This window comes from Pseudarthrobacter sp. Pseusp20 (assembly GCF_059492155.1).
Genome location: NZ_CP168521.1, coordinates 3,409,211 through 3,521,899, shown reverse-complemented (window position 1 = coordinate 3,521,899; position 112,689 = coordinate 3,409,211). Strand labels below are relative to the sequence as shown.

Below are 112,689 nucleotides of genomic sequence, written 5' to 3'. Positions count from 1 at the left end.
GTGGCCACCGACGTCGCCGCCCGTGGCCTTGACGTGGAACGCATCAGCCACGTCATCAACTACGACATCCCGCACGACACCGAGTCCTACGTGCACCGCATCGGCCGTACCGGCCGTGCAGGCCGTTCCGGTGACGCCATCCTGTTCATGACGCCGCGGGAGAAGTACCTGCTGCGTTCCATCGAGAAGGCCACCCGCCAGCCGGTGGAGCAGATGCACCTGCCCACGGCCGAGACCGTCAACACGCTGCGCCTGGGCAAGTTCGCCGAGCGCATCACCGAGACCCTCGCCTCCGAGGACGTCGCGGCGTTCCGGGACCTCATCGCCTCCTACGAGGAGGAGCACAACGTTCCCGCAGCAGAGATCGCTGCCGCCCTTGCCGTGATGGCGCAGGGCGGGCAGCCGCTGCTGGTCAAGGAACTGCCTGCCGCTCCTGAATTCCAGAAGCGCGAGCGCTCCAAGGACGGCTTCGGCTCCCGTGGGCCGACCCGTGCGCTGACCGAGGGCAATGCCACCTACCGGATCGCGGTCGGACGCCGCCAGCGCGTCATGCCCGGCTCCATCGTGGGCGCCATTGCCAACGAAGGCGGCATCTCCTCCGCGCAGATCGGCGGCATCGACATCCGTTCGGACCACTCCCTGGTGGAGCTGCCCGCGGACCTGAGCCCCGACCAGCTGAAAGCCCTGTCCCGCACGCGGATCGGCGGCGAGCTGATCCACCTCGAACTGGACAACGGCCGCAAGCCGTCCGGTGACCGCGGCGCCTACCAGGGCAGCCGCGGCGGCGACCGGGGAGGCAACTTCAAGGGCAACGGCGGGTTCAAGAAGGAATTCCGCAAGAACGACGGCGAGCGGTCCTCCGCTGACCGCGGCGGCCGTTCGTACAGCGAGCGCTCCTTCAGCGACCGCGGCCAGTCGGGCGACTCCCGCTTCGGCGGCCACGGCGACGGCTCCCGCAAGCCCCGCAGCGGCAGCGAGGGCGGGCACCGCGACTTCAACCGCAAGGGCAAGTGGTAAACCCCCGGCGTTGAGGAATTGACGACGGCGATGGGCCGGCTTTCGAGCCGGCCCATCGGCGTTTAACCGCACGGGTGTGGGACTCGCCACATTCGGGCTTCGGCACGGTGGCGAGGGGCCCTGGGAAGGCGCCTGCCGCCGTCGTCCGCCCTGCTTCCCATCACCCCTCCAGCCCCGGAATTCCGCGGAAAAACACGCTTCCGCAGCCCGGAAAAGCACTTGCCCGACCGTCCGGAAGGGGCTCCGGGCGCCGATTTGTTGGTGCGTAAATCTTCCGGTAGAGTATTTACTCGTTGCCCCCCTAGCTCAGTGGTAGAGCGCGTTCTTGGTAAGAACGAGGTCACCGGATCGATTCCGGTGGGGGGCTCTGAATGAGGGCCTGCGTCAAGGCGGTTTGACCGGCTTGACGCAGGTTTTTCTCATTCGTGGCGGTGTAGCTCAGTTGGTTAGAGCGCACGACTCATAATCGTGAGGTCGGGAGATCGAGCCTCCCCACCGCTACAGGCTAAGCCCCCGTGATCCATGGATCCCGGGGGCTTTTCTGTTTGCTGCAAGTCCATTCATCTGTAGCGGCGTCTCGACTTCAAGGCACTTTTGCCAGCGGCGGGGGTTGACTGCTCAGCATGCTTACTATTAGGTTGGACCGAGCAGAAAAGTGGCATATGTCACGCCATATTAGGGCCCGTCAGGGCACAACAGGCTGCTTGGCCTGTAGATAAAGTACCCAGCCGCTGGCTTTGACTCCCCAGCTGCTGGACGAGGCGGGTGGCTCCTTACGGCGGCCGCCCGCCTCACCACACCAGGAAGCTCCGTGGACGCCCTATTGGGAAGGTGGAAGCATGGGCACTACGTCATCTGACGGGCACGAGGGCTGGATTCTGCCTTGGTGGGGCTTCATCCTCGGCTTATGCCTGCTTATTCCAACCCTGGTGCGGTTCGATTGGGAAGGCTGGACCGGGGTCGATATTTTTTTCGCGGCAACAGGCACGGTTCTGGTCATCGCCTGCGTGAGCAGGCTTGGGATCATCCTGAGCCGTGCGCGGCACTATCGGGTGAAATCAGAAACTGAAGGGCGTGACGCTCTGTAGGCCCCGCAGGTCGAGATTGAGCCATGTCGTTCACCTACTTATCGATTTCTGCCGCGATTATCGTGGCCTCGCTGGTGCTGTACGATCAGTGGCTCATGGCAGACCAGCGGGGCAAAACCGGGCAGTACAAGAAGACACGCCTGATCAGCATGTGGATCGGCTTAGCCATGGGTGCTGCCTTCCTCTTCCTCTTCCTTTTCGTCCAAACAGACTGAAGATTCATCCTGCATGTCCCACACATGGGGCCGAGGGGCCGCTGAACGTCCTGTCTGCCCCCTTGGCCTTCCCCACACCAATACCTGTCTGCGGCGGCCAAGCCCCCGGAATCCGCAAGGTTCCGGGGGCTTTCCTGTTTCCCGGATCCGCAGTAGCTTGGCAGCAATTGGCGGACGGGGGATCGGTGGACTTTTTCACGGCGGTGATGCAGCCGTTCCGGTGGCTGGTGTCCGCCATCATGGTGGCTTTCCACGACGGGCTGGCCGCCGTGGGCATGCCGGCGGCGGGCGGCTGGACCTGGACGCTGTCCATCATCGGGCTGGTCCTGGTCATCCGCGCAGCACTAATCCCGGTGTTCCTGGCCCAGGTGAGGGCCCAGCGCAGGATGCGGCTCCTGCAGCCGGACCTGAAGGAGCTCCATGACAGGTACAAGGGCAGGACAGACCCTGCGTCCCGGCAGGCCATGGCCCAGGAACAGATGGCCCTTTACAAAAAGCACGGCACCAACCCGTTCTCTGCATGCCTGCCGCTGTTGATCCAGGCACCGTTCTTCCTGGCGCTTTTCCAGGTGCTGTCCGGAATTTCCAACGCCTCGCGGCAGGGCGAAGGCATTGGCGTGATGGGACACGACCAGGTGGTCCAGTTCGATTCCTCCAGCATCTTCGGGGCACCTCTGTCAGCCTCCCTGCTGCACGGCGCAGGCGACCCGGCCGCCGTGGCTGTGCTCGCCGTCGTCATGATCCTGGTGATGATCGCCAGCCAATTCCTGACGCAGAAACTTGTGGCCGCACGGACCATGGACGGCCAGGACAGCGACAGTCTCCTGATGCGCCAGCAGCAAGTCCTGCTGTACGTCCTGCCCGTGGTCTTCGGCGTGGGCGGGATCTTCTTCCCCATCGGAGTCCTGGTCTACTGGACGGTTTCCAACCTCTGGACCCTGGGACAGCAGTACCTGGTGTCGCGGCAGCAGTAAGGCTTTGCCGGATGCTGCGGTCCTAGCCTTGTTCGCAATGACCCGAGTAGAAGGCACGGATGTGCGAACAAGCCCAGGAATGCCGCAAGCAGCGCCGAAAACCTATGCGGGCCTGATATCCGGCGGCAGAATGGGGCCATGGCGAAGCTGATCTACTCCGCAATCATGTCCCTCGACGGCTACACGGCAGACAAGGACGGCAACTTCAACTGGTCCGCGCCGGATGTGGAGGTCCACGGTTTCATCAACGACCTGGAGCGGGATGTGGGCACCTACCTCCTGGGGCGGCGGATGTACCAGGTGATGTCTGTCTGGGAAACCATGGGCACGTCCGGGGATCCTTCGGTGATCCAGGACTATGCCCGGATCTGGCAGGGGGCGGACAAGGTGGTGTACTCGACGACGCTGGCCATCGCTCCCACGCCCCGCACCAGGCTGGAGCGGCAGTTCCGCCCGGAGACGGTGCGGGACATGAAGGCCGGCACGGACAGGAACATCAGCATCGGCGGCCCCACGCTGGCGGCACACGCCCTCAACGCCGGCCTGGTGGACGAATGCCAGTTCTTCATCACCCCGGTTGCCGTGGGCGGCGGCCTGCGCTTCCTGCCGGACGGACTGGAGGCCCGGCTGGAACTGCTGGAGGAACGCCCGTTCGGAAACGGCGTGGTGTACCTGCGCTACGGAGTCCTCTGAACCGCCGGCGCACCCGTCCTGGGCTGGACCGCGAAGAGGGTGAACAACAGGGCCACCAGCGCGGTGCCCACCAGCAGGAGCAGCCCGATCGAATAGCTGCGGGTCGCTGCGTCATAGGTGGCGCCCATGACCAGAGGGGGGAAGTATCCGCCCAATCCGCCAGCGGCGCTCACGATGCCGCTGATGCTGCCCACCTTCCCCGCCGGTGACAGGACGCCGACCCACGCAAACACGCCGCCCGTTCCGAGACCCAGCGCTGCCGCCATGGCAACGAATGTGGCACCGGCGGGGACTTCGCCGTCGGGCCGCATGTTCACCACCCAGCCCAGGACCGCGACGGCGGCAAGGGCGGTGAGGACTACCGGTTTCGGGCCCAGCTTGTCAGCCAGGACCCCGCCCACCGGACGGGCCAGGACAGCGGCCAGGGCAAACCCGGCGGTCCGGGCGCCGGCGCCGGAGGGATCGAAACTGTACACGTCCCGCAGATAGGTGGGCAGGTAGGTGGCGAAGGAAACGAAACCGCCGAAGACCACGGCGTAGAGGAAGCACATCTTCCAGGTGACTGCCGTCCTGGCAGCGTCGAGGAGTTTGGGCAGCACCGGCAGGTGGCTGGGCGCCCAATCCGGGGATTCCTTCATGGCGAACCACACCAGCGCCGCCATCACGGCCAGGACGCCGGCGATCAGCAGGTGCGTCTGAAAGTATCCGATCCCGGCCACAAGCCGGGGATTCAGGAATGCCGCCAGCGCCGTGCCGCCCATCCCGGCGCCGAAGACACCGGTGGCGAACCCGCGCCGGGCTGGTTGGTACCAGGCGCTGACGAACGGGATCCCGACGGCGAAAACGGTCCCTGCCACGCCGAGCAGCAGCCCGGCCCCCAGTACCAGCGCGAAGGAACTCAGGAGGCCGCCGACCGACACCAGGAGGAGGGGAGGGATGGCGGCCAGGAGCACGAAGGTGAACATGGCCCTGCCGCCGTACTTGTCCGTGAGCGTGCCCACCACGATCCGTCCCAGCGAACCGACGAACACCGGCATGGCCACCAGGATCCCGGTGCTGGCCGGCGTCAGGGACAGGTTCTGGACGTAGAAGGCGCCCAGCGTGGCCACGGAGTTCCATGCCCAGAAACCTGCCACGGATGCCGCCGTCGCCAGCGCAAGGTTCAGCGCCCTCCAGGTGCCCGGCGCTGCGGTCATTCCGGCCACTTCCTGCTCCTCACCATGATCCAAACGCACCGCCGGTCAGCGGTTGCGGGTGTCCCTGTCCGGCGTGCCAACGGCGGACCAGCCCCGGCCCTTCGTTTCCCTGTCCCGCGAGCGGTAGACGATGTACGGGCGGAAAAGATAGTGCAGGGGTGCCGTGAAGGCGTGCACCAGGCGCGTGAACGGCCAGATGACGAACAGCGCCATGCCCACCAAGGTGTGCAGGTGGAAGGTGAACGGCGCAGCGGCCATCGCCGCGATGTCCGGCTGGAAGATGAACAGCGACCGGAACCACGGCGCCACCGTTTCCCGGTAGTTGTGCCCGTGTTCTCCCTCGAACACACTGGCCAGGGTGGTCCACAGGCCAAAGACGATGGCCGCGGTCAGCACCACGTACATGGTCTTGTCGTTCCTGGTGGTCGCCATGAAGACCGGGCCGGTGGTGCGCCGCCGGTAGATCAGCAGCGCGATCCCGCCCAGCGTTCCCACCCCGGCGATGCCGCCCACCAGCAGGGCGTTGAAGTGGTAGAACTCCTGGCTCATGCCCGCCGCCGCCGTCCAGGCCATCGGGATCACCAGGCCGAAGAAGTGCCCGGCGATGACCGCAAGCAGCCCGAAGTGGAAAAGCGGGGAGGCGATCCTCAGGAGCCGGGATTCGTAAAGCTGGGAGGACCGGGTGGTCCAGCCGAACTGGTCGTACCGGTAGCGCCACACCAGCCCGCCCACCAGCACCACCACCATGACATAGGGCAGGACGCCCCACAGGACGGTATCCCAGGCGTTGAGTACGACGGCGGGTCCCGGCTCCGCCACGGTGGACGCCTTGAGTACGGGCATGGTCAGGCCCTCCTGACCGGCAAAAGCCGCGGATCGTAGGGATCCAGTCCCACGCTTTCGGAGGGTGGACCGTATCCGGCCATGCGCATCACTTCCTTCTCGTCCTGGGGTGACTTCCCGGGCAAGGTGGCGCAGATGGCCGCCAGGATCGTGGCATGCGGCAGGTTGTCCCGAAGCAGCCCCAGCCGAAGCATCTCCAAGCTGGCCCGGTAACGCTTCAGCAGGGTGCGTCCGGCCGCGGAATCCACCCGGGCAGCGAATTCCAGCACCATGGGCAGGTAGTCGGGAAGTTCCCCGTCCAGGTCCACCAGGGCGCCGCTGTGCCGGTAGGCCTCCTTGAAGAAGCCCAGCACCTCACCGCGGCGCCGGGTGTCGCCATCGGTCCAGTAGCTCAGATGCAGCGCGTGCCGCCGGCCGAGATCGAACTCGCGGACATATTGGGCCTGCAGTTCCATGGGCGGGGTGGCCTCGAGAAGGTCCAGTACCGGCGCAAATGCCGGCAAAGCCCCGGGAAACTCGGAAAGCGCTGCCCGGACCAGGGGAACCCGCTGCACCAGGTCCTCATCGGGATAGGACAGGCACCAGGCCGCTGCCAGGTACACCACCTGGTCGTGGCGGTTCACGGCTGGTCCTCCGCAGCGTCGAGGGTATCCGCTTCGTGCCCCTTGTCCGGGAACAGGCCGGGCGGCGCCCCGCGGCCGTCCCAGTTCAGCAGGTTCACCCTGCCCTTCAGGCCCGTCCCCGCGGAGACCTCGTCACTTGTCTGCCGGTCGCGCAGGGCGTGGAAGGTGTCCACGGCCACCGGGACGGGCCTGCCGCTCGCCTCCCCGAAGGGTGCCGAATCCTGCATGCCAGGGCCGCCGTCGAAATCCAGCGAGCAGCCCATCTCCTCCAGGTCGTGGGCCTGCTCCACGTGCGCCTTGGGAATGACGTACCGTTCGTCGTATTTGGCAATGGCCATCAGCCGGTACATCTCGTACATGGTCTGGCCGTCCATGCCCACGGCCTCGGGGATCGAGTCGTCCGGGTCGTTGCCGAGGCTGATGCCGCGCATGTAGGAACGCATGGCGGCCAGCTTCTTCAGTACGGCCGTGACCCGGTCCGCATCGCCTGCGGTGAACAGTTCCGCGAGATACTCCACCGGGATGCGCAGCGCATCAATGGCGCCAAAGAGATTGCCGTGGTCCTCGCCGTCGTGCCCCTGGTCCCGCAGCAGGTCCACAACGGGTGAGAGCGGCGGCACGTACCAGACCATCGGCATGGTGCGGTACTCGGGGTGCAGCGGGAGTGCCACTTTGTAGACCTTGGCCAGGGCGTAGACCGGCGAGCGCCGCGCGGCGTCGATCCAGTCCTCGGGGATCCCCTGGGCGCGGGCCTCGGCCTGAACGGCGGGGTCGTTCGGGTCCAGCAGCACGTCCATCTGGGCGTCGTAGAGTTCCTTGGGGTCGGTGACCGCGGCCGCCGCGGTGACGGCGTCGGCGTCGTACAGGAACAACCCCAGGTACCGCAGCCGGCCCACGCAGGTCTCCGAACAGACCGTCGGCAGCCCCACCTCCACCCTTGGATAGCAGAAGGTGCACTTCTCGGCCTTGCCCGTCTTGTGGTTGAAGTAGATCTTCTTGTACGGGCAGCCGGTGACGCACTGCCGCCAGCCACGGCACTTGTCCTGGTCCACCAGCACAATCCCGTCCTCCACCCGCTTGTAGATCGCGCCGGAGGGGCAGGACGCCATGCAGGACGGGTTCAGGCAGTGCTCGCAGATCCGCGGCAGGTAGAACATGAACGTCTGCTCGTAGGCGAACTTGATCTTGTCCTCGGACTCGCGCCGCACCTTCTCCACGATCGGGTCCAGGTGGCCGTTTTCGGTGGAGCCGCCCAGGTCGTCGTCCCAGTTCGCGGACCACGTGATTTTCGTGTCTTTGCCGGTGATCAGGGACTTGGGCCGGGCCACCGGGAAGTCGTCGCCCAGCGGCGCGTCCACGAGGGTCTTGTAATCGTAGGTCCACGGCTCGTAGTAGTCCTTGAGCTCGGGCTGGACGGGGCTGGCGAAGATCCCCAGGAGCTTCTTCACCCGGCCCCCGGCTTTCAGCACCAGCTTGCCGCGCTTGTTCAGCACCCAGCCGCCGTGCCACCTCTCCTGGTCCTCGTAGCGGCGCGGATACCCCTGCCCGGGCCGGGTTTCCACGTTGTTGAACCAGACGTACTCGGTGCCCGCACGGTTGGTCCAGGCCTGCTTGCAGGTCACGGAACAGGTGTGGCAGCCGATGCATTTGTCCAGGTTCATGACCATGCCCATTTGAGCCATGACACGCATCAGTACTGCACCTCCTGGGAACGACGGCGGACGGTGGCAACCATGTCGCGCTGGTTCCCGGTGGGGCCGAGGTAGTTGAACGCGTAGGCCAGCTGGGCGTAGCCGCCGATCAGGTGCGAAGGTTTGACCAGCAGCCGGGTCACCGAGTTGTGGATGCCGCCGCGCCGTCCCGTGGCTTCGGACTTCGGTACGTCGATGGTGCGTTCCTGTGCGTGGTGGACGTAGACCACGCCGGCCGGCATCCGGTGGCTGACGATCGCCCGGGCCACCAGGACCCCGTTGATGTTCAGGCACTCCACCCAGTCGATGTCCTTGACCTGGATCGCCTCGGCGTCGGCGGGGCTCATCCAGACCGTGGGGCCGCCGCGGGAGAGCGAGAGCATCAGCAGGTTGTCCTGGTATTCGGAGTGGATGGACCACTTGGAATGCGGCGTCAGGTACCGGACCACCACTTCCAGCTCCCCGTTCCGGCCCAGTTTGGGTTCGCCGAAGAGCCGGTGCATGTCCAGCGGCGGCCGGTAGATGGGCAGCCCCTCGCCGATGTCCGTGATCCAGTCGTGGTCCAGGAAGAAATGCATCCGCCCCGTCAGGGTATGGAAGGGCTTGAGCCGTTCGATGTTGATGGTGAACGGGGCGCAGCGCCGGCCGCCCGTTTCGGAGCCTGACCATTCCGGCGACGTGATCACGGGGACCGGTCCGGCCTGGGTCTGGGCGAAGGTGATGAACTTTTCCTCGGAGCCCTCGGACAGGTCCGCCAGCTTCCTTCCGGTGCGGACTTCGAGGTCTTTGAAGCCCTGCACGGACAGCGCACCGTTGGTGGTGCCGGAGAAGGCCAGGATGGCCTCGGCCATTTTCGCGTCGGTGTCGATCGCCGGCCGCCCGTCCGCTGCGCCGCCGAGCATCACGCCGTTGGAACGGCTGAGCCGCTCCAACGGGCCGGCGAGTTTGTACGTGACGTTCTTGACGGTGAAACCGAGCTTGTCGGCCAGGGGCCCGACGGCGGCGAGCTTGTCCGCGATGGCCGTGTAGTCCCGCTCCACCACCGAAAAGGCGGGCATGTTCTGGCCCGGTACGGCGGGAATGTCCGTGTCACGCCAGTCCCGCACGATCCCCCCGGGCTGGGCCAGCTGGCCCGGGGTGTCGTGCTGCAGCGGCACGCTGACCAGGTCCCGGCGGACGCCCAGATGGGTCTTGGCCATCCGGGAGAACTCCCGGGCCAGCAGGTGGAACATCTCGAAGTCCGTTTTGGTTTCCCACGGCGGGTCGATTGCTGGGGTGAAGGCGTGCACAAACGGGTGCATGTCCGTGGAGGACAGGTCGTGCTTCTCGTACCACGTGGCGGCCGGGAACACGACGTCGGAGAGCAGCGTGGTGGAGGTCATCCGGAAGTCCGCGGAGACCAGGAAGTCCAGCTTTCCTTCCGGCGCCTTTTCGTGCCACTTCACATCCTTGGGTTTAAGTCCCTCGGCATCCGTGCCCAGGACGTTGTTGTGGGTGCCCAGCAGGTTCCGCAGGAAGTACTCATTGCCCTTGGCGGAGGAACCGAACAGGTTGGAGCGCCACAGGACCAGCGTGCGCGGCCAGTTCTCCGGGGCGTCCACGTCCTCGATGGCCGGGTTCAGTGTCCGGTTCTTGAGTGCGTCCGCGATATAGCTGGGGGTGTCCTTGGCGGTTCCGGCGGCGACGGCGGCCTCCGCCTCGTCGGCGAGGTCCAGGGGGTTGCGGTCGAACTGCGGGTAAAACGGCATCCATCCAAGCCGCGCGGACTGGGCGATGGCGTCCGCGGTGTGCAGGCCGTCCAGGGCGCCGGTGGACAACGGGGACTTCAGCGCATCCGCTGAATATCCGTCCTGGCGCCACTGGTCCGTGTGCATGTACCAGTACCCGGTGCCGATCATGGTGCGCGGCGGCCTGGACCAGTCCAGGGCATTGGCCAGCGAGACCCAGCCGGTGATGGGGCGGGTCTTTTCCTGCCCCACGTAGTGCGCCCAGCCGCCCCCGTTCCGTCCCATGCAGCCGGTCAGCATCACCAGCGCCAGGATGGCCCGGTACGTGGTGTCGCCGTGGAACCACTGGCAGATGCCGGCGCCCATGATGATCATGGACCGGCCCTTGGACTGCTCGGCGTTGCGGGCGAACTCGCGGGCCACCCGGATGCAGGCCTGGGCGGGTACGGAGGTGATCTCCTCCTGCCATGCCGGGGTGTAGGGCGTGGCGGCGTCGTCATAGCTGGCGGCCCAATCCCCGGGCAGCCCGTCGCGGCCCACTCCGTACTGCGCGAGCATGAGGTCGAACACCGTGGTGGCCAGCTGGCCTTCCACCTCGATGACGGGCACGCCGCGGCGGAGCACGCTGCCGGTGCCGTCCGCCTGCTCGAAGCACGGGAGCAGGACCTCGGCGCTTTCTCCCGAGACCTCCCGCAGCGACAGCGCCGGTTCCATCCCCTCGAGGTCCAGGTTCCACTTGCCCTCGCCGCTGCCGGAGTAGCGGAAGCCCAGGGACCCGTTGGGGACGGCCGGACGGCCGGCCTTCTTGTCGAACAGGACGGTGCGGAACGCAGCGTCCTCTGCCCCGGACTCCGCCGGGATGTCACGCGCAGTGAGGAATTTTGACGGCGTCAGCGCGCCGTCGTCATTCCTCACCAGCCGGACCAGGAACGGAAGGTCCGTGTACTGCTTCACGTAGTCGGTGAAGAACGGCACGTCCCGGTCCACGAAGAATTCCTTCAGCATGACGTGCCCCATCGCCATCGCCAGGGCAGCGTCCGTTCCCGCCTGGGCGGGAAGCCATTCGTCCGCGAACTTGGTGTTGTCCGCATAGTCCGGGCTGACCGTGACCACCTTGGTGCCGCGGTACCGCACCTCGGCCATCCAGTGCGCGTCCGGAGTTCGGGTGACCGGGACGTTCGATCCCCACATCATGAGGTAGCGCGCGTCCCACCAGTCACCGGACTCGGGAACGTCGGTCTGGTCCCCGAACACCTGCGGGCTGGCGACAGGCAGGTCAGCGTACCAGTCGTAGAAGGACGTCATCACCCCGCCGATCAGCTGGATGAAGCGCGTTCCCACGGCGTGCGAAACCATTGACATCGCGGGGATGGGCGAGAAGCCGGCGCAGCGGTCTGGGCCGTAGGTCTTGATGGTGTTCACGTGGGCGGCGGCGGCAATCTCGATCGCTTCCTGCCAGGAGACCCGGACCAGGCCCCCCTTGCCGCGGGCCTGCTGGTAGCGCCGGCGCTTGTCCGGGTCGGCCGCTATCTCGGCGAAGGCCAGGACCGGGTCGCCCAGGCGTGCCTTCCCTTCCCGGTACATCTCCACCAGTACACCGCGTGCGTAGGGAAAGCGGACCCGGGTGGGGGAGTAGGTGTACCACGAAAAGGCTGCCCCGCGCGGGCAGCCTCTCGGTTCGTATTCGGGACTGTCAGGGCCCACCGACGGGTAGTCGGTCTGCTGGGATTCCCAGGTGATGATGCCGTCCTTGACGTACACCTTCCAGGAGCAGGAACCGGTGCAGTTCACCCCGTGGGTGGAGCGGACCACCTTGTCGTGGCTCCACCGGTCGCGGTAGAAGATGTCGCCCTTGCGGCCCCCCTCCCGGAAGACGGCCCTGCCGTCGTCGGTCTGGTCCCACCGGGTAAAGAAACGGCCCAGCTTCAACATTGCTTCTGATGCGGGTCCATCTAACCCCGCACGGGGTCCGGCAGCCATGCCCCCAAGCTAGGCGGGAGCCGGAAACGCGGAACAGGGCACAAAGGCCCTGTTCCGTGGACCATGGCTGCTCCGAATCCCTCCCGGGGCGGGCAGAATGGGTGCATGACACGCATCGCCATCATCGGCGGCCACGGGAAAGTGGCCCTCCTCCTGTCCCAGCTCCTCACCGGCGAGGGCCACTCCGTCACCTCGTTCATCCGCAATCCGGACCATGCGGACGACGTCGCCGCCACTGGCGCCACGCCGTCGGTCCTGGACGTGGAAAATGCCACGACGGCGGCCATCGCCGATGCCTTGGCCGGGCATGACGCCGTGGTCTGGTCCGCCGGGGCTGGCGGCGGCAACCCCGGCCGCACCTACGCGGTGGACAGGGACGCTGCCATCCGCTCCATGGATGCGGCGGCCCAGGCAGGGGTGGACCGGTACGTGATGGTGTCCTACTTCGGTGCGGGCAAGGACCACGGAGTGCCGGAAGACAACAGTTTCTTCGCCTACGCCGAAGCCAAGGCGGCCGCTGACGAGTACCTGCGCGGCAGCGGGCTGGCGTGGACCATCCTGGGGCCCGGGGCACTGACCGACAAGCCGGGGACCGGGCTGATCGACGTGGACCCGTCGCCGGATGGGGACCGTGACACGTCACGTGCCAACACGGCGATCGTGGCCGCGGCGGTGCTGGACCTGCCCCAGACCGCAGGCCGGACCATCGAGTTCCGCGACGGCACGCTGCCGGTGGCAGCGGCCCTGGAACCGGGCGCGTAGACCCCGGCGGGCAAGGGGCGCGTGGCCTCGGTTATGCCGGGGCGACCGGCGCGGCCAGCTCCAGGTCCAGGTCCAGGGAATTCTGCTCCACGTAGTCCAGGGCGCAGCGCACGGCACCCACCGTGACGATTGAGTCGCCCAGCGGGGAGACCGCCACCCGCGCGGGGGTGGCGGTGAAGTCTTTCAGGCGCTCGCTGATGGGTGCAAGGAGTACGCCCGCGGAATCGGCCACCCCGCCGCCGATCACCACCAGCTCCGGATTGAGCAGGGTGGCTACGGTTCCCACCACCCGTGCCATCCTGTCCGCCAGCCGGTCCATGATGCCAAGAGCCACGGCGTCGCCCTGTTCCGCCGCCGCAAAGACCTGCTCAGCTTCCAACCGCCCGTGGGGGACGGAGCGGAGGGCGGTGGGGACCGGGGTGGCCAGGGCTTCGGCGGCCCAGGTCCGCGCCAGGTGGGCGATGCCGTAGGTGTCGCCCACGCCTTCCACCAGGTCCAGGTACGCCAGCTCCCCGGCGCTGCCCCGCGTTCCGTGGACCAGCCGGCCGCCCTCCACGATGCCCGAACCCAGCCGTTCGCTGGCCAGGATCACCACCACGTCGTCAATTCCCGCGGCCGCCCCCTGCCAGCGTTCGCCCAGGGCCGCAAGGTTGGCGTCGTTTTCCAGCAGCACCGTCCAGCCCCGGGTTTCCTTGAGGGCCGCCCCCAGTCCCAGGTCGAACAGCCCCCAGAACTTCTGCGTGGCCACCACCTCCCCGTGCCGGTCCACGGGTGCGGCAACTCCGGCGCAGACGGCCAGTACCCGGCCGGGCTCCGTTCCTGCGGACCGCAGGGCCGCCTGGGCTACGCCGTCGATGAAGGCTATGCGTTCCCGGGAACCGACGTCTCCCGCCTGGAAAGGCCGGCTGGACCGTCCCAATGTCTTGCCCCGGAGGTCGGAAACCACCACGGTGACCTTTGAATAGCCGATGTCCATGCCCAGGACCACGCCTGCGCGCTCGTTGAGTTCGAACCGGCGGGCGGGGCGGCCCTTGTGGTACCCGCCGAATTCGCGCTGGTTTTCCCGCTCCAGGACCCAGCCGCGCCGGACCAGGTCCTCGCAGACGGCGATGGTGGTGGCGCGGGTCAGGCCCGTGGCGGCCATGATGTCCGTGACGGTCACCGCGGCCGAGGCGCGGAGGAATTCGAGGACCGCGCCGGCACTGACCCGCCGCAGCAATTGGGGAGTCGCCGGAACCAGTTCAGGCATGCTGTTGACCTTCCTGAGCAAAGCACCAGATAATACTTGGGGAAGTAAATTTAGATTCAATATAAATGTACCTGCTGCAAAGAAAAGGACCACCCCTTGTCCACCACTGCCACGCTGGCAACCCTGTCCGACTCCGACCGTCCGGCCGACCCCAACTGGTGGCGCCAGGCCTCCGTATACCAGATCTACCCGCGCAGCTTTGCCGATTCCAACGGCGACGGCATCGGTGACCTGAAGGGCATCACCGCCAAGGTCCCGTACCTGAAGTCGCTGGGCATCGACGCCGTCTGGCTGAGCCCGTTCTACCCCTCCGCGCTCGCCGACGGCGGCTACGACGTTGACGACTACCGCGACGTGGATCCCAAGCTGGGCACCCTGGACGACTTCGACGAGATGGCCAAGGCCCTCCACGAAGCCGGCATCAAGCTGATTGCGGACATTGTCCCCAACCACTCCTCCAACCGGCACAAGTGGTTCCAGGAAGCGCTGGCCTCGCCGAAGGGTTCGCCGGCCCGCGACCGCTACATCTTCCGTGACGGCAAGGGCCCCAACGGCGAGTTCCCGCCGTCGGACTGGGACTCTGTGTTCGGCGGCCCCGCCTGGGAGCGCATCACCGAACCGGACGGCACCCCGGGCCAGTGGTACATGCACATCTTCGCCAAGGAGCAGCCGGACCTGAACTGGTCCAACCGCGAAATCCGGGATGACTTCCTGAAGACGCTGCGGTTCTGGTCCGACCGCGGCGTGGACGGTTTCCGCGTCGACGTTGCCCACGCCCTCACCAAGGACCTCACCGAGCCGCTGCTCTCCAAGCTGGAACTGAGCGCCGCCAACACCGGAGTGGACGGATTCGACGACGGGACGCACCCGTTCTGGGACCGCGACGAAGTGCACGAGATCTACGCCGAATGGCGCGCGGTGTTCAACGAGTACAACCCGCCGCGCACCGCCGTCGCCGAAGCCTGGGTGCACGCCACCAGGCGTGCCCGCTATGCCAGCCCCCAGGGCCTGGGCCAGGCGTTCAACTTCGACCTGCTGCAGGCCGACTTCGACGCCGCCGAGTTCAAGGAGATCATCACCCGCAACCTGGCCGAGGCTGCCGCCACCGGCGCCTCCTCCACGTGGGTGTTCTCCAACCACGACGTGGTACGGCACGCCACCCGCTACGGGCTGCCGCAGGTGGCCAAGGAAAAGGCCGGCGCCAAGGGCCAGGACGGCAAGGACTGGCTGCTGGCCGGCGGCCCCAAGGACCAGCTGGACGTTGAACTGGGCGAGCGCCGTGCGCGGGCCGCCACCCTCCTGATGCTCGCCGTTCCCGGCTCCGCGTACCTGTACCAGGGCGAGGAACTGGGCCTGCAGGAAGTGGCCGAGATTCCCGAATCGGAACGGCAGGACCCGTCCTTCTATCGCAACAAGGGCGTGGAGATTGGCCGCGACGGCTGCCGCGTGCCGCTGCCCTGGAAGGTGGAAGGCACCTCCTTCGGCTTCGGCGACGGCGGCTCCCACCTGCCGCAGCCGGATTGGTTCAGCAAGTACGCCGTGGAGGCCCAGGACGGCACCGAAGGTTCCACCCTGGAGCTCTACCGCGAGGCCCTGAAGCTCCGCCGTGAACTGCAGACGGACGAGGACCTCGAATGGGTTGCCACCGGCAACCCGGACGTCCTGCACTTCAAGCGCCCCAACGGGTGGCAGTCCGTGACCAACTTCGGGAACACCGCCGTCGACCTTCCGGCCGGCAAGGTGCTGGTCAGCAGCGGCCCGCTGGAGGACGGCAAGCTGCCGGCCAACACCACCGCGTGGTTGCGCTGATGGGCGTGAACCGCCGGCGTGGGCGGGCCTGATGCAGGAGGTCATCTACGGATGCATGGGACTGGGCGGCAGCTGGTCTGACGAACCACATGGCAGCCACCATGTGGACCAGGCCGCCGCTGCCGTCCAGGCCGCCCTGGACGCCGGGATCACCCTGTTCGACCACGCGGACATCTACCGCAGCGGCAAGTCCGAGGCGGTGTTCGGCGAGGTCATGGCCGCCACTCCGGGTCTGCGGGAACGGATCCGGCTGCAGACCAAATGCGGCATCCGGCTGAACGAACGCGGCCTTCAGACCCACTACGACCTGAGCCGGGACGCCATCCTGGAACGGGTCAACGGCAGCCTGGAACGGCTCCGGACGGACTACGTGGACATCCTCCTGCTGCACCGCCCGGACCCCCTGGCGGACCCCGCGGAGATGGCCTCCGCCGTCGGGCAGCTCATGGACGAAGGCAAGGTCCGGCAACTGGGCGTGTCCAACATGTCCGCAGCGCAGATCGAGGCGCTGCGGGACCGGCTGGAGACCCCGGTGGTTGCCAACCAGCTGGAAATGAGCCTGCTCAAGCGGGCATGGCTGGAAAGCCAGGTCCTGGTCAACCACCCGGAGCACCTGGACTACAGCTTCCCGCACGGGACGCTTGAGTATTGCACCCGGAACAACATCACCCTGCAGGCGTACGGCGCCCTGGCCCGCGGCGTCTACACCGGCGCCGAACCGGACAGTCCCACCTCAGCCGATGCGGCAACGGCCGAACTCGTGGCGGGGCTTGCGGGGGAGTACGGCACCTCCGGCGAGGGTGTCCTGCTGGGCTGGCTGATGAAGCACCCGGCCGGAATCGCGCCGGTCATCGGGACGGTCAACCCGGACCGCATCCGGGCCTGCGGCGACGCAGCCCGGGTGGCGCAGGCCCTCACCCGCGCCGACTGGTACAAACTCTGGGTCACGGCTCGGGGGAGCAACATCCCCTGACCCTTCCCGGCCGGGCAGCAGCAAGGGCCGTTGTGCAGGTCACAACGGCCCTTTCTGCTGCCCGCATTTAACTGGAGACACAGTCATATCCCGTTTAGTTCGTATTGATCCTCACAAGCTGGCCGATTTCTTCGCCTTGCCGCTTGTGGGGCGGATACTGTAGAAAGCATGACGTCTACCATCGCCGCCGAAACTGTTAGGCCGGAACGCAATATCCCCGCAGAGATCGCCCGTTCCTGGCTGCTGGTCAATGCCATGAAGCCGGAGCTGTTCGACCAGTCGGCCGTTTCCCGCGCCGATTCGATCATCCTGGATATTGAAGATGCGGTGGACCCGTCCCAGAAGGACCAGGCCCGCGCCAACGTGATCGGCTGGCTGACCGGCGGCGGCAAGGCCTGGGTGAGGATCAATGACGCCACCAGCCCGTTCTGGGCTGATGACCTTGCCGGGCTGCGCGGCACCCCGGGCCTGCTGGGCGTCATGCTCGCCAAGACCGAATCCGCGGACCAGGTCACCGAGAGCTTCCACCGCATGGACGGCAAGACCCCCGTGATCCCGTTGGTGGAATCCGCCCTGGGCATCGAGGAAGCCAACCATATCGCCAAGGCCCAGGGTGCGTTCCGCCTGGCCTTCGGTTCCGGCGACTTCCGCCGCGATACCGGCATGGCCGCCACCCCGGAGGCCATGGCCTACCCGCGGGCCAAGCTCGTGGTCGCCAGCCGGGTGGGCAACCTGCCGGGCCCCATTGACGGCCCCACCGTCGGCACCAACCACCCCATCCTGCGCGAGCAGACCGGCATCACCGTGATGATGGGCATGACCGGCAAGCTGTGCCTGGCCATTGACCAGACGCCGGTCATCAACGAGGTCATCAGCCCCACGCCGTCGGACGTCGCGTGGGCCACCGACTTCATGAACGACTTCGAAGCCAACGGCCGCGTCATCCGTGACGGCTCCGACCTGCCCCGCCTTGGCCGCGCCGAGAAGATCATGAAGCTCGCCGTAGCCTTCGGGGTGCAGCCCGCGCTGTAACACCCACCCGCCACTTCAGGAGACCCCGTGACCGATACCCGCTATCTGGTCCACGGGGTCTTTTGGGATGCGCTGCCGGGTTCCAGGGCGCCGGAGGGTTCCAGGGCCGCGGACGACGGCGGCGGCGCGGTTTTGCGCCTCCAGTCACCGGAGGGGGACTTCCGTCAGTTCAGCCTCAGCCCCGGCCGGCGCCTCGGCTTCGAGGTGGTGGAACCGGGCAGGTCCTGCCTGGGCCGCATCCGGGTCCAGTCGGCAACCTCGCGGAGCCACGTCCTCTGCGCCTCCGCTGCCCCGGCCCTGCGGGGAAAGCAGTGCGAGCGGTGCTTTGTGCTGGACGAATCCCGGCTCATGCACGACTTCCACCGGGGCGGCAGGGTCACTCCGGGCCTCCGTGACTACCTGATGCAGGAACACTGGCTGTACGTTGCCACGTTCGCGGGCGGTGCCACCAAGGTGGGAACGGCCTCCGGCCCGCGGAAGTGGAACAGGCTCGCGGAGCAGGGGGCCGCTGCGGCCGCTTATGTTGCCCGGGCCCGGGACGGCCGGGTGGTGCGGATCCTGGAGGACCTGGTGACAGCCGAGGTGGGCCTGACGCAGCAGGTGCGGTCCGCAGCCAAAGCGGACGCCCTCCTGCAGCCGCTCCCGGAACCGGACCTGCAGGCCGCCAACGCCCGCGCGGCCGGCGAGGTGCGCACACTGCTGGCACGCACCGCCGTCGACGGTTTTGTAACTGTGGAGGAGCAATGGGCGAGGCCGGCGCACGCTGAAGCCCTCTACGGGCCCGCCCAACGCCATGCCTACCCGCACGCGCTGGACCAGGGGCAGCACGGCTTCACGGTCACTGCCCTGAGCGGGGCAAATGCTCTGGCCCGGCTGGATGGAACGGACGCCGCGTTCGTGGTCAACCTCTCCCAACTGGCCGCCCGGACCATCATCCTGGGCGGCTACGCCTCGGAGGTCCCGGCGGTGCAGGAATCCCTGTTCTAGCGGGATCCGGCAGGCCCGGCGGGTAGACTTGCACGGTGCTGAACGAATTCTGGGCCACCGCGCCAACCCGTTACAAAGTCCTGGTCTTCAGCGCGATGGGACTGATCGCCGTCGGCATCATCCTGAACATCATCGGCAACACCGGCGGCAACCAAACGCTGGCCTGGGCCTCCCTGCCGCTGATCGGACTGGGCCTTGTCCTGCACGTCGTGGGCATCGTGGTCCGCGGCCAGGCCATCCGGAAGAACCTGCGCCGGTAGCGCCCGCCGTAACGGTTGCGGCGGGCCTTTTCTGCCCGCCAACACGCGGGCGATAGGCTGGAATCCATGACTATCAATCCGGATCTGCAGGGCCGAAGCTACCCTGCCGCAGAGGTGTACGACGTTGGCCGCGAGAAAATCCGCGAGTTCGCCCGCGCCGTGAAGGCCACCCACCCCGCGCATTTCGACGTCGACGCCGCCGAGGCGCTGGGCCACACGGACCTGGTGGCGCCGCCCACCTTCGCGATCATCATCGCCCAGCGGGCCGACGCCCAGCTCATCGAGGATCCGGAATCCGGCATCGACTTCTCCCGCGTGGTCCACGCGGACCAGCGCTTCACCCACCACCGGCCCATCATTGCCGGGGACCGCCTCGTCGCGGAACTGCATGTCGACGGCGTCCGGGCCATGGGCGGCGGTGCCATGATCACCACCCGCTCGGAGATCTTCGCCCTCGGTTCCGGCGGTTCACGGGAACCGGTCACCACCACCACGTCATCCATCCTGGTCCGCGGAGAGGGACAGTAACCATGAGCCCCAGCTTCAATGAACTCAGCGCCGGCCAGGAAATCGGGAGCCGCACCATCGAGGTCACCCGCACGGACCTGGTCAAGTACGCCGGTGCCTCCGGCGACTTCAACCCCATCCACTGGAACGAGGCCTTTGCCACCAGCGTGGAGCTGCCGGGCGTCATCGCACACGGCATGTTCACCATGGGCTCAGCCGTCCAGCTGGTGACCGACTGGGCAGGCGACCCCGCCGCCGTCGTCGATTTCCAGACCCGCTTCACCAAGCCGGTCCTGGTCGCGGACACCACCGGAACGGACCAGCCCGGCGCCACCATCGAAGTCAGCGGCACCATCGGAAAGCTCGACGCCGACGCACGCACCGCCCGCGTTGACCTCACCGTTGTCTCCGCAGGGCAGAAGGTCCTGATGAAGGCCCAGGCCCTCGTCAAGCTGTCCTGATGCGCGCTTGGTGATGATGGGCTGCACCCGTTGACCTCCGCTCCCAAAACCGGGGCTACCGCCGCCCAGGTCGCCCACTGGCGCAACGCCGTCGTGGTGGCCTACGGCGCCAGCGGCCTGGCGTTCGCCTCCTGGGTGTCCCGGCTGCCCGCCATCCGGGACGCGCTGGACCTGAGCCCGGGCAACATCGGCGTGATCCTGCTGTGCATGACGCTGGGCTCCTTCGCCTCTGTCTCGGCCTCCGGGCTGATCGTCCTGCGGTTGGGGTCCAAACGGACCATCCGCACCGGCAGCATCATGGTGGGGGCCGGGCTGCTGACCGCCGGTTTTGGCACAACCGTGCTGGCAAGCCCGGTGGCAACGGCCATAGGCCTGGCCATCATCGGCCTGGGGACGGGGAGCTGGAACACCGCGTCCAATGTGGAAGGCGCAGCCGTGGAACGTGCAGTGGGCCGCCACATCATGCCCCGGCTCCACGGTGCCTTCAGCCTTGGCACGGTGGCGGGTGCGGGTCTTGGTGCCGCTGCGGCGGCAGTGTCCCTGCCAGTGTTCTGGCACCTTGCGGCGGCGGGGGCCGTGGTGGCCGTGTCGGTGGCGACGGTGGCGTCCTGGTTCCGCGCCGACGTCACCCCGGTGGCGGGGGAGCGCACCTACTCCCCGGACAACTTCGAAGACCCCATCACGGGCCCCATCCCCCTGATCCGCGCCGGGAGCACGGCGGAGGCGCCGCTGGACAACAAGCGCAAGATCGCGCAGGCGTGGCGGGACCGCCGGACACTGCTGCTGGGCGTCCTGGTGCTCGGCCTCGCCCTTGCCGAAGGCGCCGCGGGGGACTGGGTGGCCCTGGCCCTGGCGGACGGCCACGGCCAGAGCGATGCCGCCGGCGCCGCCGGATACGGCCTGTTTGTCACGTTCATGACCATCGGCCGGTTCGCCGGGACGCCGCTGCTGGACCGGTTTGGGCGGGTACCCATCATGCGCTGGTGCGCTGCGATGGCTGTCCTGGGCCTGGCCGTCTTCGTGTTCGCCCCGGCGCCGTTGGTCGCCTATGTTGGCCTCGCCGCGTGGGGCCTGGGTGCGTCCCTGGGCTTCCCGGTGGGCATGTCCGCAGCAGCCGACGATCCGGCGAAGGCAGCGGCCCGGGTATCGGTGGTGTCCACCATCGGCTACGGGGCGTTCCTGTGCGGGCCGCCGCTGCTGGGCCTGCTGGCCGAACACGTGGGCATCCTGCACTCACTCCTTGCCGTGGTGGTGATGCTGGCCGTGAGCTTCGTGCTGTCCCCGGTGGCCCGGAAGCCCGCCTAGGTTTCCCTAGTATTGTTGATGGGTGACTCCCACCCTGCTTTCCTCCCTGACCACGTCCGCCGTAGGCGGCCCCGCCGGCAAGTTCATTGAGGCCCGGACCGAGGCAGAGATCATCGACGCCGTCCGGTCCGCGGACGCGGCCGGCGAGCAGGTCCTGATCATCAGCGGCGGGTCCAACCTCCTGGTGTCCGACGACGGGTTCCCCGGGACCGTTGTCAGGATCGCCTCGGAGGGGTTCACGGTCAACGCCGAGGACTCGTGCGGTGGCGTGGCAGTGGTGGTCCAGGCCGGCCATAACTGGGACAAGCTCGTGGAGCACGCCGTCCGCCACGCGTGGTCCGGGATTGAGGCATTGTCCGGGATCCCCGGCTCAACGGGTGCCACGCCGGTCCAGAACGTGGGGGCGTACGGCTCTGAGGTCTCGCAGACCATTGCCGCCGTGCGCACCTGGGACCGGGAACGCAACGCCGTGCAGACCTTCACCAACTCCGAACTGAAGTTCGGCTACCGGGATTCCATCCTCAAGCAGACCACCGTCAACGGCTCGCCCCGGTACGTGGTGCTCACTGTGGAATTCCAGTTGCCGCTGGGACGGATGAGCGCCCCCATCCGCTACGCCGAACTGGCCCGATCCCTCGGGGTGGAGGTGGGCAAGCGCGCCTACGCCAACGACGTCCGCCGTGAAGTGCTCCGGCTGCGTGCCTCCAAGGGCATGGTGTGGGACGCCGCCGACCGTGATACGTATTCCACGGGTTCCTTCTTCACCAACCCCATCGTCCCGGCCGCTGTCGCGGACACGCTGCCCGAAGCAGCGCCGCGGTATCCGGCAGGCCAGGACGGCCTGGTGAAACTTTCCGCCGCGTGGTTGATCGACCAGTCTGGGTTCGGCAAGGGCTTTGGCCTGGAACCGGATGGCGTGGCCTGTGGCCGCGCCTCACTGTCCACCAAGCACACCCTGGCCATCACCAACCGCGGCTCAGCCAGCGCCGCCGACATGGTGGCTGTGGCGCGGGAGGTGCGGGCCGGCGTCGAACGCCGCTTTGGCATCCAGCTGCACCCGGAGCCGCTGCTCATCGGCCTGGAACTGTAGGCATCCCGGAACTGTAGGCGCGCTGGAACTGTAGGCATCCCGCCACCGCAGTCCCCGGCCTAGGATGGGCGCATGGCTGCATCTGGTTCCGTGCGCGACCACAGGATGATCGGCAGGCTCCGGCTGGTGTCGCAGCGCCTCACCGGGGACGGTGCCGCCTCAGTACCGGAACTGGTCCGGTGGATGACCGCCATGCAGGCGCAGGACCTGCCGGCGGCGCTGTGGGCAGTGGGGGTCCGGGTACCCGGTGCGGGGATCGCCGACGTCCGCACTGCCATCGATTCCGGGAGTGTGGTCCGGTCGTGGCCCATGCGTGGAACGCTGCACCTGGTTGCCCCCGAGGACCTGCGCTGGATGCTGGACCTCACCGCCGAGCGGCTTACCCGGAGCATTGCGGCCAGGCACCGGCAGCTGGAGATTGCCTGGGCTGATGTTGAGAAGGCGCGCGACCTGGCGCTGGACCGCATCCTGGCCGATGGTCCCGTCAGCCGTTCCGGGCTGTTCAAGGTTTTCGACGCCGGCGGCCAGCCAACGCAGGGCCAGCGCGGCATCCATCTCCTGGGTACGCTGTGCCGGCACGGCTGGCTGGTTCCGGGGCCGCTTTCGGGTAACCAGCAGCTGATCGCGGCTTTCGACGAGTGGATTCCGCCGTCACGCCTTCCCGGGCGCGAGGAGGCCATCGGTGAGTTCATGGTTCGGTACTTCCGGAGCCATGGCCCGGCCACCGTGCGCGACTTTGCCTGGTGGACCCAGCTGCCGCTGACCGAGGTGCGCGCCGCGTTCCAGCACGTGCAGGGCCAACTGGTGGAGCTGGACATCGATGGCACCAGCTACTGGCTCTCACCGGAGGTGGCGTCCCTCCTGGATTCCGGTGTTCCCGGAGGCCGCTCCCTTCACCTGCTGCCCGGGTTCGATGAGTTCGTCCTCGGCTACACGGACCGGACTCCCGTCCTGGCGCCGGAGCATTCGGACCTGATAGTTCCCGGCGGCAACGGAGTCTTCAAGAAGACGGTGGTTGCGGCGGGGAAGGTGGTGGGCACCTGGGCGCTCCAGGGCACGGGCAGCAGTGCCGCCGTCGTGCCCGAACTCTTCGACGAGACCCGGCAGCTGGGTCCGGCAGCCCAGGCAGCCCTCACCAGGGCCGCCCGGCGGTATCTAACGTTCCTTGCCACGTGAGCGGTGCTGCCCCGCATAACCGGTGCTGGGCAGCAACGGTATTGCGGGCAAGGGCCGCTCAGGCTACCGACAATCCACATGGCGGTGGGGGCGGCTGTCACCAGGCCTGCACGCCAGCGACGCTTGAACGATGAAAGCCGAGACAGTACGTGCCCTGGTTCACGATCGCTGGCCTGAAGGAGCCGTTGCCTCCACCGCACAGCTGGCCGCTGCCGGGCTGGATGACCGGGTGGTGACAGCAGCAGTGAAGAGCGGTGCCCTGCTCCGCGTGCGGCGGGGAGCATATGTCCTTGCCGCACACTGGAACACCATAAAACCGTGGGACCGGGACCAGCTCCGAATCATGGCGCACTTTGAGTCGACCTCGGGACGGGCCCGGTACAGCCATGCGAGCGCGGCACGGCTGCACGGCTGCCATGTGTGGAACGCCGGATCCCTGGTCCACGTGACAACGCAGTACTCCAATTCGCGGGCCAGCGCCGGCAAGGACGTCCAGACCCACCGCCTCCCGCTCACAGAAGAAGAACTGGCTTCATTGTGGACGCCCGACGGACGCGAAATCCTGGCCACTTCCATCGAAAGGACCGTCCTGGACTGCGCCCGGACCCTGCCCCTCGACAAGGCTGCCGTCATCGGCGACCACGCCCTCCGCAAGGGCGCATCATTGGCCACCATGCGGCGGCTGCTGGAGGAAAGCCATGTCACGCGCGGGGGCAGGCGCGCTTCGGACCTGCTGCAGGTTCTGGATGCGAGATCGGAATCGGCCGGGGAGACCAGGACCAGGCTGCTGCTCTGCTCGTTCGGTCTGGCCACATTCAAGCCACAGGTGGAGATCACGACGACTGCGGGCCTCTTCCGGGCAGACTTCGCCGATGCTGAAACCCGGGTGATCGTCGAATTCGACGGCGCCGTCAAATACATGGACCACAAACCGACACAGGAAGTGCTGCTCGCGGAGCGTTGGCGGGAAAATGCGCTTGTGGAGGCCGGGTGGCGGGTCTTCAGGCTGCACTGGAATCACTTGGACCGGCCCGGGGAGCTCCGTGCCCGACTGGCGGCGTTCCTCGGACAGCCCGGAACAAACAAACGGCCCCTGCCCGCAGGAACGGCGCTGGGGAGCACCGTCCGTGTGGGCAGGGGCCGCTTTTAAGGGCAGCTGTACGCCTTTACAGGTTGCCGGTGGCGATGTTGAGCATGCGGCGCAGCGGCTCGGCAGCGCCCCAGAGGAGCTGGTCGCCCACGGTGAAGGCGCTGATGTACTGCGGGCCCATCTCCATCTTGCGGATGCGGCCCACCGGGATGTCCAGGGTGCCGGAGGCGGCCACGGGCGTCAGCTCGGCCATGGACGCTTCCTTGGTGTTCGGAATGACCTTGGCCCACTGGTTGTCCTCGTCCAGGAGCTTCTCGATCTCGGCGACGGACAGGTCCTCGCGGAGCTTCAAGGTCAGGGCCTGGGAGTGGGAGCGCATGGCGCCGATGCGGACGCAGAGCCCGTCCATGATCACGCGGTTTTCCTCCGAGGTGCCCAGGATCTTGTTGGTCTCCACCCCGGCCTTCCACTCTTCCTTGGACTGCCCGTTGCCCAGGTCGGCGTCGATCCAGGGGATCAGGGAGCCGGCCAGGGGGACTCCGAACTGGGTGGCGTCGATGTCCGTGCGCTGGTGGGCCAGGACCTTGCGGTCGATGTCCAGGATGGCCGACGCGGGGTCGTCCAGTTCGGTGCTGACCTCGGCGTTGAGCGTGCCGAACTGGCTGAGGAGCTCGCGCATGTGGCGGGCGCCGCCGCCGGAGGCCGCCTGGTAGGTCATGGAGGTGCCCCACTCCACCAGGCCGTTCTTGAACAGGCCGCCGAGGCCCATCAGCATGCAGGAAACGGTGCAGTTGCCGCCGATGAAGTCCTTGGTGCCGTTGACCAGGCCCTTGTCGATGACGTCGCGGTTGATGGGGTCCAGCACGATGATCGAATCGTCATTCATGCGCAAGGTGGAAGCGGCGTCAATCCAGAGGCCGTCCCAGCCGCGGCTGCGCAGTTCGCCGTGGACCTGCTTGGTGTAGTCGCCGCCCTGTGCGGTAACGATAATCGGCAGCTTGGCCAAGGTGTCGACGTCGAACGCGTCCTCGAGCTTGCCAGCGCCTTCAGCGAAGGAAGGCGCGGCACCTCCCGCGTTGGAGGTGGAGAAGAACACCGGGTTGATGTTGGCGAAGTCGCCCTCGTCCTGCATGCGCTGCATCAGGACGGAACCGACCATGCCGCGCCATCCGACCAGGCCGACGGAAGGGGTAGCTGCTGTAGTCATTGGTCCAGTTTAGACTTCGGAACAGGCAGGTCGCAGTCGGTTACGTCACGCCGCCGGCAGCCCGGAAAGGTACGACGGCGGCCTGCGTGAGGGGCCCGTTGTCCCGGCAACGCCTTGCGGGTCATTTGCTGACGTGTCCTGTTCCAGGTTCGGGTGCCTGCCGCTTCTTGCGCAGCTCGTTGGCCTGGTCCCGGCAAGCGGCCGGGAAAGTTCGGTGTATCAAGGAACTGCCAGCTCCTAGAATCAGTGGGTGAACCTTTCGCATCTCGGCGCGCCGATCGGGCCGATGATTCGCGTCCACGGCGGGTTCGCCAACCGGGTGTACCGACTCGACACTGACCAGGGGTCGTTCGCGGTGAAGGAGTTGAACCTCGTCGACCGCCGCTGGACCTATCGCGTCGAGGATGTGTTCAGGTTTGAGCGGGCTGCGTTCGCTGCCGGCATTCCGATGCCAGAGCCGATCTCGGCCAGCCACCATACACTCGTTCACCGATGGGTCGAAGGCGAGAAGCTGCCCGAAGCGCCGGTGTCGGCGGAGTTCGCGTTTGAGATCGGTGAGATCCTCGCGCGCATCCATGCACTCGACATCCCATGGTCGCAGGTGCCGGTCGAGGACCCGGTGCCACGGGACTGGCCCGAACTCGCAGCGCGGGCGGCGGCGACCGGACAACCGTGGGCCGACGAGCTCGCTTCTCACGTCGAGACGTTCCTCGAGATTGCCCGCTTCGTCGACACCTGCGAACGGCCAGGCCCCGTCGTACTGACCCACGGGGACATCCAACCATGGAACCTGCTCACTAGAGAGCGTCGGCCGGTGGTGCTCGACTGGGAGCTCTCCGGCATGCTCGACCTGTCCGGTGAGCTCGGCTCGACCGCGCTGAGCATCGCGAAGGGGTGTGGTTTCGACGACATCAAGCCCAGCATTTTCCACTCGGTTCTCGACGGCTATGTCGCGGGGGACGGAACCCTGCCGCCTTCAGGTCCAAGCTGGTTTGTATTCATGATCGGCGGCTGGCTGGGGCACACAAGGTGGAACATCCTCCGGTGCCTCGCCGGTGTCGAGGCGGGCACCGGCCCTGACCTCCCGCTGTCGCACGAGGCTGTGCGCAACGGGGTGCGCGGCCTCCCCGACCTGTTCGGCCGACTTCCGGAGCTCGAGGCGCTGCTCGTTTGACAGCAACCTGCGTGGGTCCGTGGTACGCGGCGTAAGGCGCGCTCCGGATTCCGCTCGGTGCCACCGGCCCCTTGCGGGCAGCACCAAGTCAATGAAGTGAGCGGCGCCGACGCCACTTCTTTTTTCGCGGATGAAGATCTTCACGGCAGACAACCAGAGGCATCGCCTACTCGCCGCTGTGCCGGGACCGCTTTCAGGGCTCCCGCTGCAACTCACAACCCTGGCATAACCGAGCTTGTGGAGCGCATCGCGATTCCTCGCCACACCTAAACCACTTCCTCGCCGCCCCAGCGTGCCAGCGCGACGATCGCCTCGCGCAAGGCGAGCCCCCGGTCGGTCAGCGCATAGGCCCGGGTGTTGTGCCGGAGGGGCAGACGGGACAGTACGCGGGCGGCCTCAAGCTCGCGCAGGCGGGTCGCGAGAATGTTGGTCGGCACTCCGAGGTCGCGCTGCAGATCGCCGTAGCGCTGTGGCCCGTCGAGCAGCCGCTCCACGATGAGCAGGGCCCACCGTGCTCCGACGACGTCGAGGGCCGCGGCGAGGTCGCTCACTCGGTCGGGTCGGTGTCCGGCTTCATCCAAAACGGCGAGTAGTGGTAGCCGTCGGGGTCGTCGAACTGGCGCTGGTACATGAAGGGGTAGTCGTCGGTGTCACCGATCCGCCCGCCGGCTGCGCCGGCGCGTTCGGTGAGCTGGTCGACCGCCTCGCGGCTGCCGAGGTCGAATGAGACCGTGATCTTCGAAGGAGTGTCGGGTCCGCCGACCAGCTCCTCGGCGCCGCCGACGCTTGCGTACATCTCGCGGCTTCCGAGCATGACGTACTGCTCGGGCGCAATCTGGAAACATGACACGTTGTGATCGGACATCTCGGCGTTAAGGGTCCAGCCCAAGGCGGTGTAGAAGGCGGTTGCGCGCTGGACGCTCTCAACCGGGCAGGTGATGAAAAGGCTCATGCGGCTCATACTTGCAAAATGCAAGTACCTCGTCAAGCCTCTATGTGTGGAGATAGTGGTCCATGATCCGTCGCCGCCATTCTTCACGTAAAGGGTCTGTACGGTGGAATCCTCGCGGCGGGCGAAGAGTGACGCCGCCCTCTGGGTTGCTGCCAAGGTGCTGCTTGATAACCATGAGGTTGGCTTCGGGACCAGTGAGCCAGTCCGCGCCTTTCCACGCCGGATTGTTGTTGATCTGGCTGCCCAGCTGTGTCGATTGCTGCTGCAGCAGGTCCGCGGTTTTGCTGAAGTGCTGCGCGAGGGTGCGCAGTGGATCGACGTCGGCGCCCCACAAAGTCCCTGCCACCAGGATTCCCCCAATTTTCATCCCGCAGCAGTTCAGCGCTCTGCAGGCCCCAGCCTCAGGCAGGATCACAACGGCCGCGTTGGGTTGTCCTGCCCATGCACGGCAGTATGCACTAACCCCGGTCCGACTCCTCCAGCACGGCAGCCTTCCGGGCCCGCAGCGCGAAGAACGCGCCGAAGGCGAAGGCTTGGGTGACGACAACCAGCACGATTGCACCGGCGATCTTGTTGCCGCCCAGGATCATGGTCAGGCCGACGATCGCGGACAGGAGCGCCAGCAGGGGCAGCAGCATGTAGCCCAGGACAAACAGGGTTTCGGGTTTCTTCAGCATGTTCCTAGCCCTCGGTCCGTGACCATTTGGTGAATCGGTAACGCGTGCCGTTGGCGGCTGTCAGCCAGCCGTCCGGCGGGACGGAGGCGGACGCCACCCAACTGGGACCAAGCTCGGGAGCGAACGTGTCGCCGTCGGCCTTCATGTCGATGGTGGTGACCACGGCAACGTTGGCGAGGTCCGTGGACTGGCGGAAAACATCGCCACCGCCCAGGATCCAGACCGTTTCGCCGCCGTCGACAAACTGCGACTCAAGGAGCGCGTCATCCAGCGAGGGAACCACGACGGCGCCCTCCGCCTCAGGCGTACTAGCCCAGCTTTTCTGCCGGGTGATGACGATGTTCGTGCGGCCGGGCAGGGGGCGGTACTTGTCCGGGAAGGACAGCCAGGTCTTGCGGCCCATGATGACCGGGTGCCCGGTGGTGAGGCGGGTGAAGTGCTTCAGGTCCTCGGGCAGGTGCCAGGGCATGTCCCCGTCCTTGCCGATGACGCCGTCGGACGTCTGAGCCCAGACCAGGCCGACGCCGGTGATGGAGGCGGCGAGCTCCTCCGTGAAGGACTGGGGATCGGTGAAGTTTTCGGTGCTCATACGGCGATCGGTGCCTTGATCGTGGGGTGGTGCTTGTAGCCCACCACCTCGAAGTCCTCCAGCGTGTAGTCGAAGATCGATGCCGGCTTGCGGGTGATCTTCAACTGCGGGTATTCGTACGGCTCGCGTTCCAGCTGCTTGAGGACCTGGTCCATGTGGTTCTCGTAGATGTGCACGTCGCCGCCGGTCCAGATGAATTCGCCGGGCTCAAGCCCCACCTGCTGGGCCACCATGCAGGTGAGCAGTGCATAGGAGGCGATGTTGAACGGGACGCCCAGGAACATGTCCGCCGACCGCTGGTAGAGCTGGCAGGAGAGCTTGCCGTTGGCCACGTAGAACTGGAAGAACGCGTGGCAGGGCGGCAGCGCCATGTCGTTGAGTTCGGAGACATTCCAGGCGGACACGAGGTGCCGCCGGGAGTCCGGGTTGGACTTGAGGTTCTCGATCAGTTCGGCGATCTGGTCGATGTGCCCGCCGTCCGGTATGGGCCAGCTGCGCCACTGCACACCATAGACCGGGCCCAGGTCGCCGTCCTGGTCCGCCCATTCGTTCCAGATGGTGACGCCCTGGTCCTGCATCCACTTGATGTTGGTTTCACCGCGCAGGAACCACAGGAGTTCAACGGCAACGGACTTGAAGTGGACCCGCTTGGTGGTGATCAGCGGGAAGCTTTTGGCCAGGTCAAAGCGCATCTGGCGGCCGAAAACGCTGGTGGTTCCGGTTCCCGTGCGGTCCGACTTATGGGTGCCGGAGGCCAGGACATCGCGCAGGAGGTCTTCATAGGGAGTAGGGATGCTCACGCCCCAAGTCTACTGGCTGCCTAGTCGTCGAAGGGTTTGAACTGCTCCACCGCCACAACCCGTTTCATTCCGCCGTTGGCCACATGGCACACCACCACCTCGCCGGGGGACAGGTAGGGCTCGCGGCCGGGCAGGAGCTTCGCCAAGGGTGCCGGCGTATGGGTGGCCACCTGCTTGAGGACGGTGGGCAGTGCCGGCCGGTGCGTGCAGACAACCACGGGCCGCTGCTTGTCGAAAAGGGATTCGATGACGGCCGCGGTCTTCTTGGGACTGCGCTGGTGCTTGTGTTCGGTCAGGCCTTCCGCCAGCTTCACTTTGGCCCCCGCCGCCCGCGCGTAGGGGGCCACGGTTGCCACGCAGCGCAGCCATGGGCTGGTGACCACCCGCATGGGCTTCCACACATCCAGGAGCCGGCCGACGGCCTGTGCCTGGCGGTTGCCTGTGGCCGCAAGCGGACGCTCGCCCTCTGCCTTGCTCCAGGATGAGCGCGGCTTGGCTTTGGCGTGCCGGAGCACCAGCAGCGGCCACGTGTCCAGGGTGCCCGCTTCGTGCGCGTCCCGCAGGTGTTCAAGGGGCGCGACGTCGGAAGGGTTGGACAGCAGGCCGGCCGCCTTTTCTGGGGCGCACCACATGACGCTGTCCACCTCCTTGCCGTCCGGAACCAGGGTGTTGCCGTTGACTTTGACCGCCCAGTAGTAGACCTTCTTGAGGCCCGACGCCACGTGGTAGTGAATAGGCGGCAGCGGTATGCCCAGGGGCGCGCGGAGGCCGATCTCCTCCCACACCTCACGGACGGCGCATTCGGGAATGGTCTCGCCGTTGTCGATCTTTCCCTTGGGCCAGGACCAGTCGTCATAGCGCGGGCGGTGGATCAGCGCGACTTCCAGGAGGTCCTTGTTGACCCGCCACGGGATGGCGCCCGCAGCGGTTACGGCTACGGGTTCCCCCGGGTGGTCAGTCTGGTCGGCTACGAGTGCATCGCTCGACAACGCGGCTGCCTATCGCCGGCTCAGGCTGCGTTGACGCGGCCGGGACGCCAACAGCCAGGACTGGACATCCTCAAGCGGCTTCCCGTCCTCGGACAGGTGGTGCCGGTTCCAGCGGCCCTCGTTGTCCAGGTGCCAGCTGGATGTTTCCGGCGCCATGTAGCGCTTCATGAGGTCCAGGACATAGGCGATGTCGTCCGCGCTGGCCAGCTGGACCAGCGCCTCCACCCTGCGGTCCAGGTTGCGGTGCATCATGTCGGCCGAACCGATGTACACCACGGGATCCCCGCCGTTGGCGAAAGCGAACACCCTGGAGTGCTCCAGGAACCGGCCCAGGATGGACCGGACAGTGATGTTGTCGCTCAGCCCGGGAACGCCGGGGCGCAGCGAGCAGATGCCGCGGACCACCACATCCACCTTGACCCCCGCCTGGGAGGCGCGGTAGAGGGAATCGATGATGGCCTCATCGACCATGGAGTTCACCTTGATCTGCACATGTCCCGGCACGCCGGCCCTGGCGTTGCGGATCTCGGTCTCGATCCGGTCGATAAGTCCCGACCGGACGGAACGGGGTGCCACCAGGAGCCGTTTGAAGGTCGATTTCGGTGCGTAGCCGGAAAGCTGGTTGAACAGCTTGGACAGGTCCTCGCCCACCTGTTCGTTCGCCGTCAGCAGGCCCAGGTCCTCGTAGTAGCGGGCGGTCCGCGGGTGGTAGTTGCCGGTGCCGATGTGGCAGTAGCGGCGGAGCCCGTCCACTTCCTGGCGGACCACCAGCGACAGCTTGCAGTGCGTCTTCAGGCCCACGATCCCGTACACCACATGCACGCCGGCCTGCTCCAGTTTGCGGGCCCAGGAGATGTTGGCCTGCTCATCGAAGCGCGCCTTGATCTCCACCAGGGCCAGGACCTGCTTGCCGGCCTCGGCGGCATCAATCAGCGCGTCAACGATGGGGGAGTCGCCGGAGGTGCGGTACAGGGTCTGCTTGATGGCCTGCACCTTGGGATCCGCCGCGGCCTGTTCCAGGAACGCCTGCACCGAAGTTGAGAACGAATCGTACGGGTGGTGCAGCAGGATGTCGCGGCGGCGCATGGCGGCAAAGACGTTCGCCGCCTTGGAGGTCTCGGACTCATTCAGGTACCGGGACGTGTGCGGCACGTGCTTGGGGTAATGCAGGTCCGCGCGGTCGATTCCGGCGATGACGGACAGGCCGCGAAGGTCCAGTGGAGCCGGCACCGAGTAGACCTCGGATTCCTCCACGCCCAGCTCGCGGATCAGCAGGGCCCTGATGTTGGGGTTGATGTCGTTGGCCACCTCCAGCCGGACGGGCGGGCCGAAGCGGCGGCGCAGGAGTTCCTTCTCCAGGGCCTGCAGGAGGTTTTCGGCGTCGTCCTCCTCCACCTCCAGGTCCTCGTTGCGGGTGACCCGGAAGGTGTGGTGTTCCAGCACCTCCATGCCCGGGAACAACTTGTCCAGGTGGACGGCGATGACTTCCTCCAGCGCAATGAACCGGGCCACCCGCCCGGGCACCGCGCCGGCGCGGGGGCCGTCGATGGAGATCAGGCGGGGCAACTGGTCCGGCACCTTCAGGCGGGCGAAGAGCTCCTTGTCGCTGACGGGGTTCCGGACCACCACGGCCAGGTTCAGTGACAGGCCCGAAATGTAAGGGAAGGGGTGGGCAGGGTCAACGGCCAGCGGGGTGAGGATGGGGAAGACTTTTTCCGCAAACATCACGCTCAGCTGCTGCTTGGCGGCGTCGTCCAGTTCGTCCCAGTGCATGAGGTGGATGTGCTCGTAGGCCAGGGCCGGGCGGATCTGGTCAGCGAACACCTGGGCATGCCGTGCCTGGAGCCGGTGGGCTTCCTCGCTGATCCGCTCCAGCACCTCGACGGGGCTCAGGCCGGCGGGGGAGGGGACGGCGAGTCCCGTGGCGATACGGCGCTTGAGGCCGGCCACGCGGACCATGAAGAACTCGTCCAGGTTGGACGCGAAAATGGAGAGGAAGCTGACGCGTTCCAGCAGGTGCAGGGTGGGGTCCTCGGCCAGTTCCAGGACCCGCGAATTGAAGGCGAGCCAGCTCAGCTCGCGGTCCAGGAACCGGTCAGGCCGGATGTCGCCTTCCGGCTGCAGGTTCGGCGCGAATTCAGGGATGTCAATGCGGTCCTGGGTGGCCCTTGAGGCCGGTACCTCGGAGGAGCCGAAGCGTGCCCGTACAGGCGCCGCAACATCCTGGGACGTAGCTGTTCCGGAGGGTTCCGGGTTCATGGCTTCTCCTTTAGCTGGCGCGTTGGTGCCGGCGCTTCCGCCCCGCGCGGTTCCCTTTCAACCTTACAAGCATTCCCCCACGCCACGGCCCCTGTTCCTCCCGGGCGGGGGATTCTTCCGGCTGTCCTGCCTACCCCGCCGCCGGGCCATACATGATGTCCATGTCCCAGCGCGTAAAGCCGAGCCGCCGGTAGAGGGCGACGGCCGCGGCATTGTCGGCGTCCACATAGAGCATGACCCCGTTCAGCCCGGAGTCGCGGAGGTGCCTGATGCCGGCGATGGTCAATGCCTTGCCCAGGCCCATGCCTTGGGCTTCGGGTGTCACGCCCACCACATACACCTCGCCGATGGCTGGGTGCGAGCCGTGCCGGGGGTGGACTTTGGTCCAGTGGTAGCCCAGAAGGCGGCCGGCCCGGTCCTCCGCCAGGAAGAACCCGGCCGGATCGAACCAGTCCTCCGCCATGCGCGCCTCGAGGTCCGCCCGGGTGAGGTTCCCCTGTTCCGGATGGTGGGCGAAGGCGGCCCTGTTGGCGGCCAGCCAGGCGTCCTCATCCTTGCCCGGCACGAAGGTGCGGATGGCCACCCCGTCCGGGAGGCCGGCGTCGGGAAGCTCCGCGCCCGCCGTCGTCATCCGCATCTTCCACAACTCACGCACCGGGGCGTAGCCGTACCGCGCAGCAAGGTCGGCAGCTGCCTCGTGGTTGCCGTGGGACCAGGCGTTCAGCCCGCCAAAGCCCCGGACCTCCTTGAGGGCCCCCACCAGGCGGTCCGCTACGCCCTGGTTCCGGTAGGAGGGGTGGACGGCGATCTCCAGGATGCCGTGGCCGTCCGGCTCCTCAACCACGACGGCGAAGCCCGCCAGGTCCTGTCCGGTCGCCGGATCGGAGTCCTCGTCGGGTGCATACAGGGCCAGCGTCAGCAGGGTGTGCTCCGCGGAGTCCCCGGCGCGCATGGTCACCAGGCTCTGCTCGGAGATGGAAGGGTTTCCATCCGATTCCTCAGCCGCGGCCAGGAGGTCGCGGCAGTCCTTCAGGAGTTGCTGGTCAACTCCGCCCCGGACGACATGGACGGGCCACTTCTGCGGATGCGCTGGAGTCATGAGCCAAGGCTATACGTCAATGGCGCGCCGGGGCTTAGGCCTCGGTGAGTTCGTCTTCCTGCTGCCGGACGAGGGTGAGGCGGTAGCCGACGTTCCTGACCGTGCTGATCAGGTTCTCGTGGTCCGCGCCGAGCTTTGCCCGGAGGCGCCGGACGTGGACGTCCACGGTGCGGGTGCCGCCGTAGTAGTCGTAGCCCCAGACTTCGGTGAGGAGCTGCTGCCGGGTGAACACGCGGCCTGGATGCTGGGCCAGGTATTTCAGGAGCTCGAACTCCTTGAACGTCAGGTTCAGCGGGGCGCCGTTGACGCGTGCCGTGTAGCTTGCCTCGTCGATGATGACGCCGGCGGCGCGGATCTCACTCGGAGCGTCTTCCTGCTCGGGGACTGCCCGGGCAACGGACAGCCGGATACGCGCCTCCACTTCGGCGGGTCCGGCGGAATCGAGGACGATGTCGTCAACGGCCCACGCGGAGGAAACGGCGGCCATGCCGCCTTCTGTGAGGATCAGGACCAGGGGAGCGCTCAGCCCGGTGGCTTTCAGGAGCTGCGTGAGTGAACGGGCGCCCACCAGGTCCTTGCGGGCATCCAGCAGGACGATGTCGCAGGGGTCTGTCTCAAGGAGGGCCGTGGGCTCGGCCGGGAGGATGTGGACCCTGTGGTTCAGCAATTCGAGGGCAGGCAGGATGTCCACCGAAGAACCGGTGCTGTTGGTCAGTAACAGGATGTGCGACATTGTTCCTCCAAGGGCCGTCCGCGCATCATTGGGCGACTGAACCGGATTCTCACCGGCCGGTACTGGCTTCCTGCACGAGGCTCTGGGCCGTCAGCACGCCGCCGGCCGGCTACCTCAGCAGGGAGCGTAGCTGAACCTTGAGTATACCCGGCGGCCTCCTCCAGGCCACAGATCCAGGCCGCGGACGGGAGCGTTTTGCGACATATGCCCTTCACATAAGGCAGGATTGAAGCAGGGCGGACCAGCCCTGCCATGAGGGGGCGGACCAGCCTTCCGGCCAACGCCAGGATGGGAAAACAGCGCAGTGAGTGCACCGACGAAGCACAGGCCGGGCCCTGCATGACGGCGGACCTGCAGGCACCCGTGCGTTCGCTGGGTTCCTGGACCATCGGCGTTGTCGGCATCGCCGGCCTGGCCGCCATCATCGCCGGGGTCTATGCCTCGCCTGAAGCACTCGTCGCCGTCGGTGTCGCCATCGCCGCCGCAGTGGGGATCGGGTGGCCGCATTTCCTCCGCATCCCCGCCAAGAAGACCCTTGCCGCCGTCATCGCCCTGCCGGGCGCAGGCGCTGCCGTGGCGGCCGGCGTGGCGCCGGCCCCGGGCTACCTGGACTGGACGCCGGCCTTCGTGGCGCTGGGAATGATGGCGGTGTTTGTGGTGCAGTTGGTCCGCGGTACGGGACAGGCCCAGCGGCTGGAGTCCACACTGGGCTGCTGCGCCGGTGTCCTGCTGTCCTGCCTCGGCGCCGGCTGGGTTGCCGGAGCGCGGTTCAACGGCGTCCGCGAAATGCTGCTGGTGGCGGCAATCAGTGCCGCGGTGGCCCTGCTCGCCGGCCTTATCCGCTGGCCGGACAGCATCATTGCTCCGCTGGGCATTGTCCTGGCGGGCCTGGCCGGGCCGCTCGCCGGACTGGTCCTGTCGGACATCGCCGTCCTGCCGGCCGCGGTCTTCGGCGTGGTGGTGGGCGCGGTCCTGGCAAGCTTCCGCAGACTGGCCACGCTCCGCGGCGCCCCGCTGAATTTTGCGGCCGCACTGAGCATGGGCCTGGCCCCCGTCTCAGCGGTGGGATCCCTCGCTTACTTCATAGACAAACTACTCATCTACTAACGGGTTAGGATGGCACCATGTCCGTACTTGCTTTTGAAATCTTCTTCCTTGTCCTGCTCGGCATCGCGAGCCTGTCCATGGCCTGGTTCGCCGGATTCGTGGTCTACCGCCTCTTCAAGGGCCAGAAGTAGCCACCCCTCTTCCGGAGCAGGCCGTATCTCGAGGTAGAACAAATGCCCATTGAGATTCCTACAGATCTGACCCCTGAACTCGTCCCCCTTTCGTGGCTCATTGGCGAGTGGGAGGGCCGCGGCCGGCTGGGCAGCGGCGACGAGGATTCGGAACACTTCCTGCAGCACGTCTCCTTCACCCACAACGGCCTGCCGTACCTGCAGTACCGGGCCGAGAGCTGGTTGACCGACGACGAGGGCACGCGCCTGCGGCCGCTCACCGTTGAGACCGGCTTCTGGGCGCTTGAACGCAAGCAGCTGGACGCCGACGGCGGCCCGGGCCTGGTGCCTGCCGACATCGTCCCGGTGTTGAAGAGTGCCGATGAGGTGGAGGCGCTGCGCAACAAGGACGGCGGCTTCGACATCTCGGTGTCCATCGCCCACCCAGGCGGCATCACCGAGCTGTACTACGGCCAGATCAAGGGCCCGCAGATCCAGTTGACCACCGACATGGTGATGCGTGGCAGCCACTCCAAGGAGTACAGTGCGGCCACCAGGATCTTTGGCCTGGTGGACGGCAACCTCCTGTGGCGGTGGGACGTGGCGACAGGCGGCGAAACCGGCAAGGGCCTTGAAGCCCACGCCTCCGCGTTCCTGCATAGAGTCTCCTGAACAGGAAAGAAACCTCATGGAAGACGGCACGGATCAAGCACGAAAGCCCAGCGGCTACGGCGACCTCAAGGCCGTCTTCTTCAACGGCACCCTGAAGAAGTCGCCGCAGACATCCAACACGGACGGGCTGATTGCCATCAGCCGCCGCATCATGGAAAAGCAGGGTGTCAGCACCAGGGTGATCCGTACCGTGGACCACGACATCGCCAGCGGTGTCTACCCGGACATGACCCAGTACGGGTGGGCCACGGACGAGTGGCCGGATCTCTATCCCGCTGTCCAGGAAGCTGACATCGTGGTGGTGGCGGGCCCCATCTGGCTCGGTGACAACTCGTCACAGACCAAGAAACTTATCGAGCGCCTCTACGCCCACTCCGGCCAGCTCAATGACAGGGGCCAGTGGGCCTTCTATCCAAAGGTGGGCGGCTGCCTGATCACCGGCAACGAGGACGGCATCAAGCACTGTTCCATGAACATCCTCTACAGTCTTCAGCACATCGGCTTCAGCATCCCGCCGCAGGCCGACGCGGGTTGGATCGGGCCGGTTGGTCCGGGCCCAAGCTACCTGGATGAAGGCTCCGGCGGCCCGGAGAGCGACTTCACCAACCGCAACACCACCTTCATGACCTGGAACCTCCTGCACCTGGCAAAGATGCTGAAGGATGCGGGCGGCTACCCGGCCTACGGCAACCTGCCCAACGAATGGAACGCCGGTACCCATTTCGATTTCGAAAATCCGGAATACCGTTAGCCTCCAAGGACTTCTACTTCATATGACTACGCCCAGCCCCTTGTTGTCGCGCCCCGGCGCCGTCGAGGCCGGCGGCCCTGACGCCGGAGTCGCCGCCCACTACGGCGAGCCGCTGCGCGAGCAGCGCGCGCTCGCTGCCGGAACCGCCGTCGTCGACCTTTCCCACCGCGGCGTGGTCACCGTCACCGGCCCGGACCGGCTGAGCTGGCTTAATACCCTGTCCTCCCAGCAGGTGGCCGCGCTGAAGCCGGGGGAGTCCAGCGAGCTGCTGCTCCTCAGCGTCCAGGGCCGCATCGACTTTGACGCCCGGGTTGTCGACGACGGCGGGACCATGTGGCTGATCGTTGAGGCCGCCGAGGCAGCGCCGCTGGCGGAGTACCTCAACCGGATGAAGTTCATGCTGCGGGTGGAAATCGCCGACGTCTCGTCCGACTGGGCAGTCGTGGGCAGCACCCGGGCCGTCCCCGAGTGGTCCGGCCGCCTCGCCTGGCAGGACCCGTGGCCGCACGTATCCGCCGGCGGATACTCCTATGCCACCGTGTCGGAGGAGAACCATCCGGGGCTGGAGCGCCCCTGGTTCGAGTACCTCATCCCGGCCGCCGAACTGGAAGAGGCCGTCGCGGGGCGGTCTCTGGCCGGTGTCCTCGCCGCGGAAGCCCTGCGGGTCGCCGCCTGGCGCCCCCGAATCGGTGCCGAGACGGATGACAAGACCATCCCGCACGAGCTTGACCTGCTGCGCACCGCGGTGCACCTGGCCAAGGGCTGCTACAAGGGCCAGGAGACCATCGCCCGAGTCCACAACCTGGGCCACCCGCCCCGCCGGCTGGTGTTCCTGCAGCTGGACGGCTCGCAGCACACCCTCCCCGCCGCCGGCAGCCCGGTCATGGCAGGGGACCGGAAAGTCGGGACCGTCACCTCCGTGGCGCAGCACTACGAGATGGGTCCTGTGGCCCTGGCAGTCATAAAACGTTCCGTGGCCGCGGATGAGATACTGACCGTCCTGGACGGCGATGAGCCGTATGCCGCCGTCCAGGAAATCATTGTTGCCCCCGATGCCGGCCAGGTGGTGGGGCGCCAGACCGGATTCCTGAGGGGGCCACGCTGATGACCGAGCACACCGGGACCACGCCTGCCGGCGTTGGGACGACGGCAGCGGAAGGGCACGACGACGACGCGCTGGCTTTGGCGCAGGCGCTCTTCGAGGCTGCGCGTGAGGGGAGCGACGCCCTGCTGGGTGCCTACCTGGACGCCGGGGTTCCCGCCACCATGACCAACTCCGCCGGTGACTCCCTGCTCATGCTGGCCGCCTACCACGGCCACGCCGGCACCGTTGGGCTGCTCCTGCAACACGGCGCCGACGCCAACGCCGCCAACGACCGGGGCCAGACCCCGCTCGCAGGCGCCGTATTCAAGGGCTACACGGACGTGGCCCGGGTCCTGCTTGACGCCGGAGCGGATCCGGACGCCGGTGCGCCCTCGGCACGCGCCGCGGCGCAAATGTTTGCCCGCACGGAGATCCTGGACCTGCTGGGCTAGCTCTGCCCGGGTTCCGCCCGGCACCAACAAAAACTCCTGAAGGATGACCGAGTGGAAAACGTAGCAAAGCCCTGGCCGGCACTGTGGTCCCTGGTGATCGGGTTCTTCATGATCCTGATCGACACCACCATCGTGTCCGTGGCCAACCCCCGCATCATGGAGGGGCTGGACGCCGACATCAACTCGGTCATCTGGGTGACCAGCGCCTACCTGCTGGCCTACGCCGTCCCGCTGCTCATCACCGGCAGGCTGGGCGACAGGTTCGGGCCCAAGAAGCTCTACCTCTCCGGCCTGGTGGTCTTCACCCTCGCCTCGCTGTGGTGCGGCCTCTCAGGCGACGTCCGGATCCTGATCGCCGCCCGTGTCCTCCAGGGCCTTGGCGCCGCGATGATGACGCCCCAGACCATGGCCGTGATCACCCGGATCTTCCCGCCGGACCGCCGCGGCTCAGCCATGGCGGTCTGGGGCGCAACAGCGGGCATGGCGACGCTCGTCGGGCCCATCCTTGGCGGCGTCCTGGTGGACGGCCTGGGCTGGGAGTGGATCTTCTTCATCAACGTGCCCATCGGCGTCGTGGGCTTCATCCTGGCGCTGCGCAACGTCCCGGCCCTGAGCACCCATCCGCACCGCTTCGATATTCCCGGCGTCCTGCTGAGCGCCGTCGGGCTGTTCCTTCTGGTGTTCGGGATCCAGGAGGGCGAAACCTACAACTGGGGCACCATCACCGGGCCCATCAGCGTGTGGGGCCTGATAATCGCCGGCATCGTGGTGCTGGCTGTCTTCGTCCTGTGGCAGCGGTTCAACAAGGGCGAGCCGCTGCTGCCGCTGGCGCTGTTCCGGGACCGCAACTTCTCGCTGGCCAACATTGGGATCACCACCGTCGGCTTCACGGTGACCGCCTTCAGCCTGCCGCTGATCTTCTACTACCAGCTGGTCCGGGGCCTAACCCCCACACAGTCCGCCCTCATGATGGTGCCCATGGCGCTGATCTCCGGCGGGCTTGCACCCGTGGTGGGCAAGCTGGTGGACCGCGTGAACCCGAAGTTCATCACGGCCACCGGGCTGGTGCTCATGGCGGTGGCGCTGCTGTGGAACTCGGTCCTGATGCAGCCGGATACGCCCATCCTGATGTTCCTGCTGCCCAGCGCCGTCCTGGGCTTCGCCAACGCCGGCATTTGGGCCCCGCTGAGCACCACTGCCACCAGGAACCTGCCGCCGCGCCAGGCGGGGGCCGGTTCGGGCGTGTACAACACCACCCGCCAGATCGGCGCGGTGCTGGGCAGTGCGGCCATCGCTGTGTTGATCCAGTCGCGGCTGGCCGCCGAGCTTCCCTCGGGAGGGCCCGGCGGGTCCGCCGGGGAAGGACTGGCAATGGGTGGCTCGCTGCCCGGGTTCCTGCACGCCGGATTCTCGACCGCGATGGGCCAGTCCATCCTGCTGCCCGCCGGAGTGATCCTGGTGGGGGCGGCGGTGGCACTGTTCTTCGCCAAGCCGCAGCCGGTCCAGGGCTGGGGGACGCAGGGCCAGGACCAGGCGTCAGCGAAGGTGGACGCTGGTCTGGATTCCGCCGGCTGAGAGGCCAAGCTGCCTGGCCAGTGCCAGGCAGCCGGTGTTGCTGACGTCCGCACGCCACTGCAGCGTCAGCCCGGCGGCGAGGGCCTCGTGCGCCGCGATGGACGCGGCCAGCGAGCCCAGGCCGCGCCGCCGCCATTCCGGGTCCACCAGTACGCCCATGTTGGCCAGCAGGCCCTCCCATTCGCCGTACGCACCGCAGGCCAGGGGCACGCGCCTGCCGTCCTGCTCATGCACGATGGTGTAGCGGTTTTCGAGGTCGGAGAGCCCCACTTCGTTGACGTCGTCCGGCGGGCAGCGGCCCTCCAGTTCAATGGCCTCCGGGTTCCCGTGCGAGACCGTGAGTTCCCCGGAGGGCTGCTGCAGCGGCAGGTCGTCGGCGAAGAACAGGGCGGCAGCGCCGAGCCCATGGCCGCCCCGGTCCCTGGTCAGTTTCAGCAGCGTGACGTGCTGGGCCATCTCCTCGTCCGGAATGTCCGTTGCGGCTTCGATGACGCTCTGCGGGCCCACCAGCGCGGAACTGCCAAACAACCGGACGAACTCGACGGTCCGGGCCGATTCGTCCGCCCGGACGATTCGTGCGCCGGAGACCAGGGCGTCCCCGAACGCGTCGTCGTCAAGGCCCAGCCGGCGTGCCCACGCCAGCTGGATGATGGCCGCTGAGCCGGGATCGAGTGTCATGGTCCCAGCCTAGGGCGGCCCACTGACTTAGCCGAACAGGACCGCGGCTTCGTCGTAGCGGTTTTGCGGGACGGTCTTCAGCTGGCCCAGGGCCTCTTCGAAGGCAACGTGCCGGATGTCGGTGCCCTTGAGCGCCACCATGGTGCCCCAGTAGCCTTCCACCACGGAATCGATGGCAGCCATGCCAAGCCGGGTGGCCAGGACCCGGTCGAAGGCCGACGGGACGCCGCCGCGCTGGATGTGGCCCAGGATGGTGGCGCGGGTTTCAATGCCGGTGCGTGCCTCCAGTTCGGGGGCGAGCTGGTCCGCGATGCCGCCCAGCCGGGGACGGCCGAAGGTGTCCAGGCCGCGCTCGGAGTGGGGGCTTTCCATGTGTTCGGGTACGAAGCCTTCGGCCACCACCACCAGGGGCGCGCGGCCACGATGATGGGCTTCCTTGACCCATTCGGTGATCTGCTCGATGCTGACCTTCTGCTCCGGGATCAGGATGGCGTGCGCGCCTGCGGCCATGCCGGCGTGCAGGGCGATCCAGCCCACGTGCCGGCCCATCACTTCGGCGATCATGCAGCGGTGGTGGGATTCGCCGGTGGTGCGGAGCCGGTCGATGGCTTCGGTGGCGATCTGCACGGCAGTGTCGAACCCGAAGGTGTAGTCGGTGGCGTCAAGGTCGTTGTCAACGGTCTTGGGGACGCCGACGATCTTGAGTCCGGCGTCGGTCAGGCGCTTGGCGGCGGCGAGTGTTCCCTCACCACCGATGGCGATGATGGCGTCGATGCCCAGCCGGTCCATGTGGGCCTTGATGGCCTCCGGGCCGCCGCCGTTTTCGAACGGGTTGGTGCGGGAAGTGCCAAGGATGGTGCCGCCCTGCTTGGCGATGCCGCGGACCATGGTGCGGGGGATGTCGATGATGTCCCCCTCCACCACACCCCGCCATCCATCGCGGAATCCGACGAATTCCTGGCCGTGGACGGCGATGCCCTTAAGCACGGCGCCTCGGATCACGGCGTTCAGTCCGGGGCAGTCGCCACCGCTGGTGAGGATTCCAATTTTCATGTTCGGCTCAAATCCTGGAGAGAAGGTTTACAGGCAGAGCGCCACGCTGAGCTCACCTAGAAGTGTAATGGGGTGTGTGGGGTACGACACAAACCGGTTACATGGGGGTGCCCGGGCCGGGCAGTGCCGGGACAGGAAAGGCCCCTGCTGTCGGGGAGTGTCCGCGAAAGCAGGGGCCGTGGTCGTGGCCGATTTATGGTGCCGGCGCCAGTGTGTCCGGCGCCGGCGACTTGGCTGGTCAGGGCCGGTTGAGCGACCGGCGGTCCAGGAACGTCTGGAGCAGGATCTCGTTGCGCTGGTCCGGGAGGATCACCCAGGCCAGGAGGTAGAAGATCACGGCAGGTCCGGGGAGCAGGCAGAACAGCAGGAATGCGATGCGGACGTAGGCGACGTCGACGTTGAGCTTGGCCGCGATGCCGCCCAGCACTCCGCCGAGCCACCGCTGTGGGCCGCGCTGCAGGCCAAGGCCCCTGACAATGCTGAAGAACTTATCCATGGTTCAAGACTTCCCTGTAGTTGATGCGTTGTCACGTTTGCGGGCTGAGAGCAGGCCGCCGGCCACCAGGGCCACACCTGCGCCGATCATGAGGCCGATCAGGACGTAGGTGCCATTGAGTGTCACGATGCCCAGCTGCGCCACGATGATGAGTGCGGCCAGCGCCAGGACGATCAGTCCCCACACCACCGTCCCCACCCTCGCCGGTGCCGGTCCGGCGGGGTCCTGGCCCGCCGTCGTCGGAATGTTGCTGCTGTCCATGTCAGTTGCCTTCCTGGATTGTGACGTTGCTGAACGTGCCGTCGATCCGCACCACCAGGTGGTTGCCGGGCTTGTCCGCGTTGTAGCTGCTTTCGCGGGTGGTGGTGCCGCCGCGCTGGCCGGTGGCCTCGTTAAGGTTTCCCATGGTCATGTCCGCCTTGATGTCGACGGGCAGGTTCTGCGGGATCACCACGGTCACGTTGCTGGCGGTGATGTCCAGGGGAACCACGACGTCGGACGTCAGGGGGGCGGTGGGTGACAGGCCCGTGAGGTCCACGGTGCCCCGCCCGGCGGTGATGTCGATGCCGCCGCGTGCCTCCTCAATGCTTGCGGGGTTCCAGTCCACCTGCTGGAAACGCATCCGGCCGTCGTCCAGCGTGTTGTAGATGCCGCCGGTAACCAGGGCGATTACGGCAAAGAGGCTCAGGACGCCGGAGGTGCGGCCGCGGAAACCCGCCACCAGGATGCCCAGGCCTAGCACTGCTGCCGCGCTGGCCCACACGATGGCGTTGGCGGAGCCGCCCAGGTCGATGATGTTTGCGGCATCCAGCGCCTTGAGGCCACCGCCCACTACCAGGGCCGAGCCCGTGGCGATGGCGACGGCGGGAGCGCCGGGGCCGGACGGCCGGGGCTTTGGCGGTTGCGGGGGCACCCACGGTGCGGGGTAGCTGCTTCCACCGGGAACGCCGCTGCCCGGCCCGCCTGGGCCTGTGCTGCCTGAACCGGTGCCGTTTGGGCCGGCGGAGGTGCCTCCGACACCGGTTCCGATAGGAGTGCTGTGTCCGCCCGGGCCATAGATGCCGGTGGATGCTGAGCTGGTGGGGCCGCCGCTGTACCGCGGCGCCGCCGGGAAGCCGGGCGCCGGCCCGGAGGGCGTGCCTGCGGAGAACGACGAGGTGTAGTCCGCGCCCGGGCGTCCGGCCGGGTGGCCTGCGCCGGGGGCTGCCGGCGTGTGGCCGGCCATGGTGGGGTGGGACTTGTTGCGCTGGGAAAGGTAGTAGACCAAATAGATTGCGCCGGCCACCCAGAAGACGGTCCAGAGCAGTCCGCTGAGTCCGTTATGGCTCCAGCCCCAGAAGCCTCCGCCCAGGCCGGTGAGACCCAGGACCGTGGCAATCAGGGAGCCCGTCATGCCACTGGACCAACGTCCGGCGCCGGCTTCCTGGACGTGGATCCGGCCGTCCGGTTCCGGCAGGAACGCCCATGCCAGGCCATAGAAGAACACGCCAATGCCGGCCAGGAGGGTGAGGACTATGAAGGCGCCGCGGATGATGATCGGGTCCACGTTCAGCCGGTGGGCGATGCCGCTGCAGACGCCGCCGACCCAACGGTCGTTGCCCCGGTAAACGCCGTTGCTGCGGATCCAGCCGAAGAAGTCGGTGGAAGGAGTTGGGGCGGTGGGGCTGCTGCGGTAGGCATAGCCCTGGGTGTTATCAGCGGGATCAGGGCCCGGTCCGGCACCGGGATCAGCTGAGGGACCGGCGCCAAGACCGCCTGACGGGCCGGCCGCGGGACCGGCACCCGGGCCAACCTCAGGCTCCGGAGGCGTTGCAGGGGAGGACGGCAGCGGCTCCGTGGGCCGCTCGCTGTCGGATCCGGGGATGGCCCCGGCAGGGTGTTCGTCGTCAGGGGAGGGGGTCTGCGAGTTCATACCTCGATCCTCCCGTCCGGGCGGGTCGCCGCTCTACTGGGGGATACCCTGAACGGCCCCTGAGCTGTCCCCGGTAAGCGGCCGGATACGGTCCGGGCAACCCTGATCCGTGTTTGGATTGATCCATGACAACCCTCCCGGTGCGCCCGCCCCTGGCACGGAGCAGCGACCGTGTCATCGCCGGCGTCTGCTCCGGCCTCGCCGCGCACCTGGGCTGGCCGGTCAAGAATGTCCGGCTGGGCATGGTCCTCGCCTCCTTCGCCGGCGGGGCCGGCCTGGTCTTCTACGCATGGCTCTGGATCATGGTGCCCACCGCGGATGAGGCCGCGCGCCGCAACGCCCGCCGGCCGGCGTCGCCCATTGCTCCCGCCGTCAGCCAGCTGGGACCGGGCCAGCAGCAGCAGGCCCAGCCGGCGCAGGAGACGGCGTCCGACGGCGGAACACCAGCAGGTGCCGATGGGCCCGTTCCGGCCGGAGCGGGAGCCTCCGGAGAGCCCCCTTGGTTCCGGGCGCGCGGGATGCGGTACGGCAAGGAAATCCTGCTGGGCTGCGGGCTCCTGCTGGTGGCCGGCATCATGATTGCCCAGATGCTGGGCGTGGACGTGTCCCTGGGGACGCTGATCCCGGCTGCAGCTGTGCTGGGCGGCGCGTCGATCGCCTGGATGCAGCTGGATGAGACGCGCCGCGCAGGGCTGGTGGACAAGACCAAAGCGGACCAGGCCGGCGGGTGGGGCAGGCTCGCTGCAGGACTGGCGCTGGTGGTGGCCGGGGTCCTGGTGATGGTGTCCGGCTCGGGCTCCTGGGAACAGACCTGGCTGGCGCTGTTGGCGTCCGTGGCCGTCCTGGGCGGCGTGGTGCTGGTCCTGTTGCCGTGGGCGCTGAAGTTCTGGCGGGACCTGGAATCGGAACGAGCCGGCCGGATCCGGGAGACGGAACGGGCGGAGATCGCTGCCCACCTCCACGATTCCGTGCTGCAGACACTGGCCCTGATCCAGCGGCGCGCCGGCAACGAGCATGACGTGGTCCGCCTGGCCCGTGCCCAGGAACGCGAGCTGCGCGGCTGGCTGTTCCAGGACCCCGGCCGTGAAAGCGGACAGCTTTCAGACCGGATCAAGGCTGTTGCGGCGGAGGTGGAGGACCTGCTTGGCAACGCCGTGGAGGTGGTCACCGTGGGTGACGCCGCCATGACCGAGGCGCACGAAGCCCTGGTCCAGGCAAGCCGGGAGGCCATGCTCAACGCCTCGCGGCACGGCGGCGGAACCGTCTCGGTCTACCTTGAGGCATCGGACGGGCAGGCTGAGATCTTCATCAAGGACAGGGGACCCGGTTTCCAGCTGGGGGACGTCCCGGCGGACCGCCTCGGTATCAGGGAATCGATCATCGGCAGGATGAAACGGCATGGCGGCTCGGCGGCCATCCTCAGCACGGGGGACGGTACCGAGGTCCGCCTGAGGCTGCCGGCTGCAGCAGAACACGCGGAAGGAAAATCATGAACACGACCCAGGGGACAAGTACCGGAAGCGCCCGGCCGGCAAACTCCGTGAGGGTGGTCATCGTGGACGATCACGCCATCTTCCGGTCCGGGCTGAAAGCTGACCTCGACGCCGGCATCCAGGTGGTGGGGGAGGCCGCCACCGTTGAACAGGCCATTGCCGTGATCGCCCAGCAGCGGCCCGACGTCGTTCTTCTCGATGTCCACCTGCCCGGAGGACTGGGCGGCGGCGGCCGGGAAGTCATCGCCGGCTCCGCCGCGCTCCTGTCCACCACCCGGTTCCTGGCATTAAGCGTCTCCGACGCTGCGGAGGACGTGGTGGCCGTCATCCGCGCCGGTGCCCGCGGATACGTCACCAAGACCATCTCCGGTGCCGAGATTACCGACGCCGTGTTCCGGGTGGCCGGCGGCGACGCGGTCTTCTCCCCACGCCTTGCCGGGTTCGTCCTGGACGCCTTCGGCACCGCTCCTGCGGATATTGCCGATGACGAGCTGGACAAGCTCTCCGCCCGGGAACTTGAGGTCATGCGCCTCATCGCCCGCGGCTACAGCTACAAGGAGGTGGCCAAGGAGCTCTTCATCGGCATCAAGACGGTGGAGACCCACGTGTCAGCCGTGCTGCGCAAGCTCCAGCTCTCAAGCCGCCACGAACTGACCAAGTGGGCAGCCGAGCGCCGCCTCCTCTAGACGCCCCATCAGATCCTGCGCCTTAAACCCAAACGCCCCATCATCTTTCGGGCCTTAAAACCAAAGGCCCCATCAGATCCTGCGCCTTAAACCCAAACGCCCCATCACCAGGTGATGGGGCGTTTGGTTTATTCCTGCGGAACGTGATGGGGCGTTTGGGTTGTTCCTGCGGAAGGTGATGGAGCGACTACTGGGCCTTGCCCAGGAAGTCCTGCAGGCGCTGGACGCCCGTGGCGAGGTCGTCGTCGCCCAGGGCGTAGGACAGGCGCAGGTAGCCCGAGGGGCCGAAGGCTTCGCCGGGAACCACTGCCACCTCAACCTCGTCAAGGATGAGCGAGGCCAGTTCCGCGGAGGTCTGCGGCGTGGCCGTACCGGACGCGGTCGGGAATTCCTTGCCCAGCAGGGCACGGACGTCCGCGTACACGTAGAAGGCGCCCTTCGGCGTCGGGCATTCCACTCCGTCGATCGCGTTCAGTCCTGCCACGATCGCCTTGCGCCGGCGGTCGAACGCAACCTTCATTTCGTCCACGGCGGTCAGCGGACCGGACACGGCGGCGAGGGCGGCGATCTGCATGATGTTGGACACGTTGGAGGTGGCGTGCGACTGCAGGTTGGTGGCAGCCTTGATGACGTCGGCCGGGCCGATCATCCAGCCCACGCGCCACCCGGTCATGGCGTACGTCTTGGCAACGCCGTTGAGGATGACCACCTTGTCGCCCAGTTCGGGGGCCGCGGTGGCGATCGACGTGAACGGCACGCCGTCGTAGGTCAGGTGCTCATAGATTTCGTCCGTGACCACCCACAGGCCCTTGGCGGCGGCCCACTTGCCGATTTCCGCCACCTGCTCAGGGGAGTAGACGGCGCCGGTGGGGTTCGACGGCGAGACGAACAGCAGGATCTTGGTGCGGTCCGTCACGGCTGCTTCGAGCTGTTCGACGGTCACCAGGTAATCCTGTTCGGGGCCGGCGAAAACCTCCACGGGGACGCCGCCGGCGAGCCGGATGGCCTCCGGGTACGTGGTCCAGAACGGGGTGGGAACGATGACTTCGTCGCCCGGATCCACCAGGGTGGCGAAGGTGTTGTAGACGGCCTGCTTGCCGCCGTTGGTGACCAGGACCTGGGAGGGGTCCACCTGGTAGCCGGAATCGCGGAGGGTCTTCTCGGCGATGGCCTTCTTCAGCTCGGGCAGGCCGCCGGCGGGGGAGTAGCGGTGGAACTTGGGCTGCCCCGCAGCCTCGATTGCCGCCTGCACGATGTAGTCCGGGGTGGGGAAGTCGGGTTCACCCGCGCCGAAGCCAATAACGGGCCGGCCAGCTGCCTTCAGCGCCTTGGCCTTGGCATCGACGGCCAGGGTTGCGGATTCGGCAATTGCGGAAATGCGTTGGGAAACGCGGGCGGCAGACATGGCAGGTCCGTTCTTCGCTTGCAGCCGGGTGGCTGGAATGTGGGATTCGACGAGTTCTACTCTATGCTGTTCACCGGACCCTCCGGGGAGCCGGTTTTGATTTATGACTGCCCTGCGCAGCACCTTTCAGGCCGGACTTCGGACGGACCGGGCCGGGCTGGTTTTACCTACGCGAAGTTCTTGCGTAGACTGGTTCACCGGTGTTGAAACACGGATGATGACGTGCGCCCCAGTTCAAGCTGGTGTTGGGTCGTCAAAGAGTGGAATTCACTCCATAGGGTAGTGGCGCAATTGGTAGCGCAGCGGTCTCCAAAACCGCAGGTTGCAGGTTCGAGTCCTGTCTGCCCTGCGCAAGCTGCTCCGGGCGAAAGCCCGGGGCAGGCGCAGCAACCATGGTTCTGATCAGGGCCGGGTAATCCACCATTGCAAAGATGAGCGAGGACCAGGTGACCGAAACAGCTGCCAGCAGCTCCAAGGGCCGCCCAGCTAAGAAGGAAGCCAAGGCAAACTTCTTCGCCCGCATTGCACTCTTTGTCCGCCAGATTATCGGCGAACTGAAGAAGGTTGTTGCCCCCACCCGCAAGGAACTGATCAACTACACGCTCGTGGTGCTGGTGTTCGTGGCCATCATGATGGTCATCGTCAGCCTGCTGGACATTGGTTTCGGAACCGCTGTCAGCTGGATCTTCGGCGGTACCGGCCCCAAGGACAGCTAAGGCTGCACAGTCCGCAGGCCGCGTGTTCCATCCGGGAAACCGGAAGGGATGCGCCGGTGTGCGGGATTGAGCCATTTAAATAGGCATGTTAGGCAATGAGGAAGCAGGAGACCAAGTGTCTGAGCAGGAGCTCGAGGTAACCGAGACGGGGCTGGAAGAATCCCCGGACGTCACGGCAGAAGCCCGTGAAGAGTCCGAGGTTGAGTCCTCCACGCCCGAATCCGACGACGCCGCCTCCGACGTGGTAGTTGCTGCCGAAGGCGATGCATCAGACGCTGACGGGGAAGACGAGTCCGCCGACGCCCTCGCCGCCGCGGCAGCAGCTGCAGCCGTGGATCCCGCTGAGGAGTTCAAGGCCAAGCTGCGCCGTCAGGAAGGTGACTGGTACGTCATCCACTCGTACGCAGGTTACGAAAACCGCGTGAAGGCCAACCTTGAAACCCGCATCCAGACCCTGGACATGGAAGATTACATCTTCGAAATCCAGGTGCCCATGGAAGAAGTCGTGGAGATCAAGAACGCCCAGCGCAAGGTGATCAACCGCGTCCGCATCCCCGGCTACGTCCTGGTCCGCATGGACCTGACCGACGCCTCCTGGGGCGCCGTCCGCCACACCCCCGGCGTCACCGGATTCGTGGGCAACGCCCACAACCCGGTCCCGCTGCGCCTTGACGAGGTCTTCTCCATGCTCGCCCCTGTCTTCGAAGAGGAACAAGCCGAGAAGGGCAAGCCGGTCAACAAGCAGAACCAGGCTCCCGTGGCCGTCGACTTCGAGGTCGGTGAATCCGTCATCGTCAAGGAAGGTCCCTTCGAGACCCTTCCCGCCACGATCTCCGAGATCAAGCCCGAGTCCCAGACCCTCGTGGTGCTGGTCTCCATCTTCGAGCGCGAAACGCCCGTCACCCTGGCGTTCAACCAGGTCACCAAGATCTGAGAATCCTAGAATTCGTCCCGGCGCCGCCCGCTTAGCTGCACCGGAACGGCCGGCCGCCTTGCCATGGCGGCCAAAAACCTGAGGCACGCTCCTGTGCCCCAGGACGTTATTGAGAGAAGGACCCTACATTGGCTCCCAAGAAGAAGGTCACCGGCCTCATCAAGCTGCAGATCCAGGCAGGTGCCGCCAACCCGGCCCCGCCGATCGGTCCTGCGCTTGGCCAGCACGGTGTCAACATCATGGAATTCTGCAAGGCGTACAACGCTGCGACGGAAGCCCAGCGCGGAAACGTCATCCCCGTGGAAATCACGGTCTACGAAGACCGTTCCTTCACGTTCATTACCAAGACCCCGCCGGCTGCAGAACTCATCAAGAAGGCTGCAGGCGTCGCCAAGGGTTCAGCAACCCCGCACACCGTCAAGGTTGCCAAGCTGACCCAGGCCCAGGTCAACGAGATCGCCTCCACCAAAATGGAAGACCTCAACGCCACCAGCCTCGAAGGCGCAGCGAAGATCATCGCCGGCACCGCCCGCTCCATGGGCATCACCGTCGAGGGCTAACCACCCTTCCCGCTGTCCAGCGTCAGGTAGTTGACGACGACGGGCGGCACCGCCGGGACACCGGCACCAAACACATTGAAATGTTGGTCATCCGGGCCGGATAACGAACCGGATCACCGACTGTGGCAGGGCCCAGCGCGGTCCGCAGACCACAACTGCACAAGGAGAAATAAGCAGCATGGCAAAGCGCAGCAAAGCATATGAGGCAGCAGCCGCCAAGATCGACGCGGAGAAGCACTACGCACCGTTCGAGGCAGTAACGCTGGCCAAGGACACCAACCCGTCCAAGTTCGACGCCACGGTTGAGGTTGCCTTCCGCCTCGGCGTTGACCCCCGCAAGGCCGACCAGATGGTCCGCGGCACCGTCAACCTGCCCCACGGCACCGGTAAGACGGCCCGCGTCCTGGTCTTCGCCACGGGCGACAAGGCTGAGGCCGCAATCGCAGCCGGCGCCGACTTCGTTGGTTCCGACGACCTGATCGAAAAGATCGCCGCCGGCTGGACCGACTTCGACGCCGCCGTTGCCACCCCTGACCTCATGGGCAAGGTTGGCCGCCTCGGTAAGGTCCTGGGTCCGCGTAACCTGATGCCGAACCCCAAGACGGGCACCGTGACCCCCGACGTCACCAAGGCCGTCAACGACATCAAGGGTGGAAAGATCGACTTCCGCGTCGACAAGCACTCCAACCTGCACTTCATCATCGGCAAGGTTTCCTTCGACGCCGTGAAGCTGGCCGAGAACTACGCAGCCGCACTGGAAGAGGTCCTTCGCCTCAAGCCGTCCGCATCCAAGGGCCGCTACATCCAGAAGGCCACCGTGGCCACCACGTTCGGCCCGGGCATCTCCGTTGACCCCAACGTCACCAAGGTGCTCACCGAGGCGTAAATCCTCAGCAGCGTCCCGTGCCTTCCGGCACTTCTGAAGGGACCGTCCGGCTACCAGCCGGGCGGTCCCTTCAGGCGTTAAACGCCGCTTGCGCACCCTCGACAGCCGTCCACGGCTGGCTACGCTTGGGGAATGACGCAGCCGAACGCCCTGGTGATTTCCGCCGTCGTTGTTCCTCCGTCAACCGAGGGCGGCAGCGACTTTCAGGACTTCAACGACTGCCAGACAATGCGGGAAGCGCACGAACTGCAGACATGGGGCGACCTTGACCGTGGCTACACCTACGCGGAGGAGGTGGAACACTGGTGCGGCACCGCATACGAGGCGCGGCACCTCTTTGTCGCCCGGCTGGGCAAGGAACCGGTGGGCATGTGTTCGGTGACGCTGCCCCTGCGGGAGAACACCGCCACGGCAGGGATCAACGTCCTGGTGGCGCCGGCCTTCCGGCGGCGCGGGCTGGGGCGGCGGCTCCTTGACCACGCGGAGAAGGTGGCCCGCGCCAACAACCGGACGTCGCTGGATGGCTACTTTGAACTCCCTGCCCGCCTGGTGGATGACGCGGGTCCGCTGGTACCTGCCATGTCGGGGGCCGGGGGACTTCCTTTGGCTGACCCGGCCACCTCCTTCGCCCTGTCCGCCGGGTACCGGCTGGAACAGGTGGAGCGTTCCAGCCGGCTCGCCCTCCCCGTTCCGGCACAACGGCTGGCGCGGCTGGAGGCTGATGCCCTCAGCCACGCCGGCGATTATCGGCTGACGGTCTGGGACGTGCACTGTCCGGACCCGTTGATCGCCCGGTACGCCGCCCTGCGGGCACAAATGAGCACCGATGCGCCCACCGCCGGGATGGACTGGGAACGCGAGGACTGGGACGCCGCCCGCGTCCGGGACGATGAGCAGGCGCTGGCCAGGAGCGGCGTGCACTCATCCGTGGCGGCGGCCCTGCACCGCCGCACCGGTGAGCTGGTGGCCTATACCGTCCTGACTTGGCGGCCGCTGGTGCCGGGGTCGCTGCTCCAGCAGGACACCCTGGTGTCGGAGGAACACCGCGGCCACCGGCTGGGCATGCTGGTCAAGGTGGCCAACCTCCGCCGCGCACAGGAAAAGTGGCCCCGGGCGCGCTCGGTCCTGACATGGAATGCCAGCGAAAACCAGCATATGCTGGCGATAAATACCGCACTTGGATTCAGGCCCGCTGGCTATGAAGGTGAGTGGCAGAAACGGCTGGGATGATGCCCGAATGGCAATAGACGTAAAGATCGAGCAGCTTTGGATCCCCGACTCACTGGACACCCCCGACGCAGCGGACTTCCTTGCCGCCGTCGAAGTCGGCCGCAAGGTGCGGATGGCCACGTGGGGCAGCGACGATCTGGCTTACGGTCCACTGGAGAAGCTGCTTGAGTTCGCGGATCCGTATGAGCGCCAGCTGATCCTCGTGGCCAAGGTGGATGGCACCATTGTGGGAACGGTGGACATTGCACTGCCGCTGACTGACCACCTGGACCTCGCCGAACTCACTTTGGACATCCTCCCCGAGTACCAGCGGCAGGGCGTGGGACGGCGGCTGCTGGAGGCAGCCGAACAACTGGCAAGGGGGGAAGGGCGCAGCATGATCCTGGTGGACACCAACCACCCCGGCGCGTCCCTGTCTGAGTTTGAACAGGCCCTGCTGGTTCCCGGTACCGGCCAGGGGTTCGTGCCGCTGGAGAGCCGCGAAGTGGAGTTCGCGCAGAAGACCGGATACACGCTGCAGCACATCGAGCAGTTCAGCTCCTGCCGCTTGCCGCTGGACAGCAAGCTGGTGGCGGACCTCCAGGCTGAGGCCGACGAAGCAAACAACGGCAGGTACAGGCTGCACCACTGGACCGACCGCTGCCCGGAACGCTGGCTGGAGGCCGTGGCCGTCCTGGAAAACCAGGCCGGGGCCGATTTGGATCCCTCGCTGGACGCACCCGTCGAGCAGGAGATGGTGTTCGACGGCGGCATCCTGCGGGAGGCGGAGGACGTCGCCATCGCACAGGGCCGCAGGACGGTGGTCACCGCCGTCGAACACATCGCCACCGGAGCCCTGGTGGGACTCACCACCATCACCGTGCTGGCACACCGGGCCGACGTCGTGTTCCAGGACGACACCCTGGTTTTGCAGGAACACCGCGGCAACAAGCTGGGCCTGCTCATCAAGGTGGCCAACATGGAGCGGCTCAGCGAGCAGTTCCCGGACGCCCGCATCATCTACACCTGGAACGCGCCGGAGAACCGGTACCTCCTGACCGTCAACAGGCAGCTCGGATTCCAGACGGCCGGCGTCACCGGGATCTGGCAAAAGGAGCTCCCCACGTTGCACGCCAGTACCAGCTGAGTCCCCGATTTGGCGGACCGGCAACGCCTCGCGTAAGCTGGGAGTACCAAAGACCGTCGGTTGTTGGAAATCCACTCTCCTGAACATGGCTCAACTCTGCAGTTGTGCTCCGGGGACCACAGTGGTTTTCCGGACGAAGGACCCTCAACGCAGGGCGGCCGGCGCAGGTGAACGAAGCAAAGCTCCGCGGTACAGCCGTGTTGAGCCAAGCCCCGTGCATCTGCGCGGGGCGTTTTTAGTTTTAGCTCTCTTGAGCGGGGACCGTCGAATACCGGCACTATCCCCGGAAGGAGGGTTATGGCAACGCCTACCAAGGTTTCAGCAGTAGCTGAGATCACTAACGATTTCAAGGAATCGAACGCCGCTGTCCTGACCGAATACCGCGGGCTCACCGTTGCACAGCTCAAGCAGCTGCGTGTTTCTCTCGGCCAGGACACCAAGTTCGCGGTCGTCAAGAACACCCTGACCGCCATTGCAGCCAAGGAAGCCGGCGTCGAAGCATTCGACGGCCAGCTTGCCGGCCCCACTGCAATCGCGTTCATCAAGGGTGACGCAGTTGCCGCTGCCAAGAGCCTGACGGATTTTGCCAAGGCCAACAAGCAGCTGGTCATCAAGACCGGTTACTTCGAGGGCAAGGCGCTGGACGCCACCGAGGTTGCCGCACTTGCTGCCCTCGAGTCCCGTGAGCTGCAGCTCGCCAAGGTTGCAGGTGTCCTCAAGGCACCGGCCGCCGCAGCTGCACGCATCATCGACGCACTGCGCCTCAAGCTTGAAGAAGAGAACGGTGCACCGGCAGCTGCCGAAGCGCCCGCCGCTGAAGAAGCCCCCGCCGCTGAAGCTGAAGCTGCCGCTGAAGCTCCCGCTGCCGAAGAGAACTGATTCTCTTACCCCCACCAGACTCCGGTGCCCCTCAGGCCATGCGCCATTGCGGACACCACAACAGGAAGGACGCCTACCATGGCGAAGCTCAGCAACGAAGAGCTCATTGAAGCTTTCAAGGAACTGACCATCATCGAGCTCTCCGAGTTCGTCAAGCTCTTCGAAGAGACCTTCGAAGTTACCGCCGCTGCTGTTGCAGTTGCCGGCCCCGCCGGTGGCGGAGCTGCTGAAGAGGTTGAAGAGAAGACCGACTTCGACGTCATCCTCGAAGCTGCCGGCGACAAGAAGATCGCAGTCATCAAGGAAGTTCGCGCCATCACCTCCCTCGGCCTCAAGGAAGCCAAGGACCTGGTTGACGGTGCCCCCAAGGCTGTCCTCGAAGGCGCCAACAAGGAAGCTGCCGAGAAGGCCAAGGAGCAGCTCGAGGCTGCAGGCGCCACCGTTACCCTCAAGTAACAACGCCTTTTCCTCAGGAAACCCCGTCCACTCCGGTGGGCGGGGTTTTCTGCCTTAAACGGGTCTCCCGCGTTACGCGGGGTCGCTGATATCCGCCACAACCGCGTCCAGGGCTGCGGTCAGGGCATCGGCGTCAACGAACGCACTGTAGCCATGGGCGCCGGCCCCCATGGAGATCCGTCGCCCAGTGATCGTGGCGTCGGCATAGACCGGCCAGGCGGTGGTGCTCCCCAGCGGAGTGATCGTGCCCCGCTCATAGCCGGTTGCCTCCAGCGCGGCAGCGGCGGGCGGGAGGGACAGCTTGTTGACGCCTACCAGGGCGCGGAGCTTGGGCCAGGAGATCTGCCGGTCGCCCGGGACCAGGGCGAACAAAAAGGTGCCGTCCTTGTGCTTGACCACCAGGGATTTGACGATGTCGGCCGGGCTGATGCCCAGGATGCCGGCTGCCTCTTCGAGGCTCTTTGCTGCCGGGCGCTGCACCACGTCAACCTGCAGGCCGCGGGCCGCGGCGTCAGCCAGGAAGCGTTCCCGTCCGACGCCGTCCGTTCCGTTTCCGGATGCGCCCGCCATCAGTCGCGGTACAGCAGGAGGGCCTCGCCCTGCCCGCCTCCGCCGCAGAGGGACACGGCGGCTTTGCCCGTTCCGCGCCGTTTCAGCTCATGGGCCGCATGGGCCGCCAGCCGTGCGCCCGAGGCCCCGATCGGATGTCCCAGCGCGATGGCACCGCCGTGTATGTTGCACTTTTCCAGGGGGTAGTCCAGGTCCTTCAGGGACTGTACCGCCACGGATCCGAAGGCCTCATTGATCTCGATGAAGTCAAGGTCCGCAGTGCTCCACCCGGCCTTGCCCAAGGCGTTCATGATGGCGTTTGACGGCTGGGAATGCAGGGAGTTGTCAGGGCCGGCCACCTGTCCCGGCTTTCCCACCACGGCCAGGTACTCCAGCCCGTTCTCCTCCGCGTAGCCTCGGGATGCGAGCACCAGGGCGGCGGCGCCGTCGGACAGGGGAGAGGAGTTACCGGCGGTGATGGTGCCATCGGTGACGAACGCTGCGCGCAGGCCTGCCAGCGACTCCACCGAGGTGTTGGGGCGGACGCCCTCGTCGGAATCCACCACCAGGGGCTCGCCCTTGCGCTGCTTCACGCTGATGGGTGCGATCTCGCCGTCGAACGTTCCGTTCTTTGCCGCCAGCGCCGCGCGCTGGTGGGACTGGGCGGCAACGTTGTCCTGCGACGTGCGGTCAATGCCCAGCGTGAGGTTCCGTGTTTCCGTGGACAGGCCCATGGACTGGCCGTCGAAGGCATCGGTCAAGCCGTCATGGGCGGCAGCGTCCAGCGCCTGGATGGAGCCGTACGTCCATCCTTGGCGGGACCCCGGGAGCAGGTGCGGCGCGCGGCTCATCGACTCCTGGCCGCCGGCCACCACCACCGCGGCCTCGCCGGCACGGATCATCCGGGCGGCGTCGATCACCGCCGTCAGGCCTGAAAGACACACCTTGTTGACTGTGACCGCGGGGACGTTCCAGCCGATGCCGGCGCCGACGGCGCTCTGCCGCGCTGGATTCTGCCCCGCACCGGCCTGAAGCACCTGGCCCATGATCACGGCCTCCACGTCGCCGGTGCCGACGCCGCTGGATTCCAGTGCGGCTTTGATGGCGTGGGCGCCAAGGTCCACGGCGGTGAGACTCGAGAGCTGGCCGTTGATCCGGCCCTGCGGAGTCCGTGCTGCCCCGAGGATGACAACGTCACTGTTGTCGGGAGAGTTGCCCATGGTTTTCACTTTCAGTCCGGTTCCGGTGTAAGCCACCAAGGCTATCGTGACCCTGGTCACCCAACTATTCAAACGCTGGAACCCCTATGTGCATTCCTGAATCAGTTCGTTCCACACGCGGCAGGGGAGAGGTACCCATCGGCAGCGTTGTGCACGACGGCGGCCTCTTGCGTAGGGTGGACGGCGAGGCTTTGCAGGGGCACATGCTTTGCAGGGGGACAGATGGTCCGGAGCCGGGACGGACGGAGCGACACAGTGAAGACGACAACTATCGCGGCAGCCACGGCAGCCACCGCCTTGCTGGTGGGCGGAATGATGGCAGCCTGCTCGGTGTCCACCCCGGCGCCGGCGGAATCGGTCCAGTCGACCGCATCGCCGGAGCAGACCCGGGATGCGGCCGGCAGCAGCCCCCTGGCCACCGGCGGCACGGCAAGCCAGGGTGCCAGGGCGGGCGGAACCCGGGAAGCCTGCGAGCTCTTCAACAGGCTGGTGGCGGATTACTCCGCTGTTGCACCCACTGACTCCAAGGGCTATGAGGACGTGTACCTGAAGGCCCAGGACGCCAAGGACACTGTCTCCGGGGATCTGCAGGGACTGTTTGCCTCCCTGAGCCTGCTGGCCATCGACCACTCATCCGCGGCGGAGGCCGGAGCCAAGCCGGCGCCGGAGTCCCAGGACGCGGTGCGGGACGCCGTCTTCGCCAACTCCGCGGCTTGCACGGCGGCGGGCGTCACGCTCAGGCTCTAGCATCCGGGCGGCGCCCTAGGGTTCCCCAAAAATCAGGTGCTTGCAATCCGGCCGGATGTGGGGTAGACACGTAGGTTATTTTGCCGTATCGTAGATATTTGCGTCTTCCCTGTTTACCTTCAGCCTTCATATAGCGGTGGGCTTTGCCTGGCAGCTGGCAATCAACGTGCCGTAACAACGGTCACAGCATAGTCAGTATCAGGTCCCGGGTCATATAGCGGAACCGGATGGTAGCGCTGCGGAGTCACTCCGCAGGGTGCACAGCGGGGGAGATCTGAAAACGCCTGAAGGTCTGTGGAAGGATCCCTCTTGGTCGCCTCGAGCACCTCTAATAACGAAACCGCTAACACTGCCGACAGCACTGATGGTGCCACTCGCCGGCTCTCATTCGCAAAGATTCACGAACCTCTTGACGTTCCGAATCTGCTTGCCCTGCAGACGGACAGCTTTGACTGGCTGGTCGGCAATGAGCGCTGGCAGGCACGCGTGGCAAAGGCTGTCGAAGAAAACGATCTCAGCGTCGCCACCACGTCCGGCCTGTCGGACATCTTCGAAGAGATCTCCCCGATCGAGGATTTCCAGGGCACTATGTCCCTGAGCTTCTCCGATCCGGAGTTCGCTGACCCCAAGTACACCATGGCCGAATGCAAGGACCGGGACGCAACGTACTCGGCTCCGCTGTACGTCAAGGCCGAGTTCATGAACAACAACACGGGCGAAATCAAGCAGCAGACCGTGTTCATGGGTGACTTCCCGCTGATGACCGAGAAGGGCACCTTTGTCGTCAACGGCACCGAGCGTGTCGTCGTCTCCCAGCTGGTCCGTTCCCCGGGCGCCTACTTCGAGCGCGCCGCTGACAAGACCAGCGACAAGGACATCTTCACCGCGAAGATCATCCCGTCCCGCGGTGCCTGGTTTGAGCTCGAGATCGACAAGCGCGACCAGGTCGGTGTCCGCCTCGACCGCAAGCGCAAGCAGTCCGTCACCGTCCTGCTGAAGGCCCTTGGCTGGACCGAAGGCCAGATCCTCGAAGAGTTCGGCCAGTACGACTCCATGCGGGCAACCTTGGAGAAGGACGCCACCGAGACCCGCGAAGACGCCCTGCTGGACATCTACCGCAAGCTGCGTCCGGGCGAGCCGCCCACCGTCGAGGCTGCCCAGTCCCTGCTGGACAACCTGTACTTCAACTCCAAGCGCTACGATCTGGCCAAGGTTGGCCGCTACAAGATCAACCGCAAGCTGGGCATCGACCGCTCCCTTGGCGACAAGGAAGCTTCTGTCCTGCACGTTGAAGACATCGTTGCCATGATCAAGTTCCTCGTCGCGCTGCACGCCGGCGAGAAGACCATCAAGGGCACCCGCGATGGCCAGGAAGTGGACCTGCGCGTCGAAATCGACGACATCGACCACTTCGGCAACCGCCGCATCCGCGCCGTTGGCGAGCTCATCGAGAACCAGGTCCGCACGGGCCTGTCCCGCATGGAGCGCGTTGTCCGCGAGCGTATGACCACCCAGGACGTCGAGGCCATCACGCCGCAGACCCTGATCAACATCCGCCCCGTGGTCGCAGCCATCAAGGAGTTCTTCGGAACCTCCCAGCTGTCGCAGTTCATGGACCAGAACAACCCGCTCTCGGGCCTGACCCACAAGCGCCGCCTGTCGGCCCTTGGCCCCGGTGGTCTGTCCCGTGACCGCGCCGGCATGGAAGTCCGTGACGTGCACCCGTCCCACTACGGACGTATGTGCCCCATCGAAACCCCTGAAGGCCCCAACATCGGCCTGATCGGTTCGCTGGCATCCTACGGACGCATCAACCCGTTCGGGTTCATCGAAACCCCGTACCGCCTGGTCAAGGACGGCGTCGTGTCCGACGACGTCCAGTACCTGACAGCCGACGACGAGGCCGAGGTCCTGATCGCCCAGGCCAACGCGCCGCTGGACGAGAACAACAAGTTCGCTGAAGACACCGTGCTGGTCCGTGCCCGTGGTGGTGGGGGCGAGCCCGTCCTGGTTCCGGCCGCGGACGTTGAGTTCATGGACGTCTCCCCGCGCCAGATGGTGTCCGTGGCTACCGCCCTGATCCCGTTCCTGGAGCACGACGACGCCAACCGCGCACTCATGGGTGCCAACATGCAGCGCCAGGCTGTGCCGCTGGTCCGTTCCGAGGCTCCGTTCGTGGGCACCGGCATGGAGCGCGCTGCCGCCGTCGACGCCGGTGACGTTGTCATCGCCAAGAAGGCGGGTGTGGTCACCGAGGTTTCCGCCGAGCTCGTCATCATGCTCAACGACGACGGCACCGAGACCAACTACCGCATCAACAAGTTCGCCCGCTCCAACCAGGGCAACTGCTACAACCACCGCGTCCTGGTGAACGAAGGCCAGCGCCTGGAAGTTGGCGGCATCATCGCCGACGGCCCGGCAACGGACCAGGGCGAGCTCGCACTGGGCAAGAACCTGCTCGTGGCATTCATGTCATGGGAAGGCCACAACTTCGAGGACGCCATCATCCTCTCGCAGCGCATCGTTGCCGAGGACGTCCTTTCCTCCATCCACATAGAGGAGCACGAGATCGATGCCCGCGACACCAAGCTTGGTGCCGAGGAGATCACCCGTGACATCCCCAACGTGTCCGAGGAAGTCCTTGCAGGCCTGGACGAGCGCGGCATCATCCACATCGGTGCCGAGGTTGAAGCAGGGGACATCCTGGTTGGAAAGGTCACCCCGAAGGGTGAAACCGAACTGACCCCGGAAGAGCGCCTGCTGCGCGCCATCTTCGGTGAGAAGTCCCGCGAAGTCCGCGACACCTCCCTGAAGGTGCCCCACGGCGAGTCCGGCACCGTCATCGGCGTCCGCGTCTTCGACCGCGACAACGACGACGAGCTGCCCCCGGGCGTGAACCAGCTGGTCCGCGTCTACGTGGCCGCCAAGCGCAAGATCACCGACGGCGACAAGCTCGCCGGCCGCCACGGCAACAAGGGTGTTATCTCCAAGATCCTCCCCGTTGAGGACATGCCCTTCCTTGCAGACGGTACCCCCGTTGACATCGTCCTGAACCCGCTGGGTGTTCCGGGCCGTATGAACGTGGGGCAGGTGCTCGAAACCCACCTTGGCTGGGTTGCCAAGACCGGTTGGAAGATCGAAGGCGAGCCGGAGTGGGTCAAGCAGCTGCCGAACCTGCCGCGCGAGAGTGGTCCCACCACTGTTGCGACGCCGGTGTTCGACGGTGCCCGCGAAGAGGAAATCACGGGCCTGCTGGATTCCACCAATGTGACCCGCGATGGTGAGCGCCTGATCAACTCCTCCGGCAAGACCCGCCTGTTTGACGGCCGCTCCGGCGAGCCGTTCCCGGATCCGATCTCGGTCGGCTACATGTACATCCTGAAGCTCCACCACCTGGTGGACGACAAGATCCACGCACGCTCCACCGGCCCGTACTCCATGATCACGCAGCAGCCCCTGGGTGGTAAGGCACAGTTCGGTGGCCAGCGCTTCGGTGAAATGGAAGTGTGGGCGCTCGAAGCTTACGGCGCCGCCTACACGCTCCAGGAACTCCTCACGATCAAGTCGGATGACATCCACGGTCGTGTGAAGGTCTACGAAGCGATCGTCAAGGGCGAGAACATCCCCGAGCCGGGCGTTCCCGAATCCTTCAAGGTCTTGATCAAGGAAATGCAGTCGCTGTGCCTGAACGTGGAAGTCCTTTCCACGGACGGAACCACAATTGAAATGCGTGACTCTGATGACGCAGTCTTCACGGCTGCGGAGGAACTGGGCATCGATCTGTCTCGCGCAGAGCCCAGCTCCGTAGAAGAGGTCTAGCAGGAGGTTTGCGACGGCGGGTGACCACCCGCCGTCGTACGCCCCCTCCCTCATCCCGCACCAAGACTTCAGAATTTAGAGAACAAGAGAGAACAGGGACCATATGTCCAGCGAATCCTCCTTCGGCCTCATGCAGATCGGCCTCGCCACCGCGGAAGACATCCGCGGCTGGTCGTACGGCGAGGTTAAGAAGCCGGAAACCATCAACTACCGCACGCTCAAGCCCGAGAAGGACGGCCTCTTCTGCGAGAAGATCTTCGGCCCGTCCCGGGACTGGGAATGCTACTGCGGCAAGTACAAGCGCGTGCGCTTCAAGGGCATCATCTGTGAGCGCTGTGGCGTTGAAGTCACCCGCGCCAAGGTCCGCCGTGAGCGCATGGGCCACATCGAACTGGCCGCCCCCGTCACGCACATCTGGTACTTCAAGGGTGTTCCGTCCCGCCTGGGCTACCTCCTTGACCTGGCCCCGAAGGACCTCGAAAAGGTCATCTACTTCGCCGCCTACATGATCACCAGCGTCGACGAAGCTGCCCGCCACGAGGAACTGCCCAACCTGCAGGTTGAGCACGACATCGAGAAGAAGCAGCTGATCGACAACCGCGATGCCGACATCGCCGCGATCGCCCGCGACCTCGAAGGCGAAATCGCACGCCTCGAAGGCGAAGGCGCCAAGGCTGCCGACAAGAAGAAGGCCCGCGACTCCGCCGACCGCCAGATGGCCAACGTGCGCAAGCGTGCCGACGCCGACATCGAGCGCCTCGAGCAGGTCTGGGACCGCTTCAAGAACCTGAAGGTCGCCGACCTCGAAGGTGACGAAGGCCTGTACCGCGAACTGCGCGACCGCTACGGCATGTACTTCGAGGGCTCCATGGGTGCCGAAGCCATCAAGAAGCGCCTTGAGAACTTCGACATGCAGGCCGAGTCCGACCTGCTGCGCGACGTCATCGCCAACGGCAAGGGCCAGCGCAAGACCCGCGCCCTCAAGCGCCTGAAGGTGGTCAACGCGTTCCTGACCACCAACAACAGCCCGCTTGGCATGGTCCTCGACGCCGTCCCGGTGATCCCGCCGGAACTGCGCCCCATGGTCCAGCTGGACGGTGGCCGCTTCGCGACCTCCGACCTCAACGACCTCTACCGCCGCGTGATCAACCGCAACAACCGCCTCAAGCGCCTGCTTGACCTGGGTGCTCCGGAGATCATCGTCAACAACGAGAAGCGCATGCTTCAGGAAGCTGTTGACAGCCTCTTCGACAACGGCCGCCGCGGCCGTCCGGTCACCGGACCGGGCAACCGTCCGCTGAAGTCCCTGAGCGACATGCTCAAGGGCAAGCAGGGCCGTTTCCGCCAGAACCTCCTCGGCAAGCGCGTCGACTACTCCGGCCGTTCGGTCATCGTCGTCGGCCCGCAGCTGAAGCTGCACCAGTGCGGCCTGCCCAAGCAGATGGCCCTGGAGCTCTTCAAGCCGTTCGTGATGAAGCGCCTGGTTGACCTCAACCACGCCCAGAACATCAAGTCGGCCAAGCGGATGGTGGAGCGCTACCGCCCGCAGGTCTGGGACGTGCTCGAAGAGATCATCACCGAACACCCGGTGCTGCTCAACCGTGCACCTACCCTGCACCGCCTGGGCATCCAGGCGTTCGAGCCGCAGCTTGTCGAAGGCAAGGCAATCCAGCTTCACCCGCTGGTTTGTGGCGCGTTCAACGCCGACTTCGACGGCGACCAGATGGCAGTGCACCTGCCGCTGAGCCCCGAGGCGCAGGCTGAGGCCCGCATCCTGATGCTGTCCTCGAACAACATCCTGAAGCCCTCCGACGGACGCCCGGTCACCCTGCCTTCGCAGGATATGATCATCGGCCTTTACCACCTGACCACAAAGCGTGTCGGTTCAGCCGGCGAAGGCCGCATCTTCGGTTCGGTTTCGGAAGCCATCATGGCGTTCGATGCCCGCGAGCTGCACCTGAACTCGCAGGTCAAGATCCGCCTCGAAGGCTTCGTGCCCTACGCCGGCTGGGAAGCTCCGGAAGGCTGGGAGCCGGGTCAGCCCGCACTCGTCCAGACCTCCCTGGGCCAGGTCCTCTTCAACGAGACCCTGCCCGAGGACTACCCCTGGGTTGAGGCTGTTGCCGACAAGGGCGAACTGTCCCGCATCGTCAACGACCTTGCCGAGCGCTACCCGAAGGTCGTCACCGCAGCAACGCTGGACAACCTGAAGGATGCCGGTTTCTACTGGGCCACCCGTTCGGGCGTCACCGTCGCCATCTCCGACATCGAGGTCCCGGCCGCCAAGCCGGAAATCCTTGCCGGGTACGAAGAGCGGGCCGCCAAGATCCAGGGCCAGTACGACAAGGGCCTGATCGACGACGACGAGCGCCGCCAGGAACTGATCGAGATCTGGAACAAGGCCACCAACGACATCGCCTCGGTGATGCGCGAAAGCCTGTCCCCGATGAACACCATCAACCGCATGGTGTCCTCAGGTGCACGTGGTAACTGGATGCAGGTCCGCCAGATCGCGGGTATCCGTGGCCTGGTGGCCAACCCGAAGGGTGAGATCATCCCGCGCCCCATCAAGTCCTCCTACCGTGAGGGCCTGTCGGTGCTGGAATACTTCATCGCCACCCACGGCGCCCGTAAGGGCCTGGCCGATACCGCTCTGCGTACCGCCAACTCGGGTTACCTGACCCGTCGTCTGGTGGACGTCTCCCAGGACGTCATCGTCCGCGAAGAAGACTGCGGCACCGAGCGTGGCCTGGTCACGCCCATCGCCGTCGCCGACTCCAACGGTGAGCTCGTCCTGGACGAGAACGTCGAGAACAGCGCCTACGCACGTACGCTGGCCGTCGACGTCGTTGACTCCGAGGGCAACGTCCTCGCAGCCGCCGGCACCGACTGCGGCGACGTCGTCATCGCCGAGCTCTTCAAGGCAGGCATCACTGAGGTCAAGGTCCGTTCCGTGCTCACCTGTGAGTCCAGCGTGGGCACCTGCGCCCTGTGCTACGGCCGTTCGCTGGCCACCGGCAAGACCGTGGACATCGGCGAGGCCGTGGGCATCATCGCCGCACAGTCCATCGGTGAACCCGGTACCCAGCTGACCATGCGTACGTTCCACACCGGTGGTGCAGTTTCCGCCGGTGGTGGCGACGACATCACCCAGGGTCTGCCCCGTATCCAGGAGCTCTTCGAAGCCCGTACTCCGAAGGGTGTCGCCCCGATTGCTGAAGCAGCCGGCCGCATCACCATCGAAGAGTCCGAGCGCCAGATGCGCCTGGTCATCACCCCGGACGACGGAACGGAAGAGATCGCTTACCCGGTCCTGCGCCGTTCACGCCTGCTGATCGAAGACGGCGACCACGTCTCCGTCGGACAGAAGCTGATCAACGGCCCGGTGGACCCCAAGCAGGTCCTGCGCATCATGGGTCCGCGTGCGGCACAGAAGTTCCTGGTGGACGAGGTCCAGGGCGTGTACCGCAGCCAGGGCATCGGTATCCACGACAAGCACGTCGAGGTTATCGTCCGCCAGATGCTGCGCCGCGTCACGGTCATCGAGTCCGGCGAATCGGACCTGCTGCCCGGCGAGCTCGCCGAGCGCAGCCGGTTCGAGGAAGCGAACCGCCGCGTCGTGTCCGAGGGCAAGACTCCGGCTTCCGGACGTCCCGAGCTCATGGGCATCACCAAGGCGTCGCTGGCCACCGAGTCCTGGTTGTCCGCAGCTTCCTTCCAGGAGACCACCCGCGTCCTGACGCAGGCGGCCATGGAAGGCAAGAGCGATCCGCTGCTGGGCCTGAAGGAAAACGTCATCATCGGTAAGCTGATCCCGGCCGGCACGGGCCTCCCGCGCTACACCGAGGTCACCGTCGAGCCCACTGAGGAAGCAAAGGCCAACCTGTTCACCGGCCCCAGCGCATTCAGTGACTTCTCGTACGACACCCTGGGCGGTGACGGAGCTCCCGAGTTCCACGCCATCCCGCTGGATGACTACGACCTGGGCAACGACTTTCGGTAACCAACTCCGGTAGAGCCTTACGAGGGGATGGTCCCGCACCGAAAGGTGGGGGACCATCCGCTTTAACCCCCCGATTAAGGCATGGAGCCTGTCCGTGCTAGACTTGTTACCAATTGTTATTGTGGCAGTGGATGAGAGCGCCGGTATCAGCTGAAAAGCTGGACCAGAGCGACGTTTCCGGTTTGCAGGGTTCTTGTGCAACGTATGCCACATTTTCGCATGCCTAGGGACTTGTCCGACGCCAGTCGCCCCCGGGAATGCGATCCGACTATTAAGGCTTCGCCTTCGCCGCCCTGGAGATCTTCTTCAAGGCCCGGGCGGCGGGGCAACGCAACAGGAGAGTGGCCGGAAACAGCCACTCCGGATAAAACGGAGAACACGAGAGTGCCTACGATTAACCAGCTGGTCCGCAAGGGCCGCACGCCTAAGGTCTCAAAGACCAAGGCTCCCGCGCTTAAGGGCAGCCCCATGCGCCGCGGTGTCTGCACCCGCGTCTACACCACCACCCCGAAGAAGCCGAACTCGGCTCTGCGTAAGGTGGCACGTGTGCGCCTCAACGGCGGCGTGGAAGTTACCGCCTACATCCCCGGTGTTGGCCACAACCTGCAGGAGCACTCCATTGTGCTCGTTCGCGGTGGTCGTGTGAAGGACCTCCCGGGTGTCCGCTACAAGATCGTCCGTGGCGCCCTCGATACCCAGGGTGTGAAGAACCGTAAGCAGGCCCGCAGCCGCTACGGCGCAAAGATGGAGAAGAAGTAATATGCCTCGCAAGGGTCCGGCCCCCAAGCGGCCGCTCGTTTCGGATCCGGTATACGGTTCCCCGCTGGTAACCCAGCTCATCAACAAGGTGCTCGTTGACGGCAAGAAGTCCACGGCAGAGCGCATTGTCTACGGTGCACTCGAAGGCGCACGCGCCAAGTCCGGCGGCGACCCCGTAGCAGCACTCAAGAAGGCGATGGACAACGTCAAGCCTTCCCTCGAGGTCCGCTCCCGCCGTGTCGGTGGCGCCACCTACCAGGTTCCGGTTGAGGTCAAGCCCGGCCGCTCCACCGCACTCGCCCTGCGCTGGCTGGTTGGCTACTCCAAGGCCCGCCGCGAGAAGACGATGACCGAGCGTCTCCAGAACGAAATCCTGGATGCGTCCAACGGTCTCGGTGCCGCTGTGAAGCGTCGCGAAGACACCCACAAGATGGCCGAGTCCAACAAGGCCTTCGCACACTACCGCTGGTAATACTCCCCGGACGCCGCCGGCTCAACAGAGCCGGCGGCGAACGCGTAGTCCATCCCAAAAGGAGACCCCGTGGCACAGGACGTGCTTACCGACCTTAGTAAGGTCCGCAACATCGGCATCATGGCCCATATTGATGCCGGCAAGACCACCACCACCGAGCGCATCCTGTTCTACACGGGTGTGAACCACAAGATCGGCGAAACGCACGACGGCGCTTCGACCACCGACTGGATGGAACAGGAAAAGGAACGCGGCATCACCATCACGTCTGCCGCCGTGACCTGCTTCTGGGAAAACAACCAGATCAACATCATCGACACCCCCGGCCACGTTGACTTCACGGTTGAGGTTGAGCGCTCCCTGCGCGTCCTCGACGGTGCAGTCGCCGTCTTCGATGGCAAGGAAGGCGTTGAGCCGCAGTCCGAGACTGTTTGGCGCCAGGCTGACAAGTACAACGTTCCGCGTATCTGCTTCGTCAACAAGATGGACAAGCTCGGTGCTGACTTCTACTTCACCGTAGACACCATCATCAGCCGCCTCGGTGCCAAGCCGCTGGTCATGCAGCTGCCCATCGGTGCCGAGAACGACTTCATCGGCGTCGTTGACCTGCTCTACATGCGCGCCCTGGTGTGGCCCGGCGATGCCAAGGGTGACGTGACCATGGGTGCCAAGTACGAGATCCGCGAGATCCCGGCTGACCTCCAGGAAAAGGCTGAGGAATACCGCGCGACCCTCGTTGAGACTGTCGCTGAGTCCTCCGAGGAACTCATGGACAAGTACCTCGAGGGTGAAGAGATCTCGATCGACGAGCTCAAGGCCGGCATCCGCAAGATGACCATCAACTCCGAGCTGTACCCGATCTTCTGCGGTTCCGCCTTCAAGAACCGTGGCGTTCAGCCCATGCTCGACGCAGTTGTGGACTACCTGCCGAACCCGCTCGACGTCCCCCCGATGGTCGGCCACGATCCTCGCGACGAAGAGAAGGAACTGACCCGCAAGCCTTCATCGGAAGAGCCTTTCTCGGCTCTGGCGTTCAAGATTGCTGCGCACCCGTTCTTCGGCCAGCTCACCTTCATCCGCGTGTACTCCGGTCACGTGGAAGCAGGCGCCCAGGTGGTCAACTCCACCAAGGGTAAGAAGGAGCGCATCGGCAAGCTGTTCCAGATGCACGCCAACAAGGAAATGCCCGTTGAGGGCGCTACCGCAGGCCACATCTACGCAGCCATTGGCCTGAAGGACACCACCACGGGTGACACCCTGTGTGATGCCAACAACCAGATCGTGCTCGAGTCCATGAGCTTCCCGGAGCCCGTGATCTCGGTTGCCATCGAGCCGAACACCAAGGGTGACCAGGAGAAGCTCTCCACGGCCATCCAGAAGCTCTCCGCTGAGGACCCCACTTTCCAGGTGTCCCTCAACGAAGACACCGGCCAGACCATCATCGCCGGCATGGGCGAGCTCCACCTGGACATCCTGGTGGACCGCATGCGCCGCGAGTTCAAGGTCGAGGCAAACGTGGGCAAGCCCCAGGTTGCCTACCGCGAAACCATCAAGCGCGCCGTCGAACGCCACGACTACACGCACAAGAAGCAGACCGGTGGTTCGGGCCAGTTCGCAAAGATCCAGATCGCCATCGAGCCGCTGGACACCGCCGAAGGCGAGCTGTACGAGTTCGAGAACAAGGTCACCGGTGGCCGCGTTCCGCGCGAGTACATCCCGTCCGTTGACGCGGGCATCCAGGATGCACTGAACGACGGCGTCCTGGCCGGCTACCCGGTTGTAGGCATCAAGGCCACGCTGATTGACGGCGCGTACCACGATGTTGACTCTTCGGAAATGGCGTTCAAGATCGCCGGCCGTATGGCTTTCAAGGAAGCTGCACGCAAGGCGAACCCGGTTCTGCTCGAACCACTGATGGATGTCGAGGTCCGCACCCCTGAGGAATACATGGGTGAAGTTATCGGTGACCTCAACTCCCGCCGTGGCCAGATGCAGTCCATGGAAGATGCACAGGGCGTCAAGGTCATCCGTGCGCACGTTCCGCTGTCCGGCATGTTCGGCTACATCGGTGACCTGCGCTCCAAGACCCAGGGCCGCGCTGTGTACTCCATGACGTTCAACAGCTACGCCGAGGTCCCGAAGGCAGTTGCCGACGAGATCATCCAGAAGTCCCGCGGCGAGTAGTCCTTCCGGACTTTCAAAGCGAACACCTCGGTTGGGCAGTCCGCCAGCGGACAGCGCAGCCGGTGCAGGTGGCCGGGCCGGCCGGATTTATCCGGCAAGCCGGTCCGGCCCCTGCACGAACAGGCTCAGGGGATTAGTATTAGTTCCTGAATCTGCAATTTCACCAATCCAAAGCCCCCCAAGTAGACTTGCCTGAGTTCTACCGCGATAAGCGCGGCTGGAGGGCAAGCTATTTGAAAACGTTCTAGGAGGAACCTGTGGCAAAGGCAAAGTTCGAGCGGACTAAGCCGCACGTCAACATCGGCACCATTGGTCACGTTGACCACGGTAAGACGACGCTGACGGCCGCCATTTCCAAGGTGCTGTACGACAAGTACCCGGATCTCAACGAGAAGCGTGACTTCGCGTCGATTGACTCTGCACCCGAAGAGCGTCAGCGCGGTATTACCATCAACATCTCCCACGTGGAGTACCAGACCGAGAAGCGTCACTACGCACACGTTGACGCCCCCGGCCACGCTGACTACATCAAGAACATGATCACCGGTGCTGCCCAGATGGACGGCGCAATCCTCGTGGTTGCCGCTACCGACGGCCCGATGGCTCAGACCCGCGAGCACGTTCTGCTCGCCCGCCAGGTTGGTGTTCCCTACCTGCTGGTCGCGCTGAACAAGGCTGACATGGTTGAGGACGAGGAACTCCTCGACCTCGTCGAAATGGAAGTTCGTGAGCTCCTGAGCTCGCAGGGCTTCGATGGCGACAACGCTCCGGTTGTCCGCGTTTCCGGCCTGAAGGCCCTGGAAGGCGACCCCGAGTGGGTCAAGTCCGTTGAGGACCTGATGGCTGCTGTCGACGAGTCCGTTCCGGACCCCGTACGTGACCGCGACAAGCCGTTCCTGATGCCGATCGAGGACGTCTTCACCATCACCGGTCGTGGCACCGTTGTTACGGGCCGCGCCGAGCGTGGAACCCTCGCCATCAACTCCGAGGTCGAGATCGTCGGCATTCGCCCGGTCCAGAAGACCACGGTTACCGGTATCGAGATGTTCCACAAGCAGCTCGACGAAGCATGGGCCGGCGAGAACTGTGGCCTCCTGCTCCGCGGTCTGAAGCGCGACGATGTCGAGCGTGGCCAGGTTGTCGTCAAGCCGGGTTCCATCACCCCGCACACCGACTTCGAGGCCAACGTCTACATCCTCTCCAAGGACGAAGGCGGACGTCACAACCCGTTCTACTCCAACTACCGCCCGCAGTTCTACTTCCGCACCACGGACGTAACCGGCGTTATCACCCTGCCCGAGGGCACGGAAATGGTTATGCCTGGCGACAACACTGAGATGACCGTTGCGCTCATCCAGCCGATCGCTATGGAAGAGGGCCTCGGCTTCGCAATCCGCGAAGGCGGCCGCACCGTTGGTTCGGGACGTGTTACCAAGATCATCAAGTAGTACTTGCTGACCTGAAGGACAGCCCCGCTGCAGTAGCAGCGGGGCTGTCCTTTTTCGTTAAGGGGCCACTGGTACTGTTGCACCACTGAAAGGAGTTCATCATGGGATGGCTTATTTTCCTGATCATCGCGGTTGCCGTTATAGCCGGGGTGTTCTGGACCAGGAAGTACTTCCGGCGCGAGATTGACCGGGCCAAGCGGATCAACAGGGCAAACAAAAACCAGTAGCAACAGCAGCAGCACACCGATCTGCCGGTATTCCTTACTCTTACTTTTCGGTATACCTAAATTCGGGGTATCCTCGTCATATCGACGCCCGCAACGACGAGGACACGCAATGGCTGTTTCAACAATGACGGCGGAATCCGCCACCCCCAGGATCTGGTCCCGCCTGCTCCTGCTCGGGCCGGCATTCGTAGCTGCCATTGCCTACGTCGACCCGGGAAATGTCGCCGCCAACCTGACCGCCGGCGCCAGCTTCGGCTACCTCCTGGTCTGGGTCCTCGTTGCAGCCAATGGCATGGCCGTACTGATCCAGTACCAGTCAGCCAAGCTGGGGCTCGCCACCGGCATGAGCCTGCCCGAAATCCTCGGGAAGCGCCTGGGCACGCGTCGCCGCCGCGCCTATTGGGTGCAGGCGGAGATCGTTGCCGGGGCCACTGACATGGCCGAGGTTATCGGTGGGGCAGTGGCACTGAACCTGTTGTTCGGCCTGCCCCTGCTGACCGGCGGCGTCATTATCGGCCTGGCGTCCATGCTGCTGCTGGCGCTCCAGTCGCACCGCAGCCAGAAATCCTTCGAATTTGCCATTCTTACCCTGCTGGGCGTCATTGCTGTCGGGTTCGTTTCGGGCCTCTTCGTCGCACCGCCCGACGCCGGCGGCGCCCTGGCCGGACTGGTGCCCCGGTTCGAGGGGACCGACACCGTGCTGCTCGCGGCGAGCATGCTCGGGGCCACGGTTATGCCGCATGCCATCTACCTGCATTCCGCCCTTGCCCGCGACCGCCACGGATTCTCGGAAGATCCGGCGGTCAGGACCCGGCTGATCCGAACCACGCGCGTGGATGTCGCCGGCGCTTTGCTGCTCGCCGGCGTCGTCAACATTGCCATGCTGCTGCTGGCTGCCTCCAGCCTTCGCGGCGTGGAGGGTACTGACACCATTGCCGGCGCGCACGCTGCCGTGACGTCCGCACTGGGCCCTGTGATCGGCGTCGTTTTCGCTGTGGGCCTGCTGGCCTCCGGCCTGGCGTCCACCTCGGTGGGATGCTACGCCGGGGCCACCATCATGGGCGGCCTCCTCAAGGTCCGGATTCCCCTACTGGTCCGGCGGACCGTCACCCTGATTCCCGCGCTGGCGGTCCTGGGCGCAGGGATTGAACCGACGCTGGCGTTGGTCCTGAGCCAGGTCCTCCTGAGTTTCGGCATCCCGTTCGCGCTGATCCCCCTGATCCGGCTCACCGGCAGCCGCAAGGTGATGGGCATCCACGCAGATTCAAAGCCGCTCAAGATCGCCGGTTGGACCAGCGCCACCCTGATCGTGGGCTTGAACTGCGTGCTGATCTTCCTCACGGTGTTGGGACACGGCTGAACCCGCGGCCGCCGCTACGGTGCTGGTGGCGCGCCACTAATGTGGCCGGTGGCGCCGTGCCCTGGACAACGCCTGGTACCAGTAGAAGGACCGCTTGGGCGTCCGCTCCAGTGTCTCGAAGTCCACGTGCACCAGCCCAAAACGCTGCGAGTAGCCGGCCGCCCACTCAAAGTTGTCCATCAGCGTCCAGACGTAGTAGCCCCGGAGATCCACGCCCTCGGCGTGGCCGCCGGGGGCGGTGGCGTCAAGCGCTGCCGTCAGATGTGCGGCAAGGTACTCCACGCGGTCGGTGTCTTCCAGTGTGCCGGCGATACGGTCGGGTTCGGGGAAGCTGGCACCGCCCTCGGTGATGTACACCGGCGGGAGGGCCGCTCCGTACCGGTCCCGCATTTCCCGCAGCAGGATTCCCAGATGGTCAGGTGCCACGGGCCAGCCGAATCCTGTGCTGTCGAACTCGGAGTAGCCAACCTCGTGGAAGGGCAGCTTGGCGAGTTGCTTGTGCATATCCGCAGGCAGGGGAGTGATGCCCGGCCCCAGGGCCACCTTGACGGGGAAGTAGTAGTTCAGTCCGTAGAAGTCCAGCGGCTGGTGGATGGTCCGGAGGTCCGCATCGGAAATCCTGCCGATTGATCGCAGCCAGGGCTTAGCGTACAGCGGCAGCGAGGGGTATTGGCCCAGCAGGACGGGGTCGGCATAGATCCTGTTCATGAGCAGGTCGTAGAGATGGGCCACCAGCCGGTCGCCAAGCTTCCTGGTGGCGGGCCTGACGGGGGAATGCAGGTTGGTCAGGCCGATGCCGCCCGCCACGCCGGCCGCCCGCAGTGCCTGCACGCCGAGCCCGTGCGCCAGGAGCTGGTGATGGATGGCGGGAAGGGCGTCAAACATCAACCGGCGCCCCGGTGCGTGCACTCCAAGGGCATAGCCGTTCAGGGTGACCGAGACCGGTTCGTTGAGGGTGACCCACTGCGCCACACGATCGCCGAACCGCTCGCCGGCAGCCCTGGCATACTCGCCAAACCGCTCCGCGGTGTCACGGTTCAGCCAGCCGCCGCGGTGTTCCAGGGGCAACGGGGTGTCCCAGTGGTAGAGCGTTGCCATGGGGGAGATGCCGGCCTCAAGGAGTTGGTCGATCAGCCGGTCGTAAAAGTCCAGGCCCTCGGGATTGAAGCCGCCCTGGCCATCCGGCTGGATGCGTGGCCAGGACAGCGAGAACCGGTATGAGTCAACGCCCAGTTCCTTGAGCAGCGCCACATCCTCCGGCAACCTGTTGTAATGGTCGCAGGCCACGGCGGGGGAGTGTCCGTCCTGGATGGCGCCGGGCTTTTCCGCAAAGGCATCCCACCCCGATGGCCCGCGGCCCCCGGCCTTGAGTGCGCCTTCAATTTGGAACGCCGCCGCCGCGACGCCAAGCGTGAACGACGGCGGAACGCGTCCGGCCAGTTCGGTCACCGATTCAGTGCCTTCCAGGGTCATGCTCCCTATCATCCAGCGCGTTCGGGTCCGCGGCAATGGCCGGTGACCAGCCCGGACCCGGAGCCGATTCGCATCTGCCGCGGATTTCCGGCATACTAGATGAGTTGTTCAAGCGCTTCTTCGCGTCCCGATCCGGATAATGCCGGGTGCAGGGTCCAAGCTGAAGACCAAACATAACCCACCCCCATGGAACTGCGGATTTATATGTGCGCCCAGCGCGACACGCCCGACCGCGGGGGTCGGTTACGCCGGCAAGGTGAGGAACCCGGATTCATCCGGATTCAGTTTGTGCGGCGGATGGTGGTTACGACCTCAAATGCTTCGGCAGCCATACAACGAGTAAGTGAACAGGGCAGCCCTAAACCGGGGAAGCACAGACTGAAAGAGAGTCAGGCGACATGGCGGGACAAAAAATCCGCATCCGGCTGAAGTCATACGACCACGAGGTCATTGACGTTTCAGCACGGAAGATCGTTGAGACGGTCACGCGCGCAGGCGCAACGGTAGTCGGCCCCGTGCCGCTGCCGACGGAGAAGAACGTGTACTGCGTGATCCGCTCTCCGCACAAGTACAAGGACAGCCGCGAGCACTTTGAAATGCGCACGCACAAGCGTCTTATCGACATCATCGATCCCACGCCGAAGGCTGTTGACTCGCTCATGCGTCTCGACCTGCCGGCTGACGTGAACATCGAAATCAAGCTGTAGGGAGGTGCTGAGAAACTATGACCGCAACCCGTAACGTAAAGGGCCTGTTGGGCACGAAGCTCGGCATGACCCAGGTCTGGGACGAGAACAACAAGCTCATCCCCGTCACTGTGGTCCAGGCAGACTCGAACGTCATCACCCAGCTGCGCAACGCTGAGACCGATGGCTACGTCGCCGTTCAGATCGGCTACGGCCAGATCGATCCCCGCAAGGTCACCAAGCCGCTGGCTGGTCACTTTGAAAAGGCAGGCGTCACGCCTCGCCGCCACGTCGTCGAACTCCGTACCGCAGATGCTGCCGAGTACGAGCTGGGCCAGGAGCTCTCCGTAGAGGTCTTCGAAGCCGGCCAGAAGATCGACGTCATCGGCACCACCAAGGGTAAGGGCTTCGCCGGTGTTATGAAGCGTCACGGCTTCCACGGTGTTGGAGCTTCCCACGGTGCCCACAAGAACCACCGTAAGCCCGGTTCAATCGGTGGCGCATCCACCCCGAGCCGCGTCTTCAAGGGCATGAAAATGGCCGGCCGCATGGGCGCCGTTCGTCACACCACGCTGAACCTCACGGTCCACGCGGTTGACGTCGAGAAGTCGCTGCTCCTGATCAAGGGTGCCGTTCCCGGCGCCCGCGGCCAGGTCGTACTCGTACGCACCGCCGTGAAGGGAGCCTAGTTCAATGGCTAACACTGTCCAGGTTGACCTGCCTGCAGAGATCTTCGACGTTCAGACCAACGTGCCGCTGCTGCACCAGGTTGTCGTTGCCCAGCTCGCTGCTGCCCGCCAGGGAACCCACAAGACCAAGACCCGCGCTGAAGTTTCCGGTGCAGGACGCAAGCCGTTCAAGCAGAAGGGCACCGGCCGCGCCCGTCAGGGTTCCATCCGTGCTCCCCACATGACCGGCGGTGGCATCGTCCACGGTCCCACCCCGCGTGACTACAGCCAGCGCACCCCCAAGAAGATGATTGCTGCTGCACTGCGCGGCGCACTGTCTGACCGGGCACGCAACGGTCGCATCCACGTTGTCGCAGAACTGGTTGAAGGCACCAAGCCCTCCGCCAAGACCGCACTGGCAACGCTCCGCGGTGTGTCCGACCGCAAGAACCTGCTGGTCGTCATCGAGCGCGATAACGACGTTGCCGCACTGTCCGTGCGCAACCTCGCCGGCGTTCACGTTCTGTATGTAGACCAGCTGAACACCTACGACGTTCTCGTCTCTGATGACGTTGTCTTCACCAAGGCTGCCTACGACGCATTCGTTGCCGCTAAGGCAGCTAAGAACGAGGAGGATGCCAAGTGAGTGCAGCCACCATCAAGGATCCCCGCGACGTCGTGCTTGCACCCGTCGTGTCGGAAAAGAGCTACGGCCTGATCGACGAGGGCAAGTACACCTTCCTGGTGGACCCCCGTTCGAACAAGACCGAGATCAAGCTGGCCGTGGAGAAGATCTTCTCCGTCAAGGTCGAATCGATCAACACCATCAACCGTGCCGGTAAGCGCAAGCGCACCAAATTCGGATGGGGTACCCGCAAGAACACCAAGCGTGCGATTGTCACCCTCAAAGAAGGCACCATCGACATCTTCGGCGGTCCGCTCGCGTAGCGGAGACCACTTTAACGAGGAAATAAATTATGGGAATCCGTAAGTACAAGCCGACTACCCCGGGCCGTCGTGGCTCGAGCGTAGCGGACTTCATCGAAATTACGCGGTCGACGCCGGAAAAGTCGTTGGTACGTCCGCTGCCCAAGAAGGGCGGCCGTAACAACACCGGTAAGATCACCACCCGTCACAAGGGTGGTGGGCACAAGCGCCAGTACCGTCTGATCGACTTCCGTCGCCACGACAAGGACGGCGTCAACGCCCGCGTTGCCGAAATCGAGTACGATCCGAACCGCACGGCTCGCATCGCCCTCCTGCACTACGTTGATGGCACCAAGCGTTACATCATCGCTCCCAACAAGCTCTCCCAGGGTGACGTTGTCGAGGCAGGTGCCGGTGCTGACATCAAGCCCGGTAACAACCTGCCCCTGCTCAACATCCCGGTGGGTACCGTTATCCACGCAGTGGAACTGCGTCCGGGTGGCGGCGCCAAGATGGGCCGCTCCGCCGGCGCATCCATCCAGCTTGTTGCCAAGGAAGGCCGCTTCGCCCAGCTGCGCCTGCCTTCCGGTGAAATCCGCAACGTTGACGTGCGCTGCCGCGCAACCGTCGGCGAGGTGGGCAACGCCGAGCAGTCGAACATCAACTGGGGCAAGGCCGGCCGTATGCGGTGGAAGGGCGTCCGCCCGACCGTCCGTGGTGTTGCCATGAACCCGGTTGACCACCCGCACGGTGGTGGCGAGGGTAAGACGTCCGGTGGACGTAACCCCGTCAACCCGAACGGTAAGCGTGAAGGCCGCACCCGCCGCCCCAACAAAGAGAGCGACAAGCTTATTGTGCGTCGCCGTCGTACTGGCAAGAACAAGCGATAGGAGCCTGGACACATGCCACGCAGCCTGAAAAAAGGTCCTTTCGTCGACCAGCACCTCTTTGTGAAGGTAGCCAGGGAAAACGAAAAGGGCACCAAGAACGTCATCAAGACCTGGTCCCGCCGTTCGATGATCATCCCCGACATGCTCGGACACACGATCGCCGTACACGACGGACGCAAGCACATCCCGGTGTTTGTCACTGAGTCGATGGTCGGGCACAAGCTCGGCGAATTCGCTCCCACGCGGACATTCCGCGGCCATGTCAAGGACGACCGTAAGGGCAAGCGCCGCTAGGCGCCTGCGTTTACGTCAAAGACGAGAGAAGGAAAGCAATGGAAGCCAAGGCAATTGCGCGCCACATCCGCGTAACGCCTATGAAGGCCCGGCGCGTCGTCAACCTTGTTCGTGGATTGCAAGCGAATGAGGCTCTGGCAATTCTGAAGTTTGCCCCCCAGGCAGCTTCGGAGCCGGTATTCAAGGTAGTTCAGTCGGCAATCTCCAACGCCCGGGTCCTCGCGGACCGCGACGGCGTGGCGTTTGACGAAGGCGACCTCATCATCAGCGAAGCGTTTGTTGATGAAGGCCCGACCATGAAGCGGTTCCAGCCGCGTGCCCAGGGTCGTGCATTTCAGATCAAGAAGCGCACCAGCCACATCACCGTGGTAGTCGCTACCCCGGAGAAAGAGGAGGCTCGCTAAGTGGGACAGAAAGTAAACCCGCACGGGTTCCGACTCGGCATCACCACCGATCACGTATCGCACTGGTTCGCTGACAGCACCAAGGCAGGCCAGCGGTACAAGGACTTCGTCCGCGAAGACATCCGCATCCGCCAGCTCATGTCCACGGGCATGGAGCGCGCCGGCATCGCCAAGGTCGAGATCGAGCGCACCCGTGACCGTGTCCGCGTGGACATCCACACGGCACGTCCCGGCATCGTCATCGGCCGCCGTGGAGCAGAAGCAGACCGCATCCGCGGCGAGCTCGAAAAGCTCACCGGCAAGCAGGTCCAGCTGAACATCCTCGAGGTCAAGAACCCCGAGATGGAAGCCCAGCTTGTTGCCCAGGGCGTTGCAGAGCAGCTGACTTCCCGCGTGGCATTCCGCCGTGCGATGAAGAAGGCCATGCAGTCCGCTCAGCGTGCAGGTGCCAAGGGCATCCGTATCGCCTGCTCGGGCCGCCTGGGTGGCGCTGAAATGTCCCGCTCGGAGTTCTACCGCGAAGGCCGTGTGCCCCTGCACACCCTCCGCGCGAACATCGACTACGGCTTCTACGAAGCCAAGACCACCTTCGGCCGTATCGGCGTGAAGGTCTGGATCTACAAGGGTGACGTCACCGCCAAGGAACTGGCAGCACAGGCTGCTGCAGCTCCGTCCCGCGGTAACCGTGGCGACCGTCCCGGCCGCCCGGGTGGCGCTGACCGTGGTGACCGCCGCCGTCGCACCGACCGCCCGGCCGCTGACGCAGCTCCTGCTGCCGAAGCACCGGCAGTTGAAGCAGCACCTGCTGCTGCAGAAGGAGGACAGGCTTAAATGCTTATCCCACGTCGAGTAAAGCACCGTAAGCAGCACCACCCGGGTCGTTCCGGCGCTGCTACGGGCGGTACCCAGGTCTCCTTCGGTGAGTACGGCATCCAGGCCCTGAGCCCGGCATACGTCACCAACCGTCAGATCGAGTCCGCTCGTATCGCGATGACCCGCCACATCAAGCGTGGCGGTAAGGTCTGGATCAACATCTACCCGGACCGTCCCCTGACCAAGAAGCCGGCCGAAACCCGCATGGGTTCCGGTAAGGGTTCACCGGAATGGTGGGTCGCCAACGTCAAGCCGGGCCGGGTTCTGTTCGAACTCTCCGGTGTCAATGAAGAGGTAGCTCGCGAGGCCCTGCGCCTGGCAATCCACAAGCTGCCGTTGAAGGCACGCATTGTGCGTCGCGAGGGTGGTGAATAGAAATGGCAGTAGGATCCAAGGATCTGGCTCCCGCACAGCTGGACGGTTTCGACAACGAGCGTCTCGTTGAAGAACTCCGCAAGGCCAAGGAAGAGCTGTTCAACCTGCGTTTCCAGTCCGCCACCGGACAGCTGGAGAACCACGGTCGCCTGCGCGCGGTAAAGAAGGACATCGCCCGCATCTACACCGTTCTCCGCGAACGCGAGCTGGGCATTCGTGCCGAGGTTGCCGCACCGGTTGTGGAAGCCAAGGAAGAGAAGAAGTCCAAGAAGGCTTCAACCAAGAAGGCCGACAAGGCTGAAAAGGCTGAGACCGAGGAGGACGCCAAGTGAGTGAAAAGGACCAGAACGTGACCGAAACTGCTACCGCAGCCAAGGCTGGGCAGCGCGGTTACCGCAAGACCCGTCGCGGCTACGTGGTCTCTGACAAGATGGAAAAGACCATCGTCGTCGAGGTTGAAGACCGCGTGAAGCACGCACTGTACGGCAAGGTCATCCGCCGCACTTCCAAGGTCAAGGCACACGACGAAGAGAACACCGCCGGCATCGGCGACCTCGTAGTCATCGCCGAGACCCGTCCGCTGTCCGCCACCAAGAACTGGCGGCTCGTGGAAATCCTCGAGAAGGCCAAGTAGCACCTGCTGCTTAGCTGTTGCCCCTGCTCCCTCCCGGGAGCGGGGGCTTCCTCGTTTAACGGGCAGCGGGCGTGGCCGTCCGTCCCACACAGACGCCCCATCACTTCCTGCATCTTTTCCCGAAGCGCCCCATCAGTTCCTGCACGCTTTTCGGAAACGCCACATCACTTGCAGAAACGTACCAGCGGGAGGTGATGGCGCGTTGGAGGATTTCCTGCAGGTAGTGATGGGGCGTAGTGGACTGCCGGACGACGGCGGCGCCTGGACTGGCGGGGGAGTGGCACCTTTGGTGGGCCGAAAGGCTGCCCTGCGTGACGCCGTCGTCCGTCTTGCGGGGTGGTGGGCGGTGGTGATATGGGGACCGGCGGAAAACGTGCTAGGATATTGAGTTTGTATGGCGCCTTTCGCGCGCCGTCATCAACCTCGTAAACAAGCGTGCCACAGCATAGTGCCCCTGTGCGCCCGGGATCCGTCCCGGACCGGATGGGAGCAACTGCTTCTGGCACGGGCGTTTAGGCCTGGTCTGGCAAAATCCAGGCAGGTCAAGAGACACCCCGATCAACCGTTCCGCAAGGCTCATTCCGTAGCAAGATCACGGCCTGAGAACCGGCGCGACGCAAGGAGTAAATAGTGATTCAGCAGGAGTCGCGACTCAAGGTCGCCGACAACACGGGTGCTAAGGAAATCCTTACCATTCGCGTTCTCGGTGGATCCGGCCGTCGCTACGCAGGCATCGGTGACGTCATTGTCGCCACCGTCAAGGATGCAATCCCGGGCGGCAACGTAAAGAAGGGCGATGTGGTCAAGGCCGTCATCGTCCGTACCAAGAAGGAACGCCGCCGTGCGGATGGTTCCTACATCAAGTTTGACGAGAACGCAGCTGTGATCCTGAAGAACGACGGTGACCCCCGCGGTACCCGTATCTTCGGACCGGTTGGTCGTGAACTGCGTGACAAGAAGTTCATGAAGATCGTTTCTCTGGCTCCGGAGGTGCTCTAGTCCATGGCTGCAAAGATCAAGAAGGGTGACCTGGTTCAGGTCATCACTGGCGCCAAGGCTGAGCGCGGCGGCGACCGCGGCAAGCAGGGCAAGGTTCTGCGCGTATTCACCGACACCAACCGCGTGCTGGTTGAGGGTATCAACCGCGTCACCAAGCACACCCGGGTTGGACAGTCGCAGCGCGGCACCAAGACCGGTGGCATCGAGGTCGTAGAGGCCCCGATCCACATTTCCAACGTGGCCCTGGTTGACCCGTCGACCAAGAAGCCGACCCGCGTGGGCTTCCGCCTCGACACGGTGGAGAAGAACGGTGTCAAGAAGACCGTCCGCATCCGCGTGTCCAAGAGCTCCGGGAAGGACATCTAATGACTGAGACTCTCGAGACTCCGGCAACGAAGATCGTTCCTCGTCTGAAGACCAAGTACGCCGAATCCATCAAGGCAACGCTCCAGGATGAATTCAAGTACGAGAACGTGAACCAGGTACCCCGCCTGGTGAAGGTTGTTGTGAACATGGGTGTTGGAGATGCCGCCAAGGACTCCAAGCTGATCGACGGCGCTGTCCGCGACCTCACCCAGATCACCGGCCAGAAGCCGCAGGTTACCAAGGCCCGCAAGTCGATCGCACAGTTCAAGCTGCGCGAAGGCATGCCCATCGGTGCACACGCAACCCTGCGTGGCGACCGCATGTGGGAATTCGTGGACCGCCTGGTCACCCTGGCCCTGCCCCGTATCCGCGACTTCCGCGGCCTCAGCGGCAAGCAGTTCGATGGCAACGGCAACTACACCTTCGGTCTGACCGAGCAGGTTATGTTCCACGAAATCGACCAGGACAAGATCGACCGCGTCCGCGGTATGGACATCACGGTTGTGACCACCGCCAAGACCGATGACGAAGGCCGCGCGCTGCTCAAGGCGCTTGGTTTCCCGTTCAAAACCGAAGCTTAATTAACTACGTAAAAGGTCCGGCCGCTCCGCTCCATCAAGGAGGGAACGGCGGAAACCGTTACGAGGAAGGGCATGAGCCCACATGACAATGACAGATCCTGTCGCAGATATGCTTACGCGCCTGCGTAACGCAAACTCGGCATACCACGACTCCGTGTCTATGCCTTACAGCAAGCTCAAGGCACGCGTTGCCGACATCCTCAAGGCCGAAGGTTTCATCGCCGGCTGGAAGGAAGAGGACGCTGAGGTTGGCAAGAAGCTGACCCTCGAACTCAAGTTCGGTCCGAACCGCGAGCGTTCCATCGCCGGTGTACGCCGCATCTCCAAGCCGGGTCTCCGCGTTTACGCGAAGTCCACCAACCTGCCTCACGTGCTCGGTGGCCTGGGTATCGCAATCCTGTCCACCTCTTCCGGCCTCCTGACTGACAAGCAGGCCGGCAAGAAGGGCGTGGGCGGCGAAGTCCTCGCGTACGTCTGGTAACGGGAAAGGAAGAGAATAATGTCACGTATTGGACGTCTCCCCATCACCGTTCCTGCCGGCGTTGAGGTCAAGGTTGACGGCTCTGTCGTCAGCGTCAAGGGTTCCAAGGGGGAGCTGACCCACACTGTGGCCAGCCCCATCGAGGTTGCCCTGGACGAGAACACCCTGACCGTCAGCCGCCCGAACGACGAGCGCGCCTCCCGTTCGCTCCACGGCCTGACCCGCACCCTGATCGCCAACATGATCCAGGGCGTCACCGCAGGCTACGAGAAGAAGCTTGAAATCGTCGGTACCGGTTACCGCGTTCAGGCCAAGGGATCTGACCTTGAGTTCGCTCTCGGCTACAGCCACCCGGTCAGCGTTTCCGCTCCGGCCGGCATCACCTTTGCAGTAGAGGGACCGACCAAGCTCTCTGTCTCAGGTATCAATAAGCAGCAGGTCGGCGAAGTTGCTGCCAACATTCGTAAGCTGCGGAAGCCGGACCCCTACAAGGGCAAGGGCATCCGTTACGCCGGCGAAGTCATCCGCCGCAAGGTCGGAAAGGCTGGTAAGTAACCATGGCCATCTCCATTAACAAGAAGCGTACGAACAAGAGCAAGGCTGCTGCCCGCAGCCGCCGCCAGCTTCGTATCCGCAAGCGCATTGCCGGTACGGCTGCCCGCCCCCGCCTGGTGGTCAACCGCTCCGCACGCCACGTATTTGTCCAGGTTGTCGATGACAGCATTGGCCAGACCGTAGCAAGCGCGTCCACCCTGGAAGCTGACCTCCGTGCATTCGACGGTGACAAGACTGCCAAGGCCAAGCGCGTCGGCGAGCTCGTTGCCGAACGTGCCAAGGCTGCCGGCGTCGAGGCTGTCGTGTTCGACCGTGGTGGTAACAAGTACCACGGCCGCATTGCCGCCGTCGCTGACGGTGCACGCGAAGGTGGGCTGTCACTGTGACCGAAGCAAACAAGGAAAAGGACACTGTGTCTGCAGATCAGAAGGCGCCCGAAGCCGCAGCTGCTGAGACCACTGCCCCCGCTGCCGAGGACCGCCGTGGTGGCGCCCGTCGCGGCGAGCGTGGCGACCGCGGCCAGGGCCGCGGCGACCGCGGTGGCCGTGGCGGCCGCGACGGTGGCCGTGAAGCCGAGAAGAACCAGTTCGTAGAGCGCGTTGTCACCATCAACCGCGTTTCCAAGGTCGTCAAGGGTGGTCGTCGCTTCAGCTTCACCGCACTCGTCGTCGTTGGTGACGGTAACGGCATGGTCGGCGTGGGCTACGGCAAGGCCAAGGAAGTTCCCGCTGCTATCGCCAAGGGCGTTGAAGAGGCCAAGAAGTCCTTCTTCCGCGTTCCCCGCGTAGGCAGCACCATCCCGCACCGCGTTCAGGGTGAAGCCGCTGCAGGCGTTGTAATGCTGCGTCCGGCCTCCGCCGGTACCGGTGTTATCGCCGGTGGTCCGGTCCGTGCAGTACTGGAGTGCGTGGGTATCCATGACATCCTCTCCAAGTCGCTCGGTTCCTCCAACGCCATCAACATCGTTCACGCGACTGTTGATGCCCTGAAGCGCCTCGAAGAGCCGGCAGCAGTGGCAGCACGCCGCGGCCTGCCCCTCGACGAGATCGCTCCGGCGGCACTGGTGAAGGCCCTCCTCGCCCCTAAGGCAGGTGTTTAGTCATGGCTAAGAACCTGGTCCCCTCCGACGCTCAGTTGGAGATCACTCAGATCAAGTCCGCCATTGGCGGCAAGCAGAACCAGCGCGACACCCTTCGGTCCCTCGGCCTGAAGCGGATCGGACACACCGTTGTCCGCACCGCCGATGCCGTGACCGTTGGAATGCTCAACACGGTTCCGCACCTGGTAAAGGTAGAGGAGGCGAAGTAAATGGCAGAGAACACTGCTGATAAGGCACAGGCTGCTGAGAAGCAGAACGCCCTGAAGGTTCACCACCTGCGTCCCGCGCCGGGTGCCAAGACCGCCAAGACCCGTGTTGGTCGTGGTGAGGCATCCAAGGGTAAGACTGCCGGCCGTGGTACCAAGGGTACGGCTGCCCGCTACCAGGTGAAGGCTGGCTTTGCCGGCGGCCAGTTGCCGCTGCACATGCGCCTGCCGAAGCTGCGTGGCTTCAAGAACCCGTTCCGGGTTGAGTTCCAGGTTGTAAACCTGGACAAGCTCAACGAGCTGTTCCCGGAAGGTGGCGCAGTCACCGTGGAGAACCTGGTCGAAAAGGGCGCAGTTCGCAAGAACCAGCCCGTCAAGGTGCTGGGCACCGGCGACATCACCGTCAAGGTTGACGTCACCGCCCACGCATTCTCGGCCAGTGCCGCTGAAAAGATTGCTGCAGCAGGCGGAAGCACCACCGCCCTCTAAGGGACGGCGCCAGCTGTTGAACTCCCGGTATCCGCGGGCTTCGGCCCCGGATACCGGGAGTTTTTCACATCCGCCGGGCGATATTTTCCTGCCATCCGGCGCATGCGCGCTGGCGCGGATTGTTCGCACGGCACATTCAACCGTTAGACTCGGTTGTCGGGATTTATCAAGTTCCGCACCCCCACTCTTATTGACACCACAGGAGGACGCTTGCTTAGCGCATTTGGCCGGGCCTTTCGCACGCCTGATCTGCGACGCAAGTTGTTGTTCACGCTGGGAATCATCACCATATTCCGCTTGGGTGCTTTCATTCCCTCGCCAGGTGTGAACTACCAGAATGTCCAGCAATGCTTGCAGAACGGTCAGACCGCCGGCGGGCTGTACCAGCTCGTTAACCTCTTCAGCGGCGGTGCGCTGCTCCAGGTGTCCATCTTCGCCCTGGGCATCATGCCCTACATCACGGCCAGCATCATCGTCCAGCTGCTCCGGGTGGTCATTCCCCGGTTCCAGCAGCTTTACGACGAGGGCGCGTCGGGACAGTCCAAGCTGACCCAGTACACCCGCTACCTCACCATCGCGCTGGGCCTGCTCAACGCCACCACGCTGGTGTCCCTGGCCCGCTCCGGGCAGCTGCTTCCCGGCTGCCAGCTGCCGGTGATCCCGGACAACAGCATCATCACCACCATCCTGATCATCATCACGCTGACGGCCGGCACCGGCCTGATCATGTGGATGGGTGAGCTCGTCACCGAGAAGGGCGTGGGCAACGGCATGTCGCTGCTCATCTTCACGTCCATCGCTGCGCAGTTCCCCACCTCGCTGGGTGCCATCTGGACCTCGCAGGGCCCCGGGACCTTCTTCATTGTCCTGGCCGTTGGCCTGCTCACCGTCGCGCTGGTGGTCTTCGTGGAACAGTCCCAGCGGCGCGTTCCGGTCCAGTACGCCAAACGTATGATCGGCCGGCGCACCGTGGGCGGCACCAGCACCTACATTCCCATCAAGGTGAACATGGCCGGTGTCATTCCGGTGATCTTCGCTTCCTCCATGCTCTACATTCCCGGGCTGATCGCACAGTTCAACCAGCCCCGGAACGGCGAGTCGATGCAACCGTGGGTTGAATGGATCAACAACAACCTCACCCGCGGTGACCACCCGATCTATATGGCGGTTTACTTCGTCCTGATCGTGTTCTTCACCTACTTCTACGTCGCGATTACCTTCAACCCTGAAGAAGTCTCAGACAACATGAAGAAGTACGGCGGCTTCATCCCAGGTATCCGCGCCGGAAGGCCGACCGCTGATTACCTGCAGTACGTGCTCTCTCGGATCACCCTGCCCGGCGCCCTCTACCTGGGCTTCGTGGCGCTGATCCCGTTGGTTGCACTGGTACTGATCAACGCAAACCAGAACTTCCCGTTCGGTGGCACCTCGATCCTGATCATGGTGGGCGTTGGGTTGGAGACCGTAAAGCAGATTGATGCGCAGCTACAACAACGTCACTACGAAGGGCTTTTGCGATGACGAGAATGCTGATTATTGGACCTCCCGGTTCCGGAAAAGGAACGCAGGCGGAGCGGATCTCAGAACGCCTCGGCGTTGTGGCCATCTCCACCGGTGACATCTTCCGGGCCAACGTGAAGGGTGAAACCCCTCTGGGCATCGAGGCCAAGAAGTACATGGACAACGGTGACTTTGTTCCGGACAGCGTGACCAACAAGATGGTCCGCGACCGCCTGGGCGAGTCCGACGTCGAGAACGGCTTCCTGCTTGACGGCTACCCGCGCACCACCGCGCAGGTGGACTACCTGGACGAGATCCTCGCCGACGGCGACGAGAAGCTCGACGTGGTCCTGCAGCTGACCGCCGATGACGAGGAACTGGTCCACCGCCTCCTGGGCCGGGCCAAGGAAACGGGCCGGAGCGACGACAACGAAGCCGTCATCCGCCACCGCCTTGACCTGTACCACGAGCAGACCGAAGCCGTGGTGGCAAAGTACGCCGAGCGCGGCATCCTCACCCAGGTTGACGGGATCGGTCCCATCGACGAAGTCACCAACCGCGTCATGCAGGCCATCAAGGCCGCACAGGCAGCCTGACCCCAGGCGCCCGGTTTATCGAGGCTCCTCCCGGCATCCGGGAGGAGCCTCAGCCATTTGAAAGGACACACCATGGCCTTCGGCCAGCCCCGCATCGAATTCAAGAACAACGCCCAGATGCGCACCATGCATGAGGCCGGCCTGGTCCTCAGCCGTGCACTGGATGCCGCCGTTGCCGCCGCGGTGCCGGGGGTCACCACCAAGCACCTGGATGACGTCTTCGCCGCAGTCCTCAACGAGGCAGGTGCCAAGTCCAACTTCCTGGGCTACCACGGCTTCCCCGCTACCATCTGTACGTCCGTCAATGAGGAAGTGGTGCACGGCATCCCCGGCAGCCGCGTCCTGCAGGACGGCGACATCATCTCCATCGACGGCGGCGCGATCGTCAACGGCTGGCATTCGGACTCCGCCCGCACTGTGATCGTGGGAAACGCGGACCCCGAGGACCAGCGGCTGTCCGACGTCACCCATGCAGCGATGTGGCGGGGGATCGCGGCACTGGCAACCGGCACGCATGTGGGAGACATCGGAGCCGCCATCGACGACTACGTTTCATCTGTGCCGGGCAAACCGCTGGGCATCCTGGAGGACTACGTGGGCCACGGCATCGGCTCCGAGATGCACATGGCACCGGACGTCCTGAACTACCGCACCAGCCACCGCGGGCCCAAGATCAAACCGGGCCTGTGCCTGGCCATCGAGCCCATGCTGGTCCGCGGCAGCATTGACACGGCAGTCCTGGATGACGACTGGACGGTGGTCACCACCGACGCCAAGCGTTCCTGCCAGTGGGAGCACTCCGTGGCCGTGCACGAAAAAGGCATCTGGGTGCTTTCAGCTCCCGACGGCGGCGCGGAGCACCTGTTGCCCCTCGGCGTCACCCCCGTGCCGATCCCGTAGGCGACGCGCCGATTCCGTAAGCGACGCGGGCCTTCACGCACGACACGCAAAAGCCCTGGCGACACCTGTAAATGGGTGTCGCCAGGGCTTTTGCGCGTCGGCCAGGTGCTACGACTTCAGTTTCGGCTTCACGTCGCGGTCGTAGATGCTCTGCAGCGTGTTCTTCAGGTCCGTCATGGTGGACTTGACGTCGCCCTGCTGGGTGAGGATCTTGGCGGCGGCCTTGGCCATTTCCTGGTCGGCGCCCGGCAGGAACACCCGGGCGTTGTCCTGGACTTTGGTCACCGCCAGCTGGTCCATGGCGGTCTTGATCTGTGGCGTCTTGGCCAGGACGGCCGCCATGTCCGCGGACTTGCGGGTGGGCATGTAGCCGGTGGCTGCCGAGAACTCCGCCGTGCTCTCCGGCTGGGTGACGAAGTCCAGGAACTTGCCGGCGGCCAGCTGTTCCTCCTTGGTGATCCCGCTGGGGATGCCCAGCCCGGCGCCGCCCGTGGGGCACACGTTCGACTGGGATTTGGGACCGCCCGGCAGGAAGCCAACACCAACGTTGAACTTGGCCGACTTCAGGATCCCCAGCAGCGAACCGGTGGACGAAATGGTGGTGGAGGTCAGCCCGGCCGAGAAGTCATCCGCCGCTTCCTTGGACGAAACACCGGCCCACTTGTCCTTGTAGATGGAGTCCTGCGCCCACTGCAGGGCCGCCACGGAGTCCGTGGAGTCGCACGTGATGTTCCATTCCTTGGACCAGCCGCCGCCCCAGCCCCACAGCATGTTCTGCAGCGTCCAGCCCGCGTACCCGGCGAGGGCGGGGTAGATGTAGGCGTACTGCGCGCCCGAGCTTGCCTTCAGCTTGGGTGCCCACTGACTGAACTCGTCCCAGGTCTTCGGGGCACGGTCGGGAATTCCAGCCGCCGCAAAGTGGTCCTTGTTGTAGTAGAACAGCGGCGTTGACCGGCCGTAGGGCAGTGCCCACTGCTTTCCGTCGTATTTGTAGTCATTGACCAGCGACTGCTGGAAGTCGTCCATCTTCATGTCCAGCTGCTTGATAAGGCCGTCAACCGGAATGATGCTGCCGTTGGTGTAGTAGCGGAACCACCAGACATCGGACAGGACCACCACGCCCGGCAGGCCCGACTTAGCGGCCTGGGCGGTCTGGAACTTCTGGGCAATTTCCTCGTAGTTGGCACCGGCGGTGACCAGGTTGACGGTGATGTCCGGGTTCTTGGCGTGGAATTTGTCGATCAGGCTCTTCTCCACCTCCTGGGACTGGCCAGGGTGGCTGGACCAGAAGTCGATCTTGGCGGCGGGCTTCACGCCGTTGAAGTCGATCTCGGCTGCCTGGGAGGTAGCCTGGCCGCCGCCGGTTGTTGATGGTCCGCCGCATGCGGCCAGGGCAGCTGCAGAGGCGGATACCCCTGCCAGGCCCAGGAAATGCCTCCGGTCCAGGTGCAGTGTCATGACGGTTCCTTTCGGTTGTTGCCTAGGTAAAGGTTGGAAAGTACGACGGCGGCCGGCAGCTTAGCCGGTTACGCTGCCCTGGGTGAGGCCCGCAACGATGTAGCGCTGGAGGGCCGCGAAGATGATCAGGATGGGAACGATGACCAGGACCGCCCCGGCCATGAGGACGCCCCAGCCGGCGGCGTTGCTTTCGTTGTTCTGCAGCAGGGTGAGACCCACGGGCAGGGTCATGGTTTCGGGGCGGTCCGTGATGATGAGGGGCCAGATGTAGTCATTCCATTCGGTCACGATCGTCACCAGCGCCACGGTGGCGATGGACGGGACCGAGACGGGAACCACGATCTGCCAGAGCCGGCGCCAGTGGCCGGCACCGTCCACCTCGGCCGATTCCAGGATGGAGGCGGGAAGCGTGCGGAAGTGCTGGCGGAGCAGGAACGTTCCGAACGCGGTGCCAAGGCCGGGGAGGATGATGCCCCACAGCGTGTTCTTCCCGCCGATGCCGGCGATCAGGATGAAGTTGGGCAGGATGGACACCTGCGGCGGCACCATGAGGGCCACCAGGATCAGCAGGAAGATGAAGTTCCGGAACGGGAAGCGGACAAACACCAGGGCATAGGCCGTCAGGATCGCCAGCAGCACCTTGATGGTGGCCCCGGCCAGGGTAACGATGGTGCTGTTCAGGAAGAACTGCCCAAACGGCACCGTGGTCATGGCGGTCCGGTAGTTCTGCAGGTCCAGGCTTTCAGGGAGGATCTTCAGGTCCGTGGTGACGATCTCGCCGGACGTCTTGAAGGAGCTCAGGACCATCCACAGGAGGGGCAGGAACACCACCAGGGTGGCCACGAGCAGCGGCAGGTAGCCGGCCACCACGGTCCGGATGAGGTTGCGGCGGGAGAACGGCCGGTCACGGTGGAGGCTTGGCTCCGGTCCGGCAATGGCGGGAGCTGCGGGGTCGGGGCTGACCGGGGAAAGGGAAGTCACGAGTAATGCACCTTTCGTTCCACGAACCGCAGCTGCAGCACGGTGATCACCAGGAGGATTGCGAACAGGACCACGGAAATGGCTGCCGAGTAGCCGGCCCTGTTGTACGCCCCGAAGGCCTGCAGGTAGGCCTCGTAGATCAGGGTGCTGGTGCCGGTGCCCAGCGGCGTCATGATCCGGATGAGGTCGAAGGCCTGCAGCGAGCTGAGCATGGTGGTGATCAGGAGGAAAAACGTGGTGGGGGACAGCAGCGGCAGCGAGATGCTGACAAAGCGGCGGAATCCGTTGGCGCCGTCCAGGGACGCGGCTTCCATGACATCCGCCGGGAGGGACTGGAGCCCCGCAAGGTACACCACGGCGCAGTAGCCCAGGTTTTTCCAGACGTAGACCAGGATCACCATGACCAGCGAGAGTTGGGGGTCGTTGATCCACTGCGGGCTCTGCTGCCCGATGCCGCGCAGCAGCCAGGCCAGGACGCCGTAGCCGGGGTCGAAGATGAACAGCCACACCAGGCCCACGCCGACGCCGGAGAGTACGTACGGGGCAAAGACGGCCGAACGGGCGAAGGTGGTGCCGCGGACCTTCGCGTTCAGTGCCAGCGCCACCAGCAGGCCCAGCACCATGGAGCCGCCCACCGTGACCACGGTGAACACAGCCGTGGTCCCCAGGACTTTCGGCGCATCATTGCTGGTGAAGAAGGTGACGTAGTTGCTGAGGCCAACCACGGTGGCCGTGGGGGAGCCAAGGGTCCAGTCGAGGGTGGAGTAATAGATATTGCTGAACAGCGGCCGGTAGGTGAAGACGGCGATCAGCACCAGGTTGGGCAGCGCCATGGCCAGGAAGACAAAGAAGTCCCTGCGGGTCCGTGCAGTCCACCGGCGCTTAGGGATTTTCGCGGACCGCCCCGGAGGCCTCTTGGGTTTGGCGGCGGGGTGGGGGGCGAGTTGACGGGTCATGCGTGTCTCTCCCGGGTTGGGAGCCTGCTCGTGGCCGGCCCTGGCTTGATCTAGGGACTACTACACCAGACCGTCAGGGGGCTGAAACCCGCATATGCCCTTGTCAGGGGACTGTTATCCAAGGCTTCGTCGCCCGTTAACGCTGTGTTGAATGCAGTCTCGCACAAAGTCCCGCGATGCGGCAGGGGCGCGCTCACAGAGGGGAGAATAGGGGAATGGGAACCATCACCGACGTGCCGGGCATCCGGGTAGGCCAGGTCCACAAGGACAGCGGGGGCTGGCTGACCGGCGTCACCGTGGTCCTGCCGCCGCCGGGCTGCGTGGGTTCGGTGGAGGTCCAGGGCGGCGGCCCTGCCACACATGAAACGGACGCCCTTGACCCCACCACCCTGGTCAGGGCGGTGGACGCCGTGGTGCTGACCGGCGGCAGCGCCTACGGGCTGGCGTCCGCGGCCGGTGCCCAGCGCTGGTGCGAGGAGAACGGGCGGGGGTTCGCCGTTCCCGGGGGCGTCGTGCCCATCGTCCCCGCTGCCGCGATCTTCGACCTTGGCAGGGGCGGCGACTTCAAGGCACGGCCGACGCCGGACATGGGCTACGCGGCAACGGCCGCCGCGGCAGCACAGAAGGAAGGGCACGTCGTCGAACGCGGCAACGTGGGTGCCGGAACCGGGGCACTTATTGGCAGGGGGCAATACAAAGGGGGAGTTGGCACGGCGTCGGTCACGCTGGAGAACGGGGTAGTGGTCGGCGCGCTGGCCATAGTCAACGCACTCGGGCTCCCGTTCGACCAGACCAAACCTGGCTTTCCAGCGCCAATCAAAGCAGCGACCACGACGAACACCACCCTTGCCGTGGTGGCCACGAACGCCGTCCTTGATGCGGCCGAGTGCAAGCGCACGGCGGCTGCCTCGCACGCGGGGATTGCCCGTGCCTTGAATCCCAGCCACACCCTCGCCGACGGGGACACCGTTTTTTGCCTGGCGACCGGTGCCGTGGCACTGGACCGCTCGGACGAAGCTGCCCGGCAGGTCAGCCTTATTACGCTGCAGAGTGCGGCAGCCGACGTCGTCCGCCTGGCCATCCTGGACGGCGTGGCCAGCGCTGCAGGCGTCAGCACTCCAGCAGGCGAATATGGTGCGTACCGCCCGGCGTAGGCTACTATGGCCGATTTAACTTTTACCGGCCAACGGGGTAGTGTTGTTTGTTGGTTGTCTGGACTGCCACGCCCTTTTGGGCCTGGAGGCGGCAATCGATCCAACAAAAACGTTCGTGGTCATGCCCGGTGCATTCCGGCGGGACTGCGGCAACAACAGTTAGCGGAGGGTATGGCCAAGAAGGACGGGGTCATTGAGATCGAAGGCGTTGTGACCGAGGCGCTGCCTAACGCGATGTTTCGCGTTGAGCTCACCAACAAGCACATCGTTCTGGCACACATCTCTGGAAAGATGCGTCAGCACTACATCCGAATCCTCCCCGAGGACCGCGTAGTGGTGGAGCTGAGCCCGTACGACCTCACCCGTGGTCGTATCGTCTACCGCTACAAGTAAATTGCTGGGCGGCTTCAGCACAAGCTGACCGCTGCTCCAGTTGACCACACTGCTACACGCAAAGGAACGCCATGAAGGTCAAGCCGAGCGTCAAGCAGATCTGCGAAAAGTGCAAAGTGATCCGCCGTAATGGCCGGGTCATGGTGATCTGCGAGAACCCGCGCCACAAGCAGCGCCAGGGCTAATTTCCTTCCCTGAAGGAAATCCTGGGTTGCTAACCCACGCAAGTAAATAAAGGCAGCACAAGCTGATCTGGAACATTGAGCTCGAAAGAGTCCGGACAGCTAACCCCCGGTCGGAGGCTGGGGCCGCATGGAACATGCGGGTGTACTGCCTACGACCTCCGGTTTATCAAGGAGTACTGCCACTATGGCTCGTCTCGCTGGCGTAGACATTCCCCGCGAAAAGCGGCTGGAAATTGCGCTTACTTACATCTACGGCGTGGGCAAGACCCGTGCACACGAAACCCTGGCTGCCACGGGCATCAGCGCTGACGTTCGCGTCAAGGACCTGACTGACGCCCAGCTGGTTGAGCTGCGTGACTACATTGAAGGCAACTACAAGGTTGAGGGTGACCTTCGCCGCGAAGTAGCAGCAGATATCCGCCGCAAGGTTGAAATCGGCAGCTACGAAGGCCTGCGCCACCGCAAGGGCCTGCCCGTACGCGGTCAGCGTACGAAGACCAACGCACGTACCCGCAAGGGCCCGAAGCGTACCGTCGCCGGCAAGAAGAAGGCCCGTTAAAATCCCCGCTCGGGATTTACGGACTTTCCCCAATAACTTTCTGTAGGAGAAAAAATGCCCCCGAAGACTCGTGGCGCGGTTCGCAAGCCGCGTAAGAAGGACAAGAAGAATATCGCGCTTGGCCAGGCGCACATCAAGAGCACCTTTAACAACACCATCGTTTCCATCACGGATCCGAACGGCGCTGTTATTTCCTGGGCTTCCTCCGGTGAGGTTGGCTTCAAGGGCTCGCGCAAGTCCACCCCGTTCGCTGCACAGATGGCTGCCGAAGCCGCTGCCAAGCGTGCGCAGGAGCACGGCATGCGCAAGGTAGACGTTTTCGTCAAGGGACCGGGTTCCGGTCGCGAGACGGCAATCCGTTCGCTGCAGGCCGCAGGCCTCGAGGTTGGCTCCATCCAGGACGTCACCCCCGCAGCCCACAACGGCTGCCGCCCGCCGAAGCGCCGCCGCGTCTAATTCTTTTCCGCAGCAGGAGCTTGCCCGGACCAGCGATGGTCCGGGCAAGCCCAGCGCGTTAAGTCTTCAGACCGAATTTCCACCACCTGTGTTGCGTCATATAGCGGATGCTCGCCGAAAGGAAACCTAAGTGCTCATTGCACAGCGCCCCACCCTCTCCGAAGAGGTAGTCTCCGAAAACCGTTCGCGTTTCATCATCGAACCGCTGGAACCGGGCTTCGGCTACACCCTCGGAAACTCCCTCCGCCGTACCCTGCTCTCCTCCATCCCCGGTGCTGCCGTAACCAGCATCCGGATCGATGGTGTGCTGCACGAGTTCACCACGGTTCCGGGTGTCAAGGAAGATGTCACCGAGATCATCCTTAACATCAAGAGCCTGTCGGTTTCCTCCGAGCACGACGAGCCCGTCGTGGCTTACCTGCGCAAGCAGGGCCCCGGAGTCGTCACCGCCGCGGATATCGCTCCGCCGGCCGGCGTCGAATTCCACAACCCGGATCTGCACATCGCCACGCTGAACTCGAAGGGCAAGTTCGAACTCGAACTGACCATCGAGCGCGGCCGCGGCTACGTTTCGGCAGCTCAGAACAAGTCCGGCGATGCAGAGATCGGCCGTATCCCGGTCGACTCCATCTACTCGCCGGTGCTGAAGGTTACTTTCCGCGTGGAAGCAACCCGTGTTGAGCAGCGCACCGACTTCGACAAGCTGATTGTCGACGTCGAGACCAAGCAGGCCATCGCCCCGCGCGATGCCGTCGCTTCCGCAGGCACCACCCTGGTGGAACTGTTCGGTCTGGCCCGTGAGCTGAACACCGCAGCTGAAGGTATCGAGATCGGCCCGTCGCCCACCGACGCTGCCCTGGCAGCCGACATGGCACTGCCGATCGAGGATCTGGACCTCACCGTCCGTTCCTACAACTGCCTCAAGCGTGAGGGCATCCACACCGTGGGTGAACTCGTTGCCCGCTCCGAGGCTGACCTGATGGACATCCGCAACTTCGGTGCAAAGTCCATTGACGAGGTCAAGGCAAAGCTGGTTGAACTGGGCCTGTCCCTCAAGGACTCGCCTCCCGGTTTTGACCTCGCAGCACGCGCCGCAGCAATCGAAGAGGACGACGCCGCCTTCGGCGACGACGAACTCTAAACCAGACCTTGGCCGGAGGGCAGCACCACGGTGTGCCGCCCACGGCTTCCACATGAGGAGAAACAATTATGCCTACCCCCACTAAGGGTCCGCGCCTCGGAGGCGGCCCGGCTCACGAGCGCCTCATGCTCGCGAACCTGGCAGCATCCCTGTTCGAGCACAAGCGGATCACCACCACGGTGACCAAGGCCAAGCGCCTGAAGCCGTACGCAGAGCGCCTGGTGACCTTCGCCAAGCGTGGCGACCTCGCTTCCCGCCGCCGCGTTCTCGGCCTGATCAGCAACAAGGGCATCGTCCACGAGCTGTTCACCGACATCGCCCAGGCTGTGGAGAACCGCGATGGCGGCTACACCCGCATCACCAAGATCGGCAACCGTAAGGGCGACAACGCTCCCATGGCTGTCATCGAACTGGTCCTCGAGCCGGTTTCCGCCAAGCAGGCCGTCGTAGCCGAGGCTACCTCCGCTGCCAAGCGCGATGCCGACAAGAAGGAAGCTGCTGCTGCACCCGTTGCAGAAGAAGCTCCCGAGGCTGAGGCCGTGGAGACCGAAGCTGCTGAGGCTCCGGCTGAAGAGGCTGCAACCGAAGAGGCTCCCGCCGCTGAGGAAGCTCCCGAGGCTCCCGCCGCCGAAGAGAAGGACGCGAAGTAATTCGCTGATTCTCTTCGCATAGACTTAGGTCTGTGAACCACCAAAAACCCGCGGCCCCCGTTCCAGGGGGCGGCGGGTTTTTGCGTATCCGGCTTGACCTTTCGTACGACGGCGGCCCGTTCAGCGGGTGGGCACTGCAACCGGGACGGCGCACCATCCAGGGCGTCCTGGAAGAGGCGATCGCCCTGTTGGTACGCCGTCCGGTGCGTGTCACCGTGGCGGGACGGACCGACGCCGGCGTGCACGCCCGCGGCCAGGTGGTCCACCTGGACCTCACCGAAGACGAGTGGCAGAACCTGCCGCGCGGGCACGAACTGGATCCCGCCGTCGCCATGCTGCGCAGGCTCCGCGGGGCATTGAACCGGGCCCTGGGCGATCTTCACGGGGCCGTGGAAGTGCATGACATCTCGTTGGCACCTGTGGGCTTTGACGCCCGCTTCTCGGCTCTCTGGCGCCGCTACAGCTACCGGATCGCAGACGGGCCCGCCCTGTGGGATCCGTTGGAGCGGTATTTCACGTTGTGGCACAAGAATCCGCTGGACGTGGGACTGCTGAACGAGGGCGCCTCGCAGCTGCTGGGCCTGCAGAACTTCCTGTCTTTCTGCAAGCCGCGCGAAGGCGCCACCACCATTCGGGAACTCCAGCGGTTTGAGTTCAGGCGCGGCGAGGACGGCGTCATTGTGGCCACCGTCCAGGCGGATGCGTTCTGCCACAACATGGTGCGCGCCCTCATCGGCTCCGCGCTGTACGTGGGTGAAGGCGTTGTGGAGCCGGGCTGGCTGCACGAACGGCTGCTGCTGCAGAAGCGGGACGCCAAGTCGGTCCTGGCCGCCCCGCATCCGTTGGTGCTTGAGGAAGTGGCCTACCCCTCGGACAGCGAACTCCTGGCCCGCGCCGAACAGACCCGGGCGCTCCGCGAGCCCTGACTAGAACGCCGGGGGTGGACCCTCGGCCGGCAGCGTCACCGTGAACGTGCTGCCCTGGCCCTCGCCGCTCTCGCAGGCGATCGTCCCGCCGTGCCGCTCCACAATCATTCGGGTGATTGACAGACCCAGACCTGCGCCCGGGATGGCGGCCTTCCGGGCGGTCTCGGCCCGGAAGAACCGGTTGAAAGCCCTCGCCGCGTCCTCGCTGGACATGCCCATCCCGGTGTCCGTGACGCTCAGCCGGACCCACTGCCGGTCCGCGTCCGCGCTGATGCTGACCTTGCCGCCGTCGGGCGAGTACTTGATGGCGTTGGACACGAGGTTGTCCAGCACCTGTCCGATCCGGAGCGGATCCGCGTAGGCCCACAGCGGCGAGGGGACGTCGGCGGCGATCTCCACGTGGGAGCGTTGCGCCAGGGCCTGGGCGGAACCAAGGCTGGTCTCCACCAGGCTGGCCAGATCGGTCCGCTTGGGGTGGACGTTCAAGGTGGTGGAGGCGGAGGCCGTCAAATCGGCCACCAGGTCCAGCAGCCGTTCCGCGTTGCGCTGCACCACGAGCAGGCGCTGGGCCACCTGCCGGGGCAGGCTGTCGGCGTCGTCCAGGACCAGGTCCACGTTGCCCAGAATCGAGTTCAGTGGGTTCTTGAACTCGTGCGAGACGTTGGACACCAGCTCCTGGTTCGCGGCCAGGGACTCCACCCAGCCGGTGACGTCCGTGTAGACCACCACTGCCCCGGTCAGCCGGCCGTCCTCGCCGACCAGCGGGCGGGCGGCGGTGGATATGGCGCGCTGCTCCGGGCCTTCGCCGGCCCACACCAGGTAGTCGGCGAAAGACTCACCCGCCATGGCCCTGTTGATGGGCCGCCGGTCCCGGGGGAGCAGCGTGCGCCGGTCCTGTCCAAAGATGAGCTGGTGCCCCTGGCCGGGGAGGGCGTCGTCAGCGCCTGTGACACGGCGGAAGTTGCGCTGGCGGCTGTTGGACACCAGGAAGTGGCCGGAGCGGTCGACGGCGGCAATTCCGACGTCGGTGGCCTCCAATACAGTTTCGAGCAGCTTCTCCCGTTCCCGGCTTGCGGCCAGCAGTTCGCGGAGTTCACGGTCCTTGTCCGCCAGTTCACGCTGCTGCTGCCGGAGGCTTACGCTCGCGAAGCGGATGGCCAGGGATACAGCGAGCATCATCACGGGAAAGAGCAGGACGGTGGTGAGGTCCGAGGCCGTGACGGTGGGGAAATGGCCGACGGCAGATGGAACCATGATCAGGAAGGGCCCCGCAAAACTGAGCACCAGGCTGCTGCGCGCCAGCATGCCGGAGGCGGAAAGCCAGATGACCGGGAAGACCACCAGTACCGCGAGGCCCGGCAGGAGCGGAGCGGCGCCGTTGCGCAGGAACCCGATCAGCGCGAAGTCCAGCACGGGGATCAGCAGGTATGGGCGGTGCGCCAGGCGTTCCCAGGGAACCAGGAAGCAGCCCAGGAACAAAACCGCGTTCAGGGCAAGGCCTGCCACGTACAAGGGGGAGTGCATGAGCGAGGGCCAGGCGAAGGGGGTGGCCACGGCAATGACAAGCACAAGGAAGGTAAGGGGGAGCTGGCACAGCGCCACTTGGGCGCGGGTTCCCAGCCGCCGGAAGATGCGTCCGGGTCCACGCTGGAACAACGGCTCGGCCATGTTTCTGACTCGTACCCCTTTAGGTCCGGAAAGCAGGCGCCGCCAAGATGTAGCAATTCCCCCCAGTTACCTTGGCCAGCACCCTTTCCCTTGGATAATGCACATGTCCTGTCATAGTAATTGACTTTTCAATTTTCAGTGTCGATTCGTATGTGAACAGCCGGGCTTACTAGTAGCGTATAAATTGTTGGAGCGGGAATGGCATTGGCGCTGGGCCAATGGGGGGCCATCTCCGCCTGGCGCAGGGGTAGCAATGGACGATCTTGGTGTAGCGGTGGTTATCGAGGACGACGACGACGTACGCAACCTCCTCGAAGGTGTCTTGACCCAGGCGGGCTTCGAAGTTCATACGGCGGCTGACGGACGGGCCGGGGTTGAGGTGGTCCGCACTAAGCAGGCCAACGTTGTGACGCTGGATATCGGCCTGCCGGATATCGACGGGTTCGAGGTTTTGCGGCGAATCCGGAATTTCAGCAACGCGTACGTGGTCATGCTGACTGGCCGGACCGACGAACCGGACCTTCTGTCAGCACTGAATGCGGGCGCGGATGACTATATCGCCAAGCCGTTCAGGCCCAGGGAACTCCGGGCAAGGGTGGCAGCCATGATGCGCAGGCCGCGCCACGAGGTGAACGAGCAGCATGAATCCGCGTCACACGGGGGCCAGTCACCGGTTCCTGCCGCCGCGCAGCTCGAGCCCGGCGTCCTGCGGCACAACGGACTCCTGTTGAACCACCGGACACGCACCGTAGAGGTCAAGGGCGAGCCGCTGGGCCTGACCCGCAGCGAGTTCGACCTGCTCCATGTGTTGCTGAAGGGCGGTGGTGCCGTGTGCACCAGGGCGGACCTGGTGCGGGCGGTGCGGGGCGATTTCTATGACCGGGACACCTACATCAGCGAGGCGGACGAGCGGGCGGTGGAGGTCCACGTGGGAAACCTGCGGCGCAAGCTCAAAGAGGACCAGTTGTCCCCGCGCTGGCTGCAGACAGTCCGTGGGGTGGGTTACCGGCTGGCGCCGAGGCGGCCGGACGATGCTTAACTGCTAGCCGTTCTCCATGATGTAGGTTGACTGCAGTTCGGACACGGTGCGTGCCCCGTCCTGGGCCACGCCTGCCATCATCGCCTGGCCCTGGACAAAGTCACCCCGCCGGATCAGGCCCTCCAGGAGTTCGGCGAGCTTTGCCAGCCGTACCCCGCCCACCATGGCGGAACTGATTTTGAGGCTGATGACCGCGTCCAGGGCAGAGTCCCCGTCCCGGCTCAGCACCGCTGTTCCCAGCCGGGCCAGCCGCACGTCCCACATAGCCGCGTAGTCCCTGGCGAAGCGCTGCGCCAGTCCGGACCCGGCCAGCTCATCTTCGAGTTCCGCCAGCACTGCGGCATCAACCAACGGCAAGAGAGCGGCCGCTTCCAGTGAGGGGTCCACGCCGGCGGGAGCGGGAGCGGGAGGAAAACCGACCCCGGACAGCGGGAAGTCCGCAGCGGGGCTCTTTCCGCTGGAACCGGGATCGGGACTGTTCATTGTTCAAGGCTACTTCCTGGAAATGCTTCGGGGTCCTGTTTTTCATCATTCTGTGTAAACCTTGAGACAACCTTGCCGCCGCGCTGAGCATCTTTACTGGCCGCTGAAGGTCACCACTGTATTGATTACGGCCGGCCCCAGAATGGCAATGAACAGGACCGGAAAAATAAAGAACAGCAGCGGGAAAAGGATCATGACGGGCAGCTTCATGGCCTTTTCCTCGGCCCGCTGGCGCCGTTTGACCCGCATGACCTTCGCCTGGACGCGCAGGACCCGGCTGATGGCGATTCCGTACGTGTCCGCCTGCACCACGGCCTGCACAAAGCTGCGCAGTTCCGGGATGCTGGTCCTCTCGGCCAGGGCGATGTAGGACTCGCGTCGGCTGCGTCCCACCTGCATGTCCTGCAGGGTGCGGACCAGCTCCTCTGCAAGGGGGCCCTTGCCGTTCTCGCCTGCCCGGGCCATGGCGCCTTCAAAGCCCAGCCCAGCCTCAACCGAAATGAGCATCTGGTCCAGGGTGTTGGCGAGTTCCAGCTGCATGGCCTTCTGCCGTTCCTTGCCCTTGCTGTATAGCAGGAGGTCCGGGATGAAGTAACCAAGGAAGAGGACGAAGAGTCCCGCGAGTTTCATCATCGGGCTGCTTCCCACCGCCGCCAAGTAGCCGCCCAAGGCCACCCCGACCAGGCCGAGGCCCAGCTTGGACCCAAGCACCTTGCCCAGCGGCATCGTAACGGGCCTGCCGGCGAGGGACAGCAGCCGGTCCAGGAATGCGACATAGGCCGGGGGAGTCACGCGCCTGCCCAAGGTTTCGAGTAGCCCCGGTGCTCCCACTGGTATAGCGGTGACTGCCGGTGCGCCGCGCGAGAGTAGCTCGGCGGCGGAGGTCCGGCCCTGCTTGTCCACGGTCAGGACAGACCAGGCAAGCCCCGCAAGGGGCAGGCAGACCAGAAGGACTGAGAGCAGGATGGTCAGGTTCATGTGTCCTCAGAACTTCAGGTCGATGATCTTGCGCATCCAGAGCGCGCCGATGGTCATCAGGACGAACGAGGCTCCGATCATCACCCAGCCCAGGGGATGGGTGAACATCGAATTCATGTAGTTGGGGCTGACGGAAAGCAGCATGGCAACGATACCGAACGGCATGGCAATGAGGATGTAAGCCGAGAACTTGCCCTCGGCGGCGAGTGCCTTAATGTGGCCTTTGATCTCCCCACGCTCGCGGATGGTCTCGTTCACCTGGTCCAGCACCTCGGCCAGGTTGCCGCCGACCTCCCGGTTGATTTGGATGGCCTGCGAGATCCACACGAAGTCCTCGTTCTTCATCCGCTCGGCGGTGTCGTTGAGGGCGGCCAGCAGGTCGCGGCCCAGACTGGTTTCGGTGATTACACGGCGCATCTCTTCCGACGTTGGCTTCTGCGATTCCACGGCGGCGGCATCGATGGCGCGCAGGATGCTGTGGCCGGCACGGAGGCCGCCGGAGAGCAGTTGCAAGGTGTCGCCGAGTTGGCCGTCGAACGCTGCACGACGCCTGCCGCTCAGGAACCCGAGGACAAGCTTCCCCACGAACGGAGCGAGCAGCGCGAGCAGCAATCCGAGCAGTGGGCCCACAATCACGGCTCCCACCAGCATCCCGACGCACGCGCCGATGCCCACCAGCAGGAAGAATTCGGCCTGGCTTTGGCGCAGGCCCGCATTCTCCAGCTCCGCGCGGGAGAATAGCCTGACGTTGCGGCCACCGAGCAGCCGTTCGAAGGACCTGACGCCTGACAGTGCCAGCCGGGACAGGGAGGATGGCGGTTCCGGTTCAAACGGACGACGGCGGTCCAGCGGCACTGTAGGGGCGCTTGGCAGAAGGATGGCCACGCCGAGGAGGCAGATAGCAGCCAGGAGAAAGACGCTTCCAATGGCGATGATCATGGCCGCGTCCCTACTTGGCGCCCGGGGACAGCGGACCGGCAAAGACGCCCGGCGATACGTGGATTCCCAAGTCCTCGAAACGGTCAATGAACCGGGGCCGGATGCCGGTGGCCACGGGCCTCCCGAGGAACCGCCCCTGGGCGTCCACGCCGGCCGAGTAATCGAAGACGAACGCGTCCTGGAGGGTGACAATGTCGCCTTCCATCCCCTGGACCTCGGTGACGTGGGTGATCCGGCGGGACCCGTCACGGAGCCTGGAGATCTGCACGATCAGATTCACCGCGGAGGCGATCTGTTCGCGGATGGCCCGCAGCGGGAGGTCCATGCCAGCCATCAGCACCAGGGTTTCAAGGCGGGCCACGGCGTCGCGGGGGGAGTTGGAGTGAACCGTGGACAGGGAGCCGTCGTGGCCCGTATTCATGGCCTGGAGCATGTCCAGTGATTCGCCGCCACGGACCTCACCAACCACAATCCGGTCAGGACGCATACGAAGCGAGTTGCGGAGGAGCTCACGGATGGTCACCGCGCCTTTGCCTTCGGTGTTGGGCGGACGGCTTTCGAGCCGAACGACGTGCTCCTGTTGGATCTGTAGTTCCACGGCGTCCTCGATAGTCACGATGCGTTCGTCAGCCGGCAGGAAGGATGACAGCACGTTCAGCAACGTCGTCTTGCCGGTTCCTGTACCGCCGGAAACGATAATGTTGAGCTTGGCCTTGACACAGGCGTTTAGCAGCTCCGCCATCTCCGGCGTCAGGGTGCCAAAGTTTATGAGGTTTTGAACGGTCAGCGGAGTTTTGCTGAACTTACGGATGGTCAACGAGGAGCCCCCCACGGCAAGGGGCGGAATGACGGCGTTGACACGCGAGCCATCCTCCAACCGGGCGTCCACAAGCGGCGAGGACTCGTCGATGCGGCGGCCTACCTTGGACACGATGCGTTCGATGACCTTGCGCAGGTGCTCTTCGGAACTGAACCGGGACTCAGTGAGAACCAGCTTCCCTTTGCGTTCCACGTAAATCTGGTCCATGCGGTTAACCATGATTTCGGTGACTGCGGGATCGTCCAGCAGCCGCTGGAGGGGGCCGTAGCCCAGCACGTCGTCTGCGACGTCCTGGACCAGCCTGGTCCGCTCCTCCGGCGTCAGCGGTACCTGTTCCGCGTCAATGATCCGGGTAAGCTCCTCTTTGGCTGTGCTCCGGAGTTCCTGCTCAGTGACTGCACCATCATTGAACCGGGTGCCCATCCGCTCGAAAAGTGCGGTTGCGGCCCTGAGCTTCATTGCTGCGAAGACATCCACGCCCGGTGCCTTAGGCACAAAGGAAGTGCCGGCCTCGTGCGTTGGATGCGCGACGGCGGTGATGCCGGGAGAGCGAGCTTCCGCACGTTCGGCGGGGGACGGGGAAGGCGCGGTCGCAGGACGCGGCTGCTCGAGCAGTGCGGTGCCGGGTACGGATCCCGGGCTGGTGGAGGATACGTTGCGGCCTTGGACCGCGTTGATGCGCTCGGAGAGTTTCATCAGATAACCACCCTTCGGTGAAGCTTCCGCTGTGCTTGTGCTCGCCAGGCCGGATTGAAGCGCTCCACAAGCTGGCGGAGGCTTTTGACGGCGGGGTCCTTCTTCGAGTCCTGCAGGACAGGGATGCCACGGTTCGTGGACAGGGCCACCGCGCGCGACCTGGGGATGCTGACGTCAACCGGGGCGCCGATGGTGGATTCGACGTCCTGCACGTTCAGGCCTGCCTTGGCGTCCGCCATGTTCAGGACCACGTGCCGGGATTCCGGCATGATTTCGAGTTGGCGGAGGACTTCCAGGCCGGAGCGGAGTCCGCGCAGGCTGGGGATGTCCATGGCGCTCACCCAGACCACATCGGTGCATTTCTCCATTGCGGCGAGTCCGATTTCCGGCATGCCGGGGGCGGTGTCGATGACCACGTACTGGAACTCCTGGGCCAGTTGCTCCAGCAGCCGGCTGACCTGGTCCGGGGTGATGTGGTCCGCGTCCACCGGGTTGGGCGGTGCGCACAGGGCGTAGATGCCGGCCGGATGCACGGTAAGGAAGGCCTTGAGGACCAGGGAGTCCTGGGCTGCTGCGGGGGTGACTGCATCGGTGACCGTGTGCTCGGGGTTGAGATAGAGGCCGGAGGCGACGTCCCCGAACTGCAGGTCCAGGTCCACGATGACCACGCTCATTGGGGCGATCCGCCCGAGTCCAATGGCGATGTTCGTGGCCAGTGTGGTTTTGCCCACGCCGCCCTTGGGGGAGAACACTCCGATGACAAGGCCCTTGCCGTTCCCCGACTGTTGTGCCTCGGGGCCGCGGTGCCGGGTGGCGAAGGACTGGCAGGCGCGTTCCAGCAGCACCCGGATTTCGGCGGCGTCCGCCTGGGGGCTGAGGATGTCCCGGATGCCCGCGCGCATAGCGTGCAACAAGCCGCCGGGGTCAATGTCACTGACCAGGACCAGGCTTAGGCCGGGCAGTTGGACATCGAAAACCTTGGCGAACCGGAGTGCTTCCTCGTAGGGGACGTCCGGGCCGATGATCAGCACCTCCGGCTGCTCCTGGTTGAGGAGGGCGAAGAGTTCGGCGGGGCCCGCCGGGAGGATGTCCGAGGCGATGGTCTGGACGCTGCCGCGCAGGCCGTTGGCGACGGCGGAACGCAGCTTCAGGTCGAAGTCGCCGTTGGGGGAAAGGAGGACGAAGCGGCTCACTTATACACCGTGTCCTTCTTGGCGATGAAGCCGCCGTTGTCCTTGGCGTCGAGGGGTTCTTTGGTGAGCCAGAGATCGCCGTTGTTTGAGGAGTAGATGATCTTGGTTGCGTCGATGTCGTTCACGGCAACCGTGACCATGAGCGAACCTTGCGGAAGCGTTGTGTCCTGGGGATTGGTGCCGTCCGTGGGCTTCGCGCTTGGTAGTGCCTGCGGGGCCCGCTGGACGGCGGTAACCAAAACCTTTCGGAGGGTGAGTTGGGTGGTTGGCTCGCCTGCTTTTGCTTTTTCCGCAGCGAAGCTGAACCCGATGCCCACATGGTCGCCGGCGTCAATCCTGCCGCCCACCACACGCTTGGGTTCTAGCTCGAAGGTTACTTCCTGCATCCCTATAGGCACTTTGATGGCACCACTGGACTTGGCGTCCACCGGGTCAACCAACCGTTCGGCGAGAAGTTGCTCGCCGGGGACGAGGTCCACTGCGGCGACTTTGCCGGCGGAGGCCTCAAGGGTTTTCAGAGCGGTCTTTGAAACAGCGGTTGCTGGCACCTGCTGTTCAGTAACGGACGCCTTTACGATGTCGAGGGAAGCGCCTGCCGGTACGGCCTTGGTCACCACGAGTACCCCGATGGGATCCAAGTCCTTCATGGCGCGCTGGTCGGCACCCTGGGCGTAGGCGACGATGAGAAGCGCCCCAATGATGGCCAGCACCACTGCTGATACACCGGCCAACATACGTGACTTCAATGACTGCTCCTGTTGCTTTTAGCTATGGGGTGAGGCGCACAACTGAGGCCCCAAAGTTTGGGACGTTACCAAGTTCAAATGCTTGGGCGAGGGATACGAATTTTACGAAGTATCCACGAATCGTCTTGTTTTGGACGTTTCCGCCCGTGCTCCAGGAAATGTCGGCAAAGTGGTAGCCAGTTACATGAAATGCCGCAAAGCCTTTGACGTAGTACTTGCCGGAGGAACCCGTACCGGTGGCCACGTCATAGAGAGGGAGTAGAACTGTCTCGTCGTTCATCTGGTTGAAATCGGCAGCGCTACAGATCGTTGGGGCGCTGGCCCCGGGATCGCTCGCAAACCAGATACCCGCATTGTCGGACTGGCCGGCCGTCATCGTGACGGAGCATTTTGTTCCCGAGGTGGTGATCCACCCGAACCCGCCCGGCAAGCCACCACAACCATTCACCGCCTGCTCGAGAACCTGTACGGCGCCTTGGCTTCCGGCTGGTGGAATGTCCAGTTTGCAGTAAGCAATGGCCAAGGGAAGAATAGCGGGCCCCTTGGACGGGGTACCCCATTGCGCCGAAGCGGCAGCGGTTACTTCTGCCGAAGAGATTCCGAATATTTGAGCGAAAAAGAGGGTGACCTGGTTTGGGCTATTCCCCGTCTGCTGTGATCCCGCCGTAACGGTTACAGTCTGACTGGCCGTATTGGGCGTGGCGGACTTGATGTTACTCAGCCCGTCGGTGGCGTTGCTATTCGCTAGGCTGGCGGCGAGCGGGGAGGTACCCGTGCAGTCCGGGTCAGCGGTACTCTTAGCGCACTTCTGAGCGATGGCAAGCGCAGCCGCGTCAGCGCCGTTCCGAACCTGGGTACGTTCTGAGTACATCATCGAGACATCAACCGCCACGGCGGCGAAACCAAGCAGAGCCACCATCATTATTGCCACGATGACACTCACGGCGCCCTGTTCGGAGCGGGAATTTCTGCTGATATTCTTCAGCCGCCGCACAACATGGCTCCTTGGCCAGTCATAGTGAATGGTCCGGCGATACCAGTCAGCGTGGAGAGTGTATATGTGATTGTGACCGCAATGCGGTTGCCCGATGAGCAGGTTGTAGTGCCCGTGTCGAGGTTCTTGAAGGTGATGTTTGAATCAGCGAGAAGGGGATTTAGGGAGACAGCCGTGTTTTCGGCTGCCGTCCGAGACGCCGCCGGATCATTGGTGATGGCCATTACCCGGACCCCCTCGCGGGCCGCGGCCGAAAGCGATGCCTGGGCGTTGTAGGCCCGGCTGAATTCCATGATGCCAAGGAGCAAACTGATGAGGACAGGCACGACGATGGCGAACTCAACGGCCGCCGCCCCGCGTTCTGATGGCCTCAGCATCTGCTGCGTTCCTCTCGAGTCTGTGTTGCGATGAGTGGATTTGTACACGTGAAACAGCTTGTGCGGTGCAGTTGAGCTGCACCGCACAATAGCCGGGCGCGCTGGGCCTCGGGTCTTGCTGTAGGGGCCGGGTTTCAGAGATTGGCAGTCACATTTGTAAACATCGAGTTGAGCTGGCCACCCAAGGTGGTTACTGCGACGATGATGACGACTGCAATGAGTCCGACCATGATGCCGTATTCGACAGCTGTTGCGCCCTCTTCTTCGTGGAGACGGTTCTTGATGTTGAAGCCGAGGGTCTGAAGGGTGGCGATGAGAGACCGCATTGTGAACTCCTGAGCGAGTGGGTTTGGCTGGCCCTGCACCAGCATTAGGACGAAGTTATAGCAAGGCTTGAAACGGTTGACCGGGTCTTGCAGGATTCTGTATTTTGCCGAACCCGCTGTTGTTTGCGGTCACGCCGGCGTTCGCCATGAGGAGCCGTGGCCCGGACGGTGTTCGTCGCAGGAACCCGAGCTCTTTTCGTCCCAGCTAGAGCTTGGCCGTGACGCTGGTGAACATGGTGTTCAACTGGCCGCCCAAGGTGGTTACAGCGACGATGATGACGACTGCGATGAGGCCGACCATGATGCCGTATTCGACAGCTGTTGCGCCCTTTTCGTCGTGGAGGCGGTTCTTGATGTTGAAGCCGAGGGTCTGAAGGGTGGCGATGAGAGAAAGCATTATGAACTCCTGAGCGAGTGGGTTTGGCTGGCCCTGCACCAGCACTAAGACGAAGTTAGCAAGCCTTGATGCGGTGTTGACCGGGTCTTGCAGGATCCTGTGCAAAGGCTTTTCAAGGTGTACCTTTCCTGCGCAATTGCGTGGAAAACCTTGCGGAACTGGAAGGCTTGCAGACTGCGAAGGCGAAGCTGGCACCAGGAATGGATGTGTTGTTTGCTGTAGTCGGTGTTGTTGGGTCACACCGGCGTTCGCCATGAGGAGCCGTCGCCTGGACGGTGTCCGTCGTGGAACCCGAGCTGTTTCCACGGTGAAAGTCCTGCGCAAGTACAGGTGATCAACGCGACAGATTCTCCGCTTGAGTCATTTCGACGGGGTGGCTGGCGTATTCGCAAAGGCTTTTCAAAGTGCATGTTTGGTGCGCAATCACCCGGCAAACCCTGCGATATCGGAAGGATGGCCCAGTTCCGAAAAGGACAGAAGCTGTGCGGCCACTGTCCGCCGTTACGGCAGCAACTTGTAAAACTGGGCACTCCCGATTTGTTCGGCCCGGTAATGGCCTCTCACCCAGTCCACGATTCTTGCCGACTCTCCGCGGCCCTCAAGGGTCAATGGTGGCAGGTCCTGTATGACTACGGACGCCACCTGGTGGTCGGTGACCATACGCTGAAACTGTTCCAGGGTCGGGAAGGGATCAGTACCATCGAAACCGCCAAGCGGCAGCACGGAGCGTAAGCTTGCCAGCTGATAGTTAGCCGCTGTCTCGGAGCCCACCATGGCCGCCGACCATTTGCTGGTGGCCGGCGTGGCACGGAGGCGCGAAACGATTCCGGATTCTGGCAGGTTTCCGAACATGACAGCCATGAAACTGGGTGGCACGTCCGAACCCATCTGCTGACGGTCGGGGTGGTCGGTGCGCACGCCGAGGATACTGGGGCCAGCCACGACGCCTGCACCCTCGTGGGGACTCAGGACTGTATTGACGGACCAAACGGAAGGACCGGCCAATAGCGCGACAGCCAAGAGGCTCGCTGGCACGTTCCGGAGGGCTGGAAACGGGGGCGGGACCGCCAGAAGGGTGATGGCCAACGACCAGACCAGGAGCGCCACAAGAGGACCTAGCGGAAAATCAGCGGTTGAACGATTCGCCGAGAGGAAGGCCAGAACCATCGTTGCCAGGAGCGTCCCGGCCAGCACCCAGCGTGCGTTTCGCTGGTCACGAAGCCGGTACAAGTGCAGCAGACCCGTCCCTGCGAGGCAGCACAACGGTGGTACAACAGTTAGGCAGTAATACGGATGGACAATACCTGACATGAATGCCAACACCGTTGAGGCGCAGAGAAACCAGAGAACGCACAGACTGAGGAACGCCCGATATCGCCGGCTACCGCTCCGCCGCTTGATGTGCCAGATGGCAATGCACATGCCTGCTACGGCCAGAGGCAGGAACCAGCCGAACTGGCCAGAGAATTGCGGTTGCAGGAAACGCTGAAATCCTGGATCCAGTTTTTCCGCCAGGCTGGCGGTGCTGGGAGACATAGTCCGGCTGGCGTCCTCACCGGTCAGGCGGTCCAGGCCGTTGTAGCCCAAGCTCAATTCCACCGCGCTGTTAAGACGGGATCCTCCGACGAAGGGGCGGCTGGCCGCCGGGACCATCTGCACAAGGACAAACCACCAGCCGCCCGTAACCACTGCTGTTAACAGGGCAGCCGCGACGTGCAGCACGCGTTTCACAAGTGGACCGGTGGCAAAAGCGAGATAGGTAACAGCAACCGCAGGCAGGACCAGTGCGATTTGAAGCTGCTTCGTCAGTAAAGCAGCACCGGTGAGGCCACCAGCCAATATCAGCCACCGAACCTTGTCGCTGCGGATAGACTCCAACGCAGCATAGGCCACGCCGATCATCAGCAAGGTGAGCAATGCATCCGGATTGTTATAGCGGAACATCACCACTGCAACCGGGGTTATGGCGAAGAATGTCGCTGCGAGAAACCCCGCGGTGCTTCCGACATAAGTGCGGACCATGCGGTACATCAGGAAGACGCTCGCGACGCCCATCAATGCCTGCGGCACCAAGATGCTCCAGGGATTCAGACCGAAGGCCCAGACGGAAGCCGACATTAACCAGAGGCTGAGAGGAGGTTTATCGACGCTAATGGCGTTGCCAGGATCCGAGGATGAAAAGAAGAATGCCGTCCAATCCTGTGAGCCTGCCATGGCAGCCGCTGAATAGTACGAATTCGCCCATCCGTTGCGGTCCAGGCCCCAAAGGTAGAGCACCGCTGTCAGGGCCAGGAGGGCCCACAGCATCCAAGTCTCCCTCCGGCGCCCCGAGGATGCCCGATGTGCCGCAAGGGGGGTTTGGCGTGATTGAAGCACCTGCGCTCGAAGCTCAGCGGGGTCCGACGGGTCGGGCGTCAACGCCGTCAAGAGGCGCGTACCGCTTGCGCGCTGGATGCCACAACGCGGCGGGCTGGATCAGTGCCGGGAACACGGAAAACCCAGACGCGCAACATGACGAAGCGCATGAGGGTCGCGAGGATATTAGCCCCTGTCAGTGTCACGAGCTCCATGGTAGGGGAAGCGTGCGGTGCAGAAGTGTGCAATACCAGCAGCGACGATGATGTTATTGACCAGGCCAGCGTAAAAACAACAAGTCCCTGAAACTGCTGGGTAAAGAGCCTGTCCGGGCCGTTCATGCCGAACGTAAAACGGCGATTAGCGGCTGTATTACCCACCGCCGTCAGGAGGAGGGCGAGAAAGTTGGCGGGTTGGGGGCCAAGAGGCTCCTGGAACAGCACATAGAGCAGTGCAAAGGCCACAGTGGATATGGCTCCGACAATGCCGAACCGGATAACTTGCCCAAAAAAGCTGGGCCTCGACTGTGCGACCATGGGGCGCCGCCCCAGCTCGGCATATATCGCTTGGACGGGAATGGACCCTTTCACAAGGGAGCCAGCAACGCGGACCAGTCCGCGAATGTCGTCAGCTGCTGTCTGCATGATGTCAACCCGACTGTCCGGGTCGTCGACCCAGTCCACTGGGATCTCGTGGATCCGAAGGCCCGAGCGCTCCGCAATTATCAGCAGTTCCGTGTCAAAAAACCATCCGTTGTCCTCAATATGGGGAAGGAGTTTCTTGGCGACTTCAGCCCGGACGGCCTTGAAACCGCACTGGGCATCGGAGAAACGAACCTGCATAGTGCGTTTAAGCAGAAAGTTGTATGAGCGCGAAATGAACTCACGCTGCGGCCCGCGGCTTACGCGGGAGCTCTGGCCAAGCCTCGTGCCAATGGAGATATCGGAGTGGCCTGACAGCAACGGGGCGACAAGCGGCGGCAGTGCCGCGAGGTCCGTGGAGAGGTCGACGTCTACATACGCCAGGACTTCCGCGGCGGAAGAAGTCCAGGCATCACGGAGCGCCCATCCGCGGCCCTTCACATCAAGCCGCCGGTAAGCGACATTTGACATACTGGCGGCCAGGCCAGCCGCAATGACTGGTGTCTCGTCAGTGCTTGCGTTGTCGGCGATGGTAATCTGCCACGTCACTGACATTTCGTTACGCAGATAATTTGCGAGTTTAGTGATGCTCTTTTCGAGTACGGCTTCCTCATTGAAAACCGGTACAACAATTTCAAGCGCCAGGCCCCCGTGGCTAAGTTTCATGTTAGGTATGCTATAGGCGCACAGGGAGGGCTTCCGGGCAGAATGTCGAAACTTGGGGAATACTGATGAACTACTTGGGGAATCCTTGAACTCTTGGCTTACTGCTCTGCCGGGCTTTGGAATGGCGGCGGCGGTGCTCTTGTTGCCCGGGCTGCTTCTCGGCTGGACGCTGGGGTTGCGGCGTATTTGGATGATGTCACTTGCGCCGGTCCTGACTGCGTCACTTGTTGCAGTCTCCACCTTGGTTTGCTGGTGGGTGAACATTGACTGGCAGTTGGGCGTGTTCACCGTATCCGTAGTGGTGTGCGCCGGAGTTGCGCTTGTCCTGGTCCGTGTAGCGGCCAGGCTTTGGCCGAAGTACTTTAATTGGGATCCCGCAGAGAACTCGGCAGGCGCTGCATACTGGCTTGCCTTACTCGCCAGCGGGATCCTTCTGACCCTGCGCTATGCCCAGATTGTCGAGGATCCGGCCAACATCAACCAAGGCATAGACACGCCATTTCACCTTAACCTCGTCCAGCAGATCATTGATTCCCAAGACGGTTCACCCTTCTCTGTGAGGGAGCTGATGGGGGAAGGAGGCGGTTTTTACCCTCAAATATGGCACGCGCTTGCTGCCCTTGTGGCAGAGGCGACAGGGTTGCCCGTGGTCGAGGCATCGAATGCTCTAAACTTCGCCGTCGTAGCCTTGGCATGGCCGATCGGTGTACTTCTCCTGGTCCACGTCGTGGTTGGACCTAAGATGATCGCCTTGCTGGCTGCCGGTACTGCGAGCGCAGGATTTTTCGCTTTTCCTTTTACTATCATGCAGAGCCAAAAGAGCGACTTCGGTCCGCTGTTCCCGTATATGCTCGCTGTCACTTTCCTGGCTCCCCTGCTGACGGTATCGGCCTCGTTACTTGGGTTCGGCCGGACACCGATGCCTTGGCCGCTAGGCCTCACGACACTGGTGGCCGGAATGCCCGGTCTTGTGGTCACACACATGTCGGCGCTGGTAGCCCTTGTTGGGCTTACATCGGGTTTCGCTGCCATGGCCACCGTACGTTCGTTCCGGCAACTCAAACAGAGGAAGTCCGATCCTCTTGCCTACCTCCAATGGACAGCACTTTGGACGACCGTATTTTCCCTTGGCCTGGTGGTCTGGGCCGTGGTGAGGCCGTGGACCACCACCTGGGATCCGATTGACACCCCTGCGGCGGCCATAGGCAGTGTCCTCGTAGTGGCTCCTACTCACGGGGACGTCAGCTGGAGCCTTGCGGTGGTCACACTGCTGGGAACCGCCATCATGTTCAGACGCCCAACCGGACGGTGGTTTCTGGCCGCGTACGGAGGCGCCGTCACGCTTTACCTGGTGGCGGCCTCACTACCACAGCCGCTCGCGAGGCAAATCATTATTGGTGCGTGGTACGGGGACCCACCCCGGCTCGCTGCCCTTCTGCCGATGTTCTGGGCTGTGTTTGTCGGTCTGGCAGCGACGTGGCTCTTTGAAGACATCGCCTCCAGCTACCGTGTCAGATGGTTTGTTGCCGCTGGCATCGCAGCCGCGGCCGCTACTACCGTGATGTGGCCAACAAATTCTCAAACCACGCCGGGGAGGGAACGAACCTACGCTCTTACAGCAGACTCACCCTTGCTGAGCCCCGATGAACTTGAATTGCTGCGCCGTCTTAGTGCCGAAGTCCCGGAGGGTGCGGTGATGGCCAACAACCCGTGGGATGGTAGTTCCACAGCCTTCGCCATCGCGAACCGCCGGGTACTCTTCCCGCACGCATACACAGGTTCGAATCCGGACCGTTTGCTGGTGGCCAAGACACTAAATCAAGCCACGGCCGGCTCAGAGGCTTGTGCGGCTGCAAAGAGGGAGAATGTTGGATTCCTCCTTGATTTTGGCGAGCACTACATTGATCCGCTGCGCACCGAGGTGAATGATTTTCCGGGCATTAGCGTTCCCCCGGATTCGTCGGCATTCGTCAAAGTCGACCAACAAGGCTCCGCCATCTTGTATAGATTCGTGGGCTGCGACCTCTAGTCCGCGATCTCCATGGAAACGATCCGAAGAGGAAACCGCCCTCCTATGGTTTCTGTCGGTAAGCCAGCTGCTCGTTTCACCGACTCGGCTGGCCTCTTTGGACGGCAACAACGGACCCCCTCGGTTCTGGGTGCCGAGGGGGTCCGGTCTATGGGGCGCCAGAGGCGCCGGGCTTACGGCCGCTGCTAGGGGATGCCGAGCGCAGTCTTGA

General features: G+C 64.7%; 119 protein-coding genes and 3 tRNA genes (2 of these 122 only partly in view). 79 read left to right on the top strand and 43 right to left on the bottom strand.

Translation table 11 applies throughout. The annotated features are described in order from the left end of the window. From ACEN9K_RS16285 to ACEN9K_RS16255, 7 genes are all read left to right on the top strand, one after another. Positions 1-1,017: the 3' portion of a DEAD/DEAH box helicase gene (locus ACEN9K_RS16285; protein WP_018769068.1), read on the top strand. It extends 1,041 nt beyond the left edge of the window; the window shows 1,017 of its 2,058 coding nt (coding positions 1,042-2,058); the start codon falls outside the window, past its left edge; the stop codon is at positions 1,015-1,017. A gap of 295 nt (positions 1,018-1,312) precedes the next feature. Beyond that, positions 1,313-1,384, top strand: a tRNA-Thr gene (locus ACEN9K_RS16280). Positions 1,385-1,444: 60 nt separating this feature from the next. Further along, a tRNA-Met gene (locus ACEN9K_RS16275) sits at positions 1,445-1,518 on the top strand. 338 nt (positions 1,519-1,856) lie between these two features. Continuing rightward, positions 1,857-2,105 (top strand): hypothetical protein, encoded by a 249-nt coding sequence (locus ACEN9K_RS16270; protein ID WP_056393080.1) that lies wholly within the window; start codon positions 1,857-1,859, stop codon positions 2,103-2,105. Positions 2,106-2,128: 23 nt separating this feature from the next. After that, positions 2,129-2,320 (top strand): hypothetical protein, encoded by a 192-nt coding sequence (locus tag ACEN9K_RS16265; RefSeq protein WP_495634653.1) that lies wholly within the window; start codon positions 2,129-2,131, stop codon positions 2,318-2,320. Between the two features lie 185 nt (positions 2,321-2,505). After that, on the top strand, positions 2,506-3,294 hold the full coding sequence (yidC, locus tag ACEN9K_RS16260; protein ID WP_478223082.1) for a membrane protein insertase YidC: 789 nt from the start codon (positions 2,506-2,508) through the stop codon (positions 3,292-3,294). A 138-nt stretch (positions 3,295-3,432) separates the two neighbouring features. Beyond that, a complete protein-coding gene (locus tag ACEN9K_RS16255) occupies positions 3,433-3,987 on the top strand; it encodes a dihydrofolate reductase family protein (protein WP_223992339.1) in 555 nt (184 codons plus the stop codon). On the opposite strand, the gene ACEN9K_RS16250 is transcribed toward ACEN9K_RS16255, so the two are convergent. Genes ACEN9K_RS16250 through ACEN9K_RS16230 form a run of 5 tightly spaced genes read right to left on the bottom strand, consistent with a single transcriptional unit; the run spans position 3,972 to position 12,047 of the window. Continuing rightward, positions 3,972-5,183 carry an MFS transporter gene (locus tag ACEN9K_RS16250; protein ID WP_478223421.1) on the bottom strand — a complete coding sequence of 404 codons (1,212 nt, stop codon included), beginning with the start codon at positions 5,181-5,183 and terminating at the stop codon, positions 3,972-3,974. The two genes, ACEN9K_RS16255 and ACEN9K_RS16250, sit on opposite strands and share 16 nt — an antisense overlap. 45 nt (positions 5,184-5,228) lie before the next feature. Then, positions 5,229-6,026, bottom strand: coding sequence for a respiratory nitrate reductase subunit gamma (gene narI / locus ACEN9K_RS16245; protein WP_223992338.1), 798 nt, complete (start codon positions 6,024-6,026; stop codon positions 5,229-5,231). Between the two features lie 2 nt (positions 6,027-6,028). Beyond that, positions 6,029-6,649 carry a nitrate reductase molybdenum cofactor assembly chaperone gene (gene narJ, locus ACEN9K_RS16240; protein ID WP_223992337.1) on the bottom strand — a complete coding sequence of 207 codons (621 nt, stop codon included), beginning with the start codon at positions 6,647-6,649 and terminating at the stop codon, positions 6,029-6,031. Continuing rightward, positions 6,646-8,340, bottom strand: coding sequence for a nitrate reductase subunit beta (narH, locus tag ACEN9K_RS16235; RefSeq protein WP_043424889.1), 1,695 nt, complete (start codon positions 8,338-8,340; stop codon positions 6,646-6,648). The genes narJ and narH overlap by 4 nt, the downstream gene beginning before the upstream one ends. Further along, complete coding sequence (locus ACEN9K_RS16230; protein ID WP_495634652.1) at positions 8,340-12,047, bottom strand: nitrate reductase subunit alpha; 3,708 nt, start codon at positions 12,045-12,047, stop codon at positions 8,340-8,342. The genes narH and ACEN9K_RS16230 overlap by 1 nt, the downstream gene beginning before the upstream one ends. Positions 12,048-12,152: 105 nt before the next feature. Here ACEN9K_RS16230 and ACEN9K_RS16225 point away from each other — a divergent pair, with 105 nt between their 5' ends. Then, a complete protein-coding gene (locus ACEN9K_RS16225) occupies positions 12,153-12,809 on the top strand; it encodes an SDR family oxidoreductase (RefSeq protein WP_018769078.1) in 657 nt (218 codons plus the stop codon). Positions 12,810-12,840: 31 nt separating this feature from the next. Here ACEN9K_RS16225 and ACEN9K_RS16220 read toward each other — a convergent pair whose 3' ends face one another. After that, positions 12,841-14,058 carry an ROK family protein gene (locus ACEN9K_RS16220; protein WP_495634651.1) on the bottom strand — a complete coding sequence of 406 codons (1,218 nt, stop codon included), beginning with the start codon at positions 14,056-14,058 and terminating at the stop codon, positions 12,841-12,843. A 96-nt stretch (positions 14,059-14,154) separates the two neighbouring features. Between ACEN9K_RS16220 and ACEN9K_RS16215 the strand changes: the two genes are divergently transcribed. From ACEN9K_RS16215 to ACEN9K_RS16165, 11 genes are all read left to right on the top strand, one after another. Beyond that, positions 14,155-15,867, top strand: coding sequence for a glycoside hydrolase family 13 protein (locus tag ACEN9K_RS16215; protein WP_478223084.1), 1,713 nt, complete (start codon positions 14,155-14,157; stop codon positions 15,865-15,867). A gap of 31 nt (positions 15,868-15,898) precedes the next feature. Then, a complete protein-coding gene (locus ACEN9K_RS16210) occupies positions 15,899-16,840 on the top strand; it encodes an aldo/keto reductase (RefSeq protein ID WP_018769081.1) in 942 nt (313 codons plus the stop codon). 168 nt (positions 16,841-17,008) lie between these two features. Then, on the top strand, positions 17,009-17,872 hold the full coding sequence (locus tag ACEN9K_RS16205) for an HpcH/HpaI aldolase/citrate lyase family protein (RefSeq protein ID WP_018769082.1): 864 nt from the start codon (positions 17,009-17,011) through the stop codon (positions 17,870-17,872). A 27-nt stretch (positions 17,873-17,899) separates the two neighbouring features. Further along, positions 17,900-18,859, top strand: coding sequence for a DUF2797 domain-containing protein (locus ACEN9K_RS16200; RefSeq protein ID WP_495634650.1), 960 nt, complete (start codon positions 17,900-17,902; stop codon positions 18,857-18,859). 35 nt (positions 18,860-18,894) lie between these two features. Next, positions 18,895-19,119, top strand: a complete 225-nt coding sequence (locus ACEN9K_RS16195) for a DUF3188 domain-containing protein (RefSeq protein WP_018769084.1) — start codon at positions 18,895-18,897, stop codon at positions 19,117-19,119. A 66-nt stretch (positions 19,120-19,185) separates the two neighbouring features. Next, the gene (locus ACEN9K_RS16190) at positions 19,186-19,647 is read left to right on the top strand and encodes an FAS1-like dehydratase domain-containing protein (RefSeq protein ID WP_018769085.1); all 462 of its coding nucleotides are present in this window, start codon (positions 19,186-19,188) and stop codon (positions 19,645-19,647) included. 2 nt (positions 19,648-19,649) lie between these two features. Continuing rightward, complete coding sequence (locus ACEN9K_RS16185) at positions 19,650-20,087, top strand: MaoC family dehydratase (RefSeq protein ID WP_018769086.1); 438 nt, start codon at positions 19,650-19,652, stop codon at positions 20,085-20,087. 30 nt (positions 20,088-20,117) lie between these two features. Next, entirely contained in the window at positions 20,118-21,392 is a 1,275-nt protein-coding gene (locus tag ACEN9K_RS16180; RefSeq protein ID WP_495634649.1) for an MFS transporter, read from the top strand. Positions 21,393-21,414: 22 nt separating this feature from the next. Further along, positions 21,415-22,482, top strand: coding sequence for a UDP-N-acetylmuramate dehydrogenase (locus ACEN9K_RS16175; protein ID WP_495634648.1), 1,068 nt, complete (start codon positions 21,415-21,417; stop codon positions 22,480-22,482). A 72-nt stretch (positions 22,483-22,554) separates the two neighbouring features. Further along, entirely contained in the window at positions 22,555-23,658 is a 1,104-nt protein-coding gene (locus tag ACEN9K_RS16170) for a winged helix DNA-binding domain-containing protein (RefSeq protein ID WP_495634647.1), read from the top strand. 130 nt (positions 23,659-23,788) lie between these two features. Beyond that, complete coding sequence (locus ACEN9K_RS16165) at positions 23,789-24,808, top strand: type IV toxin-antitoxin system AbiEi family antitoxin domain-containing protein (protein WP_495634646.1); 1,020 nt, start codon at positions 23,789-23,791, stop codon at positions 24,806-24,808. A 16-nt stretch (positions 24,809-24,824) separates the two neighbouring features. Here ACEN9K_RS16165 and asd read toward each other — a convergent pair whose 3' ends face one another. Then, the gene (gene asd, locus ACEN9K_RS16160; protein WP_018769091.1) at positions 24,825-25,955 is read right to left on the bottom strand and encodes an aspartate-semialdehyde dehydrogenase; all 1,131 of its coding nucleotides are present in this window, start codon (positions 25,953-25,955) and stop codon (positions 24,825-24,827) included. Between the two features lie 250 nt (positions 25,956-26,205). On the opposite strand from asd, the gene ACEN9K_RS16155 reads away from it, so the two are divergent. Further along, a complete protein-coding gene (locus tag ACEN9K_RS16155; RefSeq protein WP_495634645.1) occupies positions 26,206-27,129 on the top strand; it encodes a phosphotransferase family protein in 924 nt (307 codons plus the stop codon). Between the two features lie 266 nt (positions 27,130-27,395). Here the strand turns inward: ACEN9K_RS16155 and ACEN9K_RS16150 are convergent, their stop codons facing one another. The 10 genes from ACEN9K_RS16150 to ACEN9K_RS16105 all read right to left on the bottom strand — a co-directional run bounded on the left by ACEN9K_RS16150 (position 27,396) and on the right by ACEN9K_RS16105 (position 35,227). Next, positions 27,396-27,680, bottom strand: a complete 285-nt coding sequence (locus ACEN9K_RS16150; RefSeq protein WP_018769093.1) for a winged helix-turn-helix transcriptional regulator — start codon at positions 27,678-27,680, stop codon at positions 27,396-27,398. Continuing rightward, positions 27,677-28,081 (bottom strand): VOC family protein, encoded by a 405-nt coding sequence (locus tag ACEN9K_RS16145; RefSeq protein WP_495634644.1) that lies wholly within the window; start codon positions 28,079-28,081, stop codon positions 27,677-27,679. Before ACEN9K_RS16145 ends, ACEN9K_RS16150 begins: the two co-directional genes overlap by 4 nt. Positions 28,082-28,121: 40 nt before the next feature. Then, positions 28,122-28,448 carry a hypothetical protein gene (locus ACEN9K_RS16140; protein ID WP_495634643.1) on the bottom strand — a complete coding sequence of 109 codons (327 nt, stop codon included), beginning with the start codon at positions 28,446-28,448 and terminating at the stop codon, positions 28,122-28,124. Positions 28,449-28,539: 91 nt separating this feature from the next. Next, a complete protein-coding gene (locus ACEN9K_RS16135; protein ID WP_018769096.1) occupies positions 28,540-28,758 on the bottom strand; it encodes an NF038396 family protein in 219 nt (72 codons plus the stop codon). A gap of 4 nt (positions 28,759-28,762) precedes the next feature. After that, positions 28,763-29,347, bottom strand: coding sequence for a dihydrofolate reductase (locus ACEN9K_RS16130; RefSeq protein WP_018769097.1), 585 nt, complete (start codon positions 29,345-29,347; stop codon positions 28,763-28,765). Beyond that, on the bottom strand, positions 29,344-30,147 hold the full coding sequence (locus ACEN9K_RS16125; protein ID WP_495634642.1) for a thymidylate synthase: 804 nt from the start codon (positions 30,145-30,147) through the stop codon (positions 29,344-29,346). The genes ACEN9K_RS16130 and ACEN9K_RS16125 overlap by 4 nt, the downstream gene beginning before the upstream one ends. A gap of 20 nt (positions 30,148-30,167) precedes the next feature. Next, the gene (locus ACEN9K_RS16120) at positions 30,168-31,136 is read right to left on the bottom strand and encodes an NUDIX hydrolase (RefSeq protein WP_018769099.1); all 969 of its coding nucleotides are present in this window, start codon (positions 31,134-31,136) and stop codon (positions 30,168-30,170) included. A gap of 9 nt (positions 31,137-31,145) precedes the next feature. After that, positions 31,146-33,395 carry an RNA degradosome polyphosphate kinase gene (locus tag ACEN9K_RS16115; protein ID WP_018769100.1) on the bottom strand — a complete coding sequence of 750 codons (2,250 nt, stop codon included), beginning with the start codon at positions 33,393-33,395 and terminating at the stop codon, positions 31,146-31,148. A 130-nt stretch (positions 33,396-33,525) separates the two neighbouring features. Beyond that, entirely contained in the window at positions 33,526-34,494 is a 969-nt protein-coding gene (gene mshD / locus ACEN9K_RS16110) for a mycothiol synthase (RefSeq protein ID WP_495634641.1), read from the bottom strand. Positions 34,495-34,528: 34 nt separating this feature from the next. Continuing rightward, complete coding sequence (locus ACEN9K_RS16105) at positions 34,529-35,227, bottom strand: winged helix-turn-helix transcriptional regulator (RefSeq protein ID WP_018769102.1); 699 nt, start codon at positions 35,225-35,227, stop codon at positions 34,529-34,531. 339 nt (positions 35,228-35,566) lie between these two features. On the opposite strand from ACEN9K_RS16105, the gene ACEN9K_RS16100 reads away from it, so the two are divergent. The 6 genes from ACEN9K_RS16100 to ACEN9K_RS16075 all read left to right on the top strand — a co-directional run bounded on the left by ACEN9K_RS16100 (position 35,567) and on the right by ACEN9K_RS16075 (position 40,978). Beyond that, positions 35,567-36,334: a hypothetical protein gene (locus ACEN9K_RS16100; RefSeq protein WP_043424912.1), complete on the top strand. Its 768-nt coding sequence runs from the start codon at positions 35,567-35,569 to the stop codon at positions 36,332-36,334. Positions 36,335-36,507: 173 nt separating this feature from the next. Next, positions 36,508-37,116, top strand: coding sequence for a nitrobindin family protein (locus tag ACEN9K_RS16095; RefSeq protein ID WP_018769104.1), 609 nt, complete (start codon positions 36,508-36,510; stop codon positions 37,114-37,116). A 16-nt stretch (positions 37,117-37,132) separates the two neighbouring features. Continuing rightward, positions 37,133-37,867 carry a flavodoxin family protein gene (locus ACEN9K_RS16090; protein ID WP_056388901.1) on the top strand — a complete coding sequence of 245 codons (735 nt, stop codon included), beginning with the start codon at positions 37,133-37,135 and terminating at the stop codon, positions 37,865-37,867. A 22-nt stretch (positions 37,868-37,889) separates the two neighbouring features. Then, positions 37,890-38,972 (top strand): CAF17-like 4Fe-4S cluster assembly/insertion protein YgfZ, encoded by a 1,083-nt coding sequence (gene ygfZ, locus ACEN9K_RS16085; RefSeq protein WP_186447797.1) that lies wholly within the window; start codon positions 37,890-37,892, stop codon positions 38,970-38,972. Beyond that, positions 38,972-39,403, top strand: coding sequence for an ankyrin repeat domain-containing protein (locus ACEN9K_RS16080; protein WP_018769107.1), 432 nt, complete (start codon positions 38,972-38,974; stop codon positions 39,401-39,403). The genes ygfZ and ACEN9K_RS16080 overlap by 1 nt, the downstream gene beginning before the upstream one ends. A gap of 51 nt (positions 39,404-39,454) precedes the next feature. After that, positions 39,455-40,978, top strand: coding sequence for a DHA2 family efflux MFS transporter permease subunit (locus ACEN9K_RS16075; RefSeq protein ID WP_018769108.1), 1,524 nt, complete (start codon positions 39,455-39,457; stop codon positions 40,976-40,978). Here the strand turns inward: ACEN9K_RS16075 and ACEN9K_RS16070 are convergent. From ACEN9K_RS16070 to ACEN9K_RS16050, 5 genes are all read right to left on the bottom strand, one after another. Continuing rightward, positions 40,940-41,656 (bottom strand): GNAT family N-acetyltransferase, encoded by a 717-nt coding sequence (locus ACEN9K_RS16070; RefSeq protein WP_134163695.1) that lies wholly within the window; start codon positions 41,654-41,656, stop codon positions 40,940-40,942. The two genes, ACEN9K_RS16075 and ACEN9K_RS16070, sit on opposite strands and share 39 nt — an antisense overlap. A 27-nt stretch (positions 41,657-41,683) precedes the next feature. Further along, positions 41,684-42,709, bottom strand: a complete 1,026-nt coding sequence (locus tag ACEN9K_RS16065) for an ATP-dependent 6-phosphofructokinase (protein WP_018769110.1) — start codon at positions 42,707-42,709, stop codon at positions 41,684-41,686. Between the two features lie 238 nt (positions 42,710-42,947). Then, positions 42,948-43,205, bottom strand: coding sequence for a PspC domain-containing protein (locus ACEN9K_RS16060; RefSeq protein WP_018769111.1), 258 nt, complete (start codon positions 43,203-43,205; stop codon positions 42,948-42,950). 3 nt (positions 43,206-43,208) lie between these two features. Continuing rightward, positions 43,209-43,466, bottom strand: a complete 258-nt coding sequence (locus tag ACEN9K_RS16055) for a hypothetical protein (protein WP_018769112.1) — start codon at positions 43,464-43,466, stop codon at positions 43,209-43,211. 1 nt (position 43,467) lies between these two features. Next, on the bottom strand, positions 43,468-45,117 hold the full coding sequence (locus ACEN9K_RS16050; RefSeq protein WP_495634640.1) for a PspC domain-containing protein: 1,650 nt from the start codon (positions 45,115-45,117) through the stop codon (positions 43,468-43,470). 125 nt (positions 45,118-45,242) lie between these two features. Here ACEN9K_RS16050 and ACEN9K_RS16045 point away from each other — a divergent pair, with 125 nt between their 5' ends. Next, on the top strand, positions 45,243-46,610 hold the full coding sequence (locus tag ACEN9K_RS16045) for an ATP-binding protein (protein ID WP_144600757.1): 1,368 nt from the start codon (positions 45,243-45,245) through the stop codon (positions 46,608-46,610). Next, positions 46,607-47,296 (top strand): response regulator, encoded by a 690-nt coding sequence (locus ACEN9K_RS16040; protein WP_495634639.1) that lies wholly within the window; start codon positions 46,607-46,609, stop codon positions 47,294-47,296. Before ACEN9K_RS16045 ends, ACEN9K_RS16040 begins: the two co-directional genes overlap by 4 nt. Positions 47,297-47,483: 187 nt before the next feature. Here ACEN9K_RS16040 and ACEN9K_RS16035 read toward each other — a convergent pair whose 3' ends face one another. Continuing rightward, the gene (locus tag ACEN9K_RS16035) at positions 47,484-48,701 is read right to left on the bottom strand and encodes a pyridoxal phosphate-dependent aminotransferase (RefSeq protein WP_018769116.1); all 1,218 of its coding nucleotides are present in this window, start codon (positions 48,699-48,701) and stop codon (positions 47,484-47,486) included. 276 nt (positions 48,702-48,977) lie between these two features. On the opposite strand from ACEN9K_RS16035, the gene ACEN9K_RS16030 reads away from it, so the two are divergent. From ACEN9K_RS16030 to rplL, 9 genes are all read left to right on the top strand, one after another. Then, positions 48,978-49,050 (top strand) — tRNA-Trp (locus ACEN9K_RS16030). A gap of 82 nt (positions 49,051-49,132) precedes the next feature. Next, a complete protein-coding gene (gene secE / locus ACEN9K_RS16025; protein WP_056388913.1) occupies positions 49,133-49,417 on the top strand; it encodes a preprotein translocase subunit SecE in 285 nt (94 codons plus the stop codon). Positions 49,418-49,532: 115 nt separating this feature from the next. Further along, the gene (gene nusG / locus ACEN9K_RS16020; RefSeq protein WP_495634638.1) at positions 49,533-50,351 is read left to right on the top strand and encodes a transcription termination/antitermination protein NusG; all 819 of its coding nucleotides are present in this window, start codon (positions 49,533-49,535) and stop codon (positions 50,349-50,351) included. 128 nt (positions 50,352-50,479) lie between these two features. After that, positions 50,480-50,911: a 50S ribosomal protein L11 gene (gene rplK / locus ACEN9K_RS16015; RefSeq protein ID WP_003803853.1), complete on the top strand. Its 432-nt coding sequence runs from the start codon at positions 50,480-50,482 to the stop codon at positions 50,909-50,911. Between the two features lie 178 nt (positions 50,912-51,089). Further along, a complete protein-coding gene (gene rplA, locus ACEN9K_RS16010) occupies positions 51,090-51,797 on the top strand; it encodes a 50S ribosomal protein L1 (protein WP_018769119.1) in 708 nt (235 codons plus the stop codon). 132 nt (positions 51,798-51,929) lie between these two features. Continuing rightward, positions 51,930-53,027 (top strand): GNAT family N-acetyltransferase, encoded by a 1,098-nt coding sequence (locus ACEN9K_RS16005; protein WP_495634637.1) that lies wholly within the window; start codon positions 51,930-51,932, stop codon positions 53,025-53,027. Between the two features lie 7 nt (positions 53,028-53,034). Next, the gene (locus tag ACEN9K_RS16000; RefSeq protein WP_223992301.1) at positions 53,035-54,153 is read left to right on the top strand and encodes a GNAT family N-acetyltransferase; all 1,119 of its coding nucleotides are present in this window, start codon (positions 53,035-53,037) and stop codon (positions 54,151-54,153) included. Positions 54,154-54,450: 297 nt separating this feature from the next. Further along, entirely contained in the window at positions 54,451-55,032 is a 582-nt protein-coding gene (gene rplJ, locus ACEN9K_RS15995; RefSeq protein ID WP_018769122.1) for a 50S ribosomal protein L10, read from the top strand. 78 nt (positions 55,033-55,110) lie between these two features. Next, the gene (rplL, locus tag ACEN9K_RS15990) at positions 55,111-55,488 is read left to right on the top strand and encodes a 50S ribosomal protein L7/L12 (protein WP_018769123.1); all 378 of its coding nucleotides are present in this window, start codon (positions 55,111-55,113) and stop codon (positions 55,486-55,488) included. Between the two features lie 72 nt (positions 55,489-55,560). Here rplL and ACEN9K_RS15985 read toward each other — a convergent pair whose 3' ends face one another. Next, entirely contained in the window at positions 55,561-56,058 is a 498-nt protein-coding gene (locus ACEN9K_RS15985; RefSeq protein ID WP_144600751.1) for an aminoacyl-tRNA deacylase, read from the bottom strand. Further along, positions 56,058-57,257 (bottom strand): acetyl-CoA C-acetyltransferase, encoded by a 1,200-nt coding sequence (locus tag ACEN9K_RS15980; protein ID WP_026265738.1) that lies wholly within the window; start codon positions 57,255-57,257, stop codon positions 56,058-56,060. Before ACEN9K_RS15980 ends, ACEN9K_RS15985 begins: the two co-directional genes overlap by 1 nt. A gap of 255 nt (positions 57,258-57,512) precedes the next feature. On the opposite strand from ACEN9K_RS15980, the gene ACEN9K_RS15975 reads away from it, so the two are divergent. The 9 genes from ACEN9K_RS15975 to ACEN9K_RS15935 all read left to right on the top strand — a co-directional run bounded on the left by ACEN9K_RS15975 (position 57,513) and on the right by ACEN9K_RS15935 (position 72,276). After that, a complete protein-coding gene (locus tag ACEN9K_RS15975; protein ID WP_478223099.1) occupies positions 57,513-58,004 on the top strand; it encodes a hypothetical protein in 492 nt (163 codons plus the stop codon). A gap of 309 nt (positions 58,005-58,313) precedes the next feature. Next, entirely contained in the window at positions 58,314-61,823 is a 3,510-nt protein-coding gene (gene rpoB / locus ACEN9K_RS15970) for a DNA-directed RNA polymerase subunit beta (protein WP_018769127.1), read from the top strand. A gap of 103 nt (positions 61,824-61,926) precedes the next feature. After that, a complete protein-coding gene (locus tag ACEN9K_RS15965; RefSeq protein ID WP_223992294.1) occupies positions 61,927-65,826 on the top strand; it encodes a DNA-directed RNA polymerase subunit beta' in 3,900 nt (1,299 codons plus the stop codon). A 384-nt stretch (positions 65,827-66,210) separates the two neighbouring features. Continuing rightward, the gene (gene rpsL / locus ACEN9K_RS15960) at positions 66,211-66,585 is read left to right on the top strand and encodes a 30S ribosomal protein S12 (RefSeq protein WP_009358312.1); all 375 of its coding nucleotides are present in this window, start codon (positions 66,211-66,213) and stop codon (positions 66,583-66,585) included. A gap of 1 nt (position 66,586) precedes the next feature. After that, positions 66,587-67,057, top strand: a complete 471-nt coding sequence (gene rpsG, locus ACEN9K_RS15955; protein WP_003803829.1) for a 30S ribosomal protein S7 — start codon at positions 66,587-66,589, stop codon at positions 67,055-67,057. Between the two features lie 69 nt (positions 67,058-67,126). After that, positions 67,127-69,241 carry an elongation factor G gene (gene fusA, locus ACEN9K_RS15950; RefSeq protein WP_018769129.1) on the top strand — a complete coding sequence of 705 codons (2,115 nt, stop codon included), beginning with the start codon at positions 67,127-67,129 and terminating at the stop codon, positions 69,239-69,241. A gap of 257 nt (positions 69,242-69,498) precedes the next feature. Further along, complete coding sequence (tuf, locus tag ACEN9K_RS15945) at positions 69,499-70,689, top strand: elongation factor Tu (protein WP_013601835.1); 1,191 nt, start codon at positions 69,499-69,501, stop codon at positions 70,687-70,689. 101 nt (positions 70,690-70,790) lie between these two features. Then, entirely contained in the window at positions 70,791-70,916 is a 126-nt protein-coding gene (locus ACEN9K_RS15940) for a hypothetical protein (protein WP_495634636.1), read from the top strand. Positions 70,917-71,025: 109 nt separating this feature from the next. After that, positions 71,026-72,276 carry an Nramp family divalent metal transporter gene (locus ACEN9K_RS15935; protein WP_026265740.1) on the top strand — a complete coding sequence of 417 codons (1,251 nt, stop codon included), beginning with the start codon at positions 71,026-71,028 and terminating at the stop codon, positions 72,274-72,276. 36 nt (positions 72,277-72,312) lie between these two features. Here ACEN9K_RS15935 and ACEN9K_RS15930 read toward each other — a convergent pair whose 3' ends face one another. Then, positions 72,313-73,749, bottom strand: a complete 1,437-nt coding sequence (locus ACEN9K_RS15930) for a GH1 family beta-glucosidase (RefSeq protein ID WP_018769132.1) — start codon at positions 73,747-73,749, stop codon at positions 72,313-72,315. 398 nt (positions 73,750-74,147) lie between these two features. Between ACEN9K_RS15930 and rpsJ the strand changes: the two genes are divergently transcribed. From rpsJ to map, 23 genes are all read left to right on the top strand, one after another. Beyond that, positions 74,148-74,456: a 30S ribosomal protein S10 gene (gene rpsJ, locus ACEN9K_RS15925; protein WP_003803825.1), complete on the top strand. Its 309-nt coding sequence runs from the start codon at positions 74,148-74,150 to the stop codon at positions 74,454-74,456. A gap of 17 nt (positions 74,457-74,473) precedes the next feature. Next, complete coding sequence (rplC, locus tag ACEN9K_RS15920) at positions 74,474-75,124, top strand: 50S ribosomal protein L3 (protein ID WP_018769133.1); 651 nt, start codon at positions 74,474-74,476, stop codon at positions 75,122-75,124. Positions 75,125-75,128: 4 nt separating this feature from the next. Further along, positions 75,129-75,749: a 50S ribosomal protein L4 gene (rplD, locus tag ACEN9K_RS15915; protein WP_018769134.1), complete on the top strand. Its 621-nt coding sequence runs from the start codon at positions 75,129-75,131 to the stop codon at positions 75,747-75,749. After that, positions 75,746-76,051 carry a 50S ribosomal protein L23 gene (rplW, locus tag ACEN9K_RS15910; protein ID WP_011692807.1) on the top strand — a complete coding sequence of 102 codons (306 nt, stop codon included), beginning with the start codon at positions 75,746-75,748 and terminating at the stop codon, positions 76,049-76,051. Before rplD ends, rplW begins: the two co-directional genes overlap by 4 nt. A gap of 29 nt (positions 76,052-76,080) precedes the next feature. Beyond that, the gene (rplB, locus tag ACEN9K_RS15905) at positions 76,081-76,920 is read left to right on the top strand and encodes a 50S ribosomal protein L2 (protein ID WP_026264302.1); all 840 of its coding nucleotides are present in this window, start codon (positions 76,081-76,083) and stop codon (positions 76,918-76,920) included. Between the two features lie 12 nt (positions 76,921-76,932). Beyond that, positions 76,933-77,214: a 30S ribosomal protein S19 gene (rpsS, locus tag ACEN9K_RS15900; RefSeq protein WP_003803803.1), complete on the top strand. Its 282-nt coding sequence runs from the start codon at positions 76,933-76,935 to the stop codon at positions 77,212-77,214. Between the two features lie 38 nt (positions 77,215-77,252). Continuing rightward, positions 77,253-77,618 (top strand): 50S ribosomal protein L22, encoded by a 366-nt coding sequence (gene rplV, locus ACEN9K_RS15895; protein ID WP_009358304.1) that lies wholly within the window; start codon positions 77,253-77,255, stop codon positions 77,616-77,618. After that, positions 77,619-78,449: a 30S ribosomal protein S3 gene (gene rpsC / locus ACEN9K_RS15890; RefSeq protein ID WP_134163700.1), complete on the top strand. Its 831-nt coding sequence runs from the start codon at positions 77,619-77,621 to the stop codon at positions 78,447-78,449. Continuing rightward, a complete protein-coding gene (gene rplP, locus ACEN9K_RS15885) occupies positions 78,450-78,866 on the top strand; it encodes a 50S ribosomal protein L16 (RefSeq protein ID WP_043454603.1) in 417 nt (138 codons plus the stop codon). A 2-nt stretch (positions 78,867-78,868) separates the two neighbouring features. Beyond that, positions 78,869-79,198: a 50S ribosomal protein L29 gene (gene rpmC, locus ACEN9K_RS15880; protein WP_018769136.1), complete on the top strand. Its 330-nt coding sequence runs from the start codon at positions 78,869-78,871 to the stop codon at positions 79,196-79,198. After that, positions 79,195-79,500 (top strand): 30S ribosomal protein S17, encoded by a 306-nt coding sequence (gene rpsQ, locus ACEN9K_RS15875; protein ID WP_018769137.1) that lies wholly within the window; start codon positions 79,195-79,197, stop codon positions 79,498-79,500. Before rpmC ends, rpsQ begins: the two co-directional genes overlap by 4 nt. 630 nt (positions 79,501-80,130) lie before the next feature. Beyond that, positions 80,131-80,499, top strand: coding sequence for a 50S ribosomal protein L14 (gene rplN, locus ACEN9K_RS15870; protein WP_003803789.1), 369 nt, complete (start codon positions 80,131-80,133; stop codon positions 80,497-80,499). A 3-nt stretch (positions 80,500-80,502) separates the two neighbouring features. Further along, positions 80,503-80,865, top strand: coding sequence for a 50S ribosomal protein L24 (gene rplX, locus ACEN9K_RS15865; protein ID WP_015937845.1), 363 nt, complete (start codon positions 80,503-80,505; stop codon positions 80,863-80,865). Beyond that, positions 80,865-81,446 (top strand): 50S ribosomal protein L5, encoded by a 582-nt coding sequence (rplE, locus tag ACEN9K_RS15860; RefSeq protein WP_018769138.1) that lies wholly within the window; start codon positions 80,865-80,867, stop codon positions 81,444-81,446. The genes rplX and rplE overlap by 1 nt, the downstream gene beginning before the upstream one ends. Positions 81,447-81,528: 82 nt before the next feature. Beyond that, complete coding sequence (rpsH, locus tag ACEN9K_RS15855) at positions 81,529-81,927, top strand: 30S ribosomal protein S8 (RefSeq protein ID WP_018769139.1); 399 nt, start codon at positions 81,529-81,531, stop codon at positions 81,925-81,927. 18 nt (positions 81,928-81,945) lie between these two features. Further along, positions 81,946-82,482: a 50S ribosomal protein L6 gene (rplF, locus tag ACEN9K_RS15850; RefSeq protein ID WP_018769140.1), complete on the top strand. Its 537-nt coding sequence runs from the start codon at positions 81,946-81,948 to the stop codon at positions 82,480-82,482. 2 nt (positions 82,483-82,484) lie between these two features. Beyond that, on the top strand, positions 82,485-82,868 hold the full coding sequence (gene rplR, locus ACEN9K_RS15845; protein ID WP_018769141.1) for a 50S ribosomal protein L18: 384 nt from the start codon (positions 82,485-82,487) through the stop codon (positions 82,866-82,868). Next, the gene (rpsE, locus tag ACEN9K_RS15840) at positions 82,865-83,581 is read left to right on the top strand and encodes a 30S ribosomal protein S5 (protein WP_018769142.1); all 717 of its coding nucleotides are present in this window, start codon (positions 82,865-82,867) and stop codon (positions 83,579-83,581) included. Before rplR ends, rpsE begins: the two co-directional genes overlap by 4 nt. 2 nt (positions 83,582-83,583) lie before the next feature. Continuing rightward, positions 83,584-83,790: a 50S ribosomal protein L30 gene (rpmD, locus tag ACEN9K_RS15835; RefSeq protein WP_009358731.1), complete on the top strand. Its 207-nt coding sequence runs from the start codon at positions 83,584-83,586 to the stop codon at positions 83,788-83,790. Further along, positions 83,791-84,276: a 50S ribosomal protein L15 gene (gene rplO / locus ACEN9K_RS15830; protein ID WP_013601817.1), complete on the top strand. Its 486-nt coding sequence runs from the start codon at positions 83,791-83,793 to the stop codon at positions 84,274-84,276. 210 nt (positions 84,277-84,486) lie between these two features. Continuing rightward, positions 84,487-85,797 carry a preprotein translocase subunit SecY gene (secY, locus tag ACEN9K_RS15825; RefSeq protein WP_026265742.1) on the top strand — a complete coding sequence of 437 codons (1,311 nt, stop codon included), beginning with the start codon at positions 84,487-84,489 and terminating at the stop codon, positions 85,795-85,797. A 5-nt stretch (positions 85,798-85,802) separates the two neighbouring features. Next, positions 85,803-86,372: an adenylate kinase gene (locus ACEN9K_RS15820; RefSeq protein WP_018760442.1), complete on the top strand. Its 570-nt coding sequence runs from the start codon at positions 85,803-85,805 to the stop codon at positions 86,370-86,372. Between the two features lie 72 nt (positions 86,373-86,444). Continuing rightward, positions 86,445-87,272, top strand: a complete 828-nt coding sequence (gene map, locus ACEN9K_RS15815; protein ID WP_018769144.1) for a type I methionyl aminopeptidase — start codon at positions 86,445-86,447, stop codon at positions 87,270-87,272. Between the two features lie 108 nt (positions 87,273-87,380). On the opposite strand, the gene ACEN9K_RS15810 is transcribed toward map, so the two are convergent. The 3 genes from ACEN9K_RS15810 to ACEN9K_RS15800 are packed head-to-tail and all read right to left on the bottom strand — an operon-like array spanning position 87,381 to position 90,667. After that, the gene (locus ACEN9K_RS15810) at positions 87,381-88,730 is read right to left on the bottom strand and encodes an ABC transporter substrate-binding protein (protein ID WP_018769145.1); all 1,350 of its coding nucleotides are present in this window, start codon (positions 88,728-88,730) and stop codon (positions 87,381-87,383) included. A 60-nt stretch (positions 88,731-88,790) separates the two neighbouring features. Beyond that, a complete protein-coding gene (locus ACEN9K_RS15805; protein ID WP_018769146.1) occupies positions 88,791-89,711 on the bottom strand; it encodes a carbohydrate ABC transporter permease in 921 nt (306 codons plus the stop codon). Further along, on the bottom strand, positions 89,708-90,667 hold the full coding sequence (locus ACEN9K_RS15800; protein WP_026265743.1) for a carbohydrate ABC transporter permease: 960 nt from the start codon (positions 90,665-90,667) through the stop codon (positions 89,708-89,710). Before ACEN9K_RS15800 ends, ACEN9K_RS15805 begins: the two co-directional genes overlap by 4 nt. A gap of 215 nt (positions 90,668-90,882) precedes the next feature. Between ACEN9K_RS15800 and ACEN9K_RS15795 the strand changes: the two genes are divergently transcribed. The 8 genes from ACEN9K_RS15795 to ACEN9K_RS15760 all read left to right on the top strand — a co-directional run bounded on the left by ACEN9K_RS15795 (position 90,883) and on the right by ACEN9K_RS15760 (position 96,131). Then, entirely contained in the window at positions 90,883-91,821 is a 939-nt protein-coding gene (locus ACEN9K_RS15795; RefSeq protein WP_268001737.1) for a P1 family peptidase, read from the top strand. 171 nt (positions 91,822-91,992) lie between these two features. Next, positions 91,993-92,214 carry a translation initiation factor IF-1 gene (infA, locus tag ACEN9K_RS15790; RefSeq protein WP_009358723.1) on the top strand — a complete coding sequence of 74 codons (222 nt, stop codon included), beginning with the start codon at positions 91,993-91,995 and terminating at the stop codon, positions 92,212-92,214. Positions 92,215-92,285: 71 nt separating this feature from the next. After that, positions 92,286-92,399, top strand: a complete 114-nt coding sequence (gene rpmJ / locus ACEN9K_RS15785; protein WP_009358722.1) for a 50S ribosomal protein L36 — start codon at positions 92,286-92,288, stop codon at positions 92,397-92,399. A 184-nt stretch (positions 92,400-92,583) separates the two neighbouring features. Further along, a complete protein-coding gene (gene rpsM, locus ACEN9K_RS15780; protein ID WP_003803743.1) occupies positions 92,584-92,958 on the top strand; it encodes a 30S ribosomal protein S13 in 375 nt (124 codons plus the stop codon). Between the two features lie 54 nt (positions 92,959-93,012). Further along, positions 93,013-93,414, top strand: a complete 402-nt coding sequence (gene rpsK, locus ACEN9K_RS15775) for a 30S ribosomal protein S11 (RefSeq protein ID WP_018769149.1) — start codon at positions 93,013-93,015, stop codon at positions 93,412-93,414. A gap of 130 nt (positions 93,415-93,544) precedes the next feature. Further along, a complete protein-coding gene (locus ACEN9K_RS15770; RefSeq protein WP_013601812.1) occupies positions 93,545-94,555 on the top strand; it encodes a DNA-directed RNA polymerase subunit alpha in 1,011 nt (336 codons plus the stop codon). Between the two features lie 68 nt (positions 94,556-94,623). Further along, on the top strand, positions 94,624-95,205 hold the full coding sequence (rplQ, locus tag ACEN9K_RS15765) for a 50S ribosomal protein L17 (RefSeq protein ID WP_026265744.1): 582 nt from the start codon (positions 94,624-94,626) through the stop codon (positions 95,203-95,205). 32 nt (positions 95,206-95,237) lie between these two features. Continuing rightward, complete coding sequence (locus ACEN9K_RS15760; RefSeq protein ID WP_026265745.1) at positions 95,238-96,131, top strand: tRNA pseudouridine synthase A; 894 nt, start codon at positions 95,238-95,240, stop codon at positions 96,129-96,131. Here the strand turns inward: ACEN9K_RS15760 and ACEN9K_RS15755 are convergent, their stop codons facing one another. Next, the gene (locus ACEN9K_RS15755; protein ID WP_056388943.1) at positions 96,132-97,799 is read right to left on the bottom strand and encodes a sensor histidine kinase; all 1,668 of its coding nucleotides are present in this window, start codon (positions 97,797-97,799) and stop codon (positions 96,132-96,134) included. A gap of 253 nt (positions 97,800-98,052) precedes the next feature. Between ACEN9K_RS15755 and ACEN9K_RS15750 the strand changes: the two genes are divergently transcribed. After that, positions 98,053-98,838: a response regulator transcription factor gene (locus ACEN9K_RS15750; protein ID WP_495634635.1), complete on the top strand. Its 786-nt coding sequence runs from the start codon at positions 98,053-98,055 to the stop codon at positions 98,836-98,838. A 3-nt stretch (positions 98,839-98,841) separates the two neighbouring features. Here ACEN9K_RS15750 and ACEN9K_RS15745 read toward each other — a convergent pair whose 3' ends face one another. The 12 genes from ACEN9K_RS15745 to ACEN9K_RS15690 form a co-directional block, all read right to left on the bottom strand. Then, positions 98,842-99,321, bottom strand: a complete 480-nt coding sequence (locus ACEN9K_RS15745; RefSeq protein ID WP_018769154.1) for an Hpt domain-containing protein — start codon at positions 99,319-99,321, stop codon at positions 98,842-98,844. Positions 99,322-99,414: 93 nt separating this feature from the next. Beyond that, on the bottom strand, positions 99,415-100,299 hold the full coding sequence (locus ACEN9K_RS15740; protein WP_495634634.1) for a type II secretion system F family protein: 885 nt from the start codon (positions 100,297-100,299) through the stop codon (positions 99,415-99,417). A gap of 6 nt (positions 100,300-100,305) precedes the next feature. Beyond that, positions 100,306-101,238: a type II secretion system F family protein gene (locus ACEN9K_RS15735; RefSeq protein WP_056388953.1), complete on the bottom strand. Its 933-nt coding sequence runs from the start codon at positions 101,236-101,238 to the stop codon at positions 100,306-100,308. 10 nt (positions 101,239-101,248) lie between these two features. Next, positions 101,249-102,754, bottom strand: coding sequence for a TadA family conjugal transfer-associated ATPase (locus ACEN9K_RS15730; protein ID WP_056388956.1), 1,506 nt, complete (start codon positions 102,752-102,754; stop codon positions 101,249-101,251). Then, positions 102,754-103,947, bottom strand: coding sequence for a CpaE/TadZ family protein (locus ACEN9K_RS15725; protein WP_056388961.1), 1,194 nt, complete (start codon positions 103,945-103,947; stop codon positions 102,754-102,756). The genes ACEN9K_RS15730 and ACEN9K_RS15725 overlap by 1 nt, the downstream gene beginning before the upstream one ends. Beyond that, a complete protein-coding gene (gene cpaB, locus ACEN9K_RS15720) occupies positions 103,944-104,693 on the bottom strand; it encodes a Flp pilus assembly protein CpaB (protein ID WP_235509740.1) in 750 nt (249 codons plus the stop codon). The genes ACEN9K_RS15725 and cpaB overlap by 4 nt, the downstream gene beginning before the upstream one ends. A gap of 22 nt (positions 104,694-104,715) precedes the next feature. Next, positions 104,716-105,687: a pilus assembly protein TadG-related protein gene (locus ACEN9K_RS15715; RefSeq protein WP_495634633.1), complete on the bottom strand. Its 972-nt coding sequence runs from the start codon at positions 105,685-105,687 to the stop codon at positions 104,716-104,718. Then, positions 105,675-106,064, bottom strand: coding sequence for a TadE/TadG family type IV pilus assembly protein (locus ACEN9K_RS15710; protein ID WP_056388966.1), 390 nt, complete (start codon positions 106,062-106,064; stop codon positions 105,675-105,677). Before ACEN9K_RS15710 ends, ACEN9K_RS15715 begins: the two co-directional genes overlap by 13 nt. 134 nt (positions 106,065-106,198) lie before the next feature. Next, positions 106,199-106,390, bottom strand: a complete 192-nt coding sequence (locus ACEN9K_RS15705; RefSeq protein WP_056388968.1) for a Flp family type IVb pilin — start codon at positions 106,388-106,390, stop codon at positions 106,199-106,201. A gap of 205 nt (positions 106,391-106,595) precedes the next feature. After that, on the bottom strand, positions 106,596-106,787 hold the full coding sequence (locus ACEN9K_RS15700) for a Flp family type IVb pilin (protein ID WP_056388971.1): 192 nt from the start codon (positions 106,785-106,787) through the stop codon (positions 106,596-106,598). A gap of 501 nt (positions 106,788-107,288) precedes the next feature. After that, the gene (locus ACEN9K_RS15695) at positions 107,289-109,094 is read right to left on the bottom strand and encodes a glycosyltransferase family 39 protein (RefSeq protein WP_495634632.1); all 1,806 of its coding nucleotides are present in this window, start codon (positions 109,092-109,094) and stop codon (positions 107,289-107,291) included. Positions 109,095-109,210: 116 nt separating this feature from the next. Then, positions 109,211-110,449: a bifunctional glycosyltransferase family 2/GtrA family protein gene (locus ACEN9K_RS15690; RefSeq protein WP_144600733.1), complete on the bottom strand. Its 1,239-nt coding sequence runs from the start codon at positions 110,447-110,449 to the stop codon at positions 109,211-109,213. A gap of 52 nt (positions 110,450-110,501) precedes the next feature. Here ACEN9K_RS15690 and ACEN9K_RS15685 point away from each other — a divergent pair, with 52 nt between their 5' ends. Next, complete coding sequence (locus tag ACEN9K_RS15685) at positions 110,502-112,478, top strand: DUF6541 family protein (RefSeq protein WP_144600731.1); 1,977 nt, start codon at positions 110,502-110,504, stop codon at positions 112,476-112,478. 185 nt (positions 112,479-112,663) lie between these two features. Here the strand turns inward: ACEN9K_RS15685 and ACEN9K_RS15680 are convergent, their stop codons facing one another. After that, positions 112,664-112,689, bottom strand: partial view of a Flp family type IVb pilin gene (locus ACEN9K_RS15680; protein WP_056388982.1) — the final stretch only. 187 nt of this gene lie beyond the right edge of the window; only the last 26 of its 213 coding nucleotides appear in the window; its start codon lies beyond the right edge, outside the window; it ends in the stop codon at positions 112,664-112,666.

Bases quoted from the DNA above. Each gene is read 5' to 3' on its own strand.
- ACEN9K_RS16270 (WP_056393080.1), top strand. From the start codon at position 1,857: ATGGGCACTACGTCATCTGACGGGCACGAGGGCTGGATTCTGCCTTGG.
- ACEN9K_RS16265 (WP_495634653.1), top strand. From the start codon at position 2,129: ATGTCGTTCACCTACTTATCGATTTCTGCCGCGATTATCGTGGCCTCG.
- ACEN9K_RS16255 (WP_223992339.1), top strand. From the start codon at position 3,433: ATGGCGAAGCTGATCTACTCCGCAATCATGTCCCTCGACGGCTACACG.
- ACEN9K_RS16250 (WP_478223421.1), bottom strand. From the start codon at position 5,183: ATGACCGCAGCGCCGGGCACCTGGAGGGCGCTGAACCTTGCGCTGGCG.
- narI (WP_223992338.1), bottom strand. From the start codon at position 6,026: ATGCCCGTACTCAAGGCGTCCACCGTGGCGGAGCCGGGACCCGCCGTC.
- narH (WP_043424889.1), bottom strand. From the start codon at position 8,340: ATGCGTGTCATGGCTCAAATGGGCATGGTCATGAACCTGGACAAATGC.
- ACEN9K_RS16230 (WP_495634652.1), bottom strand. From the start codon at position 12,047: ATGGCTGCCGGACCCCGTGCGGGGTTAGATGGACCCGCATCAGAAGCA.
- ACEN9K_RS16225 (WP_018769078.1), top strand. From the start codon at position 12,153: ATGACACGCATCGCCATCATCGGCGGCCACGGGAAAGTGGCCCTCCTC.
- ACEN9K_RS16220 (WP_495634651.1), bottom strand. From the start codon at position 14,058: ATGCCTGAACTGGTTCCGGCGACTCCCCAATTGCTGCGGCGGGTCAGT.
- ACEN9K_RS16210 (WP_018769081.1), top strand. From the start codon at position 15,899: ATGCAGGAGGTCATCTACGGATGCATGGGACTGGGCGGCAGCTGGTCT.
- ACEN9K_RS16205 (WP_018769082.1), top strand. From the start codon at position 17,009: ATGACGTCTACCATCGCCGCCGAAACTGTTAGGCCGGAACGCAATATC.
- ACEN9K_RS16190 (WP_018769085.1), top strand. From the start codon at position 19,186: ATGACTATCAATCCGGATCTGCAGGGCCGAAGCTACCCTGCCGCAGAG.
- ACEN9K_RS16185 (WP_018769086.1), top strand. From the start codon at position 19,650: ATGAGCCCCAGCTTCAATGAACTCAGCGCCGGCCAGGAAATCGGGAGC.
- ACEN9K_RS16170 (WP_495634647.1), top strand. From the start codon at position 22,555: ATGGCTGCATCTGGTTCCGTGCGCGACCACAGGATGATCGGCAGGCTC.
- ACEN9K_RS16165 (WP_495634646.1), top strand. From the start codon at position 23,789: ATGAAAGCCGAGACAGTACGTGCCCTGGTTCACGATCGCTGGCCTGAA.
- asd (WP_018769091.1), bottom strand. From the start codon at position 25,955: ATGACTACAGCAGCTACCCCTTCCGTCGGCCTGGTCGGATGGCGCGGC.
- ACEN9K_RS16145 (WP_495634644.1), bottom strand. From the start codon at position 28,081: ATGAGCCTTTTCATCACCTGCCCGGTTGAGAGCGTCCAGCGCGCAACC.
- ACEN9K_RS16140 (WP_495634643.1), bottom strand. From the start codon at position 28,448: ATGAAAATTGGGGGAATCCTGGTGGCAGGGACTTTGTGGGGCGCCGAC.
- ACEN9K_RS16135 (WP_018769096.1), bottom strand. From the start codon at position 28,758: ATGCTGAAGAAACCCGAAACCCTGTTTGTCCTGGGCTACATGCTGCTG.
- ACEN9K_RS16130 (WP_018769097.1), bottom strand. From the start codon at position 29,347: ATGAGCACCGAAAACTTCACCGATCCCCAGTCCTTCACGGAGGAGCTC.
- ACEN9K_RS16115 (WP_018769100.1), bottom strand. From the start codon at position 33,395: ATGAACCCGGAACCCTCCGGAACAGCTACGTCCCAGGATGTTGCGGCG.
- mshD (WP_495634641.1), bottom strand. From the start codon at position 34,494: ATGACTCCAGCGCATCCGCAGAAGTGGCCCGTCCATGTCGTCCGGGGC.
- ACEN9K_RS16105 (WP_018769102.1), bottom strand. From the start codon at position 35,227: ATGTCGCACATCCTGTTACTGACCAACAGCACCGGTTCTTCGGTGGAC.
- ACEN9K_RS16100 (WP_043424912.1), top strand. From the start codon at position 35,567: ATGACGGCGGACCTGCAGGCACCCGTGCGTTCGCTGGGTTCCTGGACC.
- ACEN9K_RS16095 (WP_018769104.1), top strand. From the start codon at position 36,508: ATGCCCATTGAGATTCCTACAGATCTGACCCCTGAACTCGTCCCCCTT.
- ACEN9K_RS16090 (WP_056388901.1), top strand. From the start codon at position 37,133: ATGGAAGACGGCACGGATCAAGCACGAAAGCCCAGCGGCTACGGCGAC.
- ygfZ (WP_186447797.1), top strand. From the start codon at position 37,890: ATGACTACGCCCAGCCCCTTGTTGTCGCGCCCCGGCGCCGTCGAGGCC.
- ACEN9K_RS16080 (WP_018769107.1), top strand. From the start codon at position 38,972: ATGACCGAGCACACCGGGACCACGCCTGCCGGCGTTGGGACGACGGCA.
- ACEN9K_RS16070 (WP_134163695.1), bottom strand. From the start codon at position 41,656: ATGACACTCGATCCCGGCTCAGCGGCCATCATCCAGCTGGCGTGGGCA.
- ACEN9K_RS16065 (WP_018769110.1), bottom strand. From the start codon at position 42,709: ATGAAAATTGGAATCCTCACCAGCGGTGGCGACTGCCCCGGACTGAAC.
- ACEN9K_RS16060 (WP_018769111.1), bottom strand. From the start codon at position 43,205: ATGGATAAGTTCTTCAGCATTGTCAGGGGCCTTGGCCTGCAGCGCGGC.
- ACEN9K_RS16055 (WP_018769112.1), bottom strand. From the start codon at position 43,466: ATGGACAGCAGCAACATTCCGACGACGGCGGGCCAGGACCCCGCCGGA.
- ACEN9K_RS16050 (WP_495634640.1), bottom strand. From the start codon at position 45,117: ATGAACTCGCAGACCCCCTCCCCTGACGACGAACACCCTGCCGGGGCC.
- ACEN9K_RS16045 (WP_144600757.1), top strand. From the start codon at position 45,243: ATGACAACCCTCCCGGTGCGCCCGCCCCTGGCACGGAGCAGCGACCGT.
- ACEN9K_RS16040 (WP_495634639.1), top strand. From the start codon at position 46,607: ATGAACACGACCCAGGGGACAAGTACCGGAAGCGCCCGGCCGGCAAAC.
- ACEN9K_RS16035 (WP_018769116.1), bottom strand. From the start codon at position 48,701: ATGTCTGCCGCCCGCGTTTCCCAACGCATTTCCGCAATTGCCGAATCC.
- secE (WP_056388913.1), top strand. From the start codon at position 49,133: ATGAGCGAGGACCAGGTGACCGAAACAGCTGCCAGCAGCTCCAAGGGC.
- rplA (WP_018769119.1), top strand. From the start codon at position 51,090: ATGGCAAAGCGCAGCAAAGCATATGAGGCAGCAGCCGCCAAGATCGAC.
- ACEN9K_RS16005 (WP_495634637.1), top strand. From the start codon at position 51,930: ATGACGCAGCCGAACGCCCTGGTGATTTCCGCCGTCGTTGTTCCTCCG.
- ACEN9K_RS16000 (WP_223992301.1), top strand. From the start codon at position 53,035: ATGGCAATAGACGTAAAGATCGAGCAGCTTTGGATCCCCGACTCACTG.
- rplJ (WP_018769122.1), top strand. From the start codon at position 54,451: ATGGCAACGCCTACCAAGGTTTCAGCAGTAGCTGAGATCACTAACGAT.
- rplL (WP_018769123.1), top strand. From the start codon at position 55,111: ATGGCGAAGCTCAGCAACGAAGAGCTCATTGAAGCTTTCAAGGAACTG.
- ACEN9K_RS15985 (WP_144600751.1), bottom strand. From the start codon at position 56,058: ATGGCGGGCGCATCCGGAAACGGAACGGACGGCGTCGGACGGGAACGC.
- ACEN9K_RS15980 (WP_026265738.1), bottom strand. From the start codon at position 57,257: ATGGGCAACTCTCCCGACAACAGTGACGTTGTCATCCTCGGGGCAGCA.
- ACEN9K_RS15965 (WP_223992294.1), top strand. From the start codon at position 61,927: ATGTCCAGCGAATCCTCCTTCGGCCTCATGCAGATCGGCCTCGCCACC.
- rpsG (WP_003803829.1), top strand. From the start codon at position 66,587: ATGCCTCGCAAGGGTCCGGCCCCCAAGCGGCCGCTCGTTTCGGATCCG.
- ACEN9K_RS15940 (WP_495634636.1), top strand. From the start codon at position 70,791: ATGGGATGGCTTATTTTCCTGATCATCGCGGTTGCCGTTATAGCCGGG.
- ACEN9K_RS15935 (WP_026265740.1), top strand. From the start codon at position 71,026: ATGGCTGTTTCAACAATGACGGCGGAATCCGCCACCCCCAGGATCTGG.
- ACEN9K_RS15930 (WP_018769132.1), bottom strand. From the start codon at position 73,749: ATGACCCTGGAAGGCACTGAATCGGTGACCGAACTGGCCGGACGCGTT.
- rpsJ (WP_003803825.1), top strand. From the start codon at position 74,148: ATGGCGGGACAAAAAATCCGCATCCGGCTGAAGTCATACGACCACGAG.
- rplC (WP_018769133.1), top strand. From the start codon at position 74,474: ATGACCGCAACCCGTAACGTAAAGGGCCTGTTGGGCACGAAGCTCGGC.
- rplD (WP_018769134.1), top strand. From the start codon at position 75,129: ATGGCTAACACTGTCCAGGTTGACCTGCCTGCAGAGATCTTCGACGTT.
- rplB (WP_026264302.1), top strand. From the start codon at position 76,081: ATGGGAATCCGTAAGTACAAGCCGACTACCCCGGGCCGTCGTGGCTCG.
- rpsS (WP_003803803.1), top strand. From the start codon at position 76,933: ATGCCACGCAGCCTGAAAAAAGGTCCTTTCGTCGACCAGCACCTCTTT.
- rplV (WP_009358304.1), top strand. From the start codon at position 77,253: ATGGAAGCCAAGGCAATTGCGCGCCACATCCGCGTAACGCCTATGAAG.
- rplP (WP_043454603.1), top strand. From the start codon at position 78,450: ATGCTTATCCCACGTCGAGTAAAGCACCGTAAGCAGCACCACCCGGGT.
- rpmC (WP_018769136.1), top strand. From the start codon at position 78,869: ATGGCAGTAGGATCCAAGGATCTGGCTCCCGCACAGCTGGACGGTTTC.
- rplX (WP_015937845.1), top strand. From the start codon at position 80,503: ATGGCTGCAAAGATCAAGAAGGGTGACCTGGTTCAGGTCATCACTGGC.
- rplE (WP_018769138.1), top strand. From the start codon at position 80,865: ATGACTGAGACTCTCGAGACTCCGGCAACGAAGATCGTTCCTCGTCTG.
- rpsH (WP_018769139.1), top strand. From the start codon at position 81,529: ATGACAATGACAGATCCTGTCGCAGATATGCTTACGCGCCTGCGTAAC.
- rplF (WP_018769140.1), top strand. From the start codon at position 81,946: ATGTCACGTATTGGACGTCTCCCCATCACCGTTCCTGCCGGCGTTGAG.
- rplR (WP_018769141.1), top strand. From the start codon at position 82,485: ATGGCCATCTCCATTAACAAGAAGCGTACGAACAAGAGCAAGGCTGCT.
- rpmD (WP_009358731.1), top strand. From the start codon at position 83,584: ATGGCTAAGAACCTGGTCCCCTCCGACGCTCAGTTGGAGATCACTCAG.
- rplO (WP_013601817.1), top strand. From the start codon at position 83,791: ATGGCAGAGAACACTGCTGATAAGGCACAGGCTGCTGAGAAGCAGAAC.
- ACEN9K_RS15820 (WP_018760442.1), top strand. From the start codon at position 85,803: ATGCTGATTATTGGACCTCCCGGTTCCGGAAAAGGAACGCAGGCGGAG.
- map (WP_018769144.1), top strand. From the start codon at position 86,445: ATGGCCTTCGGCCAGCCCCGCATCGAATTCAAGAACAACGCCCAGATG.
- ACEN9K_RS15810 (WP_018769145.1), bottom strand. From the start codon at position 88,730: ATGACACTGCACCTGGACCGGAGGCATTTCCTGGGCCTGGCAGGGGTA.
- ACEN9K_RS15800 (WP_026265743.1), bottom strand. From the start codon at position 90,667: ATGACCCGTCAACTCGCCCCCCACCCCGCCGCCAAACCCAAGAGGCCT.
- ACEN9K_RS15795 (WP_268001737.1), top strand. From the start codon at position 90,883: ATGGGAACCATCACCGACGTGCCGGGCATCCGGGTAGGCCAGGTCCAC.
- infA (WP_009358723.1), top strand. From the start codon at position 91,993: ATGGCCAAGAAGGACGGGGTCATTGAGATCGAAGGCGTTGTGACCGAG.
- rpmJ (WP_009358722.1), top strand. From the start codon at position 92,286: ATGAAGGTCAAGCCGAGCGTCAAGCAGATCTGCGAAAAGTGCAAAGTG.
- rpsM (WP_003803743.1), top strand. From the start codon at position 92,584: ATGGCTCGTCTCGCTGGCGTAGACATTCCCCGCGAAAAGCGGCTGGAA.
- rpsK (WP_018769149.1), top strand. From the start codon at position 93,013: ATGCCCCCGAAGACTCGTGGCGCGGTTCGCAAGCCGCGTAAGAAGGAC.
- rplQ (WP_026265744.1), top strand. From the start codon at position 94,624: ATGCCTACCCCCACTAAGGGTCCGCGCCTCGGAGGCGGCCCGGCTCAC.
- ACEN9K_RS15755 (WP_056388943.1), bottom strand. From the start codon at position 97,799: ATGGCCGAGCCGTTGTTCCAGCGTGGACCCGGACGCATCTTCCGGCGG.
- ACEN9K_RS15750 (WP_495634635.1), top strand. From the start codon at position 98,053: ATGGACGATCTTGGTGTAGCGGTGGTTATCGAGGACGACGACGACGTA.
- ACEN9K_RS15745 (WP_018769154.1), bottom strand. From the start codon at position 99,321: ATGAACAGTCCCGATCCCGGTTCCAGCGGAAAGAGCCCCGCTGCGGAC.
- ACEN9K_RS15740 (WP_495634634.1), bottom strand. From the start codon at position 100,299: ATGAACCTGACCATCCTGCTCTCAGTCCTTCTGGTCTGCCTGCCCCTT.
- ACEN9K_RS15735 (WP_056388953.1), bottom strand. From the start codon at position 101,238: ATGATCATCGCCATTGGAAGCGTCTTTCTCCTGGCTGCTATCTGCCTC.
- ACEN9K_RS15730 (WP_056388956.1), bottom strand. From the start codon at position 102,754: ATGAAACTCTCCGAGCGCATCAACGCGGTCCAAGGCCGCAACGTATCC.
- ACEN9K_RS15710 (WP_056388966.1), bottom strand. From the start codon at position 106,064: ATGCTGAGGCCATCAGAACGCGGGGCGGCGGCCGTTGAGTTCGCCATC.
- ACEN9K_RS15705 (WP_056388968.1), bottom strand. From the start codon at position 106,390: ATGCGGTCTCTCATCGCCACCCTTCAGACCCTCGGCTTCAACATCAAG.
- ACEN9K_RS15700 (WP_056388971.1), bottom strand. From the start codon at position 106,787: ATGCTTTCTCTCATCGCCACCCTTCAGACCCTCGGCTTCAACATCAAG.
- ACEN9K_RS15695 (WP_495634632.1), bottom strand. From the start codon at position 109,094: ATGCTGTGGGCCCTCCTGGCCCTGACAGCGGTGCTCTACCTTTGGGGC.
- ACEN9K_RS15690 (WP_144600733.1), bottom strand. From the start codon at position 110,449: ATGAAACTTAGCCACGGGGGCCTGGCGCTTGAAATTGTTGTACCGGTT.